This is a genomic window from Novosphingobium hassiacum, from assembly GCF_014196055.1.
GTDB lineage: Bacteria > Pseudomonadota > Alphaproteobacteria > Sphingomonadales > Sphingomonadaceae > Novosphingobium > Novosphingobium hassiacum.
In genome coordinates this window covers 737758-853100 of the sequence record NZ_JACICY010000001.1, presented here as the reverse complement: position 1 = coordinate 853100, position 115343 = coordinate 737758, and the positions used below count along the sequence as shown (strand labels likewise).

Below are 115343 nucleotides of genomic sequence, written 5' to 3'. Positions count from 1 at the left end.
GTGGTTCCGCCTTGCAAGCTGGCGTAATCTGGACGCGTGATCGTGTGGCTGTACGACGCGCGCAGCTTCACGTTGCGTATCGGCGACATGTCGAAATCGATCGCTGGCAGCCAGTTTTCATAACGGCCATTCAGCGAGGCAGCGGCTTGCGTAGTGCCATAGATGATCGCGGTCTCGTTGCCGCCGGTCCAGACCGTACCGGTAGGGATGGGAACGAGCGCGGATGAATCGATCGTCGTGCGCTCATAGCGCAAGCCAAGACGCAGGTTCGCCACGTCTTCGCCTAGATCGAACTTGTGGGCGGACTGGATGTACGGTGCCCAGGTCTTTTCGTGGACGGTGCGGTCGGCGGTATACTTGGCAAGGCAAGTTCCGGCCGTTTGCGCCGATCCGCAGATGCCCAGACGGCTGTCGAGCAGGTTGATCAGGCCGACGGTATCCACCTGGAAGTAGTTCGGGATGATCGCCGGATCGTTCGAACCGTTCAACCCTTTCAGGTCTTCTGGCAGATTGCGAATGCCGAACAGACTGTCCGGCGTATCGGCGCTGGACAGCGTGCCGCCCCAGGTGTCGTTCTGGATAACGCCGAAAGCGGAGCTAACCTTGTTGTCGGTATAAGTGACGCCGAAATCGAGGCTGTCGATGATCGAGGAGTCGAAATCATATCCGCCCCTCAGCGACACTTCGTTGATTTCATCGCGCATGTAGGCGTTGCGGAATGCGTTGCCTGCCGGACGGATATTGGCGGCGTTGATTTCGGAGCCGGGGAACATGGTCACCGAGATCACCGGAATGTCGCTGGTAAAATCGATCTTCTGCGATTGCACGCCGAAGATGGCGGCGCCCACGGCAATGCCGCTACCGTAAGGCGATGTCGGCTTGCTTTCGGCAGTGGAGTGATGTCCGTCCAGTTCGAGACGCAACCCACCCGGGCCATCCCACTTCACATTCCCGCCGATGGAATTGTTTTCCGAACGGTTTGCGGCCACCGCGCCGGTGATCGCAAGATCCTTGCCGGGGCCGAAGCGTTCAGCATAGAAATTCGGGCCAGCCGCCGGTCCGTCGGTCCAACTGCTGCTGGTATCGCCGTGATTGAACCAGACGCCGATGCTGTTGGTGCGCGCGTCGATCTTGTTCGATGAATAAGTGTAGTCCACCGTCGCGACGAGCGTGTCGGTCGGCTTGAACTGCAATACGGCCTGGCCGTTGATGCGCTCACGCTTGAACGAGGTGAAATCGTACCCGGCGTTCTGGGTCACCTGATAGGTGTCGGTCGGGCCGGGACGGTTGGTGATGTTGGCAAAGCCCGGGCTTCCCTCCATCGCGAGCGAACCCCAGTTGTTTTCATTGCCCAGATAGCCTTCGCGCCAGCCGGCATTGAACTGCGCCTGACTGCCTTTGCGCAACTGGTACGAACCGCTGAGCAGGATGCCGATGCGTCCATCGGCAAAAGTGTCGCTGACGATGCCCGAAACTTCCGGCGTGATCGGTTTGCTGTCGAAGCGCGAGGTATCGTAAACGGCCTTGGCGCCGATGCTTCCCTGAAAACCGCTGCGATCGAGCGGACGTGCGGTCTTGATATTGATGACCGAGCCGATGCCGCCCGATGCCAGAGTTGCCCGTCCCGACTTGTAGACTTCGACGCCGGAAATGCCTTCCGATGCCAGGTTGCCGAAATCGAAGCTGCGCGAAGCAGGCGCACCGCTGCTGCCGCCAAGCGATGAAGTTGGCATCTGGCGTCCGTTGAGGACCACCAGATTGAAATCGGGACCGAACCCGCGAACGGTGACGGTCGAACCTTCGCCGCTATTACGATCGATCGAGACGCCGGTGATGCGCTGAAGCGATTCAGCAAGGTTTGTATCGGGGAATTTGCCGATATCTTCTGCCGAGATAGCGTCGACGACTCCTTGGCCGGCACGCTTGATATCAAGCGATTGCTTGAGGCTGGCGCGTATGCCGGTGACGACGATTGCGTCGCCATCGTCGGCGGGAGCTTCCTCGACCGTTTGCGCGAAAACTGGCTGAGCGCTGGCCAGCATTGCTAGTGCTGAAACGCTGGCGGCGCTGATAAAGCGCACGCGCGCTGTAAAAGCCTTCATCGATCACTCCCCTGCTGCGAGCCGACTCAAGCCGACGCATTGATAACGTTCATTTGAATGATAACGTTCACTTCGTCAAGTGGGTGAGTTCTTTTGATCGCAGTATCGATGCTCAGTCGGGACGTTCTGACAGGAAATTAGAACAGCTCGAGCACAGTGGGACGCCTTTGCGATACGGCATCGGCTCTGTTCATAGACGGCCTTTACCCCCGCGCAGGTTGCTGATCGCACCGTAAGGCGATTTGGTCCGGGTCATGACCGCACGCTGACATGCCCGCTTGACCGAAGTTAGTTATCACTGATAACACATGATTCGTTACCAGTGATAACGCGCCGCTAACGCGCGCTGGCGGGAGAAATTTTATGGCGTCCGTTGTCCCCTCCCCAGATCGTCAGGCCGCGCCTCTGCAGGCCGCCTTTGCTTCCCTTACCCCGCAGGCCCTGCTCGAACAGGCCCGCGCGCTGCGTCCTCGCCTGCGCGCAATGGAGGCCGAGGCCGAGCGCCAGGGCCGTCTTCCGCAGGACCTGCTGGAGGAACTGGATGACGCGGGCTTTTTTCGCATCGTGCAGCCGCGCAACTTCGGTGGTCTCGAATTCGATGTGCCCACCTTTTACAAGGTGATGATGGAGCTGGCGCGCGGCAGCACCGATGTTGGCTGGGTTATGGCGCTGGTTTCGGGGCAGCCAATGGTTCTCGCGCGCTTCCCGGAGATGGCGCAGGCAGAAGCCTATGGCACCACCGGCGAGTTTCGCGCCTCCGGCTCGTTCGCGCCTCCGGGCAGGGCCGTGCCGGTCGAAGGCGGTTATCGAATTACCGCTGCTTGGCAGAACGGGTCAGGTTGCGACATTTCGACCCACTTCATGCCACTGGTCATGATCGACACGGCAGAGGGACCACAACCGGCGCAGATCCTGATCGACCGCAGGGATTTCGAGATCGTCGACGACTGGAACGTGATCGGTATGCGCGGCACCGGATCGAAGCGGGTTGTCGTCAACGATCTCTTCGTGCCCGAACACCGCGTGATGCGTTGCCACGGAATGATGCGCGGGGCCGAACCGCTCGATCTCGGTTGCACCACCAATGACAACCCGATGTATTCGGCATCGATCTCGCCGTTCCTGATCAGTCAGACGGCTTGTGTGGCCGTAGGCACGGCAAGGGCTGCGCTTGATCACTACGAGGACATCCTGCGCACCAAAAAGTCCGCCTATCCGCCCTATCAGGAAAAGGGCAGCGACCCGATCCACCAGCGCAACTACGGCACGGCTTTCCGCCTTGTATCCACGGCAGAGGCTGCTCTGGTCCAGGCCGGGCACGAATTCATGGAATACGCGCGCGAATGGAAGACGCGCGGCGTGCCGTTCGATCAGATGCGTGCATTGCGTCTCCGCTCCATCGCGGTGCAGTCGGTCCAACTGGGCTGGGAAGCATTCCAGATCGTGTTCCATGCAGGCGGCACGTCCACCGCAGCGCGCGAAGGCCATCCGTTGACGCGGATCTTGCGCAACTTCAACGTCCTGCGCACCCACGCCGTGCTCCAGCTTGAAGATGCCGCCCACGCTGTCGGTCGCACGGCATTCGCGGTGGCATCCTGATATGGCCGACGTTCTGGACACAGGTCTGGGCCTCGCCAGCGCAACCGACCTCGTTGCCTTGCTGCATCGGCGCGAGATCGGGGCCGAGGAACTGCTCGATCTTCACCTCGCCCGGGTGGAACAGCACAACGCGTCCATAAACGCCGTCGTCGCGCTCGATCTGGATCGTGCCCGCGCCACAGCCCGCCGCATCGATGCGAAGGGCGCAGGCGAATATCGTGGCCTGCTCTGCGGCCTTCCCATGACCGTCAAAGAAACCTGGGGCGTCCAGGGCCTGCGTACCACGGTCGGCCTGCCATTCCTCGCAGATAACATCGCGAGCGAGGATTCCAAGCCAGTCGCCCGCTTGCGTGCCGAAGGTGCCGTGATCTTCGGCAAGTCCAATGTGCCGATTGGCGGGGCGGACCATCAGACTGCCAACCCGATTTACGGCCTCACCCGTAACCCGTGGGATCTCTCACGTACGGTCGGGGGATCGTCGGGAGGGGCAGCGGCGGCGCTGGCCATCGGGCTCACCCCGCTCGAACTCGGCAGCGATATTGGCGGCTCGATCCGAATCCCCGCGCACATGTGTGGATTGTTCGGCCACAAGGGCAGCTTCGGGCTGATCCCCACGCTCGGCCATGTCCCGCCGATGCCGGACGTGAAGGTGGAGCCCGAACTCTCGGTGGCCGGCCCGATGGCCCGCACCGCAGCAGACCTCGAACTCGGCCTAGATGCGCTGACCCGCGCCGGTCCACAGGTTCGGGCGAGCCGTCACGAACGGCTGTCCGATTTTCGCATCGCCCTGTGGACGGGCGACCTGCCCTATGCCGCCAGTGCCGAAACGAAAGCGGCGATCGATGATCTGGCGAAGGCGCTATCGGCCAGAGGCCTCACGGTTTCGACCACCGCGCGTCCCGATTTCGATCCGATGATGTCGCTGGAAAACTACATCAGGAGCCTGTTTTCCATCGTGTTGGGCGGCCAGCCCTTCCGTGTCGACGAGCCGGAACGGGCAACTCTGGGCCACGATGCGCTGTGGTACGCCGATGTGCTAGAGCAATGCGCAAACGGCAGCGGCCCGTCATGGCAGGCGCTCCGCGATGAGCGTTCGGCGCTCAAGGCGGCATGGGCGAGCTTCTTCTGCTCGTGGGACGCGATCGTCTGCCCGGTCTTCCCGACGACCGCTTTCGAACACGACCTGTCGGGCGAAGGTATCGGGGGGCAGTTGCACCGGCGCAGGCAGGTTGACGGGCAGAGCCATGTCTATCTGTCGCAATTGTCCTGGCCGAGCTTGGCGACCGTTGCAGATCTGCCAGCCACGGTCGTGCCTGTGCCCCGCAGGGCTGGAGAGCTTCCGCTGGGCTTGCAACTGATCGGCCCGTTCATGGAAGATCGCACCCTGGTGCGCCTTGCCGGGCTGCTCGAAGGTGAGCTTGGCTACCGCTTTCGCGCTCCACCGCCGCAGGTTTGAGCAGCGCCAGGCGCCTGAAATTCTATCACGAAGGACTTTACCCATGGCCAGTCTTGCAGCCGATGGCAGTTTGAGGATTCAGCCTCTCCCGCAGCCCGAACCGGATCTGACGCAAAAGCGTCTGCTGGAGCGCGCCCGTGCCCTGCGCCCGCTACTGCGCGCATCACAGGGTGAATGTGAAAGCAATGGCCGAGTGCCGCAGGCGGTGGTGGACGCCCTGATCAAAGGGGGCTTCTTCCGCATCGTGCAGCCCCGCGTATTTGGCGGCTATGAATTCGATATTGCGACGTTTTACCGCGTCATTATGGAGATCGCACGTGGTTGCAGCGAAACCGGCTGGGTGACCTCGCTGGTGGGCGGTCATCCGCTGCTTCTGTCACGTTACCCTGCAGAAACGCAGGCGGAAATCTATGGAGCGGATGGCGATGTTCGCTGCCCCGGCGCGCTTACACCGCTAGGGACGGCCAGCCGCGTGCAGGGCGGCTATCGCATCACGCACAGCTGGGTCTCGGCTTCAGGGTGCGACCTCGGCACGCATTTCATGGGGCTGGCTCGGATCGATGCGGACGATGGCGGTACGCTGGTCCAACTCCTTGTCGACATTGGCGATTGTTCGATCGAGGACGATTGGTTCGTGATGGGAATGCGCGGTACGGGATCGAAGCGGGTGACCGTAACGGACCTCTTCGTGCCCGATCACCGCGTGCTGGTGGTAAGCGGCATGGCGCGCGGTGCTGAACCACTTGATGCGGATGTCCCGCTGCATGAAAATTCCATGTATTCAGGGCTAATCGGCCCCTTCCTTATCGGCGAGACTGCTGCCGTTGCGGTAGGTGCGGCGCGCGGCGCGCTCGATATCTACGAAGAGCTGCTGCTTACCAAGAAGTCCATGGCCCCACCCTTCCGCGAAAGGTGCCACGATCCGGTGGCCCAGCAGTACTACGGCGAGGCGCTGTCGCTGGTTCTGACGGCCGAGGCGGCCATGGTGAAATCGGGCGAGGACTACATGGCCTTTGCTCAAGCTGCGAAGCATGAAGGCACGCCTTTCGATACTGCGAAAGGCCTGCAACTGACGATGATCGCGCAACGTTGCGTCGAGCTTTCGTGGCAGGCGATAGATCTGATCTATCGCACGGCCGGCACCACGGCTTCGGCCAAGCAGGGAATGCCGATCGGCCGTATCCTGCGCAACATTGCAGTCCTGCGCACCCACCCGGTGCTCCAGCGCGAGAATACCGCGATCCAGTTAGCCAAGTTGAAGCTGCTCGATCGGGTTGCCTGAAGTGCAGGTCTTTGGCCTTGAAGGTGCCGCCCGGATTCTGGCGCGGCACTACGGCCTTTCTGGCACGCTCACCGCCCTGACGGCAGAGCGTGACGAGAACTTCCGGGTCCAGACCAGACAAGGCCAGTTCGTACTCAAGGTCTTCGCACCCGACACGCCCGCCGACGAAGCAGACATGCTTTGCGCGGTTCTGAACCATCTGGAGGAACACGCCCCGGATCTCCCCGTGCCGCGCCTGGCCTTGCCTGTGGAAGCTGGAACATTTGTCAGGTTGTCAGGCGTCGGACATTCGGGAGAGGGCACTGGCGAGCGGCTTGCAGTGCTTTACAGCTTCCTGCCCGGCACGCCGCTGATGGACGTGGGGCGCAGCACGGTTCAGGCACAAGCCTGTGGGGTGCTGGCTGCACGGCTGGGCTTGGCCCTGCGTGATTTTACCCATCCTGCCATGCATCGACGGCTGATCTGGGATTTGCGCCGCGTCTCGGACCTTGCTCCAATCGTTGCCTCTCTGCGCGAGGTGCCCTTCGCGGATTTCGTGGTGCCTTTCATCGCGCGTTTCGCCGATGACATTGCGCCGACCCTTGACGCCTTGCCACGCCAATTCATTCACAATGATCTCAACGCCCGAAATGTTATCGTTGCTAGCAAAAATACCGATAGAATTGCCGGGATCATTGATTTTGGCGACTCAATTCATACCGCGCGGGTGTGTGATCTTGCCATTGGTATGGTCGGTCAGATGGCCGGGCCGTCAACCGCACAAGCGATGATGCAGGCTTTTCTGGGGGGAGGTGAGCGCATCGTCCAACTGTCTCTCGACGAGCGAGAAATCCTGCCTCACCTTGTCGCCGCTCGCATTGTACAGAATGTAGTGATGACCGCACATCACCGCGCTAGAATCTCAAAATCACGGCACTTTTTAGGTTTCAACGAAAACTATTTCGGCTGGCGAGTAGCCTTCGTGCAGGAGCTTGTCCGGTCTGCTGCCTGAGGCGCAACCGCGCGTTTGACCTTGGCAAAGATAGCTGTTGGCCGAATCCTACGAAGCGCTACGAATTTTGTCCTTTTCTCGAAACAATAGTGCTGATACCAATGCTAACATATTTCGGATCGTAACAATCAAAAATGATGGATCCAAAGGCGCAGGAACGAGAACGGCTTCTTTTAGAAGAGGGGGGAAACATATGAGATCACAGCACCCAGTTGCACGTCGTCAATCGGTAGCTCTGCGCTTTGGCGTATCGGCCATTGGTCTTGTCACGGCCATCACGTCTGCCAGCGCTCTGGCGCAGGACGCCAGCACCACCGCCGCAACCGCAAGCGGCAAGACGGCCGAAATCGTGGTCACGGCAACGCTGCGCAACGAACGTCTGCAGGACACTCCGATCGCCATAACGGCTGTAACCGGCGACATGCTGCAGGCGCGAAACCAGACAAGCGTCTATGAAATTGCGCGTCAGGCCCCCAGCGTGACGCTCGCTCCGCAAGGTCAGGCTTTCGGTTCGACCATGCTGGCGTTCATCCGTGGCGTAGGCCAGTCGGACTTCATTCCCGCACTGGAACCGGGCGTGGGCATCTATGTTGATGACGTATATTACTCGACGCTCACCGGATCGCTCGTCGAACTCCTTGATCTTGATCGCGTCGAAGTGCTGCGCGGGCCACAAGGTACGCTGGCCGGACGCAATTCGATCGGCGGCGCGGTGAAGATGTTCTCGAAGGCGCCCAACGGCGACAATTCGGGGATGGTTTCGGTTACCGGCGGTTCCTACAAACGCTTCGATGCACGGGCCATGGCCGATTTCACGATTGCGCCCGACAAGCTTTTCGCCCGCGTTTCCGCAGTGTCGCGCAGCCGTGAAGGTTTCGTCAAGCGGATGGATTATGCCTGCACTCATCCAGCTTCGGGCGTTTCGGCAGCACCGAACCTGGGCGATGGGTGCCAGCTTGGTACGCTGGGCGGCCAGTCGCTGGCCGCTGGCCGCATCTATCTGCGTTGGGTTCCGGCGAGCAATCTCGAAGTCAGCCTGATCGGCGATCTGACGCGCGATCGTTCGGAAGCGGGCGCCGATGTCCTGCGCTTTGCCAACAACCCGCGCCTAACGATCGACGACGGCAACCCCGCAACGCCGCCTGTGCCGTTCGATTGCCGCTTCGTGCCCTATGGGCCCAATTCGTGCGATACGGCGGGGCGCAACCGCTACTGGACCTATTCGACCTTTACCGACACGCGTCAGCCCACCGGGCAGGACCCCTATACCCCGTTCAGCATCCCGATCGTGTCGTATCTGGACAGCTATGGCATCTCGGGCAACGTGAAGTGGGATGTTTCGGACAACCTGCAGGTCCGCTCGATCACGGCATACCGCGATTACACGGCCACCTTTGCCGAAGACGCCGATGGCAGCCCGATCATGAACCAGCTGGCGCTGCAGAAGCTGAAGAACTGGCAGTTCAGCCAGGAGTTCCGCGCCAACGCAAAGCTGATGGACGACAAGCTGAACCTGACCGCGGGCGCCTTCCACTTCCGGGGCACCGCCACTTTCGCCGCCCGTTTGGCGCTCACTTACGTTGGCCTCAACTTCAATCAGGGGCCTGAGGACAGCACCAGCAAATCGACCGCGCTGTTCCTCAATGGCGATTACAAACTTACGGACGCCCTGCGCCTTTCGGGCGGCATCCGCCACACATGGGATCGCAAGACGCAGGAATACTTCCGCTCCAACCCCGATGGTACGGTCCCCAGCACACCCTGCCTTCCCGGCCGGGCGCCGTTCGATCCGGCCAATGCGCCCAACTGCGCGCTGCTGGGCCTCAACGGGCTGACCGATGGGTATGAAGGCAAGCGCGTCGATTGGCGCGTTGCGCTGGACTATCGCTTCTCGGATGAAGTGCTGGTCTACGGTCAGGTTTCGACCGGTTATCGCGCTGGCGGCGTCAACCCGCGCCCGTTTTTCGCGCCGGGCACGGTCCTGCCGGTTGCCAATGGGCAGATCGATCCATTCAATGGCGTGCCGTTCGATGTGGGCCAGCTCAAGTCGTTCAAGCCGGAAACGATCACGTCCTATGAAATCGGGTTCAAGACCGATCTGTTCGATCGGCGCGTGCGCCTCAACGTTGCGGGATTCATAAACGACTACAAGGACATAATCCTCAACGTACTGGCCTGCCCGATTGCCCCGTGCTTCCAGCCCAACAACGCCGGCACGGCCAAGGTCAAGGGCCTCGAAGCGGAACTGTCGGTCTATCCGACCGATCGGCTCTCGCTCGATCTTTCGGGTAGCTACCTCGATTTCCAATACAAACGCACTGATCCCGCAACATTCATCGCGCTGAACATGGTCACGCCGTTCACGCCGAAGTGGAAGGGCGCAGCCGGTATCCAGTACGACATTCTCGATGGCGACGCCGGGTTGCTGACGCTTCGCGCCGACGGATCATACCAGAGCCATGTCTTCACCGAAGCGCTCAATGGGCCGACCAACCGGATCGAGGGCTACTTCATCGCCACGACCCGGCTTGCGTGGAAATCGAAGGATCGCAACTGGGGGCTGGCGCTGGAAGTGACCAACCTTGGCAACCGCTACTATGAGAACACGCGCTTCGATCAGGCACAGCAATCGGGGCTGACGTCGGTATCACCGGGGGCGCCACGCCAGTGGGCGCTGACCCTCACGCGCAACTTCTGATTGGCTGCAAGGGCGGGGCAGGCAGATGAATCCGGAAACAACCGAACTGCTTGCCCGGCGCGAGCGCGTACTCTCGCCAAGTTACCGGCTGTTCTACGAGCAGCCGATCCATGCGGTGCGTGCGCAAGGCTGCTGGATCGAAGATGCCGACGGCCAGCGCTACCTGGACGCCTATAACAACGTGCCGGTGGCCGGGCACTGCCACCCGCGCATCTTGGCAGCGATGGCGCAACAGGGCGGTGTGCTGAACACGCACACCCGCTATCTGACTGAGCTGCCGGTCCTGCTGGCAGAGCGCCTGCTGGCCACGCTGCCCGAACCGCTTGGAAAGGTGGTCCTCACGAATTCGGGCAGTGAGGCCAATGATCTGGCAATCCGCATCAGCCGCTTGATGACGGGGCAACGCGGGGTGATCGTCACCGATTGTGCCTATCACGGAACATCCGATCTGCTGCAGGGTATGTCGCCGGTCACCGGGCTGCCACTGGGGCCGGACGTCTATGCAATTCAGATGCCGCTTGTGCCGGTTGGGCCTGAGCAGTTCGCGGCACTGGTGTCCGGGGCCATCGAGAGGATGGAAGCCGACGGCGTGATGCCCGCGGCCCTGATCGTCGATACGATCTTCGGCAGCGATGGTGTGATCGCCGATCCGGCGGGCTTTCTTGCTGGCGGGGTGCAAGCCATCCGCAAGGCAGGCGGCCTGTTCATTGCCGATGAAGTGCAGCCGGGCTTTGGCCGGACCGGTGCCGGCATGTGGGGTTTCACGCGGCATGGCGTGGTCCCCGATATGGTGACCACGGGCAAGCCGATGGGCAATGGCCAGCCTGTCGCCGCGCTGATCATGCGCGATACGCTGGCTACCGAATTTTCAAAGATACAGCGTTATTTCAACACGTTCGGCGGAAGCTCCGTGTCCTGCGCGGCGGCTCTCGCCACGCTTGACGTGATCGACGACGAAGGCTTGATCGACAATGCTGCGCGTATGGGGAAGCGCCTGATGGCCGGGCTCTCGCCGCTGATTGCCGCATCGCCCTTGCTTACGGACTTGCGTGGCGCGGGCCTGTTTATCGGGGTGCAGACCGTTTCCGGCGAGATTGCGGCCGCGATCGTCAATGCGTTGCGCCGCGGTGGCGTGTTGATTGGCGCTGCGGGCCGCGGCAATGCAGCGCTCAAGATCCGGCCACCGCTTGCGATCAGCGAAAGTGAAACCGGCCAACTGCTCGAAGCGTTTGCGCGGGCAGTCAATGAAGTTCAGCGTTCCAACAAGTGAGGAAATTCATGAAGATCTTGCATATCGACAGTTCAACGACTGGTCAGGATTCAGTAACCCGCGAGCTTACTGCGGCTATCGTTTCGCATCTGGTGGCAAAGACATCGGGCGCGGAAGTTGAGCGCCTTGATCTGGGGGCAAATCCCGTTGCTCACCTCGACGAGGTGACGACGGGGGCTCTGCGCCTGCCACCGGAAGCGCAGAGCGATGCGATGAAGGCCGCTGCGCCTGCCGAGCTCGCCGTTTTACAGCAGTTCATGGGCGCGGACGTGGCGGTAATTGGCGCTCCGATGTACAATTTCACTGTCCCGTCGCAGTTGAAGGCCTGGCTCGACCGTCTTGGCGTGCCTGGCGTGTCGTTCACTTATTCCGAAGCAGGACCGAAGGGCCTTGCCGGGAACACCCGCGTGATCATCGCTTCCTCGCAAGGCGGCATGTATGAAGCAGGCGATCCGGCTGAGCATCAGGAAAGCCTGCTGCGAGTATTTTTCGGCTTCCTCGGCGTGACTGACCTGACGATCGTCCGGGCTGACAAAATCGGCTTCGGACCTGAGATGCGCGCAGCCTCGGTTGCGGCTGCAAAGGATGCGATTGCCGCGCTGTGATCATTGCGGGGAAGGGTGCGTTTGCATCCTTCCCCGTCTGGTTTTCGGATAAGGGCGCAATACCACATTACTTGCGATGTTTCTGGTGCTAACGCGCCCGCCTCGTGGCCATTCTTTCGATGCGGCCATGACAGTAAGAGGCGTTGATGGACCGCAAGAGCAAGGATCAGGACAAGAAGGCGACGCTGACGCGCGAGACGATCGTCGAAGCAGGGTTGGTGCTGCTCAACCAGATCGGCCTCGACAAGTTGACCACGCGGAGGCTTGGCGATCATCTTGGGGTCGAAGGGCCTGCGCTTTATCGCCATTTTCCCAGCAAGGCCGTGCTGCTCGATCACATGGCAGCGTCAATTCTCCTGCCGGTACTGCGCGCGCCGCACCCGGGAGAGCCGTGGGACGAATGGTTGCGTGCGGTTGCGACGCGCAGCTATGAAGTCGTGTTGGACTGTCGCGACGGGGCAAGGCTCGTGGCGGCATCGCTGCCCACCGAACCGCGCGACCTGCTGTCAAAGCCACTGCGGGAAGCCGGTTTTTCCGAAGAGCACGCGATCTACGGTTCAAAGTTGATCACGCGCTTTATGGTTGGCTGGCAGTTGCACGAAGATAGCGAACGTCAGCGCGCCGATCGTCCCATCGAAAATTATGACCACGATCAGGCCTTCCGCTTTGCGCTCGACACGCTGATCAATGGTCTGAGGCTGGCACTGGCCCGTACGATGACCCAGAAGATCGAGACCAGAGGGGGGGTGTGATCTGTGAACCTTTCGGCTTGACCCGTCTACGAATCCCTGTCTGACCGCTCTGAAATAGAGTGGGTGCCAGTGCCTATCTTGGGAACCGGAAAAGGTAGCTGCCGCTTCCGCCCCAGCACCGCTGCACACAGAGCCAGAAAGAAGAAGCCCGCAGCTTGAAACTGCCAGGAAGTGGCGACAGTCCGGTTGAAATGGCCAACTTACTTCAACTGTTGGGCAATGCCTGCAGTTACAAACCACACCTCATTCGCGGTGCGGGCCAAGGCTTGATTGAGCCAGCCAGCCTCATCGCGAAATTGACGGGCGAGGGGGTTGTCCGGGACGATCCCTTGCCCGACCTCGTTTGAAACCAGAAGCAGTGTCCCGCGTATATCGGCGAGCAAACCCGCGAGGCGGCACCGTGCCGCTGCTACATCGTGATCCTCGTGCATCAGGTTGCTCAACCACAAGGTCAGGCAATCGACGAGCATTACGCTGCCTTGCGCATCATGCGCTCCAATCGTTTCGGGCAGGGCGAGCGGGCATTCGATCGTTTGCCAGTGATGCGCCCGTTCGGCGCGGTGGCGGGCGATACGTTTGGTCATTTCATCGTCGAACGCCTGCGCTGTAGCGACGTAAATATGTGGGCCGGGCAGGGCATCGCCCAGCTGCTCGGCCATGGCACTTTTGCCCGATCGCGCTCCACCCAATATCAAAACTGCTTTGCCCATCACTGCTTCTGCTTGCCTTTCATGCTGCGCCGCGACATAGGCGCGTCCGTTACAGGTTCCCAGCGATGGGATGAATAGGGAATCCGGGAATGGTCATCGGCCATGATCCGGAGCTGCCCCCGCAACTGTGATCGGCGAGTCGCCGCTTCGTTATGCCACTGGTCCCTCGGGGCCGGGAAGGTGAAGTGGATGACATTGACCCGAGAGCCAGGAGACCTGCCCGTAACGGTCGTTCTTTTATCCGGACGGGGTGTGCCGGATGATGATCGAGGATTCCCTCGCGTGACGACTAAGCCAGAGTCGCATGCGGTGGGCATCGTGTCCTACGCGTGATCGCTGTCGTGCGACTCTTTTGAAGTTGTTCAAAAGGGGGAAACCCATGCGTATTTTCAAGTCGGCGCTACTCGTGGCCGCGGCCATCATTCCGGCCACTGCTCATGCCGAAGACAGCGATACCATCATCGTTTCGGCCAACCGCACCCAGCAGACCACATCCGAAGTCGCCCAATCGGTAACGGTCATCACCCTTGACGATATCACCACGCGGCAATCGGTCGCGGTTATCGATCTGCTGCGCTCGGTCCCGGGCATCACCGTCACCAGCAATGGCGGTCTTGGCACCAGCACCTCGGTCAGTATCCGGGGTGCCGACAGCGACCAGACTGTCGCGCTCATTGACGGCGTGAAACTGAATGACCCCTCGACACCCGGCGGCGGCTTCAACTTCGGCAATCTGCTGACCGGCAATATCGAACGGATCGAGGTTGTTCGCGGTTCGCAGTCGGTGTTGTGGGGCAGCCAGGCCATCGGCGGCGTGGTCAACATCGTTACGCGCACGCCCACTGAAGCGATAGCGGTGAATGCCGCCGCGGAATATGGCTGGCGCGATACCGCGCGCGTGGTTGGCAACGTGTCGGGCAAGTTCGGCCCAGTTTCGGCAAGTGTTGGCGCAGGCTATCTGCGGACAGACGGCTTTTCGACGTTCAACGAAGCGCGCGGCGGCAAGGAACGCGATGGCTATCGCAACTTCGGCGCGAATGCGAAGTTCAGCGTTGCACTCTCGGACGCGATCTCGGTCGATCTGCGCAGCTGGTATTCCGATGGCAAAGTCGGGATTGATGGCTTTCCGGCACCGACCTTCAGCTTTGGCGATACGCCAGAATTCGCCCGGACCAAGGAACTTGTGGGGTATGCGGGCCTGAACGCCGCGCTGCTGGACGGTCGTTTCCGCAATCGCTTTGCCTATACGCTCACCGATACGCGCCGCCGCAACATCGATCTGACGGGCGGAGCCGAGCTGGAAACCTTCAACGCCAAGGGCCGCAACGAGCGGTTTGAGTATCAGGGTAATATAGATCTTATCGAAACCGTTGGCGCGACCTTCGGCGCTGAAACCGAAAAATCCAGCTTCCGCACGTCCAGCTATGGCAGCTCGTTTTCGCATGCAGAAGCGCGGATCAATAGCGTCTATGGCCAGCTCAGTGCCAAGCCGATAAGCGGCCTCACCCTTAGCGCTGGCCTGCGCAACGACGACCACACCATCTTTGGCGGGAAGACCACCTTTTCGGCAGGTGGCGTGTTCACCCCGAACGAAGGCGGCACTACCCTGCGCGCCAGCTATGGTGAAGGGTTCAAGACACCGTCGCTGTTCCAGTTGTTCAGTGAATACGGCAATACTGCGCTGGTCCCTGAATCCTCGCAAGGGTGGGATGCTGGCGTTACCCAACGCTTGCTCGACGGCAAGATCGAAGTCGGCGCGACATGGTTCCACCGCGACAGCCGCAACCTGATCGCCTTCATCAGCTGCACAGTTCCTTTGACCGGCATCTGCATAGGTCATGCCAACGGCACTTATGACAATGTCGCCAAGGCGCGGGCGCAGGGGCTTGAGTTTGCCCTAACGCTGAAGCCTGTCGAGGCACTACGGGTCCAGGCCAATTATGGCTACGTCGATGCAACGAACGTCGCCACGGGACGCGATTTGGCGCGGCGTCCGCGTCACAGCGTCAACACCTCGCTCGATTATGACTGGGCGTTCGGGCTGAAGACCGGGGCGACGATCACCCATGTCGGCGCCAGCTTCGATAATGCCTCGAACACCCGCAAGCTGAGCGGCTATGTCCTGGTCGATTTGCGCGCTGCTTTCCCGGTGACCCGCCACATCGAACTCTATGGTCGGATCGAGAACCTGCTCAACGAACAGTATGAGACCAGCTTTCGCTACGGGACGCCACGCCGCGCCGCTTATGCAGGTGTAAGACTGGCTATCTGAGCGGGAAATAGCATCGTGGACCCGCATAGCGCACTGATGTGGCATGGTGGACAGACAGCGGCGGCGGCACGGCTATATCCGGCCGCGCCCCGCCCCTGGCTGGACCTCTCAACTGGCATAAGTCCCTGGGCTTGGCCTGTGCCGGATCTTGAGCCGAAGGTATGGCAGACGCTGCCGTCGCCGGCTGCGTTGGAGCAGTTGGAATTTGCCGCTGCTCGCGCATTCGGCATGGACAGCAATGAACAGATCGCGGCCGTGCCGGGCAGCGATATTGCCATCCGACTTCTGGGCCGGCTGCTGCCAGCGGCGCGTGTTGCTATCGTCGGGCAAGGCTATGCAGGTTACCGGGCAACATGGCCGGAAGCTCGGGTGTTGCCATTCGAAAAGGCTTGCCTTGCCGACCTGATGATCTGCGCCAATCCGAACAATCCAGACGGCGCGATCACCGACGTACGCAAGCTTCGGAAACTGCGAAACAGCCGCATTGTCGATGAGGCTTTTGCCGACGCCATGCCTGAATCCAGCATGCTGCCGCACCGCAATGGCGCGATAGTGCTGCGCTCCTTCGGCAAATTCTTCGGCCTTGCCGGTGTCCGGCTGGGTTTTGTCATTGGCAACAGACCGGTAATCCGTGACCTTCGCGGCCTTCTGGGTGACTGGCCGATTTCCGGCCCGGCGATTGCGATTGGAACCGCCGCCTATTGCGACAGGGCATGGCAGGGTTTGCAGCGGCACCGGCTGGCGCAAGGCAGCGCGCGATTGGCCTCGCTTCTTGTCCACCACGGGCTGGATTGTGTCGGTGGCACCGCAAATTTCAGGCTCTGCCAAACCGCATACGCCGCCAGCCTGTTCTCGCATCTATGCCAGGCGGGAATACTCGTCCGGCCCTTTGCCGACAGGCCGGAACAGCTGCGGTTCGGGATTCCCGGCACAGACGCCGATTGGGCGAGGCTTGAGATTGCCCTGCAAGCATGGAGGCCAACGAAATGACCGAAGATCCCGCAGCCGAGCGCAACGACCACACACGCCACAACATGCGCATGCAGAAGCTGAAAGTGGCGCGCGACAAGATTCAGGCGCGCAAGACGATCGAGCGCGGATTGCTGATCGTCCACACCGGAAACGGCAAGGGCAAGTCGTCCTCGGCATTCGGTATGGCCATCCGTAGCGTCGGCTGGGGAATGAAGGTCGGTATCCTGCAATATGTGAAGGGCAGCTGGGACACCGGCGAAAAAGCGTTCTTCGCGGCCAATCCCGACCTTTTGACCTTCGATGTGATGGGCAATGGCTTCACGTGGGACACGCAGGACCGCGCGCGCGATATTGCAGCAGCGCGGGCCGCTTGGGAACGCTCGAAGGCGCTGATCCTCGATCCCGCTTATGACTTCATCATCCTTGATGAACTCAACATCGTGCTGCGCGACGATACCCTGCCGATTGCCGAGATCGTCGCGTTCCTCAAGGATCGCCCGCTGGAAAAGCACATCTGCATCACCGGTCGTAATGCCAAGCCCGAATTGATCGAGATCGCCGATCTGGTGACGGAGTTTCAGGAAGTGAAGCATCCGTTCAAGGCAGGGTTCAAGGCGCAAAAGGGCGTCGAATATTGATCCGCCAAGCGGTCATTCTGATGCTTGCGCTGCTGTCGGCCGGATGCGGCACGGCAGGCGGGCGCGATGTGCCCAAGGCAGACGGACCGCCCCGCCGGATCGTCTCGATGAACCCCTGCGTCGATGCGGTTTTGATGGAGATCGCCGATCCTTCGCAGATCGCCGGGGTCAGCCATTATTCGCATGATCCGCGCGCCACATCGATCCCGCTTGAGCGCGCCTTGCGCTATCCGGCCATTTCTGGTTCGGCAGAGGACGTCATCGGTGCCGCGCCGGACCTGGTGATCGCGGGGCCGCACGTGTCGATCCAGACGATCGCCGCGCTGAAACGGCTCAGTATTCCGCTCATGCAAGTGACGGTGCCCGAAAGCGTCGCGGAAAATCAGGCGCAGATTTCCGAGATTGCTGCGCGGATCGGTCGCAGATCTGCAGGTGATGCGCTCAATGCCCGGATCGACAAGGCGATGGCCGACAGCCGGTGGAACGCTACGCCGATCGATGCGCTGATCTGGCAGGGCAGCGGCCTGGTGCCGGGCAAGGGCACCTTGGCCGACGAGCTGATGACCCATACGGGCTTTCGCAACATGAGCGGCCCGATGCGGCTCAAGAGATGGGACATCCTGCCGCTCGAAGGGTTGCTCGACCACCCCCCCGCCGTGCTGCTGGCAGGCCGGGCAGACATGGGTGCGGGCAGCGGTGACGGGAACCGGATGCTGACCCATCCGGCACTCGCCAAGGCCCGAAAGCACATCCGGATAGAGCAATATCCCTCGAACCTGCTGCATTGCGGCGGACCAGTGATCATCCGGTCGGTGGAACGGCTGGCGGCGGTGCGCCGCGCATGGAGAGCATCGCGATGAAGCTGAATCTGGGACTTTTGGCCGCAGTGCTGGTGGCCATGCTCGGATCGCTGATGGCCGGACGGACATGGGTTCCGTTCGATCACTGGCTTGCAGGCGACCTGCAATCGCTAATCGTGATGGAATTGCGGCTGCCGCGCGCCTGTGTCGGCGCAATCGTGGGGGCAAGCCTTGGTATGGCGGGCGCTGCGATGCAGGGCTACTTGCGCAATCCCTTGGCCGATCCGGGCCTGTTCGGCGTTTCGTCCAGCGCGGCGCTGGGCGCGGTCGTCTCGCTCTATTTCGGTTTTGCCGTATCGGCCTGGCTGCTGCCTATCTTTGCATTGGCAGGGGCCGGGCTTGGCATAACCGCGCTGGCGATCTTGGCGGGACGGTCGGGTAGCCTGATCCTCTTCACCCTGTCGGGCGTGATCCTGTCGAGCCTGACCGGCGCGCTGACCAGCCTGCTGATCAGCCTCGCCCCCACTCCCTTTGCCTCGTCTGAAATCGTCACATGGCTGATGGGCGCGCTGATGGATCGTAGCTGGGATGACGTTCGGATTGCCCTGCCGGTCTCGGTCTTGGGCATGGCGGCGCTGCTATGGGCGGCGCGCTATCTCGATGCGCTGACACTGGGCGATGCCGCCGCCCGATCTATGGGCGTGAACATGACACGCCTGCAGTGGCTGATCGTGATCGGTGTAGGGCTGACCGTGGGCAGTTCGGTGGCGGTGGCGGGGATCATCGGGTTTGTCGGGCTGGTCGTGCCGCATCTTGTGCGCCCGCTGGTCGGCCATCGACCGTCGGCGTTGTTGATCCCTTCGGCACTGGCCGGGGCCCTGCTGGTGGTGCTGGCTGACTGTCTGGTGCGGATACTGCCCTCCGCATCCGAAGTCCGGTTGGGCATCGCGATGGCGAGTATCGGCACGCCGTTCTTTGTGATGCTGCTTTTCAGGATGAGGCGAGAGGTAGCGTGATGGCACTACGGTTCGATGACCTCACGCTCGCCCTGCGTGGACGGCCGGTGCTCAGCAATGTCAGTGGCGGATTTTCCCGAGCCAGTGTTACGGTCATTCTCGGTGCGAATGGCGCAGGGAAAAGCACGCTGCTGTCCTGCCTTGCCGCCTTGCGCGCACCAGATAGCGGCGTGGTAACGCTGGGCGGCAGACCGCTCGTTGCCATCCCCGCTATGGAGCGCGCCCGTCAGATCGGCTTGCTGCCGCAGCAGGCGGATATCCACTGGGACATCAACGTTCGCGCACTGGTCGCCCTGGGCCGCCTGCCCCATCATGGCCGGTGGAGCCACAACGCAGAGGATGACGCTGCGATCGACGAAGCAATGGAACGGACCGATTGCGCTCGCTTTGCAAACCGCAAGGCCCAGCGCCTGTCCGGCGGAGAACAGGCACGGGTATTGCTGGCGCGGGTTCTGGCCGGAAAACCAGATTGGATTCTGGCCGACGAACCGCTCGCCAATCTCGACCCGGCGCACCAGCTTGATGCCATGGCCTGCTTCCGCACGACGGCGACAGCTGGCACGGGCGTAGTGCTGGTGCTGCATGACCTGACCCAGGCGGCGCGCATCGCCGATCATCTGATCGTTATGAAAGACGGCGGAATTATCGCCGCAGGTCCTGTCGCCCAAGTATTGACGCCGGCTGTGCTTGAAGTCGCTTACGGGGTTCGTGTTCATATCGGGCAGGATGAAACCGGTGCACCGGTGATCGCCCCGATTGCCCGCATAGCATGATCATGGGCCGTCCCGAGCTACTGCTGGCTGTGCTGATCGTCGAGGCGGCTTTGGGCTATCCGGAGTGGTTGCTTGCGCGTGTCGGCCATCCGGTGATGTGGGTCGGGCGAATGATCGCGGCCATGGAACGGCGTTGGAACCGCGCGCCCCATGCCCGCACCGCCGGAACGGTAGTTGCCTTTGCGCTGGTGATCACAGGTGTCACGGCAGGACTGTTGATCGAATGGCTGGCCAGTGGCTGGGGCGGCACCATTGCGATAATCCTGATCGCCACGACCGGGCTTGCGCAGCGCAGCCTGCACGATCACGTCGTCGCTGTCATACGGCCACTGAAGGCGGGCGACGCGGTAGCGGCGCGTATTGCGCTGTCCGGCATTGTCGGGCGTGACACCGCCGCGCTGGAGGACCCGGGCATGGTGGCCGCAGCCACCGAGACGCTCGCGGAGAGCTTCTGCGACGGCATCGTGGCGCCAGCGTTCTGGTTGCTGGTCCTAGGCTTGCCCGGCCTGTTCGCTTTCAAGTGCATCTCCACGGCAGACAGTATGATCGGCCACCTTGATGTCCGCTACCGCCAGTTCGGCTGGGCATCGGCGCGTCTGGACGATGCGCTCAACTGGTTGCCCGCACGCCTCGCCGGAGGCTTGATCTGCCTTTGCGCAGGGAAAGGTTGGCGCATCATGTGGCGCGATTCCGGCAAGCACCTCTCGCCCAACGCAGGCTGGCCGGAAAGTGCGATGGCTGGGGCGCTGGGCGTCAAACTGGGCGGTGGCGCGGCTTATGATGGCGAATGGATCGCCCGACAGACACTCGGTCATGGGCCTCCACCAAATGGCACAGATCTCAATCGCGCGATGGCGATCTACCGCCGCGCCTGCGTCCTGTTATGGCTGGTCGTCGGAGGCATCGCATGGCTGCTGTAATGCTGCAGGGGACTGGCTCGGACGTCGGCAAATCGGTACTGGTGGCGGGCCTCTGCCGCTTGCTGACCAATCGGGGTATGAAGGTACTGCCGTTCAAGCCCCAGAACATGTCAAACAATGCCGCCGTCACAGCCGATGGCGGCGAAATTGGCCGAGCGCAGGCCTTGCAGGCGGTTGCTTGCCGCGCGCCGTTGTCCGTGGATATGAATCCGGTACTGCTCAAGCCGCAGTCTGATTGCAGCGCGCAAGTGGTGGTGCATGGCAAAGTGCAGGGCACGCTGGGCGCCGAATATTACCGCAGCCGCAAGGGTGAATTGCTGGAGGCAGTCATGGCATCCTATCACCGCTTGCGCGCTGCATCGGATATCGTGGTGGTGGAGGGCGCAGGCAGCCCGGCAGAGATCAATTTGAGGGCAGGCGATATCGCCAACATGGGCTTTGCCCGCGCCGCCAATGTTCCGGTGGTGCTGGTCGGCGATATTGATCGCGGCGGCGTAATTGCATCAATCGTTGGCACAAAAGCGGTGCTCGACCCGAAAGATTCCGCGATGATCAGGGGTTTTCTGATCAACAAGTTTCGCGGTGACGTGGCGCTGTTCGATGACGGCTATACCGCGATAAGGCAGCGAACCGGCTGGGAAGGCCTTGGCGTTATCCCCTGGATTGCAGCCGCTCGCGCGCTTCCGGCCGAGGACGCGGTTACGCTGCAAACGCCGGATGCTGGGGGCGGTGGCCTGTTCGAAATTGCGTTCCCCATGCTGTCGCGGATCGCAAATTTCGATGATTTCGATCCGCTGGCGAATGAACCCGGCGTGCGGCTGACGATGGTGCCGCCGGGCACACCGATCCCCGCCACCGCCTCGCTCATCATCATTCCCGGCACCAAAGCGACGATTGCTGACCTCAAGTTCCTCCGTGCGCAAGGCTGGGACATCGACATTGCCGCCCATGTCCGGCGCGGCGGGCGAGTACTGGGCATTTGCGGCGGCTATCAGATGTTGGGCCGCACGATCGCCGATCCGGCAGGACTGGAAGGCGCGCCTGAAGCGGTAGCGGGCCTTGGCCTGCTCCCGGTCGATACCGTGATGCAGGCCGACAAGACCCTGCGCGACGTCAGCGGCATCAGCGTAATGGATGGCTTGCCGTTCCGGGGCTATGAAATCCATTCCGGCACCACGTCTGGCAGCGCCCGCCCGTTGCTGCGCATGTCTGATGGCCGTGACGAAGGCGCGCTCAGCCCCGATGGCCGCGTGGCAGGCTGCTACATCCACGGGCTGTTCAATCTGGCAGCCCAGCGGCGCGGCTGGATTGATGGCGTGTCCAACGACGTCGATCAGGATGTGGCGGTCGACGCCGCGCTTGATGAACTGTCCGCAAAGCTGGAGAAGCACGTTGCGGTGGACCGGCTGCTGGCGATCGCGGGGGAGGCACTATGATCCCCACGAGCTTTCCGCCTGCCTTCGTCGATGACCTCGATAGGCTGCTGACATGGCGGCGCGATGTGCGGCATTTCCAGACGATGCCCCTGCCGGACGGAACGCTGGACCATTTGCTCGACCTGGCCTGCCTTGCGCCGTCAGTCGGTAACAGTCAGCCTTGGCGCTTCGTGCAAGTGCGTTCGGAGGAGCGCCGCCGCGCGAGCATCGCGCATGTCGATGCTGAAAACCGGCGCGCCGCCGCAATCTATCAGGATGAAGCCCAAGCCGCGTATGATGCGCTGAAGCTCCACGGCCTGCGCGAGGCACCCGAACACGTCGCCGTGTTTTGCCAGTTGGATCCGGAGGCAGGGCACGGCCTTGGCCGCCAGACCATGCCGGAGACGACCGTCTATTCCGTTGTGATGGCGATCCACACGCTGTGGCTCACCGCCCGCGCCATTGGCGTACGTATGGGTTGGGTGTCGATTGTCGACCCGGCGTCGATGAACGCTCTGCTCGATGTGCCCGAGGATTGGCGCTTCGTCGCCCTGATCTGCCTTGGCTATCCGGAACAGGAGAGCGACACTCCCGAACTCGTCCGCCGCCACTGGCAAGACCGCCTGCCTGCCGATCAGACGAGATTTATCCGATGACGATTACTCCGGCACATGTTCAGGCTCGCCTAGATAGCCTCGCCAAACCCTCCGGCAGTCTGGGGCGGCTTGAGGCGCTGGCAGTCGAACTGGCGATGGCGCAGGGCACATGCACGCCGCTCACTCGCCCGCGCCGACTGGTGCTTTTTGCGGCTGATCACGGCGTGGTTGCGCAAGGCGTCACGCCATGGCCGCAAACCGTAACGACGGCGATGGTCGCCACGATCCTGTCGGGCCGCGCCAGCAGCACGGCGCTGGCCGCTGCGCATCGGGTGGACGTGCGCGTGGTCGATGCAGGCGTAGCTCAGCCCCCGCCCGGACCTTATCCGTGCCATTATCGCGCCAGCCCGATTGCGCCCGGCACGGCGGACCTTGCGACTTGTCGGGCCATGGATGAAGCGCAGTTCGATGCTGCATGGGCGCTTGGCTCCGATGAAGCCGAAGCAGCGGTGTCGGCGGGCTTCCGCCTGCTGATCGCGGGCGAAATGGGTATCGGCAACACCACTGCCTCTGCTTGTCTCACCCATGCCCTGACCGGCGTGGACGCCGAGACAGCCACAGGCACGGGCGCGGGCGCAGCCCCTGCGATGCGCGCACACAAACGTGACATTGTCGATCAGGCCGTGGCTCGGCTCGGTGGCGCCCGCGACAAGGCGGCGCTGGCCGCCATCGCCGGGTTCGAGATCGTCGCGATGGCGGGGTTTTATGCGTCCGGCGCGGCGGCGGGTATGGTGCTGCTGCTCGACGGCTACGTCTCTACTGCCGCTGCCCTGATCGCGGAAGCGCTCGCGCCCGGCACGGCTCGTTCGATGATTGCGGGCCATCGTTCGGCAGAGCCGGGGCACGGTGCGGCCCTTGCGCAACTTGGCCTCACCCCGATACTCGATTGGCAGATGCGGCTTGGCGAAGGCACCGGCGCGCTGACGGCCCTGCCGCTGCTGGATAGTGCTGCTGCGCTGCTGTGCGATGTTGCAACGCTGGCAGAAGTGGTGGGGCAATGATCCGGGCCGCGCTGTTCCCCTTACTGCTGGCCATACAGTTCTTGACCCGCCTGCCCGTCAGTCCCGCCATTCCGCCGCTCGATGCCGAGCAGTTGAAAGCGGGACTAGGCCGTTCCGTCTTGTGGTTTCCGGTGGTGGGCGGGATCATCGGCTGTATCGGCGGGCTGGTGTTGTGGGGTGCAGGCCTGTTCTGGCCCCGCATTGTCGCGGTGCTGATGATGCTCATTGTCGAGGCCCGCCTGACCGGTGCTTTCCATGAAGATGCCGTGGCTGATTTCTGCGATGGCTTTGGTGGAGGCCTGACGGCGGAGCGTATTCGCGAGATTATGAAGGATAGCCGCATTGGCAGCTATGGCGCGCTGGGGTTGATGCTGGCGATAGGTCTGCGCGCGGCGCTGCTGATCGTGCTTCCGGCGGCCCTGCTCATTCCGGCGATGGTCGCCTCCGCAGCATTTGGCCGCTGGGTAGCCGTCTTGGCGATGACCATGCTGCCTCCGCTCGATCAACATGGCGGCCTTGCCAAGGACATCGGCCAGCGCCCCGGACCAGCGACCCTTGCTGGCGCGACCCTGCTGACGCTGCCGTTCCTCGCGCCCCTTGCCGCGATTGCACCTGCTGCCCTGATGGTCGGGATCGGCTGCATTCTGCTATTTCTGCTATGGTTTCGGCAATCGCTGATGCGGCATCTCGGCGGCGTGACCGGCGATTGCCTGGGCTTTGCAGTCTACGCGGGCCAACTGATCCTGCTGCTTTGTGCCAGTGCGCAATGGCCGACGCCCTGATCCTCGTCCGCCATCCGCCGGTCACGCTGGCATGGCAGACGCGCTGCTATGGCCAAAGCGATCCCGGTCTGTCGCGCGCAGGGCAAGCCATGATCGCGCCTCTGGTCGACCGATTGGCGGCAATGGCGCCTGACGTGATTATCCACAGCGACATGAAGCGCACCCGCGCTATCGCGGAGCCGCTGGGCGAAAGGCTCGGGATCGTGCCGCTGGCCGAACCGCTTTGGCGTGAACGCGATTTCGGCGCGTGGGAAGGGCAGCGCTGGAACGCTATCTATCGGGCGACGGGCGATGCCATGGATGGCATGGTCGATGCCCCTGAAACGTTCAGGCCTGGCGGTAGCGGCGAGACGACGCAGCGGTTAATCAATCGGATTACGGCTGCCCTTGCTGCCACGCCGTGCAAGGCTACAGTCGTCGTAATCACCCATGGCGGACCCATCGCATGCGCCCGCGCTACACAGATGCCGGAAGAAATTGTCTTGCTGCCAGATCTAATTCCTTCTCCGGCTTCTGTCACGGTTATTTCACCTGCACCTCAATGAGCAATATCCACAGAGCGGAATGCGGTGACAAAAATGGCATACTGGCCTTAGCAGGAGCAACCGGCGCGTTCGGTGCCCCGATCGTAAACGGCTTTTTACTGGCGTTTTCTGCATTGGTCAGGCGTAGCCTTAATCGCATTGCGGCATGTAGCGCTATCGAAGCGATGCAGGCTATCAACGCCATGGCGTCGGCAGTGCATCGGAGGCGCAGCCGTCTATATTTTCGGCACAATCGTATTTACTATGATCTGCAACGTTCCCGCTAATAACAGTCTTGCAACCTAACCGCCAATACGCCAGATTCTACTACTGTCTGGGCGGCCTACTCGTCAGGCTGGACGTAGTGGAATCACGTCCGCACTATCGCCTCTGCGGTCGCGCCTCGCCTGCCGCTATTTGCTTGCGCAGGATGCGCGGAAGTCGCTTGGGCTCATTTTTGCGTTGGCTTTGAATTTTCGGCTGAAATGGGCAGCGTTGCCAAATCCCCAGCCTAGCCCGATCTCGAAAATACTCGAATCGTTGAAAGCGGGGTTGGACAGATCGCGCTTGCAACCGGCCAGCCGTTCGGTGGAGATGAATTGCCACGCCGTCTGCCCGCTGCCCTCGAACAACCAGTGCAGATAGCGCAATGATATACGATTGGCCGCAGCGATCGATTCAAGCGTCAGGTCGGGATCCTGAAGGCGCTGCCGGATCTTGGCCTTCACCGTTTCGAGTTGGCCAGCCCTGTGGCTGATCTGTTCGGAGGGTTCGGACTGCGAAGCCACGATCATTGCCACGGCAGCGTCCACCAGGGCATCGTAACGCAGCGAGTTGTGGTTGTCGTCCATCCTCACCAGGCTGCGGACGTAGCCTGCCAGCAGGTCCGAGCCGGGTTCGCCCGACTTGATCCACCGCGGAAGATTGCGCCAGGTCTGGGGTAGCCAGTCCTTCAGGCGGTTAAGCGGAAGCGCCACGGAGACCTTGCTCAGCCGTTCGACCACGGTGAACTGCATGTTCTGGGTGTTGTCCCAGATGAAGATGTCGCCCGGGCGCAACAGAGCTTCCTGATCGCCCAGCCGCATGTGCTCGCGGCCTGCCTCGACCAGCTGGATTATCAGGCGTTCCTGTGGTTCGCTTTCGCGCACGATGTCTGCGCCCCGGCGCTCACCGCCACACGGGTCGCACTCGCAGGATATCACCTTGAGGTTGCCCAGGCTCTTCGCGCTGACCGAGGCTTGGAAATCCCCACCGCATGGCGGGGTCGGCTGCCAGTAGCCGAAGGTCGTGTTGAGTTGATCGACCCAGGAATCGTAGCGTCCGCGCGGGTCGTGATCGCGCGTCGTCCATGCATGATCGACTTGGTCCATCTGCCCTCTCCCCCGCTGGCACGTTATCGTGCGCCTGTTTTGTCAGGCAGGATAAGCGCATCTCGGGGATTATGACCATCATTATTATACGGGTGCGCAAGCAAGCATGCAGGCTTGCACAATTTGCATAGTCACACCCAGTTCCTGGCGCGCGAGGTCTGGCCGACCCCAGGGTTGAGCGCATTCGTCGGATCAAGCGATCGATAGAATGCCACGACGTTGTCGGGCGCAGAATAATGATGACCGAAATTGTGTTCGGCCGGGCACATCACGCCCTCATCGTGCAAGCGGCGGATCAACGAGGTCTCGAACGCCTGCGCGTCGGAGCCCGGCTTGAGAATGAAATCGAGATGGAAGACGTTGCATAGGAAGTGCCCGTAATCGGCGCGTAGCATGACCTGCTCTGCCAGGTCTGGCGGAAGAACGATCGGCCAGTCGGTCCGGTTGCGCGGCAGCGCGCAGTCGATGGCGACAAGAGGCCCGGCTCCCTTTGTGATGGCCGCCAGCCGGACCAATGCGCCCGCCGTTGCAAACCGCAGCCGCTGCAGCGCGGCACCTTCGGCGGTGGTGCATTCGTACGCGGCAAGCGATGCGCGTGGATTGCTGGCGAGATGGTCTCGCATTTCGGCCACGCCATCGTCGGCCATTGTCACGATCAGCATGTGCTTGTGTCTCGTTCGCGCACGCAAGGAATCAGGTAAGGGATGCGGAGCGATTTGTCCTACAACCTGCAGCAGGCGCTCTGACGCGGCATGGCCGAAGCGATGCAGCAGACGGTCGATCCGGCGCTTTACTGCAAAGAGGGCCGGCATTCGCCGTGCACCCAGATATCGCACGGCGAGGCACACGTCGTTGCCATGGCTTGCGGCCAGCGTGGCGGCATCGCGGTGCAGGTATTCGGCGCTGACCGGCAAGTGATGGAACGTGCTCAGTGTCGCGACCCTGAAATCGGCAAGGTCACGCGGATCGTCTGATGCCAGAAGGAAAATCGCGGTATGCTTGGGCGCGACGTAGCTCTTCACCCGCACCGCAAAGACGATGACTTTGCCCGCGCTGCCCGAAGCTTCGAAGTGGCACCGGCTGTCGGCATTGTGCCGCGCTGGCGTCTTAGCGGTCAGATCGCGAATATGGTTTTCGTAGGAGGGTTGGCAGGGCACTCGGTTGCAAGGCTCGATCGACTGTAGCGCAATCTTGCCACCGTCGAGGGTGGCGAGAACGGCCTCGGGATCATCGCCCAGGGCAAGGCCCAGATTGTTGATCAGGACAAGCCGACCGTTTTCGTCGACACGCGCAAACAGGGCGTGGCGCGTGAAGGCCGGACCGCGACTGACCAGTGCGCCGCCGGAATTGTTGCAGATGCCGCCGACGACCGATGCTCCGAGGCAGGATGACCCTATAACCGAATGCGGAACCCTGCCGTGCGGCAGTAACGCCTCCTCAAGCCCGGTTAGCGTTGCACCGGCAAGGCACAAGGCTTCGGTGCCATCTGCAATCGGAATGACGGCAGCTATCCGCAGGGTGCTGATCAGCACGACCGGCCGATCATAGTCGCCGCATGGGGTAGAACCGCCGGTCAACCCGGTATTGGCGGCCTGAATGATGAGGGCCGTGTCGGCAGCGATGCACAATTGCGCGGCCCGCCACAACTCGACGAGCGTGGCGGGCCGGACGACGGCAAGGACCGCGCCACTCCCGATCCGATACCCTGTCGTATAGGCGCGCGCGGCGTCCGGATGAGTGATCACGTGCCGCCGACCCACCTCGGCACGCAATGCTCTGACCAGACCAACGCAAGCCTGGCCGACTTGCGGGGAATGGTTCAGCCCTGGCCCGCGAGCCATGCTGCCTCTGCCGCATCCCAAGTGACCAGCGCCTTCGTCGGTCCGCCCGGCTCGTCCACGAATTGCAGCGGCCCAAGGAACGTCATGTAAAACTCGCTATCGATGGGGAAATATGTCTTGCCATGAAACGCGCTGGTTGCCTCATAGCCATAAGCTGGCGCGGTGACGGTTTCGCCACCGGCGTCGATGCCGCCGCGAATTTCCATGCGTCCGCGCGTCAGGTAATATTCGCCGGGGCCAATGTGATGGTGGCTGGCAAAGGACGATCCCGCCGGGCAATCGAAGATCGCAGCCCACGATCCCAGTTCGGGCGCCACGTTCAGCAGTTTCCACCTGATCCCGCCGACGCTGAGCGCGGCAGGAAAATCGATCCACGCCAGATCGTTCAGCTCTACTGTGCGGCAAAGGGTAGGCTCGGTCGCTTTCATCATGTCATCCTCCATTTTATTTGATGTTCAGGCACTGCTCCGGGTCACACCGACCTGGCGAGGACCTGCGGATTGAGAATTTCGATCCAGTAGCCATCGGGATCGCGAATGAAGGCCAGCCCCTTCATCCGGCCTTCGTTGGGACGTTTCACGAACGGCACGCCCAATGCCTCGAAGCGTTGGCAGACAGCCTCGACATCGGGGACGGCCAAACCGATGTGGCCAAACCCGCGCGGCTCTGAGTTTCCGTGGTGATAGGCAAAGTCCGGGTCGTTCTCGGTGCCGTGATTGTGTGTCAGTTCGAGAATGCCCTGCCTGGCGAAGGCATAGGCCGTGCGCGCGGTCCGGTCGGCCGGGACCGGCGCGTCATCGGGCCGGACATATCCGAGGAAATAGAGCGAGAACGCGGCCTCGGGAAAATCGAGGTGCTGGATCACGGTCATGCCGAGCACGCGGGTATAGAAATCGAGCGATGCCTGCGGATCGCGAATGCGCAGCATTGTCTGGTTGAAGACGAAGTCTGCGGTTTCTGCACAAGGCTCTGGTGGCACGCACTGGCTCCTGATGAAGCGCCGCACAGGCAGCGCGACCCGATCTGAAGCCAAGCCCTAACAGGCTGCGCGGATGCCGCTTTCCCAGCAGTGCCAGCAGCCATGACAGATCATGCAGAATGCGGTTTCGGGGCTGTCCTGCACGGAATGCCAAGGCTGTTGGCGCTCTCGAAAAAGCCTGCCGCCGCGCGCTCGTCTAACCAGCAATGCGAAGATGACGCCGATAACAATAAGGGGAGAGGGAATGGAAATGAAGCTCGAGAGACTTCGCAGCGCGCTGCTGGTCTGCACCGGCGCGATGGCGCTTGCCGCGCCTTCGCTGGCCGCCGCGCAGGAAGCAACGGCCACCGATGACAGGAATGACGGAGCCTATCATGGCGGCGAAATTCTGGTCACCGCACGCAAGCGCGCAGAAAGCACGCGTGAAATCCCTGAATCAATCGCGGTGATGTCGGCCGATCTGCTGGAGCGGCAGGCGATTACCAACATCGACAAGGTTGGCCTTCGCGTCACCAATCTCAATCTCAGCACCCGCGCCGACGGCAATCCCAACGTGACGATCCGCGGCGTAGGCTCATTCGGCAATACGCAGGGCGTGGGCTTTTTCATCGACGGCGTGCACATCCTGACCGACGCCTCGGCTGAATTCGGCGAGATCGAGCGGGTCGAAGTGCTGAAGGGGCCGCAGGGTACGCTCTACGGTGGGTCGAACATCGGTGGCGCGATCCGCTTCATCACCAAACGACCGCAGCTCGACGAGCTTTCCGGCATGGCAAAGGTGAAGATCGGCGAGCAGAGCATGCGCAATGCCTCGGCCAGCCTGAACCTGCCGATCGGCAGCAAGGCAGCCCTTCGCGTCTTCGGCTACCGCAATGAAGACGATGGCTTCGTCTACGATCGCGACCCGATCCGCCTCAATGGCCGCTCGAACCTCACTGACAGCAATATCTGGCCGCTTCCCCTGGTCGGAGCAGGCGTGAACTTCGTGCCGGATTCGGGCAACTCGGCCGAACGGTGGCGCGAACATCCCAATGAAAAGACCGAATGGGGCGTGCGCGGTGCGCTCTACGTCGAGCCCTCGGATCGCATGAACGTTCTGATTTCGGCCCGTTACAACGAGATCGATACAGGCAACAACAACTGGCGCGCGGACGACCCCGGGCTGCTGACGTATTCGCCCGAACGCCACCTGACTTTTGCCGGGCGCCTGCGCCGCCACACTTTCGGCATCAGCGGCGAGTTGAACTTCGATCTGGGCGGGGTGAAGCTCAATGCCTTGACCTCGTTCACCGACGCCTATCGCAAGGACACGACCGATCTCGACGTCTCGTCCGAAGTGGGCTTCGATCTGGTCCGGCCCGAGCCGACGAAATACTACACCAACGAATTGCGGCTGACGTCGGACAATGACGGACCGCTCGAATGGATCATCGGTGGTTACTACTCGGTCTGGAAGAATGACTGGTCGAGCTATGCCAACTTCTATGGCCCGACCGATGTGCTGTCCGCCGTCATCCCGCCGTCGAACACGCTCAACATCCTCGACGGTGTCGTCGGCGATCCAGTTTTCGCACCGACCTTCGGCGAAGAGACGACCGTCCGCGTCCCGTTCCCGTTCGAAAACCGCAAGCGCGAAAAGGCCCATCTCGCTGCCTTCGGGACGACCAGCTACAAGTTCGGCCAGTTCGAACTGGGTTTGGGCCTGCGGATCGACAAGTGGACCTATGACACGCTCGATCGCAATGCCGGGCTTTACGCTACCGGCATTCCCTACCTCAAGCAGGGCGGGACAGAGGTCATGCCCAAGGCATCGCTGTCCTACTTCACCACTGCAGGCACGCACATCTATGCCAACTATGCCAAAGGCTACGAGCCTGGCGGGTTCAACCTCTACGACGCGCAGGGCACGCCCAAGCTGAATGCGTTCCGCAAGGAAACCGCCGACAATTATGAAATGGGCTTCAAGACCCAGATGCTGGACCGACGCCTCAACTTCAACGCGGCGGTATATTACATCAAATACAAGGATCGCCAGTTCGAGCTGCAGCAGCAGATTGCGATCGGCGGGGTGGTCGAGAACATCCTGAACGCTGGCAGTTCGACCCAGTATGGCTTTGAATTCGATGCCAACTTCCGCGCCAACGACATCCTGACGCTCACCGCCGGCTTTGGCCGCGTCTGGGCCGAGTTCGGTAAGGGCAGTCTGGTCAACGACGTCAACAGCCAGCCCAGCGATGTCAGTGGCAAAACCCCGCCATGGGTGTCGGACTACAGCTTCAGCGTGGCTGCAGACATGCGCGTGCCGCTCGGCAACGATTATGAACTGGCCGGTACGATCGAATATATCGGCAAGGGGCCATACTGGTTCAACCAGGAGAATACCGCGCGGCACCCAGGCTACGAACTAACGAACCTATCCGTGGGGATCGAAGACAAGACCTGGGGGTTGCGTTTGAACGTCGAAAATATCTTCGACAAGGGATACTATTCGGACGGTTCGATCTGGCCCGGCGATGCCGTGCCGGGTGCGCGCCGGGATGTCGTGATTGGAACTTTGGGCCAACCTCGCCTGATCACCCTGACAGGAACCGTGCGGTTCTGAGACTTGCGTGATTCTCAGTGAGAATTGTGATTGATTTCCGGACCTTGGCTGGCTGCGCGACACTAAACGGCCGGCCAAGGTCCAACCTTGACAGCAACCATGGCATCTGCGCGGGTATTCAGTATCTGTCGGCTAAGCCACGCTTCCCAGGCCGCTTCCCGTCAAATCATTGCGATGGCAAGATCTGGTCTTGCAGTGCGAGTTCGGCACAGAAACGGCCATGCCGGAATGCGAAACGCAAAGATCCTGCATGTGCCACGGCAACGCGTTCGGCAATTGCGAGGCCCAGCCCGGCTCCGTCCCCGCCACGTGCGTTGTCACCTCGAGCAAACGGGCGTCGCAGTTGTTCTGCACTTGCAGCGCTGAACCCTTGTCCCGCATCGCTGACTTCGATGACGACAACGCTGCCCTGTTTGTGCGCATGGAGCCTGGTCGGTCGTTGGCCATAGCGTATCGCGTTGCCAAGAAGGTTGCCGACGGCTCTCGTCACTGCTTGATAGCGCAGATTGGCGCGCAGGGTCTTGTCGACAACGACTTGCGTTTGCCCTTGCGGATCAACGTCCCGGGCAACGCCTGCTAACAATTCCGCCATGCTGACGTCCGATGCCGCTTCTTCAGCAAAGCCGCGGGCAAAATCCAGGAACTGCTGAAGCATTGCCTCGATCCGATCAACTTGCCTTGCGGCCGTTGCTTCAATCTGGTCGTCATGCCCGCTCATCATTTCAAGGCACAAGCGCAGCCGGGTCAGCGGGGTGCGCAAGTCGTGGCTGACCCCGGCAAGCATCAGTGTCCTTTCGGCTTCGTCATTGGCCAACCTTTCGGTCAGCCGGTTGAAAGCACTGGCCACCGCTGCGACTTCGTCAGGGCCGGTTGTTTCCAGCATGGGCAGAATTTGTTCATGCCTTGCCATGTCAGGGGCAAACGCATCAACCTGCGCCGCAAGCCGCTGGAGCGGGGCATCCAGTCTTCGTTGCAAAAGCAGACCCGCCGCGGCTGCAACGATGAACGCGACGAGAAACGCGTAGAGCATTGTCTGCAGTGCGCTGCGCCCGGATGGCGGCGTAACGCTAATCCACACTGCTTGCGTCCCGATCTGCATTTCGAACCACAATCGATCGTCGGCACCGCGCTGCCACTTCAGCTCTTTTCCAGAGCCCAATCGATGGGACAATGCGCGGACAAATTGCCGTTCGATGAAATTTGGTACACGGTTGCGCAATGTCTGCGACGCCGCATTGTCGGCAGGTTCTTGCAGCCGAATCAAGACATTGCCGCTGCTTTCGAACCGCGACAGCATGATCTTACGCTCTGCCTCGGGAAGATCTTCCATCACGTGGGTAAGAACGGAAATCATATCGGCAGTCAGCTGGGCAATCCGGTTGACCTGAGGCTGTATGACCAACGCCATGACCAGCAGCCCCGCCACCACCTGTCCAGCCAGCACAACCCCGACCATCAGCGCGACGTTCCGGCGCAGCATGCTACGCGGCAAGGCCAGCGCAGGAAGCCGCCAACTCATGCCTGGCCGGTTCCGCCGCTTTCGGGCGCGAGTACATAGCCCACACCCCAGACCGTGCGGATGAAGCGTGGCTCACCTGCATCATCGCCGATGGCGCGGCGCAGGCGGGCGACCTGAACATCAATCGCACGGTCGGTCACTTCGGCATCGCGGCCCAGCGCACGGTCGATCAGTTGCGCACGGCTGAGCGGCCTGCCGGCGCTGCGCGCCAGCGCGGCCATCAGCGCAAACTCGCGCGAGGAAAGTGGCAGGACCGTGCCATCGCGGCTGACGGCCATCGCCGAAAAGTTGATCAGGAAGGGGCCGACCACAACAGTCTCGTCGCTATTCGTGCTCCGTGCCGGAGCCATGCGACGCAGCAGCGCGGCAATCCGGGCCACCAGTTCCCGCGGAAGGAAAGGTTTGCCAAGGTAGTCGTCCGCACCCATTTCCAGCCCAAGTACCCGATCCACCGGATCGCCACGCGCCGTCAGCATGATCACCGGCACCTGTTCGCCATTGGCGCGCAAGCGACGCAGGATGGCAAGGCCGTCCTCACCCGGCATCATCAGATCCAGTACGATGACATCGGCAGGTTCGCGCTGCAATGCCACGTCCATTGCTTTGCCGCTGTCCACTGCGCGCACGGAAAAGCCGTGTTCTGACAGGAAGCGCTGCAACAGACTGCGCAGTTCAGGGTCATCATCGACGACAAGCAGGCGGTGCGGACGTGCAGTCATTGGCTTGTTCCTGCCACCGCCGGGGACGATCTGCCAGCCAACACCGTGGGGTAGGTGTGACAAACTGTTACGTCAGAGCGTCACTGCCACGCCCTGCAACGACTTTGGCATTTTCCGACATTCCGGTGATGCATCTTGCGGGCAGAAAACCTCCTGTCGCCCGGAAACACAAGTCGAACCTCTTCACGGGCCAGCAAGAAGGAGATCAGTCATGAAAAATCTTCGCACTACGCTCACCGCACTGACGGCAGTTGCCGCACTTGCATTCGCTTCCACCGCCGACGCCAGCGGCGGCATTCGCGCTCGTGGCCAGAACGGCTCGGTCGGCGCTGTCGCAGGCCAGAGGGGCGTGGCTGGTCGTGCAGCAGGCACCACAACCGCGGCCGATGGCACTGTGACCCGCACCAGCGCATCTGGCTTCCGGGGCACCAATGGTTCGCGCGGCGCTCGTGCATCCACCACCTCGGTCTCGCCCGATGGCGCCGTGACGCGCTCTGCCGGTGCCGCGACCAGTGGCGCGCGGGGCAGCGCATCATCGCAGGGCAGCTTTACCCGGAGCGCCGATGGAACCGCCAGCGGATCGCGCTCCACCAATGCAACCAACGCCGTCACCGGCAACAGCTACTCGGGGTCCACCACGCTCAGCGACGGGGCGGTAAGCCACACTGGCACCTGCACCACTGCTGCGGGCGACACAATCGCCTGCCGCTGATCGCTTCCACAACAGCCGGGGACATTCTGATCTGGAAGTCCCTCAACCTGGCATGGCGCGACGCTCCCAACTGTTGAAGCCTCCCAAGCGTCGCGTCATGCCCTCTTTGCTGACGGATCCCGCACAATGCGTTTCGCTCGTTTAATGAAGCCCGCTCTGGCCTTGGCACTGATCCTCGTCCCAACGTTTGCAATCGCCGGGCCGACACGTCCTTCCCGCGATTTCGGTGGCGAAGAAGCGATGGAACGCTTGCGTGCAGCCGATACGAACAAGGACGGAGCAATTACTCGCCAAGAGCTTCTCGCACATCGTGTGAAGGAATGGCCTCGGCTTGATCGCAACGGTGACGGCTTTTTCAGCAAGGACGATTTGCCCGGCTTTGCCAAAGACCGGTGGGACAATGGGCGCCTTGTTACCATGCGCCAGACCTACGACACAAACCGCGATGGCCGCATCAGCCGCACCGAATTTACCTCCGGCCCGACGCCCGCATACGACCTTGCCGATAGCAACCGCGACAACCGCGTGACCGAAGCCGAAATCAAGGCAGCGATCGCGGGCCTCAAGCGAAACTAGGGGATCACACCATGCGTCTGGCATTCCAACACCCCTGGATCCTTGGCATCATGCTTGCCCTCGTGCTGGCAGAAATTGGCTGGCGTTTGCGCAAGGGTCGCGGATATGACGGCAGTGCGGCGGCAGCCAGCCTCGGCGTGGCGGTGGGGCAGGCCGTGTTCCGGCCGATCACCGGCATCGCGACAGGTGCGATCTTTCTGCTGCTGGCAGACATCTCGCCACTACAACTGTCCGCCAGCGATTGGCGGACGTGGGTTGCCGGTTTCGTCGCCGTTGAATTCGCCTACTACTGGTTTCACCGCTCCAGCCACACCGTCCGCTGGATGTGGGCAACGCACGCGGTGCACCATTCCTCGCGCGAATATGTGCTGCCCAGCGCAATCCGCCTTGGCTGGACGGAGTTCTTTTCGCTGGGTTGGGTCTTCTTTGCCGCATTGGTGCTGTTCGGATTTCCGCCCACGGTGGTGGCTGTGCTGCTGGGCGCGAACCTTATCTATCAGTTTCCGCTGCACACCGAAGCCGTGCGCCGCCTGCCAAACTGGATCGAAGCGGTGTTCAACACACCATCGCATCACCGCGCTCACCATGCCAGCGAGACCGAGTATCTTGACTGCAACTTTGGTGGCGTCCTGATCGTGTGGGATCGCCTGTTCGGCACCTTCCGTGCAGAACCGCAGGATCGAACACTGCGATATGGATTGGTGCACGATCTCGACTCACGAAATCCAGCCCGCATCGCGCTGAACGAATGGCACCGCTTGTTGGGTGACATTGTGCGAGCGCGGGGGGTACGGGAAAGGATAAAGATTGCCTTGGGCCGACCCTAACCAATTCATACACCTACCAGATGCTGCCAAATCGAGAAAGGCGGTCTCAGACTCACCGACCGAGACGCCAAGCTTCCTGCCACCTGCTCGCAAGATCAGAGGTTCAATTCAGCAGCCATTTCATCGATCAACGTGTGGTGAAACTGCAGCATGCGGTTTGCTGGCTGTTGGGCCATGAAGAACTCCAGCTCAGGGTCGATCACGGCGCTGCGTGTGCCCTTCAGGCCTTCCAGCACGGCTAGCCCGCAGAACGGCACATAGGCTTCGGCGTAACCCCCTTCGTGAACGATGGCGAGGCGCCCTTCACACAGTTCATCGGCAAGAGAGACCATGCGCTCGGTCATGTCCCGGAAAGTGTCGGAGTGCAGCAGTTGGCGTGCCAGCGGATCGACCGCGTTCGCATCCAAGCCGCTGGCAACCACGATCAAGTTAGGATCGAACTGGCGCAGTGCCGGAATCACGATCCGGTCCAGCGCGGCAAGGTACGTCTCATGGCCGCTTCCTGCCGGGAGCGGAATGTTGAGGTTGGCGCCGAGGCCTGCGCCTTCGCCGCGCTCTTCAAAGCCTGAATAGCCCGGCGGGAAACAACGGTCCTGGTGAACAGATACGGTCAGCACGTCAGCCCGGTCATAGAAGATCGACTGCGTGCCATTGCCGTGGTGCACGTCCCAATCGACCACGGCCACTTTGCCTACGCCATGGCGCGCCTTGGCAACCTCAATCGCAATCGGGATGTTGGCCAGCAGGCAAAACCCCATCGGCTCGTGCGCCAGGCAGTGATGCCCCGCCGGGCGGCATAGCGCATAGGCATTGCGCGCGCGGCCAGTCAGCACCGCGTCCACCGCTTCAATCGCCAAACCCGCCGAAAGGCTAGCAATCTCGAACCCGCCCTTGCTGAATGGCGCAAACACGCCAAGCTCGCCGCCGTTCGCATCGCTCAAGCGTTTGAATTCGTCGATGTAGCTTGCCGGATGCACGCGCAGCAGATCCTCGCGCGATGCAGGAGCGGCGCTGCGCACCTCAAGCTCGCTGTCGAATCCGGCTGCGCGGACCAGATTGAGCAGGCGGCGCTTCGAGCCGGGCGTGTCCGCGCCATAGCTTCCGGCGGGCGGCTCGACCCAGTCCCCGACCGGCATGAACAGCGCCTGCACGCCGGTGCTGTGCCAGAACGTGCGCTCATCGGTCAGGAACAGCGTTGCATCGCTCACTTGGTTTCTCCTTCGGCGACAAAGACTTTCTCGCCCGCAATGTAGGTGGCAAGCACGCGGGTCTTGTGGATTTCCCCTGCCGCCACGGTCAACGGATTGCGGTCCACCACGATCATGTCAGCCAGCTTGCCGGGTTCGATCGTGCCGCCCTGATCCAGACGGCCCATTTCCGCCGCGCCATTGCGGGTCATCACGGCCAGTGCCTGTTCACGGGTGATCCGCTGGCCCGCGTTGATCGGCTCGCCGGTGGCGCCGGGAACCTGCCGCGTCACCAGCGTTTCAAAGGCAATCCATGGGTTGACCGAAGGCACCACCGGCCAGTCCGACCCGATCACCACGTTCGCCCCGCTTTCAACAACATCGCGCATCGGCCACAGCCGCTTCATGCGTTCTGGTCCCACGGCCGTTGCGATATCAATCGAGGTAATCGGCGTTGGCCACCAAATGTAGGGCGAAAATTCCCAAGTGAAATGAAGCTCGCGACCACGGGGCACCTCGGCCATATCGACGAAGGTGTTGTGGCCGATTTCGTGATGCTGCCCCGTGAAGCCGTTGGCCTTGCGCGCAGCGGCAATGGCATCGGCAGCTTCGCGCACGGCCCCGTCGCCCGCAGCATGGAACTTCACCAGAATGCCCTGCCGGTCAAATTCCGCAAGTGCAGGGAACAGCACGTCTTCGGGGATCAGTTTGAGGCCGGTGTTGCCCGAGCCACCATGTGCACCGGTCCCATGCGCATAAGGTTCGATCATGGCAGCGGTGCGGCCTTCAAGCGGCACGCCATCAAGAAACATCTTGACGCAGTCGAGCTTCAGCCGCTCGCTGCTCAATGCCTGCCGCTGCGCGATCAGGCCTTCGCTGTCGCCCGAATTCGGCCCCCATACGATGCAGCCGCGCGCATACTGCTTAAGCCCGCCACTGCGGGCATAGGCCGAAAGCCCGCCCACCATCTCGCGCCGCACCGCCGCATCGGTAAAGCCGACGATGCCGTAGGACAGCATCTCGTCGGTTGCCACTTTCACCGCGCGGACCTGGTCGTCCTGCGAAATCTTGGGCATGAACTTTTCGATATTGCGGGAAGCCACTTCGCGCAGCACGCCGGTGGGTTCACCTTTGGCATCGCGATCGATCACGCCGCCTGCCGGATTGGGCGTATCGCGCCCGATACCGGCGATCTGCAGCACGCGCGAGTTGACCCAGACGCTGTGCAGGCTTTCGTCGTTGAGCAAGACCGGATTGTTAGGCGCTGCAGCATCCAGCAGGCGGCGGTGCTGTTCTCCCGGCTTGAAAGCGGCACCCACCCAGCTGCCGCCCGTGATCCATTCCCCCGGCTTGGCCTTGGCCGCACAGGCCTTGACCGCTGCCACGATCTCCTTTGCCTTCGCCCCTTGTGCAAACCGGCAGGACAGTTTGTCCTGACCGGCAAAGTACGTGTGCACGTGCATGTCATAGAGGCCTGGCATCAGCGTCCGCCCGGCAAGGTCGATCCGCTTTGCGCCCTCCAGCGGCAGCTTCTCGATCTCGGCCACCGACCCTACCGCTACGATTACGCCTTTGGCTACGGCCACGGCCTGCGCCGTGCCTGACGGGGTCACCACCGTGCCATTGACGAAGACCATGTCGGGCCGCGGAGCATCGGAGGCGGCTGCCATCGCGCCATCGCTCGCCCCCCCGTCGTGCGCCTGGGCTGAAGCCGTCGCCAGCGCCACAGCGCAGACCGCCGCGTGTGAAAGCAGGGAAAAAGCGGCTGGTCGGATCATGGCGATGGCTCCCTTGGCCAGCAGCAGGTGCTGGATGGCTGCGCGATCAATTCGCCGCCCGTCAGAGGTTAGGCCAAATGCGTTGGTCAACCGGCTTGGCCAAAGCGGCCAATCTCCTGTTTTGGCGTTGAATCCCTAAAGCAAAAGGCCAATCGTGCCAGGCTATGGCCTGTAAGCGGTGTTCCCCTGCGCAAACTGGCGAATTTGCGGCATGACCGGGCCGACGATCTCGGTCGTAGTCTTGCGCCATATCGTCCATTGCCTGGATCTTGCAGGCTTTCCGCCCGAGCCGCTGCTGGCCGAATGCGACATCCGGCGCGAGAGCCTCGACGATACCCGGGCGATCATGCCACTGGCCGATTATCTGGCGTTTTTCGAAGCTGCGGCAGAGCGAGCGGGCAATCCCTGTCTTGGCCTTCAGGCTGGAAGGCTAGGCGGGGCAGACAGTCTTGGCGCGCTCAGCTTCCTGTTTTTCAGTGCGCCTACGCTGCGCGCTGCGTTGACCGGCTTCGATACTTATCTGGGTGCCATTCAGGAGGCAGTGCGCCACCGCTTCACGGTTTCCGCGGGGATCGCGACGTTCGAATATGCGCTGACCGATCAGGCGCTGCAGAACCGGCGGCAGGATGCAGAATTCTCGCTAGCGCTGATGTATAACCTGTGCCGCAGCTTTGTCGGGCCGGAGTTCGAACTGGTCGAAGTGCGGTTCGAGCATTCCCGGCAAGGCAATGCCCGTCTGCACCGTGACCTGTTCCGCTGCGAGGTCTATTTTGATCAGGAGACCAATTCGTTCTCGTTCGAAGAGTCGTTCCTCTCTCGCACTGGTGGTGCAATCGATCCGGGGCTGTTTCCGATTATCGAGGAGCATCTCGAGCGTAGCGCCGGCGATCCGCTGCGCAGGCATGGTCTTGTGCGCGAGGTACGCCGGTTGCTGGAAGGTAGTGCGCTGGATGAGCCTGTCACGCTTGCAAGCGTGGCAATGACGCTGGGGGTTTCGGTCGCCACGCTCAACCGGGCGCTGCGGGTAGATGGCCTGCGCTGGCGCGATCTGGTGCACGAGCGGCGAATGACGGCGGCCGCACGCCTACTGCGCCACAGCCAACGCGATATTGCCGAAATCGCGCTGGCTGTGGGTTTTTCCGAAAGTGCCAGCTTCGTGCGCAGCTTTGCCCGGCATTATGGGCACACGCCCAAGCGCTATCGGGATGCAGGTTCGGATGGATCCTGACGGGTCGTTATCGCGCGCGCAGGGCATAGGCCACCATGGCATCGCCCAGCTGCGTACCAAAACCACCATGCCCACCGGCTGAAATGATCACATATTGCTGCCCGTCGGTATGGCGGAAGGTCATCGGCGTGGCGGTTGCTGGCGCTGGAACGGCCACGCTCCACAACACGCGCCCAGTTTGCGTATCATAGGCGCGGAACCGGCTGTCGAGGCTTGCCCCGATGAACACGAGCCCGCCTCGGGTGACGATGGGGCCGCCCTGGTTGGGTGCGCCCCATTCGGGCGGGCTGATCACGCCACTCGGCAATTTCACCTGCCCGAACGGCACCTGCCAACGCGTCTGGCCGGTGCGCATGTCTATCGCCGTGAGACGGCCCCAAGGCGGTGGATTGCAAGGTGCGCCCAGCGGCGACATCAGCACCTCGCGCAGCATCACATAGGGCGAACCTTGCATCTCATAGACTGACACGCCGGGGCGCTTGTCGCGGCTTTCGACATATTCCGACCGCGGCTTGAGCGTGACTGAGGCGACTAGGTTCGACGAATTGACCACGGCAAGGCCGCTGCCCGGATCATAGGCAATGCCGCCCAAGTTGGTACCCCCCAGAAAGCTTGGATGCAGCACGCTGCCCTTGGTCGAAGGCGGCGTGAACAAGCCTTCGTTGCGCAAGGCGGCCATGCGTTTGCGACAATGGCGCTGGTCAAACCACGCCATCCCCCAGGCATCCTCGGCGGAGATGGACTGCGATGTAACCGGGCGAGGCAGGACCGGCATGGGTTGCGTGAGGGCCGCCGTCTCGCCAGGCATGTCGCTTTGCGGCACGGTGCGTTCGACTATCGGAAACAGCGGCTTCCCGGTCTGGCGATCAAGCACGAAGATGTTGCCGGTCTTGGTGCCCTGAATTACCGCTTCGGTCGCACGGCCAGCGTGGTCTATCGTGGCAAGCGTCGGTGCCGATGGCAGATCGTAGTCCCACAGATCATGGTGGACCGTCTGGTACGACCACACTTTGTGACCGGTGCGCATATCCAGCGCAACCACGGCGTTGGCATCGGGAATTCGCCCGATGCGATTGACGCCCAGCGTATCCCAGCTCGCGCTGCCGGTGGGCACGAATACCCAGCCGCGCTTCGCATCGACCGACAGCGGCGCCCAGGCATTGGCTGCGCCGGTGACCGGTGAAAGATCGGCCGGGATGGGGTTCCAGCTCCACAACTCTCGCCCGCTGACAACGTCGAAACCGCGCACAATCCCGTCGAGCGAATTGCGGTACATGTTGTCCTGCACCGCCACGCCCACTACGATGATATTGTCCCAGATTGCTGGGGGTGAGGTGTTTGCGGGCTTTCCTTCGCCCTTGTAGTCAAGCGCCGCCAGATCAACCTTGCCACCCATGCCAAAGCTCGAGCAGGCGGTACCGCGATTGGCATCTATCTCCATCAGCTGAGCATTCTGCCCGGCATAGACGATGCGCCTGCCGCAATCGCGCCTCTGCGCTGCGGGATCGGCAGCCTGCCAATAGGCCACGCCGCGGCAGTAGTTCTGGCGATACATGTTGCCGCTGCGCGGCTTCTTCGGATCGAACGACCACACCTCGCGCCCGCTAGCCGGATCGATCGCCACGACCCTGCCAAACGGTGTGCAGCCATAGAGGCGTCCATTGGCATAGATCGGGGTCATTTCGCTGACGGTGGATTCCACCGCCGGGTCGCTGCCGTCAGCCACTTCACCACTGTGCCAGGTCCAGGCCAGCTTCAGCCTTGCCACATTGCTGCGATTGATCTGATCGAGTGCGGAGTACTTGGTCGAGGACGATTGCCCGCCGTAACTCGGCCAGCCTGTGGCGTCCGCCTCAACAGCCATGACATCTTTCGACGCCAGCACAGGCTGCTGATGCGGGGTCTTGCTGCAGCCGGAAATCAACAGCACGATCCCAAGGCTGACAACACGGTTCAGGGCATCAATCCTGGTCGCTGTGATGGGCACGTTCGCCGCCGATCCACGTTTCCAGCACGCGGGTGGCATGAACATGCGTGATCGGCACTGAAAACGGATTGCGATCGAGCACCAGGAAATCAGCCATTTTTCCGACCTCCAGCGATCCCGCCTTGTCCGCGATACCCATTCGCCGGGCCGCGTTGATGCTGAACATGGCAATCGCTTGTTGTAGCGTGATCGCCTGCGCCGCGCCGAAAGTGCGCGCGCCGCCGCCGGGATTGCGCCGGGTGACCGCCGTTTCGATTCCGATCCACGGGTTGGGCGAAGGCACCACTGCCCAGTCCGATCCAGCAATCACCAGCGCACCTGCGTCAAACCCGTCGCGGATCGGCCATACCCGGTCGATCCTCGGGGTTCCCACCGCGCTGGTGATATCGTCGTTGATCGGCTGCGGATCCCACAGATACGGGGAATATTCCACCGCCGTGTTCAGCGCCTTGAAACGGGGCAGATCGGCCGGGTCGACGAAGGTCGAATGGCCAACCTGATGCATCGGCCCGCCCATGCCATTCGCCTTGCGCGCGGCCTGCACCGCATCGAGCGAGGCGCGTACTGCACGGTCTCCGGCGGCATGAAACAGCACGGTAATGCCCTGCCGGTCCCAGTCGGCCACGTTGCGCGCCATCGCCCCCGGTTCGAACAGCAGCAAGCCTTTGGCGGGCGCATTGGGCTGCCCGCCGCGATAATCATCGATCATCGCCCCCGTATGGCTCTCCGTGGGGACGCCATCGGCGAAGACCTTGATGCAATCGGCCTTGAAGGTGGCGCGCGCAAATGTCTTGCGATCGGCTACTGTGGCATCGAATTCCGGATTGGCCCGACCCGCTTCGGAAAAAGCGATGCAGGCCTGCACCCGCTGTTTCAAAACGCCCCGATCAGCCAACGACGCATAGACTTCCAGGTCAGGCCGAAACGCCATCGCCTCGACAAAGCCGACCACGCCGAAACCAGCCAGCATGCGCAGATGATTTTCCAGCTGCCGCTCGGTCTCGGCGGTGCTTTGCGGCGGCACTTTGCTGGTGACAAGCCGGGAAGCCGTTTCGCGCAGGATGCCGGTCGGCTTGCCTGCTTCATCGCGTTCGATGATCCCGCCTTCCGGGTTTGGTGTGCCCGCCCCGATGCCTGCTGCAGCCAGCGCGCGCGAATTGGCCCAGACGCTGTGACCGCTGACATCGAACAGCATCACCGGATTGTCGGGCGAAATAGCATCGAGCGTCGCAGCCGTGATCGGCGTGCTCTGCAACAGCGATGCTTGCCATTGTCCGCCGCTCACCCATTCGCCGGGCTTTGCCGCCTTCACGCAGGCACTCACCAGTTCCATCAGGCGTGCCGCGCCTGCATCCTGCGGAATGCGGCAGCGGCCTTCATCACCTTTGGCCTGCAGCACCGGGTGGACGTGCATGTCGTAAAGCCCCGGCATCACCGTGCGGCCCTTGAGATCGACCACGCGCTGCGCCCTCACCTTGCGCCCGATCGCCATGATCCGCCCATCGCGCACGGCCAGCGATGTGCGCCAGCCTTGCGGCGTATAGATCTTGGCGTTCGTAAACAGCACGTCCGCCGGGGGGGCAGATGCCACCGCGGCAGCGGGCAGGGCTGCGGCGAATACTGACGCCAGCAAGACCGCAGCCCGGCACATCAGAACGTGTACCCCGCTGTCAGGCCGAAAGTACGCGGCCGGATCACGTGCGAGCGGTAGATCGTGGCCGCGCCATTGTCGCGCGAACGCCGCCCCTGCCACACCGAACTGTCCAGGATGTTGTTGACGAAGACCGAGACGTCCACCCCATTGAAGCGATAACCGGCACGCGCCGACCACTGGTTCAGTGCAGGCGGGTTGGTCAAGGTTCGGTCAGCGCCGCCGTTGCGCGGATCGATGCCCGGCGTCAGGTCGGTCTGTTCCGAACGGTAATCGTAGTCGCTGCGGATATAGCCGGTGTGCTCGCCCAGCGGGATATCGTACTGGCCATGCAGGGAGATCGTCCACGGCGGCGACAGGACATGGTTGCCGGCGGTGACCAGCGGCACCACGGCGCTCGGGCCGCCGGCGAAGGTCTGCAGGAACTTTGCGTTGGTATAGCCGATTTCCGCCTGTACGCTGAACTGGTCGGTGACCTTCGCATCGAACTGCAGATCGAAGCCGCGGCTGCGCGCCTTGCCCAGATTGCCGGTGAACTGGAACCCGCAGGAATTGAGCGCCACCGCCTGCTGGATGTCGGTCCAGTCGATCTGGTAGACGCTGCCCTGCACGCCAACGCGCCCGCCCGCCATGCGTGTCTTCACGCCGAGCTCATAGCTCCATACTGAGTCGGAATTGTACAGCGTCGGCCGTCCGTTGGGATAGCCGATGCTCCCAAGCTCGCCGCCGCAGGGCAGGCCCACTTGCGGGTTGTAGCCGCCGGGGCGGAAGCCCTTTGCCACAGAGGCATAGACCAGCGTGCGCGGATCGATCTGGAAATCGATGCCGAACTTGGGCGTGAACGGGCTTTCCTTCTGCCCACCGATATCGGTGACCGGCGGTCCAACGACCGGCCCTTGCGCAAAGGAGTTGATCGAGAACTCGGTACGGCCGTAGCGCAGGCCGAGCGTCAGCGTGAGTCGGTCCACCGGTTTGAAGCCCACTTGGCCAAACACCGCATACTGCCGGTCCTTGGAACTGGTGGCCTGATCATAGATCAACCTGCCATCGACAAGTGGCGGGAGAACTCCAACAAGGAACGGCGCATACTGGTAGAAGAAGCGGTCATCGACCGTCTGGATCGAAACCTGTTTTGCATCCTGGAAGAAGCCGCCAACCACCCATGTGATCGGGCTGTCAGTCGCCGTCGATTGCAGGCGCAATTCGCCGGTCCAGTTCTTCTGCGTGTTCACGAAGTCCGAAAACGCGGCCTGGTTGGGGATGAGGGGTAGGGTGATGCCGGTAAACAGGCTCTGATCGAAGAGTGTATAGTCGGCCCGGAAAGTCTGCCGCCGGTCAAAATACGATCCGATAGCGATCAGGTCTGCCCCGCCCAGCGCATACTTTATGTTCAGCGATGGCAGCACGAACCGGTCATTGCCGTTTTCGCGTACGCGGTTGCCATTCAGGAACACGCCATTTTCGTAATCCGAAAATGCGGCGTTTGGCGATGCCGGGTCACGCTGGATATTGTCCCAGCTTTCCGGGCTGTCGTTGTTCTTGATCCGTTGGTAGACGACCGAGGGCGTAATCGTCAGGTCGGGCGTCGGGGTCCACCCCACAGCCACGCGACCAACGAAGGAGTCGATGCGGTTGGCGTCTTTGTCGATCACCTGCTTGTCCTCGAACCGGACCCGGTCCACCCAGCCGCCATCGCGCCGGTAATAGGCGCTGGCCCGCACGGCCAGGGTATCGGGCACCAATGGCACGCCGATGGCGCCGCCCAGTTCATAGCTCATGCCGCCGTTTTCGGTCGTCGCCACTTCCGAGCGCACGCGGCCCGATGTCTTCGTTGCATCAGGCTGCGGCGTCAGGAAGCGGATCGTGCCCCCCTGCGATCCCGCGCCAAACAGCGTGCCCTGCGGACCGCGCAGCACTTCGATGCGTTCCAGATCGAAGATCACCGGATAGACGTTGCCACCCGAATAGCCGAGCGCGCGCACCTGGATCGGCGTATCGTCAATATAGATGCCGGTGGTCGATGCGCCGACGGATGAGTTGATGCCACGGATGGCGATATTGGTCGTCGTGTTGGTCTGTTCGAACACGATACCCGGCGTCTGGCGGATCACGTCGGCGAAATCGCGCACGCCGCGCTTGTCGAGCGTTTCGGTGCTGAAAGCGCTCACGCTGATCGGCACCTTGCTCAGCACTTCGTTCTTGCGGGTGGCCGTAACCACGATCTCGCCGCTCTGGTCTGCTTCTGCGGCGGATTGCGACTTTGCGGTGTCCTGCGCAAAGGCGGGCATCGCGGTGACGAACGCGATCAACGCGCTCCCTGCGACCAAGTTTTCGCGAATGTGCTTGCTCATGCGTTGTCCCCCATCAGCTGCACCTCTGCCCTTACAAAGCTGCAAACCACCGAGCAGAGGCTATATCGGACGGCGAATTTCCAATTGATCATAAGTGGCAAATCCGGCCTTATGTGACACTTCCGGCAAACCGGTGAGCCTGTGACACAATCTTGGCCAGATCTGCCAAGCACCCCTGCAAAGGCAGGCACCCAGCAAATCGCGGCACAGCAAAAAGCCTCTTCTTCGCAAGGGCGTGCAGAGGAGAGGCTGGTAGCCCAGCGCTGCGGTGGTCACCGAGCCGCGCGCAATATCGGCCAGAGCCTTTTCCGCCGATTCAGAAAAAACGGCTTTCGGCGTAGCCGGTCATTCTTAATTGCGATGGCTTTGTAAAACCGAGCCCATATTGGAATGGCCATGATTGTGGAGCGGCGCGAAGGTTGGGCGTCGACCTTTAGGTCGAGATTGCTGCGATCATTGTCCGGAGGCGGTGGATGGCAACCAGCCTTTTGAAGTTGTCCGCCAGAACATGGAAGCTGGCCTCAATTCTGACCTGCTTGAGCGTTTTCACTTTGAAATATCCGTAAGCCGCAACGCCGCCGCTTCGGGCCAGGCGAAGGCACTGGCCTGCAAGCGCTCCGGCAAGATTCCATCCGTGCCGTGGTGCGTAACTGCCATCAACGCCATGGTGCCAGAAAGGTCCTCCGCTGCACCCGTTTGTGACTTATGCCGGGAGGGCAATTGCCCGCTATTCCGCACTATCCCTCGCATGAGGGGCCCAGTCCTCGAAGCGGGCGGCCAAGTCATCCGGAGGGACGATGCGGCCCTTGTCATCGACAAAGGCGACGTGGATTTCCGAACCGTCGGACGGGCGCACCAGTCTCATGGGCGGTGTGCGGCCCTGGCCAACCCAGTGATCGGACCACTCGCGCATGGCCAGGAACGGCAGGCGAAGCGCCTCGCCCATCTCGGTGAGGCAGTATTCCTTCCGGGGCCGGCTGCCGTCCGCCTTGTAGTCCTGCTGGGTCATCAGCCCCGAAGCGATGAGGCGCTTGAGCCGGTCGGCCAGCACGGTCCGCGGAATTCCGATCTCGGTGTGGAAATCGTCATATCGACGCACGCCGAACAGGGCGCTGCGCAGGATCAGCAGGGACCAGCGATCCCCCAGGAAATCGAAGCTCGCCGCCAGCGTGCAATGGCTGATGTGGATCGGGGACTGTCGACGAAACGGAGGTGTGGCCATGCGGCCCAGAATATCTGGGTTGCAAAAACAAATCCAGCCTCTATGCCTAGGTATCAAATGTGGACTCAGTGTCGATGTGAGGAGGCGTCATCGTGGGCGCAATGAACCTGGCTATTCTTTGGCCGACAGTGGCCCTGGCAGGCCTGATATTCGTCGTCTGGTCCGTTCTGCTGCGAAAGCGCTTCGCCCATATCGCGGCCAACCGGCCCACCGCCGCCGACTTCGCCAATGCGGAAGCCGTCGGCCGTTACTTTCGTCCCGTCGAGCGGCCTGCGCAGAACCTTGCCAACCTGTTCGAAATGCCGGTGCTCTACTTCGCGCTGGTGCCGCTGCTTGTCCTGACGGGCAGTGCCTCGCCTGCGCAGGTCGCGCTGGCGTGGATCTTCGTCACGCTCCGGGTCGTGCATTCCGCCATCCACATTGGCCCCAATACAGTTCGGACCCGGGCCCGCGTCTATATCGCCTCGAGCATCGTGCTGTTCGCGATGTGGCTGGGCTTCGTTATCGATCTCCTGGCAATCACTGGAACTGGCGCATGAACTTTTCCAAGGGCGACGCCCAGCAGCCCCATGTCCTCATCATCCATGAAGTGGAGGACTACGAGAAGTGGAAGGCTGTATTCGACGATGCGGCCGCGATCCGGCGCGAAGCAGGCGAGATCGCCTATCAACTGCTGGCCTACGACACGGATGCCCGTCAGGTCGTCCACTTCTCGCAATGGACTTCGCTCGATGCGGCTCGCGCCTTCTTCGAATCTCCGCAGCTTGTTGAAATCCGGCGTATCGCTGGCGTTCGGGCGCCGGAGTTCCGCTACCTCAACCAGATCGAAGCAAAGACGCTGTGATGGTTGCATGTCCTTGTCCTGCAGGAGTGTAGCCCCGTGTCGGTCCCCGTTAGGCTGAATCGTATCACCGCTCCTGACGTCCTCGGCAGGAAGACTGCTGAGAAACTTGTCGTCCTCACCGCATACCATGCCCAGTCGGCCCGGATGGCTGATCCGCATTGCGACGTCCTGCTGGTCGGCGATTCCCTTGGTAATGTTCTCTATGGCTTCGACACGACCCTGCCGGTGACGCTCGACATGATGATCATGCACGGGCGGGCCGTGGTGATTGCATCGCGCCGGGCGCTGGTCGTGGTGGACATGCCCTTCGCATCGTATGAAGCCTCGAAAGAGCAGGCGTTCGCGTCGGCGGCACGCGTCATGCAGGAGACTGGCTGCGGTGCTGTCAAGCTCGAGGGCGGGGTCCATTTTGCCGAGACCATCGCCTTCCTCGTTGCCCGGGGCATACCGGTCATGGGGCATGTCGGCCTGACTCCGCAGTCGATCCACACGATCGGATCGTTCAGATCCCAAGGAAAGGCCGAGGCCGCCGCCTTGGGCAGCTCCAACCAGCCGGGGCCGATCGAGACTGATGCCATCGCTGTCGCCGAGGCCGGTGCATTTTCGATGGTGATAGAAGCGGTGGTCGAGCCGTTGGCACGGCACATCAGCGAGAGGGTCGCCGTACCCACCATCGGCATCGGCGCGAGCTGGGCTTGCGACGGGCAGGTCCTGGTCCTTGAAGACATGCTGGGGATGACGGAGCGCACGGCGCGCTTCGTGCGCCGGTTCGCGGATCTCGGATCAGAGGCAGATGCGGCAATCGGAGCCTTTGCCGATGCGGTCAGGAAGGGAGCTTTCCCTGCCCGAGAACATCTGTATGGGCTGCAGGAACCGTCGCTTTCGCCAAAGACCGTCGTTTAAAGGATAGTAGGCGACGAGGGCTTTGTCCCAGACCTGGCCTTCCGAGGTCGACCCCTTCCGACCTATCCCAAAAGCGGCATTCATTCGGCCGGCACACAGTGTTGGCTATCCTTGTCTCCCTAGCCTGAAGGCTGCCGCATCTGCTTCACGAAGCGAAACATGTCGCTGTCGTCCGGTAGTCCGGTCGGGCTGGGTGTATGGGGATCGGGATTTCGTTCGTGATAATATTCGACGATATGGAACCCGCAGACGTTGACGTAGAAATGGATGTTCCGCTTCTCGAAATACGGCGTGACCGTCTCCCAGATGCGGGTGTCGGGAAACACTGCCTCGATCGCCGACCAGGCTGCCTTGCCGAGACCCTGTCCGTGGTTCCCGATCGCGATGAACAGAAGGTCGAGGGAATTGGCCTGCGTATCGCGGTTGATCGTCACGACCGCGCCACCGACCCTGCGGCCATCGTGCACGATGTGCAGGACGATCGCATTGGGCGCGGCCATCGCGTCATCTAGATCCGCATCGGACGGGATCGGCCCGTCCGGAAGGCCGCCCATCTCCTCGACAACTGCGAGTGCAAAGGCGGCCTGCAGGTCGCGTTTGAAGGCGGGGAAATCGGCTGGCTCTGCGGGGAGGAGCGTCACACGGGGCCGAGCCATCGTTGTCTTATGTCCTTTCATCACGAGGCGCCCCCGAGCGCGCGATAGAGGGCGGTTGCGCTGGTGAGTTCGGCATGACGCACGCTGAGCATCGTCTGCCGCGCGGCGTAGACGGTGCGCTGTGCGTCGAGCAGTTCGAGCCGGCTTGTCACCCCCGCGCGATAGGCCAGGCGGGCGAGTGCGAGCCGCCGTTCGGCCTGCTGCACGGCCTCGCTCTGGGCGGTGCGCTGCGTCGAGAAGGTGGCACGGGCGGCAAGGCCGTCGGAGACTTCGCGAAAGGCGGTCTGGATCGTTTTCTCGTAGTTGGCAACGGCGATCGAGGTCCGGATACGCGAGAGGTCGAGTGTGGCCTTGAGCTCTCCGCCGCGAAAGATCGGCACGGACACCGCAGGCGCATAGGACCAGCTCTGGTTGCCCGACTGGAACAGCGTCTGAAGCGCGGCGCTGGCGAAGCCGAACGCACCGGTGAGCGACAGCCGTGGGAAGAAAGCCGCGCGTGCCGCACCGATGTCGGCATTGGCAGCGCTCAGCTCATGTTCGGCCTGCATGATGTCGGGACGGCGGGTGAGCAGGTCGGATGGGGTGTAGGCGGCCAGCGCAGTGCGGATCGGTTGCGCTCCCAGGCTGATCGGCGGGGGAAGATCGGCCGGAATCGGCGCGCCGACTGCGGCGACCAGCCCATTGGTTGCCTGCTGCCGTTCGCGCTGGCGTTGCGCCACGTCGGCCTGAGCCTGGCGGACCTGCCCCTCGGCCTGCGCGAGATCCAGACCGCTTGACTGGCCCGCATCGTGGAGCTGGCGGGCAAGCGTCAGGGAAGCCTGCCATTCGGCCAGCGTCGCTTCGGTCAGCTGTAGCTGCTCTTCGGCCAGCCGCTCGGCCAGATAGGTGTCAGCGACCGCTCCGATCACTGTCAGCCGCACCGCGCGCTGCCCCTCGCGCGAAGCCAGGTAGCGCTCTGTCGCGGCGGCATTCTGGGCACGGAGCCGACCGAACAGGTCAATCTCGAAATTGGTCAGTGCTGCCTGCACGGTGACCTGACCGAAGGAGGCACCGGCTGCGTCGCCCGTGTTCAATCCGCCGCCTGCCCTCGCCACGCCGACGGGCTGGCGCTGGCGCGTATAAGCCGTGTCGAGATTGACGCTGGGCAAGCCTTGGGCACGCTGGACGCGGATCTGCGCGCGTGCCGCTTCGGCATTGAGCGCCGCCATGCGCAGATCGCGATTTTCGCTCAGCGCCAGCGTAATCAGCGTCTGCAGCCGGGCATCGGCGAACATGGCCTGCCATTCGGGCACAGCCTCTCCGTCTATCTCGACCGGATAGGTGGCGGCGACCGGCGGCGTTGGCAGGGTCAGCTTCGGGGTCATCGAGCAGGCGGTTGTCGTCAGCAACAGCCCGAGGGTGAGGACGCGCATCGTCATGCCCTTCCTCCTCGCCAACGTTCCGCCAAGCTGAGCACGACCACGAAGAAGACGGGTACGAAAATGACGGCCAGCACCGTGCCGGTAATCATACCGCCGAAGACACCGGTGCCGATCGCCGTCTGCGTCTCCGCACTGGCCCCGCGTGCCAGCATCAGCGGCATCACGCCCAGCGTGAAGGCCAGGCTGGTCATCACGATCGGCCGCAGCCGAACCCTGGCCGCCGCAATGGCCGCATCGACCAGGCTCATGCCCTGTTCTCGATAGCCTTTGGCGAACTCGACGATCAGAATCGCATTCTTGGCGCTGAGGCCGATGATGGTGATGAGGCCCACGCGGAAGAAGATATCGTTCGGCATGCCGCGCAGCAGCACCGCGGCGACGGCCCCGATCAGCCCCAGCGGCACTACCAGCATGACCGAGACCGGGATCGCCCAGCTTTCATAGAGAGCGGCCAGCACCAGGAAAACGACCAGCATCGATAGCGCCAGCAGCATCGGCGCTTGTGCGCCCGCCTCGCGCTCCTGCAGCGACGCGCCGGTCCAGTCGATCGCGAAGCCGCGCGGCAGCTTGACGGCAATGGCCTCCATCGCCTTCATCGCATCGCCGCTCGATACGCCGGAGGCGGGCGAGCCAGTGATGCTGATCGAAGGATAGCTGTTATAGTTGGCCAGCTGCAGCGGGCCGCGCTGCCACGTCGGCGTCACGAGTTCGGACAGCGGCACCGTCCCTCCGGTCTCGTTGCGGACGCGCAGCGCAAGTACGTCATCGAGGTTCATGCGGGACGGTGCATCGGCCTGCACGATGACCTGCTGCAAGCGGCCCTGATTTGGAAAATCGTTGACGTAGGAACTGCCTAGCGACGTGCCGATCATGTCGTTGATCGCGGTGAACGAAACGCCCAATGCGCGCGCCTTCGCCCGATCGATGTCCAGACGAACGTTGGTGCCGGCCGGCAGGCCATCGGCATTTACGGCTGCCAGTTTGCCGTCTTTGGCGGCAAGTCGGAGCAGCTGATCACTTGCTGCGGCGAGCGCCTGTCGTCCGTGTCCCGCGCGATCCTCCAGCCGGAGCGTGAAACCCGACGACGTCCCCAATTCCTCGATCGCAGGGGGCATCATGTTCATGACCGAACCTTCGTGGACTGCCTTGGCCATCGCCGCATCGGCGGCGGCGACTTCCGCCCGAGCATTGATGCCTGGTTTGAGAATGGTGTAGATCATCGCGGCATTGGCGCCGGAGCCGGAAAAGCCGAAGCCAAGGATTGCCTGGGTCGTCAGCACCCCCGGGCGGCCCGCAGCAAAGCGTTCGAAAGCCTTTACCGCCTCCATCGTGCGGCTAGCGGTCGCGTCCGCGGGCAGTTGGATGGTCGTCATGTAATAGCCCTGATCCTCTTGGGGCAGGAATGACGACGGCAGGTTGACGAACCCAATACCGAGCAACCCGACCAGCAGCGCGAAGATCGCCATCATCCGGCCGGCGCGTTTCAGAAGCTTGCCGACCCAGGCCTCGTACCGCACCGTCGTTCGCTCGAACCAGCGGTCGAACGCCTGGAAGACGCGGTTCTTCGGCCGCTCCCGCTCGACGGGCTTCAACAGCGTCACGCAGAGCGCAGGCGTCAGGGTGAGCGCGAGGAAGGCGGAAAACAGGATGGAAACCGCCATCGCCATCGTGAACTGGCGGTAGATGGTGCCGACCGATCCCGATGCGAGCGCCATGGGAATGAAGACGGCCGACAGAACCAGGGTGATGCCGATGATCGCTGGCGTGATCTCCGCCATGGCGCGGATCGTTGCCTCGCGCGGGGGCAAATGTTCCTCGTGCATCAGCCGCTCGACATTCTCGACCACGACGATGGCGTCGTCGACGATGATGCCGATCGCCAGCACCATGCCGAACATCGTCAGCACATTGATCGAATAGCCCGTCATCAACATCACTGCGATCGTGCCGAGCAGGGCGATCGGCGCGACGATGGCCGGGATCAGGGTGTAGCGAATCTTCTGCAGGAACAGGTACATAACCAGGAAAACGAGGACCATCGCCTCCAGCAATGTGTACAGCACCTTCTCGATCGACACCTTTACGAAGGGCGCGGTGTCGAACGGCGCGGACCAACTGACGCCCGCGGGAAACGCGCGCGACAGCTCCGCCATGCGCGCGTTCACCAACTTCGACACGGCCACTGCATTCGCGCCCGGCGACAACTGGATCGCAGCGGAAGCGGCGCCCTTGCCGTTTTCGCGGGTCGCGGTGCCGAAGCTCTGGCGACCCAGCTCGATCCGCGCGACCTTGTCCAGCGTGACCGACGAGCCGTCGGTACTGGCTTTCAGAATGATCGCGGCGAAATCCTCGGGCGTCTTCAACTGACCGTCGACGGTCAGCGGGACCGTGACCCGCTGGCTCTGCGTGGTCGGCTCTGTGCCCAGCGCACCGGGGGCGACCTGGGCATTTTGCTCGGCGATGGCGGCAGTCACGTCGCTTGCGGTCAGGCCATATCCGGCCAGCTTCGCAGGATCGATCCATATCCGCATCGCGCGTTCGGCAGAGAAGTTCTGTACGCGGCCGACACCCGGGACACGCTTGAGTTCATCGACGATGTTGCGGGTCATATAGTCGGTCAGCGCAACTTCGTCGCGGCGGCCGTCGTCGGACATCAGGCTCACGATCATCAGGAAGCCTGATGATGCCGATTCGACCGTGACACCCATCTGGCGCACTGCCTGCGGCAGTCGCGCCTCGATCGTCTTCAGCCGGTTCTGCACGTCGACCTGAGCCATTTCGACATCGGTGCCGGGGCGAAACGTGGCCGTGACGGTCGCACTGCCCGAGGTGTCGGTGCTGCTGTCGAAATAGAGCAGGTTCTTTACACCCGACATTTCACGCTCGATCAGCGAGACGACGCTGTCGTTCAGCGTTTGCGGCGTGGCGCCGGGATAAGTGGCGTAGATGCTGACACTGGGTGGCGCGACACTGGGGAAGCGGGCGACCGGCATCTGCGGCAAGGCGATAGCGCCCGCCAGCATGATGACGATCGCGATGACCCAGGCGAAGACCGGGCGGTCAATGAAGAAACGGGGCATTGTCTAAACCTCTCAGCGCGCGCGCCAGGGTAGCGGCTTGACCGGCGTGTCGGGCTGGACGCGGTCCTGCCCCTCGACGATCACCCGGTCGCCGCGCCTGAGACCCGAAAGAATGACGTATTGCCCGTTCACGACCGCACCCACGATGACGGGGCGGACGCGCACCCGGTCCTGCTGGTCGACGATGCTGACTTGTGCGCGCCCTTGGCCATCGCGAGTGACCGCCTGTTGCGGGACGGTCAGCGCGTCGGATGGGGTCGCCTGGAACAGGCGCGCGCGGACGAACATGCCAGGCAGCAGCAGCTCGCCCGGATTGTCGACCGCGACGCGAACCAGCACGTCGCCCGTACCGGGATCGACGGCGATGCCGGAGAACAGGATACGCCCCTTGTTGGGATGAACCCGTCCGGCGGCAGTGACGATCTCGACCGGCCCCGCGGCCTGTCCCGAGGCCCGCAACGCGGCATAGCGCTCGGCAGGCTGGCGAATGTCGATATAGACGCGGTCGATCTGCTGGACCGTTGCCAGCGGGCTGGCGTCGCCCGTCGTCACCAACGCCCCTTCGGTCACATTGGCCGCACCGATCCGCCCCGCGATCGGCGCGGCTACGCGTGAGAAGCCGACGTCGAGCTGTCGCCGCCGCAGCGTCGCACGCGCTTCGCTCACCTCTGCGGCCGCCTGATCGCGAGCGGCAACGGCGTCGTCATAGCTCTGCCGGCTGATCGCGTCGGCCGCGACCAGCGGCTTCAACCGCTCGGCCTGGACTTTGGTCCTCGTATAGGTGGCCGACGCTTTCGCCAGCGTCGCCCGCGCGGTATCGGCATCCGCGCGATAAGGTGCCGCGCTGATCTGGAACAACGGCTGCCCGGCACGGACCAGCGCGCCTTGCTCGAACAGCCGGCGCTGGACGATCCCACCGACCTGCGGGCGAATCTCCGCGATGCGCCATGCGACGACGCGGCCGGGCAGTTCGTCCGCCACCGTCACGGGCGCGGCGGCGACGACGGTCGTCAGCACCTCCACCGCAGTCGGCGAGGCGGCAGGCGCATCGGCGACGCACCCGGCCAGAGGCGGCAGCAGCAGCAACAACGGCAGGAAGCGGCGCAAGGTGGGAACAGTGATCATGGTGCGGCCATTCGCCTGACCGCGTTGCGTGAACGTCGAGACTATGTGGAGATCGTGTGGGGGTCGCCTAGCGAACGGATGGCCGACGACGTGAGTGTATGGAATGCGCAGATCGCCCATGACTGGTGGAGGATCTGCGTAGCGTCAGGCTGGCCGACAGCGGCCGACTGGATCTCGTCCTGACCGAGATTGATTTCGCTGCGGAATTCGAAAGCATTGCGCCGACGCTGCGCTCGATCCTGGAGCCGGCTGGCTTCTCGCTGATGCTCGAACTGATGCAGGGCACGATCCGTGCGGACGCCGCCGCGACTTCGGCCGATCAGGGTTCGAGATCACCCTCGCGCCAGACGTGCAATAGCTGCGGGACCGCCTTGGACAGTGCGCTTGGGCACCTCTGGCCCTTACTGACATGGAGACCTGCTGCCCCACATGTCCGCTTCACGCTACAGCACGCCGGAACCTGCCAATTCGGGCTGAGGCGTCGCCAAAGTTGTGCACCCACGGGATTACGCTGGGAGAATGGGCGGATCATTCGTTCCGGGGGACTGACGCTGCGGGCGTGGCTTTTTGCGGCGTCGGCGCTATGGGGCGGGGATGGATGTGAATGATCGCCCTGATGGACCGGTGACAGTTGCCGCGCTCTACCGCTTCGCGCGGGTAGAGGATTGCGCAGGCGTTCGTGCGGAGCTTGAGCGGGTTTGTCGTGCCAATGGCGTGCGCGGGACGTTGCTGATTGCGCGCGAGGGGGTCAACGGGACGATCGCGGGGTCTGCCGAGGGGATCGCGGCGGTGCTTGGGGCGATCCGCGCGATGCCGGATTGCGCGGACGTGGACGTCAAGTTCTCGAGTGCGGAGGCGATGCCGTTCCACCGGACGAAAGTGCGGGTAAAGCGCGAGATCGTGACGATGGGGCAGCCCGACATCGACCCGCGTGCGAGCGTGGGGACGTATGTCGATCCGCTCGACTGGAATGCGCTGATCGCCGATCCGGACACGATCGTGATCGACACGCGCAACGACTACGAGGTGGCCGCAGGCACGTTTGCGCGCGCGATCGATCCGGGGACGGCAAGTTTTCGCGATTTTCCGGCGTGGTTCCGGGCAGAGCGCGAGCGCTTGCTGGGGCAGGGAAAGCCGCCGAAGGTGGCGATGTTCTGTACCGGCGGCATCCGCTGCGAGAAGTCGACCGCGTTCCTGAAGCAGGAGGGCGTTGACGATGTCTATCACCTCAAGGGCGGGATTCTGAAGTATCTGGAGACCGTGCCGCAGGACGAGAGCCTGTGGCGTGGCGAATGCTTCGTGTTCGACCAGCGCGTGACCGTGGGGCACGGGCTGGCGCCGGGGACGCATTCGCTGTGCTTCTGCTGCCGCCGCCCGGTGGACGCGGCGGGGCGCTCGTCACCGCTGTACGAGGAGGGCGTCAGTTGCGCGGCGTGTCATGGCGAGCGCAGCGACGAGCAGCGCGCCTCGGCACGCGAGCGGCACCGGCAAGAGCGGCTGGCCGAGAGCCGGGGCCGCGCGCATGTGGGCGCAGTGCTCTAAAAGTTCGGCCCTGTCGGAACCATCACAGCGCGATGCCTTCGTATGGCACATACCTGATGATCTATGCGCGCTTTATTTGCGTTACATCTACTGATTTGGTTGACTTTTCTAGGCGGGTTTGGTTGCGCTCGTTCGAGATTTGCTTGGGACTCAGAACGTCGCGGTAAGCGCGGTGCTGACGTAGCTGGTGTTGCCGGTGTGCGGAGCGTTGGGGGCGGTTTTGAGGAAGCGACCTTTTGCCAGCCACAGCGCGTTGACTTCGCCGCGCAGGAAGCCTGGCACGACCCAGTAGCGCATCCGACCTTCAAGCTGGTGCCCGGCAAACGATCCGGAGCGACCGGTAGCATCGCGCACGCCGGTGGTGGCGAAAGCATCGGTGCGCTCGGCCAGCCACATCGGACGGTAGGAAATGAACGCGTCGAGGCGTTTACCTGGGGCGACTTCGGCGCGGACACCGGGGCTGTTGATGTTGGTGCGGCCGATCGCGGCGAGTACGCCCGACGGGCTGAAGTCGGCGCGGCGCATGCCGAACAGCGTGTCGAACCGGCCATAGCTACCGCCCGGGCCATCGCCGCTGGCGCGGTCATATTCGACCGACAGGCGCAGGCGGGTGCGGCCGGGGAAGGTGTAACCGGCATCGGCGTGGAGGAACCAAGCGCCGACGTCGAGGGTGGCCTGGGTCGAGGCGCTGACCTGGCCGAATTGCCACGCGCCTTCGATCTCGAAGTCGGGTTGGCCCGATGCGGGTTCGCGGATCAGGCGCGCGGCCACCGTGTGGAGATCGCGGTCACGGGTGAGCCGACCGGGTGCGTCGCGTTCCTGCAGGCGAAAGTAGGATGCTTCGGCTGCCGCGCCGAACACGGTCCTGGGTCGCCATATCACGCCGCCCCAGAGCCGCAGGTCGAAGCTCTCCCTGTCGAGACCGTAACGGTTACGCAGGACCGAGCCCTGATCGTCGGGCAGGCGGACCTGCGGGAGCGTGTAGATCAGCGTCGCGCTGGTGCCTTCGCGTGTTTTCAGGTCGGCGCGCAGGCCGGTGTAGCCGCTGGTGGTGTTGCGGTAGTCGTCGGCGGCGACGAAGCGGCGCGAGCCGAGGTTGAGGGCGAAGCGGCCGGCCTGGAACGCGACCCTGGTGCCCTTGGACGGGGCAAAATCGCCTGCGACGTAGGCCTGCACGAATTCGAGCGTGTTGACGTCATTGGCATTGACCGAGGAGCCCGGCTCGCCCAGCCACGCGCGGCTGTCGTACATTTCCGCGCCGATGCGAAAGTGGGGCGTGGCCTTGTATTCGACGGCAAGCGTGGTGCGCAGCGCGAGTTGCTCGTCGGTCGGCGGGAGGTTGATGCGCGGCTGGCCGGTGAGGCTTTCGTAGCGCAGGCGGATGCTGCCGGTGACGGTGAGGTCGGTCGGGTTGCCTATCGCGCGTTGGAGGCGCGGGGGCTCGGCGGGTGCCACCGTCGGAACAGCGGCCATGGCCAGCAAGGTAAACTTCAGGCTCAGCTTCACGATGTGCTCCATTGTGGCCCTGCGACCGCCTGATGAAGCAACGCTTGAGCGCTCTCGCGCCTGATCGGGAGGTTGCGTGGTCCCGGTGGCGCTCCCTTGCAATATTGCCGGCGGGAAAACAATCGTGTCCCGCCGCGGGCCAACAAGGGTGTCGCCAAGGGCGGCCTTGCGACCCATGACAGGAGCGCAGCGGGCCGGTTCCGGCTGCGGACGGGGCAAGATGACGCGTACTATCGCATGGATCTGGGGCACGGCGTGTCTGGCGGGGCTGGCTCTGCCGTCTACTGCCTGGGCGCAGCGCGTGACCGACAATGTGATCGCCAATGCGAGTGATGCCTTCGGGGAATCGGTGGGGACCGAGCGCGTCGGGCTGTATGGCGTGGACGATGTGCGCGGGTTCTCGCCGGTCGACGCCGGGAATGCGCGGATCGAGGGGCTGTACTTCGCGCCGGTGGACCGGTTGCCGGTGAGGCTGGTGCGGGGCAACAAGGTCCGCGTCGGGATCACCGCGCAACGCTATCCCTTTCCCGCGCCAACCGGGATCGTTGACTACGATCTGTCGGCGACGGGAGGCGCGGATCAGCTGACCTTGGGGCTGGAGACCGGGCAATTCGGGTCGGTGTGGGCAAATCTCGATGCGCAAGTGACGCTTGCACGTGATCTGCGGGGCTATGCTGGCGCGACGTTGCGCAGAGTGCGGCGGCTGGATGGTGGCGACAACAAGACCGATATCGTATCGAGCGGGCTGGCGTGGACGCCCTATGCCGGGGCAAGCGTGGCGGTGTTCCAGTCGTTTTCGCGCAGTTATGACGATGACGCGGCGCCATCGATCTTTCCGGCGGGCGATTTCCTGCCGCCGTCGATCAGGCGGCGCGAGCGGATCGGGCAGACCTGGGCCGAGCGCGACAACACCCACGAGATTTTCGGTGCGCTGGCCAAGCTGCCGCTGGGGGCTTGGGCGATAGAGGCGGGGCTGTTCCGCGCCGAGCGGCGGGTCGACGCCGGGTTCACCGACCTGTTCGTCAATACACGCGCCGATGGCACGACGCCCGACCGGGTGATCGTCGCCGATGCCAACAACCGCGACTTGGCGCTGTCTGGCGAAGTGCGCGTGGTTCGCGCGTTCGGCGATGCGGCATTGGCGCACCGGGTTACGCTGAGCTTGCGCGGGCGAACGGGGGACCGGCGGTTTGGAGGGGTCCAGCGCATTGCGCTGGGTGAGAGCAGTCTGAACTTTTCGGACCAGCGTCCGCGTCCGGTGCTGACGTTCGGGGCTGATGATACGGACAAGTCGAGTCAGGCCACGGTGGGTCTGGGCTATTCTCTGGCGAGCGCGGGGCGGTTCTCGCTCGATTTGGGGTTATCGGGTTCGCGCTACCGCAAGACGGTGCGCTTTGCGTCCAGCGGTCTGGTGACAGCGGCGAGCGATCGTCCGGTGACCGCGAGCGTGACCGGGTCGCTGATCCTGAGCCCGGCGCTGACGTTGTACGGTGGTTATGTGCGCGGGTTCGAGGAAGTGTCGGTCGCGCCCGCCAATGCAGCAAATCGCGGCGCGGTGCCGCCCGCGATCCGGACGCGGCAAACCGATGTGGGACTGCGCTATGCGGTGACGCCCACGGTCAGTCTGGTGGCGGGCCTGTTCGAGATATCAAAGCCTTATTACAACCTCGACGATCAGGCGGTGTACCGGCAGCTGGGGCTGTCATCCAATCGCGGGCTGGAGATGTCGCTGGCGGGCACGCTGCGACCGGGTTTGAGCGTGGTGCTGGGCAATGTCCTGATCGACGCGCGGATCAGCGGTGCGCTGGTCGACAACGGCAGCATCGGCGCGCGCCCGGTCGGCAGCATCAAGCGCCGGACGATCGCGAGTTTCGACTGGCGGCCGGATGGTGGCGAGAGCCCGCTGTCGTTCGATGTGAGCGCCGAGGGGCTATCGAGCCGTGTCGGCAACGCCAGCAACCGGCTGCTCGCTCCGCCGCGCGAGAGCGTGGACATCGGGTTGCGCTATCGCTTTGCGCTGGCGAAAGCGCCGGCGCTGCTGCGTTTGCAGCTTGCCAATGCGCTCGACGATTACGGCTGGCAGGTCGCGCCGAACGGGGCGTTCACGTACTCACAGGGGCGCAGGCTTTACGTCGAATTGCGGGTGGACCTTTAGGGCTCACATCCAACTGCTCGTCATTGCGAGCGTAGCGAAGCAATCCAGAGCGTCATGCGCTGTAATCTGGATTGCTTCGTCGGCTTCGCCTCCTCGCAACGACGAGGGTGAGGGGATTCAGATCTCGACCTGACTGCCGAGTTCGATGACGCGGTTCGTGGGGAGTTTGAAGAACTCCATTGCGCTTTCGGCATTGCGGACCATCCATGCGAACAGCCTCTCGCGCCAGATCGCCATGCCGGGACGGCTGGTTGCTATGAGGGTCTGGCGGGCGAGGAAGTAGCTGGTGTCCATCGGCTTGAACGGCCCGCCTGCGCGGTTCTCCTGCGCCAGCTCTGCGGGGATATCGACCTCGTCCATGAAGCCATAGTCGAGCACGATACGATAAAAGCCGCTGCCAAGGTCTTCGACCTCGCTGCGCTGTTCGGGTGGCACGTGCGGCACGCTGGCGGTCGTTACGGTAAGGATCGCGACGCGTTCGTGGAGGATGTGATTGTGCTTGAGGTTGTGCAGCAGCGCGGGCGGGATGCCTTCGGTCGATGATGCCAGGAACACCGAACTGCCTGCGACGCGGCGGACCTTGTCGCCGATCGAGGTGAGGAACAGGTCGAACGGCATCGCGTCTTCCTGCAACCGCGTGTGGACGAGTCCGCGGCCGGTCGCCCAAGTGGTGAGCAGGGTGAAGGTGACGCCCGCGATCAGCAGTGGAAACCAGCCGCCGTCGGGGATTTTGGTTATGTTCGAGGCGAAGTAGAGGCCATCGACGAGCAGGAATGTGCCGGTTACCAGGCCTGCCAGCAGCGGATGCCACTTCCATACCGCGAAGGTCAGCACGCCGAGCATGCAGGCGGTGATGAACATCGTGCCGGTAACCGCGATGCCATAGGCGGCCGCAAGGTTGCTCGACGTGCCGAAGCCGATCACCAGCATCACGACGAGCACCAGCAGGCCCCAATTGACCAAGGGCACGTAGATCTGGCCTGCGGCCTTGGCGCTGGTGTGGAGGATCTTGATCCGGGGGAGAAAACCGAGCTGCACCGCCTGCTGTGACAGCGAGAACGCGCCCGATATGACCGCCTGACTGGCGATGATCGTCGCCAGCGTCGCGAGCAGGACCAGCGGCAGGCGCGCCCACTCAGGCGCCATCAGGAAGAACGGATTCTCGACCGAGGCCGGGTCGACGAGGAGCAGCGCCGATTGCCCGAGGTAATTGAGCATCAGGCAGGGAAACGCCGCGTAGAGCCATGATACGGTGATCGCCTTGCGGCCGAAGTGCCCCATGTCGGCGTAGAGCGCCTCTGCCCCGGTGACTGCGAGCACGACCGAGCCGAGTGCAAGGAAGGCAAGGCCCGGGTCGATCGTGAAGAAGCGGATCATATGATGCGGACTGAGCGCCCACAGAATTTCGGGCGCGGCCATGATGCCGCGGATGCCGAGGAGCGCGAGCACGAGGAAATAGACGAGGATGATCGGGCCGAACAGGCGGCCGACCGCCGCCGTGCCGCGCTTCTGGATCGAGAACAAGCCGATCAGGATCGCGATCGAGATCGGCAGGACGTAGCGTCCGAAAGCGGGATTGACCACGGTCAGGCCCTCGACCGCAGACAGCACCGAGATTGCCGGCGTGATAATCGCATCGCCGTAGAACAGCGAGGTTGCGACCAGCCCGAGCATGACCACGGCCACGCCGCGCTTGCCGGCGCCACCCAGCTTGCGGTCGATCAGCGCGAGCAGCGCCAGACTGCCGCCTTCGCCCTTGTTGTCGGCGCGCAGGACGATGAACACGTACTTGATCGTGACGACCAGCATCATCGTCCAGAATACCAGCGAGAGCACGCCGAACACGTGTTCACGGTCCACCGCGAGGGGGTGATGGCCGATGAAGCTTTCGCGTAGCGCATAGAGCGGTGAAGTGCCGATATCGCCGAACACCACGCCGATCGCGCCCAACGCCATCGTCGGCAGGCTCTCAGTGTGATGATGGGGCGTCGGCTGGTCGGCGGTGAGTGGTTGGGAGGCAGACGGGGTCATCGTTCACGAATAGAACCGGCCCTTGCAGGGTGCCATGAACTTTATGGAATCTTTACGGTTTCCACCGGGTTTCGGGTAGAACCTTTACGGCGATCGGATGCAGTTGCGGCTCACTCAAAGCAGTGGGGATGTGACCATGTCCGGAAATCTGAACCGCCTTCGCAAAGGCGAACGCTGGCCCGCCGCCGAGCTTGGCCTGCGCGGGTTGGGGCTCGCCGTGCTTTACGCGTGCTGGCGCGTGGCCGGTTGTGCGCGGCGTCTGGCGGTAGTGCCGCAGGGCCATCAGCCGCCGGTCAGCGAATACGCAGTATGCTTGGTGGCGGTCGTGCTGCTGGCCGCCGGGATCGCTCTGACGATCGAGGGCCCGGGGCTGTTCCGCCACGTGCCCATCCCCGGCCGCAGCGGCAACTTGTGAGGGATCCTCGAACCATGACCGACTTTACCGCCCTGGCAATCCTTGCCGGATTGTTCGCGCTTACCCTCGCCTTCGTGCGGCTTTGCGAAAAAGCCTGAGGAGCCAACCCATGACCTTATCGCTAACGTTGGCGGGACTGACCGCCGGGGCGCTGCTCGTTTACCTGTTGGCCGTGCTGATCCGGCCCGAGCGGTTCTGAAGGGTGTGCAGGACATGACGATTCAGGGCTGGACGCTTATCCTCGTCTTTACCGTGCTGGTCTTTGCGATGGCCAAGCCATTCGGCATGTGGCTGTTTGCGTTGTACGAAGGCAGGCGCACGCCATTGCACCGGCTGCTCGGCCCGGTCGAGCGCGGGTTCTACACGCTCGCGGGCATCGATCCGGACGCGGAGCAATCGTGGCGCCGCTACGCGCTGCATATGCTGGTGTTCCAGCTGGTGCTGGTGGTGTTCACATACACGGTCCTGCGGCTGCAGGGCGTGCTGCCGATGAACCCGCGGGCGTTGCCGGGCATTGGGGCGGACGGCGCGATCAACACCGCGATCAGCTTTGTCACCAACACCAACTGGCAGTGGTATTCGGGCGAGGTCGCGCTTTCCAACTTTTCCCAGATGTTCGGGCTGGTGATCCACAACTTCCTGTCGGCGGCGACCGGCATCGCGGTGGCATTCGCGCTGTTTCGGGGCTTCGCCCGGCGCGAGGTGGCGAGTGTCGGCAATTTCTGGGCCGATTGCACACGCGTGACGCTGTACCTGCTGCTGCCGGTAAGCGTGGTCTACGCGCTGTTCCTGATAGCAAGCGGCGTGCCACAGACGCTGGCGGCGTCGGTCGAGGTGACGACGCTGGAAGGCATCAAGCAGACGATCGCGCTGGGGCCGGTGGCGAGCCAGGAAGCGATCAAGATGTTCGGCACCAACGGTGGCGGCTTCTTCAACGCCAATTCGGCGCATCCGTTCGAAAATCCGACTGCCTTGACCAACTTCGTCGAGATGCTGTCGATCTTTGCGCTGGGTGCGGGCCTGACGTGGTGCTTCGGCAAGGCGGTCGGCAATACCCGGCAGGGCTGGGCAATCCTGGCGGCGATGATGGTGCTGTTCGTTGCCGGGGCGAGCGTTGCCTACTGGCAGGAAGCGGCGGGCAATCCGATCCTGCACCAGCTTGGCGCTGCCGGCGGCAATATGGAAGGCAAGGAGGTCCGCTTCGGGATTGCCGCCAGCGCGCTGTTCTCGGTCGTCACCACGGCGGCATCGTGCGGCGCGGTCAACGCGATGCATGACAGCTTTACCGCGCTGGGCGGGATGATCCCGCTGTTCAACATGCAGATCGGCGAAGTCGTCGTCGGCGGGGTTGGCGCAGGTATCTACGGGTTCCTGCTGTTCGCACTGCTGGCGGTGTTCGTGGCGGGGCTGATGGTGGGCCGGACGCCGGAATACGTCGGCAAGAAGATCGAGGCGCGCGAGGTCAAGCTGGCGGTGCTGGCGATTGCGATGCTGCCGCTGTGCATACTTGGCCTGACGGCGGTGAGCGCGGTGATGCCGGAGGGTCTTGCAGGGCCGTTGAACAAGGGTCCGCACGGGTTTTCCGAGATTCTCTATGCGTTCAGTTCGGGCACGGGCAACAACGGATCGGCCTTCGCCGGGCTGAGCGCCGGCACGCCGTTCTACAACGCTCTCCTGGCGGTCGCGATGTGGCTGGGGCGGTTCTTCGTGATCGTGCCGGTGCTGGCGATCGCCGGGAGCCTTGCTGCCAAGAAGCACACACCCGAGACCGCCGGATCGTTCCCGACGACCGGGCCGCTGTGGATCGGGTTGCTGATCGCGATCATCCTGGTCGTGGGGGGCCTCACCTTCCTGCCCGGGCTCGCACTTGGCCCGATTGCCGATCATCTTGCGATGGTCTCGGGCCAGCAGTTCTGAAGAGGCATAAGCCCATGACAACAGCTCAATCGATGTTTTCGGCAAAGCTGGTCGTTCCGGCGATCGGCGACGCCTTCCGCAAGCTTTCTCCGCGTCAACTGGTCAAGAACCCGGTGCTGTTCACGACGGCCGTCGTTGCGGCGCTGCTGACGGTGCTGGTGGTGGTGGGCGAGGACCCGCTGCCGCTGGGCTTTCAGTTGCAACTGATCGTATGGCTGTGGCTGACGGTGCTGTTCGGCACCTTTGCCGAGGCGCTGGCCGAGGGCCGGGGGCGCGCGCAGGCGGCATCGTTGCGCGCCGCCAAGAGCGAACTTGTGGCGACCTTGCCCGACGGGCGCACCGTGGCGGCATCGGCGTTGGCGCGTGGCGATAGCGTCGTCGTTGCGGCCGGGGAGCTGATCCCGGCGGATGGCGAGGTTATCGCGGGCGTCGCTTCGGTCAACGAAGCAGCGATCACCGGCGAAAGCGCGCCGGTGATCCGTGAGGCGGGCGGCGACCGGTCGGCGGTGACGGCGGGCACGCGGGTGATTTCCGACAGCATCACGGTGCGGGTCACACAGGAGCCGGGCAAGGGCTTTCTCGACCGGATGATCGCGCTGGTCGAAGGGGCCGAGCGGCAGAAGACGCCCAACGAGATCGCGCTGACGATCCTGCTGGTGGGCCTGACGATCATCTTCCTGATCGCGGTGAGCACGATCCCCTCGTTTGCCAGCTATGCAGGTGGCAAGATCCCCGTGGCGATCCTGGCGGCGCTGCTGGTGACGCTGATCCCGACAACGATCGCGGCGCTGCTGTCGGCGATCGGCATTGCCGGGATGGACCGGCTCGTGCGCTTCAACGTGTTGGCGAAATCCGGGCGTGCGGTCGAGGCGGCGGGCGACGTTGATGTGCTGCTGCTCGACAAGACCGGGACGATCACGATCGGCGACCGGCAGGCGGGCGATTTCATTGCGGTGAGCGGCGTGACAGTGAACGCGCTTGCGGCCGCGGCGATGCTGGCGAGTCTTGGCGACGAGACGCCCGAGGGACGCTCGATCGTGGTGCTGGCGCGCGAGAAGTTCGGCGTTGCCGCGCAGGAACTTCCGGACGGAGCTCAAGTCATTCCGTTCACCGCGCAGACCCGCCTGTCGGGCGTGCAGGGCGATTTCGGGCTGGTCCAGAAGGGCGCGGTCGATGCGCTGCTGCGTGCCAATCCGGAGGCGGCGAACGGCAAGGACGCGTTTGAACTGCGGCGCATTTCGGAGGAGATCGCGCGGTCGGGACAGACGCCGCTGGGCGTGTCGCGCGACGGTCGGCTGCTGGGGGTGATCGCGCTGCGCGACGTGATCAAGACCGGCGTTCGCGAGCGCTTTGCCGAACTGCGCCGCACGGGCATCCGCACGGTCATGATCACCGGCGACAACCCACTGACCGCTGCGTCGATCGCTGCCGAAGCCGGCGTCGACGATTTCCTGGCGGAGGCCACGCCCGAGGACAAGCTCGCGCTGATCCGGCGCGAACAGCAGGGCGGCAAGCTGGTTGCGATGTGCGGCGATGGCACCAACGACGCGCCGGCGCTCGCTCAGGCCGACGTCGGCGTGGCGATGAACACCGGCACGCAGGCCGCGCGCGAGGCGGGCAACATGGTCGACCTCGACAGCGACCCGACCAAGCTGATCGAGATCATCGGCCTGGGCAAACAGTTGCTGATGACGCGCGGCGCGCTGACCACGTTTTCGGTATCGAACGATGTCGCCAAGTACTTCGCGATCATCCCGGCGATGTTCGTGGTGCTTTATCCGGGTCTCGGCGTGCTCAACGTGATGCGGCTGGCCTCGCCGCAGAGCGCGATCCTTTCGGCGATCATCTTCAACGCCTTGATCATTCCCGCGCTGGTGCCGCTGGCGCTGAAGGGCGTGACCTACAAACCGATGGGGGCAGGTGCGCTGCTCGCCCGCAACCTTGCGGTCTACGGCCTGGGCGGCCTGATCGCACCGTTTGTCGGGATCAAGCTGATCGACCTTGCGGTCACCGGCCTTCACCTCGCCTGAGGAACAAACCCATGTCTAAAGACCTCTTTTCCTCGTTGCGTCCGGCATTGGTCCTGACCGTGCTGTTCGCGTTGCTGCTGGGCCTTGCTTACCCACTGGCCCTGACGGGTGCGGGGCAGGCGCTATTTTCCCGGCAGGCCAACGGTAGCCTCATCCGGCAAGGAGACCGCGTGGTCGGCTCCGAACTGATCGGGCAGGCGTTTGCCAGTCCGCGCTATTTCCACGGACGCCCCTCGGCAGCGGGTGCCGGATACGACGCGATGGCGTCGGGCGGGTCGAACCTCGGTCCGACCAGCAAGGTCCTTGCCGAGCGTGTGAAAGGCGACGTTGCCGCGCTGCAGACCTCACCGGGTAACCCCGCTCCGCCTGACATGGTGACAACTTCCGCTTCGGGGCTGGACCCCCACATCAGCCCCGAAGCGGCCTTTTTCCAGGTGGCACGCGTGGCTGCTGCGCGCGGGATCGATGCAGGCGCGGTACGCAAGCTGGTTGCCGATCACCGCGAGGGCGCGTTGCTGGGGTTCATCGGCGAGGCGCGTGTGAATGTGCTGGCGCTCAATCAGGCACTCGACACGATGGCGGGACGCGGCGCACAACCGGTACCGTGAACGAGCAACCGCGACCCGATCCCGACGCCCTGCTCCGCGCTGCCGGACGCGAGGGACGAGGCCGCCTCAAGGTTTTCCTTGGGGCGGCTCCCGGCGTTGGGAAGACCTACGAAATGCTGACCGATGCGGCGGCACGGCGCGATGCCGGCGTGGATGTGGTCATCGGCGTGGTCGAGACCCATGGCCGCGCCGAGACCGCGGCGAAGGTCCACGGATTTGAGATCGTACCGCGTCGGCGGGTGGACAGCCTCGATGAGGTGTTCGACGAGATGGATATCGACGCGATCTTGCAGCGTCGGCCCGCGCTGGTGCTGGTCGACGAGCTGGCACACACGAACGCGCGCGGGAGCCGGCACGACAAGCGCTATCAGGATGTCGAGGAACTGCTTGGTGCGGGGATCAACGTCTATTCGACGCTGAACATCCAGCATCTCGAAAGCCTCAACGACGTGGTCGCGTCGTTCACCAAGGTCCGGGTGCGCGAGACCCTGCCCGATCGGGTGATCGAGGAGGCCGACGTCGAGATCGTCGATATTCCACCTGACGAGCTGATCGAGCGGCTGCGCGAGGGCAAGGTCTATGTGCCCGAAGAAGCGACGCGCGCGCTGGGGAATTTCTTCTCGAAGTCGAACCTGACCGCCTTGCGCGAATTGGCGCTGCGCCGGGCGGCGCAGGCGGTCGATGCCCAGATGCTCGACTATGTCCGCGAACACGCGATGGCGGGCACATGGGCGGCAAGCGACCGAATCGTGGTGGCGATCAGTGAGCAGGCAGGATCGCTCGAACTGGTGCGCGCTGCCAAGCGGCTGGCCGATGCCTTGAAGGCACCGTGGACCGCCGCGCATATCGAGACGCCGCGTTCGTTGCGCTTCAGCGATGCCGAGAATGCGTGTCTGGCGCAGGTCATGCACCTGACAGCGCAACTCGGCGGGCAGGTGGTTACGGTGCCCGCCGAGCATATTGTCGAAGGGCTGAAGCGCATCGTCATAGAGGCGCGCGCGACACAGCTGATTGTCGGCAAGTCGGCAAGGTCGCGGTGGTTCGAACTGCGTCATGGCTCGGTGGTCGACCGCGTCGTGCGCGAAACGCCGGGCGTTGGGGTGCACGTTCTGCCGATGGAGACCATCGCGCCTGCCAGTCGCACGAAGGATGCGCAGCCGACTGGACGGTGGGGCAACGTGGGGGGCTATGGCATTTCACTGGCGCTGATCCTGCTGGTGACGGTGATCGGCGACCTGATCTTCTCGCGCGCCAACATCGCCAACCTCGGGCTGCTGTTCCTGATTCCCGTGATGGTTGCCGCGACGCGCTTTGGCTTGCGCACCGGCATCGTCACCAGCCTTGCGTCTTCGCTCGCGTACAACTTCTTCTTCATCCCGCCGACGCACACCTTCACGATCGAGGACCCGCAGAACATCATCACCGTGCTGGTGCTGCTGGGCGTGGCGGTGGTGAGCAGCCAGCTGGCATCGCGGGTGCGCGAACAGGCGCTGCTGGCGCAGGCCAGCGCGGCGCAGAACAGTTCGCTGGCAGGTCTTGCGCGGTTGCTTACCGGGATCAGCGACCGCGACGAGCTGGCCCATGTGCTGTGCGCCGAGGTCGGGCGGCTGTTTCAGGGCAATGCGCTGCTGATGCTACCGGACGAGGGCGGGCTGGCGTTGCGATCATCGTGGCCGGACGCGGCGCATCTGGAGACGCTGGACAATGCAGCAGCGCGGTGGGCGTTCGAGAACGGGCGCGCTGCGGGCATGGGTTCGGATACGCTGACCGCATGCGAATGGCTGTTCCAGCCGGTCAGTGCCGGTGGCAAGGCCCTGGGGGTGTTCGGACTGTCTCGTTCCGATGCCGGCGCGCCGGTGCGATCGGATCAGTTGCCGCTGCTGCTCAGCCTGATCGATCAGGCGGGACTGGCGCTGGAGCGGATCGGGCTTGAGCAGGAAATGTTCAAGCTCTCGCACATCCGCGAGGGCGACCGGCTGCGCCAGACGCTGCTGTCTTCGGTAAGCCACGATCTGCGTACGCCGCTGACCACCATCCTGGGGACGTTGCAGGCGATGCGTCCGCTGTCGGCGGAGCAGGACATGCAGTTGATGGCGACGCGGACCGAGGCGGAGCGGCTGCATCGGTTTGTCGGCAACCTTCTGGATATGGTGCGGATCGAGGCCGGCGCGCTGCATCAGTCGATCGAACCGGTGGATCTTTCCGAAGCGTTGGCGAGCGCGGTGCAGGACTTGCGCGGCGCGCTGGAGGGGCATGTGTTGCAGATTGCAATTCCGGCGGACCTGCCGTTCGTGCTGGTCGATCCGCAACTGTTCCACCACTGTCTGATCAACCTGATCGAGAATGCGTCGAAGTATGGCGAGGACGGATCGCAAGTGACCATCGGTGCAGAGCGCGACGGGCAGGGGCTGGTATTGCGTATCGAGGACGAGGGGCCGGGGATACCTGTGGGCGACGAAGAGCGGATATTCGAGACGTTCGCGCGGATCGAGGGATCGGACCGGAAGGGCGGGACCGGCCTCGGGCTGGCGATCGTGAAGGGATTCGCCGAGGCGATGGGCCTTGAGGTCAGCGCGGCGAACCGGCGCGAGCGGGCGGGCGCTTGTTTCACGATTCGCTTTGGCAACGCGCAATTGCGCGAGTGTCCTGCGGCATGAGCGGTCCGAAGACTGGGGGCGTGACCATTCTTGTGGTGGACGACGAGCCTGCCATCCGTCGGCTGTTGCGCGCGAGCCTGACGCGGGTGGGATACACCGTGGTCGAGGCGGGCACTGCGCGTGAAGCCTTGGCGGCGCTGCATATCGACAAGCCCGAAGTGGTGCTGCTCGATCTGGGGTTGCCCGATCGCGACGGGCTGGAGATGATCCCGCTGATCCGTACGGCGGGGGTGGCGGTGATCGTGGTTTCGGCGCGCGATGCGACCGAGCAGAAGGTTGCCGCGCTCGATCTGGGGGCGGACGATTACGTGTCCAAGCCGTTCGACAGCGACGAGGTGCTGGCGCGCATAAGGGCGGCGCTGCGCCACCGGCTGGCGAGCGAGACGGCGGTGCCTGTCGTGTATAGTGGCGAGGTCGAGATCGATCTTGGCGCGCGGATAGTGCGCCGGGCGGGCGAGGAGGTTCACCTGACGCCCAAGGAATATGCGATGCTCGCCGAGCTTGCGAAAAGCCCGGGACGGGTGGTGACGCACAGCCAGTTGCTGAAAGCGGTGTGGGGGCCAGGGCACGAGAGCGACGTCGAGTACCTGCGCGTGGCGGCGCGGGGCATCCGGCGCAAGCTGGAGAGCGACCCTGCGCAGCCGCAGCTCATCCGCAACGAGCCGGGGGTGGGATATCGGCTGCTGGGGGTCGGCTGATCCTAGCGGCAGACAGTCCAGCCGCCTGAGCGACTTGCCTGATCGAGGTGGAGGTGGTCGGCGTGGGCGGCGTTGTAATCAGGCGAGAGCACGGTGGCGTAGCTGCGGCAGGCCGAATCGCGCACGGTGCGCAGGAACGCGGCGTCGTCTGCAGGGCCGGTCCAGCCGGTGCGGACGACCACGCGGCGCCCGTCGGCGAGCACGAAAGCGCTGATGTCGATCGCGTTGCCGGTGGCGTGCTCGCTCCAGCTCTGGCCCCCGGCGATCCGGCGGCAGCTTGCAGTGCCGAAATGCTCGATGCGCACGACGCGGGCGCGGAAGATGGTCTGCGCGGCGGGCTGCACGCCATGTTCGAGCCACCACGCTAGGCCTGCATCGACGGCGCAGGTCGCTTGCGGGCTGCGAGGGGCGAGCAGGCGGCTGGACAGGATCTGGCGATCCTCGCGGCGGCATTGGCCAGATCCCGTCGCGGGCAGCGGGGTTGTCGCAATGTCGCTGCGTTCGAGGAACGAGGCACAGACCTGATGGTCGCCGCGCAGCTTTGCGAACTTGGCGGCGGTCGCCCATCCCGGCGGGTCCGTCAGAGATAGCGGCGCCCAAGGATCATGCTCGGGATGATCGGCGAGCCACGCCTTGCCGAACAGCGCGAGGCAGGCAATCGTCAGCACGGTTATGGCGATGGTGTCGAGCGGGAAGCGCATGGGTTACAAATCCGGGACGACGCGTAACGTTTCATCATTGCTGCGGCAATGTGCTAGACCAAGGCGGGCGAGCGTGATGCGCCGCAAAGGTTCAGGCAGGGAAGTATGGCTCGCAAGCATTCGAAGCGTGACGCGTATCGGGATGAGCCCGACGAGGAGGACGTGGTGGTGCCGCCGGTGCCGTGCTGGCTTTGCGGGCGGCCCGTGGGCAAGACCATCGTGTGGCATCATCCCGTGCCCAAGAGCCGGGGCGGGCGCGACACCGTGCCGATGCATTCGATCTGCCAGCAGACGCTGGTGGCGACCTTCACCAATTCGGAATTGCAGCGCTTCGGGATGGACGTCGAAGGCGTGCTGGCAAACCCGGCAGTGCGCAAGTTCGTCGATTGGGTGGCGAACAAGGACCCCGATTTCACCGCCACGATCGCAAAGAAGCAACGCTGACAGGCGCGATCCGATGATCCTTACGCAATCAGGATGACCTCGATCCCGGCTGCGACGATCGCCGTTTCGATCAGGCGGCCATGTTTAGCGGCATGCGAGTTAGCCAACGGCGGCTGATATCAGGACCGTTTCGGTCGACGACCGGACGTCATCGGATCTGGCTTGCTTGGCGTTTTCCAACCTGGCGGCACAACCGGCTTTGCCTTGTTGGTCCCGATGCCCATCGCTCCGGGCTTTTGCCGCGACAAGCCAGAGGTGTCCGCCCGGGCCGCCTCCTCCGGGGTCGCGCCACCACGAACCAGATTGATCCGGTCACGTAGCAGGCGCGCCTCCTCGAAGTCTTCGCGCTCTGCGGCTGCGATCATTCGGCGTTCCAGGTCTGCAATTTCGCTGTCCATGACCATCTGAACTTACTCGCCCAGCGGGCGTTCCGATACCGTCCGGGCGCGCGGCTTGCATTCCAGTTCGGCTTGCAGAAGTCGAAGGGTGCTGGGGCAGTCGACTCAGCGCCTGAGTTTCTCGTCAAATTCGCCGTCGATCAGCACGAAAACGATCCGGCAATTGCGGTCCGAGCGATTGGACCAGCCATGATTGGTCCCGCGCTGGATCACGATGTCGCCGGCGCGAACGGTGGTCTCGCCTTCGTCCATGATCAGCACCAGTTCGCCTTCGATCACGATCCCGTAGTCGATGGTTTCGGTGCGATGCATCAGCGCATGGCGCGATTCTTCGCCATGATGCGCGGAGGCATCGTGCGCTCCGACTTCGGCGAAATGCGCGCGGGCTTCCTCGGGCGTCATCGTGCGGATGCCGTCGCCCTCGGGCGGGATATCGAGCACGCGGATGCGCGTGCCGTTCTTGGGCGGCGCAAGGATGATGCCCTGTTCAACTGGCTCACCCGACGCGGCGTCCAGCGGGGCGGGGGTGGCCTGCGTGTTCCAGACCTCGTGGAACATCGGACCGATCTCCCCGCCGACGCGCTGGACACGCTGAACGGGACCATCTTCCTGGATGATCGCGCGGCCCGAGGCATCATGGCCGGTTACGACACGGCGAACGGTTGCAAATTCCATATGCGTATTCCTTGACTGGTTTCGTTGCCGACCTGGATTTGCGGCGATCAAGCGGTATGGCCACCGAGCGTTTCGGCGAACCAATCGGCGATGTAATCGCGGCCATAGGACATGTTGTCCGCGCCGACGTGTTCCACGCCGCCCTCGCGCTCGGTAAACAGCTTGAGCGCGCGCTTCGGGCTGTTGACCAGCTGGTCGTAGCAATCGTGCGCGTAATCGACGCTGATCTGGCGGTCCTTCGCGCCATGCGTGACCAGAAACGGCACCTTGATCCCGTCCATATGGCCGTTCAGGTTCATGCCTTCGGCCTTGGCGAGGAAATCGTCCATGTCGCTCGCGCCGAAAGCCCACATCACGTGCGCCCAATAGTGCGGGACGGGGTTTTCACCTTCGCGCTTCAACCGCTTTTGCTGAACTTCGGCCCAGTTATGGTTCGCACCCCAGACCGCGCCGCTGGCGAAGCGGGGCTCATAGGCAACGGCGCGCGGGGCGAAGTGGCCGCCGAGCGAAATGCCGGTCATGCCGATGCGCGAAGGATCGACGTCGTCCTGTTGCTCGAGCCAGTCGACGGCTTTGCTCGCCCAGTTTTCGCTGTGCGGATCGACGGGCAGGTTCTGCAATCGCAACGCTTCACCCGACCCGGGCTGATCCACACAAAGCGTGGAAATCCCACGCCGCGCCAGCGCTTCGGGCAGGCGCGACCAGTACAGCAGCTCCTTGCAGCTATCGAGTCCGTTGCAATAGACCACGACGGGGTGGGGACCGTCGCCGGGCGCGCGGGTGTAGAGTGCGGGCATCGTCCCGGTCGAGAGTGGCACTTCGACACGCTCCCGGTTGATCTTGCCCAGCCCGGTAGACCGATCGAACGTCTCGCGCGCCTTGGCGTAAGTGGCCTCGCGACCGGGATGACCGTGACCCTGCATCCGTTCGGCATTGAACAGGTAGAGCGATGCGCGCTCCAGCTTGTCGGATGCGGAGAACGCGCGGCCCTCGGCCTCGTCCTCTGCAGCCAGATCGATCAGCTTGTCGGCCATCTTGACCCACTGCGCCATGAACAGCGGCGTGCCGGCGTCCGCCCCAGACGCTGCGGCGTCCTTGATCGGCTGACACATGTCGACGATTTCGCCGATGCGCCCGCCGCTTTCCATCGCTATGGCGACCGACAGGTTCCAGATATAATTCGGAAAATATTCGAACAGAGCCATCGCTTAGACCTCCACAGCCTGGAACAGGCCTTTGTCGGCCTCGGCATGCGGCATGGTCTGGGGACCGCCGACGCCGATGCCCCACTGGTCCATGATGCCCGGTGCCGGTGCATGGACTTTCGCTTCGTGCGTCAGGAAATCGACGTCTTCGAGTTCCGAGCTGTACTCGACCGCGAAACCTGCAGGCGTGGTGAAATAGCTGAAGGTGTTGTTGCCGGCCGTGTGGCGGCCCGGACCCCAGCGGATGTCGGTGCCTTTCAAGCGCAGACGGTTGATACCGACCATCATGTCGTCGACGGTGAGCATGTCGTAGGCAACGTGGTTGAGACAGGGCGGCCCCGGCAACACGGCAATGCGGTGATGCGCGCTGTTGCAGCGCAGGAAGCACATGAAATCGCCCAGCCAGTCCGAGACCTTGAAGCCAAGCACGTCGCAGAACCATTCGACCAGCGCCTTGTGATCGGGCGAATGCAGCACGATGTGGCTGATCTTCTGCGGCACGCCCTCCCAGCGCACCAGTTCGCGCGCGGTGCGGCGGGCGACGTCGCTCGACACTTCGAACGTCAGGCCGTCGGGCGAAAAGAAGCGGAAGCCGTAGCCGCCGCCAAGCGCGTCCAGATCCTTGGGCGCGAAGATGATCCGCGCCCCTGACGCAACGACCTTTTCATGCAGCGCATCGACATCGGTGCGACTGTCTGCGGCAAGCGCGATGACGTCGATGCGCTGCTCTTCGGCTTGCCTCAGGCGGACGACGTGGTGTTCATCGCCGCCATCGGCTGTGAAATAGACCATGCCGTCCTGCTCGCCCACTTCGACCAGCTTCCATTGGTCGGCATAGAAGGCGCGCTCGGCCTCCAGGTCGGGCAGCGCATAGCCGACATAGCGAATTTCCGTGACGCGGCTCATGATCGGTTCCTTCACAGGGGTTTTGATACCATCGCGAACATTTCCGCAGTGGCTTTATGATTGTCGATGGGCGGCCCCTTGCCGAGCTGGCCCATGCAGATTTCGAGCGATTTCTCAACGATGTAGCGGCAGCGATCGTGGCGCCGGTCATGATAGGCGTTGAACGCGGTATCAAGATCGTCGTGCCGTGCCAGTTCCTCGGCCAGCACGATGCTGTCCTCGATCGCCATTCCCGCACCCTGGCCCAGATGGGGCGTGGTCGCATGGACGGCATCGCCCAGAAGGACGATGCGACCCTTGTGCCACGGCCCGTCGAGCATCATGCCTTCGAGCGGTCGGTATACCACTTCGCCATCATCCACGATGTGTTCGGCAAGCGCCTGAATTGCAGGCGAGCAACCGGCCAGCTTGGCGCGCATGGCGGCGGCGAGGCCCTCGCGCGGGTAACGGGGATTGTCCGGTTCAGCGGTCGTCACGAACATGTACATCAGGCTCGGCGATATCGGCACGAGACCGACGCCGGTTGGGCCGTTGTAGGCCTGCAAAGCGTCCAGGCCTTCGGGGCGGGGCAGGTTGTAGCGCCAGACTGCTTGCCCAGTGTAGTGCGGTCCCGGGGCATCGGGAAACAGCAGCGCGCGGGTCTGGGAATAGACGCCATCGGCGCCGATCACCACGTCGACGGTTTCCTGTGTGCCGTCGGAAAAGCTGACGTCCACCCGGTCGCCGCGATCGTCGATTTCGGTCGCGGTCACACCGAGACGGACCGACGCCCCCGATGCTATCGTTCGATCGCCCAGCACCTTGTGCAGGGCGGGGCGAGCGACGCCCAGGTTGGCTGGATAGCCATCGACGAGACGGGGCGAGGGAACGCGTGCGACTTTCGTGCCGTCGGGCGCGAAGACCTCGACCGCGTCGAACCCTGCGCCTGCGGCAACGTACTCCTCGAGCAGGCCGAGGTGATCCATCGCGCGCAGGACATTGGATTGCTGGATGATGCCCACGCCATAGACGCTCCACTTGGGATCGCGTTCGATGACCGTCACGTCGAAGCCTGTTCGGCGCAGGGCAATGGCGGAAGTCAGGCCGCCTATGCCTCCGCCGATGATGAGGATACGGGAATTTTCCATGATCAGGATTGCTGCCTAGCGAGTAAGTGGGGCGACGCTTGGCTTCAAACCCGGTCGAGATCGTTGGCTATGTGACACCGACGGGAAAATCAGTAAAATGGATGATATGTGTGGATTATAACAAGCGAGATTGATGATAATGCGGCTCGATCGTTTCGATCTGAACCTGTTGGTGGCGTTCGACGTCCTGGTTGAGGAGCGCAATGTCACGCGCGCGGCCAAGCGGCTCAATCTGACCCAATCGGCGATGAGCGCTGCATTGCGCCGGTTGCGTGACGCGTTCTCCGACGAGATTCTTGTCCAGTACGGCAAGAAGATGATCCCTACCGCGGCAGCCTTGTCGCTTGCGCCGGAGATATCCGCCGTCGTCGCAGATCTGCGGGGCCTCATATCCCGCGGGTTGAGCTTCGACCCGGCGCAAAGTCAGCGAACTTTCCGCATCGTGGCATCCGACTACATGACGACCGTTTTGCTGGGTCCGATAATCGGGCGGCTGCAGAAGGTCGCTCCCGGGGTAAGGATCGAAATCACGCTCCCGCGCAACGATATTCATGCGCGCCTGGAAGATGGCGACCTTGATTTCATCGTTGCGCCCGAACCCTTTCTCCAAGGATCACATCCCCGCGAACTGCTGTTCGAAGAGCGTCACGTTGTTGTTGGATGGTCGGGAAATCCGATTTTTCAGAAGCCTCTCACCGAAGAAGTCTATTACGGCGCCGGCCATGTGGCGGTCAGCGTATCGCGCGATGGGACTTTCATCGACAACCACTTGCGTGAATTCGGCGATCACCGCCGGATCGAGATCATTTGCGCGGCATTCAGCCAAGTTGCCTGGATGTTGCCGGACACGACAAGATTGGCCCTCATGCACGAGCGCCTCGCTCGCGTTATGGCGGCGAGGTTGCCACTGTGCATCGTCGATGCCCCCGTCGAGCTACCGATCATGCGAGAAATGCTGCAATACCACAACGCACGCGCTGCTGACGGCGGTATCATCTGGTTTCGCGAACAGTTGCGAACCGCCATCGCCAACCAGGTTTGCTGAGACCCGGCGGTCCGGCGAAGCGGTTGTCTTCCAATCCGCAGCCGCCCGGTGGTTTGTGGTCGTAGACATGCTAGGGATCGCTGCATGAACATCCACAAGCTTGCCGGTATCGTCGACGTCGACGGGTTTCAATATGAGTGGGAGCTGCGGAGCGAGCCGCAGTGGAGCGAGTCGGAAGGCTGGAAAGGCATGACCGTCGCTTTGCTGCGCAAGCAGACCCAGCGCGGCGCTTTGCTGGAATTCCCCCCGCCGAAACGCTTGCTGAAAGGTATGCCACGCGGCCGCCTACAGATCAGCGACGCGCTTGTAACCCGTGGCATTCAGGCAGCTTTGCACGCAGGCTGGGAGCCTGCGTCCAGGGGAAAGCCGGTGGTGTTTATGGTCGATGCGGATGGCAACTAGCCACGGGCCGTCTATCCTAATCGCCCAGCCAATCGCTTGTGACCTCGCCCTCATGGCCCTCGGGCACCAAGGCAGCGCGCAGGGCTTCCAGCAGGGGCGGCAGCGCCCGTGTGAAGGCGTAGGGTGGGTTGACGATAAAAAGGCCAGCGCCGTTATAGATGCCGGCCTGATCGCTATCGTATAACCAATGCTCCACCCACAGCAATTTCGGGATGCCGAGCTTGCGTAACTGTTCCTTCCACCGCCAATGCGTGGTGCGGTCTTTCAGCGGATACCAGATCACTGTCACGCCATGCGCCCATTTGCGGTGAGCCGCCGCTAGCGTAGCTGTGATCCGTGCGCGCTCGTCCAGCTGCTCATACGGCGGGTCGACAACCACCACGCCGCGAGGCGTTCGGGGCGGCAGCATGGCCAGCCAAAGCTCGTAGGCGTCGCGCTGGTGCACGGCAGCAGATGTGCCGCGCATGACGCCGCGCAGGGTATAGACATCCTCGGGATGTTTTTCGTTCAGGATCAGGAAATCCTGCGGACGCAGAAGTTGCGCCAGAATCTGGGGTGAGCCGGGGTAGAGATGCGGCTCGGCCCCGACATTCACCGCCCGTACGGCGGCGCAGTAGTCGTTGAGCAAGGGGTCCGGGTGGGCAAAGGCCCGCAGCACGCCCTGCGTGGACTCGCCGGTGCGCTGGGCATCGTCACTATCGAGGTCGTAAAGCCCGCAGCCGGCATGGGTGTCGATCAGGGTCAGCGCGCTCTGTTTGAGCTGCAAGGCCCGCACGAGGGCGATCAGCAGGCTGTGCTTTACGACATCCGCGCTATTGCCCGCATGAAAGGAATGGCGATAATTCATTGTGCTTAGAAATCCTGACGATCTGCCTTGATGTGAGCTGCTGAGGCGGGCGAGCCGAGCTCGAGGTGATTGAAGCAATCAATCCGGCTCGTCTAGAGCCGGAAACCTGGTTGGCCCGATAGGTCGCCGGGGCATCGATATGGAGCATGACGCCCGGACGATAGGCAGCGACGCCAAGCAGTGCGCCGCTTGTTCCTGCATTTTCCGATTGCCATCGCGCATTTCACGCGGGGATATCGCCGATGACCCCGGCCATATTGGGTTCGTTCAGCGTCATGGCGTGGTCGATCAGCTTGCGGCGATCGATCGTGTTGTTGTCGCTATTCGGCAGTTAGCCGATCAAGAGTCTCAGAGCGCACCCTGTTTCAACAGCTCGACGGCATGCGCTGCAGCGCGGGCCGTCAGCGCCATGTAGGTGAGTGACGGGTTCTGGCAGGCGGACGAACTCATCTGCGCGCCGTCGGTGACGAACAGATTTGGCACGTCATGCGCCTGGCTCCATTTGTTGAGCACAGACGTTGCCGGATTGTGCCCCATGCGCGCGCCACCCATCTCGTGAATGGAGGTGCCGCCGTTGTTGGGCTGGTCCATCCCCATGATGACCTGCGCCCCGGCAGCCGACATCATCGCACCTGCCTCGCGCTTGGCATCGGCAAGCGCTGCAAGCTCTTCCTTGCCATGGGCGAAGGTCACCTCAAGCTGCGGAATGCCGTGCTTGTCCGTCTTGTTGCTCAGCTTCAGGCGGTTGGTGGCGCGCGGCACCGATTCCGCGAACGTCACCAGCACCATCGTCCACATGCCCGGATGCCGCAAATCGTCCTTGAACGCAGCCCCGATCCCCGGCTGGCGCTTGCCGCGCGACCAGGTGCCCTGCAGTGCGCCGCCTTGGAACGAATAGCCGCGCGTGAACCCTTCGCCATCGAGACTGTCGAGGTTGCGGAAGCGCGGCATCACGATGCCTGTCGGACGATTGCCGTATGTCGTGCGGCCCTCGAAACCTGGCACCATAGCGAGAGCGGCGATGGCGTTGGCATGATCCATGATGTGCGTGCCGAGCACCCCGCTCGAGTTGGCCAGACCGTTCGGCGCCGCCTCCGATCGTGAGTTGAGCAGCAATTGCACCGAGTTGAAGGCGCCGGCGTTCAGGAACACCATGCGCGCGGTCGCCCGGGCTCGCGCGCCCGTATTGCGATTAACCCAGCGCACACCGGTCACACGCTTGGTCACCGGATCAAGATCGACCTGCTCGACGATTGCGTCGGTTTCAACCGTCAGCCGCCCGGTCTTCATTGCCGCCGGAAGCGTCGAGGACTGCGTCGAGAAATAGGCGCCATACGAACAGCCCCGCGCACAGATGTTGCGGTTCTGGCAGGGCCCCCTGCCTTCATCGCCTTTTGCCTGCGTCAGGTTGGCGGTACGGCCAATCGTGATCAGGCGATCGGGATATTTGGCGAGCACGCGCTCGCGCAGCGCCTGTTCAACGACATTGAGCGCCATCGGCGGCTGGAAGCGACCATCGGGAAGCTGCGCCAGCCCTTCCGCCGCACCGGAGACACCGATGAATTCCTCTACCTTATCGTACCATGGTGCCAGATCGGCGTAGCGGATCGGCCAGTCCGTTCCTTGCCCATCGCGCCGGTTGGCGTCGAAGTCATAGTCCGACCAACGGTAGCATTGCCGCCCCCACGTCAGCGATCGGCCACCGAGCTGATAGCTGCGAAACCAGTCGAACTTTGTGTCCTCGCCTGTCTGGTACGGGTTTTCCGCATCGTTGACGAAATGGCCTTGCGTGAACTCGTTGAAGTGCCGGTTGAGCATCTGCACCGGATATTCACGCGCGTAGAGCTCGGCGTCGCCCACGCCTCGAAACGGCAGCTCCCAAGGGGCCTTCATCTCGGTTGTGTAGTCTTTTTGATGTTCGATGTTGCGACCGCGCTCGATCATCAGAACCTTTAGGCCGGCTTCGGTCAGCTCTTTCGCGGCCAGACCCCCGGTGATGCCCGAACCCACGACGATGACGTCGAACTGTGCATTTTCCTGCGCCATCAGCCGAACTCCACCGCTGTCCAGTCGCTCGACCAGGCGCGATCGGTTGGCGACAACGGCAGATCGGGATCGAAGCGGCCGGGCACCAGTTCGTAGCGCAATTCGCGCGAGCCCCCGGTTTGCGACGTGTAATAACCTGTCAGGATCAGCCCCTTTACAGCGACCCAGGGCGACCAAGCTGCGCCCCGCGCCATCGCGGCAGCGTCGATCGCGCCGAGGATGGCGACGCGCTCCGTCGGGCTTCGGCGCAGAAAATCGCCATTGCTGGCCTGGTCCAGTGTCCGCTCTAGCCACAGCGCGTGGCGCAGAGAGCCGTCGCGCCGCGTCAGGGGCGCAAGTGCGGGCGTTACCGCGCCACTCGCCATCGGCGCGCGCGTGCCAGACAGGCCGTGGGCCAATGCCAGCAGCACGAAATCGCCCGTTCCGACATCGCGCGCGCCCGGCGTATCGGTTCTGGGGATGACGAGATCGGCGACTTCGGCCATCAGCGCGCGCTGTCGATCGCTTGGCAAGTCTTCGGGATCGAGTTTGATCCAGTGGACCGTTGCCGCAGGTACACCGACGCATAGCGCAAGCAACGCACCGGCGCCGAGAAACTCGCGCCGCCCCCAGGGTGCGGACGCGCTCATTTCGGGATGCCCATGATGCGCTTGTTAAGCTCGCGATCCGCGCCAGCGGCGGCGAAGTCGTCGAATGCGTGTTCGGTGACGCGGATGATGTGGCGGTCGATGAACGGTGCGCCTTCGGCTGCGCCCTGTTCGGGGTGCTTCAAGGCGCATTCCCATTCGAGCACGGCCCAGCCGGCAAAGTCATATGCCGCCATCTTCGAGAAGATGCCGCCGAAATCGACCTGCCCGTCACCCAACGAGCGAAACCGCCCCGGCCGATCGACCCAGTTCTGGTAGCTGCCATAGACGCCCGATCGACCGTTGGGCCGGAACTCGGCATCCTTCACATGAAAGCACTTGATGCGTTCGTAGTAGATATCGATGAACTGCAAATAGTCGAGCTGCTGCAGCACGAAGTGGCTGGGGTCATAGAGTATGTTGGCGCGCGGGTGATTGCCGACCCGATCGAGGAACATCTCGAACGTCACGCCATCGTGCAGGTCCTCGCCTGGATGAATCTCGAACCCGATGTCGACGCCCTCGGCATCGAAGTGGTCAAGGATCGGCTTCCACCGCCGCGCCAGTTCGTCGAACGCATCCTCGACCAGCCCCGCCGGCCGCTGCGGCCAGGGGTAGAAATAGGGCCAGGCGAGCGCGCCGGAGAAGCTGGCATGCGCGGTGAGGCCAAGTCGGCGGCTCGCGGTGGCCGCCTTCTTCACCTGATCGACCGCCCAAGCCTGTCGAACAGCGGGGTTGCCACGCACATGCTCGGCGGCGAAACCATCGAACTGCGCATCATAGGCCGGGTGCACCGCGACCAATTGGCCCTGAAGGTGAGTCGACAATTCGGTGATTTGCAGCCCGTGCGAAGCGGTTATCCCAATCACCTCGTCGCAATAATCCTGGCTTTCCGCCGCGCGATCAAGGTCGAACAGCCGCTTGTCCCAGCTAGGGATCTGGATGCCCTTATAGCCCAGCGACGCGACCCAGCGCGCGATGCTGTCGAGCGAGTTGAACGGCGCTGTGTCACCGACGAACTGCGCCAGGAAAATGCCGGGACCTTGGATCGTCTTCATTGCGTCGCTCCTTCGCCAATCAGATCGACCCAGCCAGCATCGTCCCGGCTGGCAGTCACCGCCGTCTCCACGAAAGCCATGCTCCGCAGACCATCCGCAATCCCGGGCAATAGCGGAGCGGCCGCACCGCGCAGCACCGCCGCAAAATCGCGATACAGGTTGGCGAACGCCTCGAGATAGCCCTCCGGATGCCCGCCCGGTGTGCGCGTGCGCGCCTGTGCGTCGGGCCCGATCTGAGCCGTGCCCGCGCGCACGATCTCGGTCCCTCCATCGATCCGGTGCAAGATCAATTCGTTCGGCGTCTCCTGCCGCCAGACAAGGCCGCCCTGGTCGCCATAGATGCGAATGCGCAAGCCATTGAGTTCGCCAACCTCGATCTGCGAGGCCAGGAGCACGCCGCGCGCGCCATTTTCGAAGCGCAGCAGGATCGAGCAATCGTCGTCCAACGCCCGACCTGGCACCACCGCCGCAAGGTCTGCGAGCAGCCGCGTGACCTTGAGACCGGTCACGAACTCGGCCAGTTGAAACGCGTGGACGCCGATATCGCCGATGCAGCCGCCCGCTCCGGCCCGCGCCGGATCGACGCGCCACTCGGCCTGCTTGCCATCGGCCGCCCCGGCCAGCCAGCCCTGCCGGTACTCGACCACGACCTTGCGCACCGTGCCGATTGCGCCTGCCGCCACCCGCGCCCGCGCTTCACGCACCAGCGGATAGCCTGAATAGGTGTACGTCAGCGCATAAGGCCGACCGGCCTGCGCGATCAGCTCCGCCAGTTCCCGCGCCTCGGCAAGCGAGGCCGTCATCGGCTTGTCGCTCATCACGGCCACGCCCGCGGCCAATGCAGCGCGCGCCGCCGGCAGATGGTGGTGGTTCGGACTGGCGATCGTCACGAAATCGATGCCGTCTTCGCGCTTCGCCTCGCTGGCGAACATCGTCGCAAGGTCAGGATAGGCTCTGGCGGGATCGATCTTATAGTCGGCTGCGGACGCTAGAGAACGTCCCGCATCGCTGCTGAACACGCCGGCGACCAACTCGATCTCACGGTCCAACTCGGCCGCAAAGCGGTGCACAGGTCCAATGAACGCACCCGCACCACCGCCAATCATTCCCATGCGAAGCCGTCTGTTCATATCTCTCGCAATGCAACCGATCGACTCGACGTCAATAGTATTGGTGGGGCAGGTTTGCACCCGCCCCACGTAGCTAAGTCAGAAGTTGAACCCGAAACGCAGGCCAAGGGTCCGCACCGAGTCGTAGCTCCAGCGCTGAACGTAAGTCAGTGCACCAGCATTGATGCCGTCGCCTGCCTCAACTTCGATCGAAACCGGTCGGATCTGGTTCGAGCAGTTCTTGCAGAACAGTGCGATATTCCAAGTGTCGCCCTTGAACCCGACATTGGCATCGATCGTGTTCCAGGTCGGGATAACCGTCGCAGGCGCATAGTCGGTCAGCAGAGGCGAACGATGATAGAAGCTACCACCGACCTGCAGGCTGGTGTCATCGGACAGCGGGATTTCGTAGTCGGCCGAAACTACTGAAGTAAACTTCGCCGATTGCGGCACGCGACGGCCTGACACGTCGAACGTGCCGTTGGCCGAACAACCGCTTTGACCGGGATAGCATTTACGACCCGGATAGCTGTCATACTTCGCGTCGAGCAGCGTGGCCGATGCCGACAAGGTCAGGCCGCTGAACGGCCGTGCCTGGATGTTCGCATCGATACCCTTGGTCGTCGCCTTTGCCGCATTCTGCAGGATCGCCGTCTGCAGCGCGGAATCGAACGACTGAACCTGCAGGTTGTCGAACTTGGTATAGAATGCCGACACGCTGATGTTCACCTTGCGGTCGAACAATGCCTGCTTGATGCCAACCTCGCCCCCACGCGAGATTTCCGGATCGACCGACAGGTCAGCGCCTCTTGCCGGCGATGCGTTGGAGAATCCGGGCCCCTTATAGCCATGGCCATAGAAGCCATAGATCAGCGTGGTGGGCGTTGCTTCCCAATCAGCACCAACCTTCCAGCTGAAATTGGTGTTCTTCACCCGACCGACCGACAGATTGTTCGGCACGCCGAGCGTGACAAAATACGGGTTTGTGTTCTCGAGCAGCGTCAGCGCCACATTGTCATGTGTCACACGCCCGCCAGCGGTGAGCTTCAGCGCCTCGGTTACGCGATAGCTGAACTGGCCGAATGCCGCGATGCTCTCGTTGGTGTTGCGCCCAGCATAATCCTGACCCAGGAAGAAGCGGTTGCTGACGCCACAGGCTGGTGGCGGTCCTGCAGTGACGGGCGCACCGACGCAGAACGGGAAACCGCCGCTGACGAAGGAGGGAAAGCCGTTGTTGCCGCCGCGCTGACCACCGAAATCGTTCGTCGAGCGGAAGTAATATCCACCGAACTGGCCACTGAGCACGTTGTTGGCCGGCAGCGCGATACGCAGTTCGTTCGAGAACTGCTCGTAATTGCTGAAGGCTGCGTTGCGGTTCAGGTAGTTCGACGTCGTGAAATCAGAATCGAACGTTTGATCTAGGTCGTATTTCTTAAACGCTGCGATGTTCGTGATTTCGATATCATTGGCCAGCGTGTAGGAAATCTTGGCCTGCAACCCTTTCGTCTCGAGATCGCGAAAATACTCGCCGTCAACGACCGACCGCAGGTTGCGCGGTCCGGGCGTCACGCCCGCGTCGGCCAGAAGTGCAGGATACTGGCTCCCCGCGCCGAGCGCGCGATAGGTATAATCGAACGTGCCCGAAATGCCCGAGAATTTGGCGTAGTCCGCGATGACATAGAGCGAGAGGTTGTCGGTAGGCTCGGTCAGAAGCTTGGCGCGGAACGCATATTCGCGGACATCGCTTTCCCCGCGGACCGGCGTTGTGCGCCGAATGTTGACGATGCTGTCTTGCTTGGCATAGCTGGCGTTGAGGCGAAGCGCCGTCTTTTCGCCGATCGGCAGGTTCAGGGTCGTACGCGAACGCACGCCCAGACCGTCATCGTCGTCACGATAGCGGCTCGTACCCTCGACATCGAAAGATGCACCCATCTCACCCAGGCGAGGAGCCGTGGTGGTGATGTTGACGACGCCGGCTGATGCGTTCTTGCCGAACAAAAGGCCTTGAGGGCCGTTCAGCACTTCCACCCGCTCGACATCGTAAAAACCAATGCTGGCGAAATAGCGGCTGCCGAGTACGACATCGTCAATTACCTGCGTGACGCTGGCTTCCACCGTATCGGCGAAGGTTGCCGTGCCGATGCCGCGGATCGAAAACTGGTTATCCTGTCCGACCTGCAGACTTGGCGCGAGCTTGGAGAGTGAGCGAAGGTCGTTGATGCCGGAGTCGGCCAGCGCTTCGGCGCCAATTACGGTCACGCTGACCGGCACCTTCATCACGTTTTCGCTGCGGCGCTGCGCAGTTACGATAATCTCGCCCGCATCGGCACCAGCCGCCTGATCACCCTGCGGCGTAGCCTCCTGCGCATAGGCAGGCACAGCGATGGAAAGCGCGGCAATCGACGCGCACGACAACAGCAACTTCGAAGATAGCATTGAACGGGTCATGATAACCTCCCCTTACGTTTGTTATTTGATCAACTTGGTCATGAATCGGGTTGAGAGACCGCCGACGATCGAAACGATGCCAAGGATCAGGAATGCATCACGCATCGAACCGGCGAGCAGCTGCGTCCCCGACACGAGCAGCGGGCTGACGAACTGCCCCAGGAAGAAGCAACCGCTCCAGATTCCCATGCCACGCCCGCGATGCTCGGCCGGCAAATGCGACACGGTCCACAGTACGAGCGCCGGGATCAGAATGCCGGCACCCAGCTGTTGTACGAAGGCGAAGGCGGTCATTGTCATGGCATCGCGGCTGAGGCCAATGCCGACCAGACCGATGCCGAGCAGGCTGAGGAAGATCAGCAGCTGCAGGTCCGACGAAAAGCGCCGCGAAACCCACTGAAACAGCAGCGCGCCCAGCACCACGCCGATGCTGGCGATCGAGATCAGCATGCCGACCTGCGCCGCCGAATTGACGCCGACTTCACCGAACGCCCGGCCCACCTGGACGATATAGACATAATAGAGCGCTGCCGCGAACAGCGTGAACGAGCAGCAGACCGCTACCTGCTTCCACGGGAACGGCGTGCTCGTCGCGTTCTGCGCAAGCGCCTCCGAGCGAACGTCCGGCTCGAACAGGAAGATCAGCATGAGCAGCGAGATCGGGAACGCTACGGCATAAACCGCGAACGGCAGTTGCCACGATTGAGCTGCAAGGAACCCGGCAAGGAAAACGGTGCCGGTGCCGAAGATCGGACCGATCACCCCCTGAAAGGTAAGCCAGCCACGCCGCTCATCATGCGAAAAATAGTCGCCGATCAGTGTATTCGTGACAGTTAAGATCGCTGCCTCGCAGATCCCGAGCACAAGGCGCGACGCGATCAGCGCTTCGATCGTATCGATGAACAGCGGCACCAGCCCGATGCAGCCATAGACCAGCGTGGCACAGATCAGCAGTTTTCGCCGACCGTGACGATCGACGATCCAGCCCATCAACGGAGAGAACAGCGCGATCATCAGCCCGGGCGCTGTGACCGCGAGCGGCACCAGCGTCGTTGCCCCGGGCACGTCCGCAAACGCAGCAATGATACTCGGCACGGCCGGCGCAAGCCCGACGATCGCGAGGATCGGCAGGAACGCCGCGAACATGACGGTAACGCCCTGTCCGATGCCCGCCCTGCGCACCGGACGGCCAGCCGAGATTGTAGCGGCCATTAAAGCACAATCGTCGCGTGACGGCTGTCCGGCACTGGGACGGGCCGGAACTGCGGAGGAAAATACGGATGCCGATAGAGAACGACGGTCTCGACCAGATGGACACCGGGCTCAAGGCCGCCGGGCTTGTCGATCAGCACGTCGACCGTCGTGCCAACCGGCCAGCGAACATCTATCAAGGTGTCCAGATCGGCGTGACCATATTCGCGCCCATCGATCAGGAAGCGGTTTTCCTGCGAAGGATAGCGTTCGCCATCCACCGTCACGTCGATGCCTTCGAGTAATGAGACACGCGTGCCGCGGTAATTGGGCTGACGCAAACGGACGCGAAAACCGGTCCGATTGCCTTCCGGGCCGATGTTGGAAAAGCCGCTGGTCTGAATGTGATTGCGCTCAAGCATAATCATGCCTCCACAGCGGCAGGTGCCGCATGCTGCTGGTCATATTCGCGTTCCAGTTTCCGGATCAGCGCGTGTTGTCGGCGCACCTGCTCGATAGCCACCCAAGGATCGCGCACGCCCTCATATTCGCTCGAAAGATAGCCGGTATAGCCGAGCGATTTCAGCATCGGGACGACCTTCTCCCATGGGATATTGTGATCGTGCAGATCTTCGTCGATGTGGTGGAACTTCGCCTGGATGAAGGGCGTGTAGTCGATCACTTCCGCCAGTTGCTCGACCGGCACCTTGATTCCGTCGAGAAAGCTCATCGCGCCACTGCGCAATTCGCGCATCTCGGGCGTTTCATGTTGCCAGGACGGCAGCGGCCGATCCTGGAAAATGCCGGTATCGATCAACAGACCGAAATGACGTGTGCCAGTACGCTGGATGAAGTCGATATAGGCTTCCACCACCGGATGCCGGATAGGCGTGGGGGCATGAATTTCCGGGATGATGGAGATGTCGAGCTTGGCCGCCAGATCCAGCACGCGCTCCGTAGCGCCTTCCCAAACCGGATGCGGCGTCAATTCATCGTCGATCACACCGAATTTCGGCCGAATGAACTTGAAGCCGAGCCGCTTGGCCAGGTTGAGGTCCAATGTCAGTTGAGCAGCGGCTTCCTCGACCCCGATGTCACGGCGCTTCTGGATGTCCGTGTCGATCCAGCACGCATAGTTGGTCGGCTCCAGCCGATATTTCTCGACTAGCGAAAACCAGCGATCGAGCCAGGCTGAACTCGGTTCGGGATAGCCCTCGACATGCGCCTCGCCCAAAATCTCGATACCTGTCGCCGACGCTTCGGCGACATGATAAAACGCGTCCTCTAGCCCCATTACGGTGCCGAAATCGTCGGTATAACTGTACAGCGAAACGCCGTATTTGAACGATCCGCTCATGCAGCGCTCGCCTTCTCTTTCATATGGGGTGGGACGTAAGGATCGGCATCCTCGATCTCGGCAAGCTGCGAGAGGATGTGCTTGGGCATCTCGTCGCCGACCATTTTCTGCAGGAACGGCGTGTGATCGAATACGAAATCGCGCACCGGACGCAGGGGTGCGGGCAGATGGTGGAACATCCGGCCGGTCCGATACGCCTCCTGCGAAACGCGCGAGGTATGCGGCTTGCGGCGGTCTTCATAACGCTGCAGCGCGCCAGACACGGCCGCATCGTCTGAAATATCGACTGCAGCAAGTTCGCGAGCCAGGAAATAGCCGTCCTCGATCGACATGCCCGCGCCATAGGCAGCGTAGGGCGAGGTCGGATGGGCGGCGTCGCCGACCAGCGTGATCCGCCCCTTCGACCATTGCGGTATTGGCGGGCGATCGCGGATCTCCCAGCGCTGCATATGCTCGACCGGCGTCGCCGCGATCAGGTCACGCACTTTCTGCGGGAAGCCTGCTGCACGTTCACGGCTAAAGCCGATGAGGTCGGCTGGCGGCGGGTCGGCCGGGTCACATGCTTCCAAGACCCACCATTCATAGCCCCATTTCCCGTCGTGACGGATCGGCGTGTAGCTGACCTGCGTCGTGCGGTTGTGGGACAGGACGCCGATGCCGTCGGGCGCATCATCCAGGAACAGGTAGCCGCCGACCAGGTGGAGATGCTGGTGCCGGATTGGCGCATCGCCCCACAGCGATTTGCGTACCGCCGAATTGATCCCGTCAGCCCCGATGACGACGTCCGCATCGAACGTCTCGCCATTGGCGAAGTCGAGCCGGACCGACCCGCCGAGATCTTCGATCGCCGTCAGGTTGTGGTCGAGACGGATCGTGCCCGGCGGCAATGCCGCCAACATGCGTTGGTACAGCCCCCAGCGCAGCAAGCCGATAAAGCCGCCGCCGAATTCACGCTCGACCTCGGGTGTAAGCTTGACCTCGGCGCGCTGGCGACCGTCCGCATTGTGAAAGAACACCTTGCACGGTGCGCCCAGATCGCGGGTATCGACACCGATCAGCTTCAGCACCTTCTGCGGCGGCGGCCACAGGTTCAAAATGTTGCCAGCCGCGCGGATCTCCGACGCGCGTTCAAAAATGGTGACGTCGAAGCCGACGCGAATCGCCGCGAGCGCTGCGGCCATTCCACCCGGGCCTGCGCCAATAACTGCGATTCGACGCCTAGACATCCGAACTCCTCACCCATTTCGCAACGCAATCTAATCTGCGCTTAGATTCCTTCTAAGCAGTGATTAGATCCTTGGCAATCGTCTTTTTTAGCTTTATCGAACCGGGCGACGAAACAGCGGGACGGCGCGTGGCCATACAAGCGAAAACCTACCATCGAGAGGACTTGCGCGGCGACTTGCTGCGTGCCGGACGCGCCTACATTGCCGAGCATGGGCATCATTCGCTTTCTGTGCGGACGCTCGCGCAGCTGGTCGGCGTATCGTCCGGGGCGCCCTATCATCACTTCAAGGATCGCCGGGCGTTGCTGCTCGCGCTCGCGTTGGATGGCTATGCCGAAATCACCCAAGCGGCGGCCGATGCCACGGCGACGGGTAACCCGAGGGAAAAGCTGATTTGCCTGGGCATGCAGTTCGTGGATTTCGCCACGCGAAGCCCGCAACTGCTTGAACTGATGTATGAGAGCGAACTGACAAGTCCAGCGCCGGACCCCGCGCTGGTCGTATTTCAGGATCTTGGCCATGAAACCCTGGTCGCGCCCGTCCGCGAAGCGCTTGCCGGCTTCGCGGAGGAGATCATCGAGGTCAGGGTCCTGGCGCTATGGTCAACCGTCTACGGGTTTGCGTCGCTACGCCGCAAACACATGATCCAGAAAGTCGAACCGCGCGACTTGCGCCGTGACGAAGTGACTCGACAGGTCGTCACCGTGGCGGTGGATGCCGCCCTGCAACGTTAGCCGCGCTACAAGCCTGTTAACGTCTGCGGCTTGTTTGCTCTCGACGTGCGCGCCTACGTGGCTAACCGCATTGGTACGCTGGCGGCTTTCCTACCAGACCAACTCCGCCCTCTGGGCATCGTCCATTTCTCAGGCGCAGCCCTCGACCCATGTCAGTTCGGGGAGGGTACCGACGTGGATCATGCTGACCTTTTCGTCGGTGTCGATCTCGAAATGGAGCCTTGGGTCGGCGCCTGGTTGGGTGAGATATTTGCCCGGCGCGGCGAGATATTTGTGCGGGCTCTCTTGGAAGCCGGGAAAGGTCGCGCGCACTTCAGCCTCGGTGGCTCCGGCGCTGATACCCTCGACAAGCGCGACGTTGGAGCCCTTTGAGACCGTGATCCGGCGGAGCTCGCCGTCGACGGTCATTGCAACGACCCCAGGGTAGTCGGGCGAAGAAAGCGTGCGGCAAGTCGAGCCGGGGATCTGCGCGCCGCGAGATGCAAAGCTGCTGCCCGAAGGGATTCGCTGGCCGATACGAAGCGCGCCCAGACCATCTAGGGTGAGGGTGTTGGCATCGGCGGCGGTTGCGGATGCCGAGGTCGCGGACTCAGCGGTCGAGGTTGGTGTGATGATCTTGTCCGCTGCCGGCTCCTCGGCTTCGGGCGAACAGGCGGCGAGAAGAGCCAATGGGATGAAGATCAGATAATTTTTCATATCACCCTAGCGTTTGGCCTTTGATCCGGTTCCCTTAGCCCCTTAGCCCCTTAGCCCCTTAGCCGCCTCTATGACCGCTATGCCAGCGATTGGCCTAACGCCGCCGCTGATCTGCGTGCCATGCGGAGGGCCGAGTCGTGAGCCGAGGAAATATTCTCCCACCCTGTACGCCTCCTCAACGGCTCGCCGACCTGACACAAGGTGCCGAAGGCGGACTTAGCTTTCTCATGGAATGTCTGCCCGTTTCCGCGAAACCAGCATCTCTGGTCGGTCATGTCGTCAGCGCGAAAAGACGCTCAGGAAGTCGTCACCAACATCCTGAGCGTCTTGGAAAGCACCCCTGGCAATACTGCCAAAAAGATCAGAGTGTTAGAGGCTGCTTGGGCATCCAGTCATGAGGGCTGCTTGGCGGCGTAGACCTTTTCGCCCTCGATATACGTCTCCAGAACGCGGGTCTTGTGGATTTCTGTCGTGGGCACCTTGAAGGGGTTGCGTTCGACAACGATGAAATCGGCCTTCATGCCCGATTCGAGGCTGCCAAAAAGCTGGCGCTGGCCAAGATAGCGTGCGCCATTTTCAGTGAAGATGCGCATGGCCTGTTCCAGCGTAATCTTCTGCCCCTCTCCCAAAGTCTCGGCGCTTCCGCCTGGCACCTGGCGCGTAACCATGGTTTCGATGGCGATCCACGGGTTCACCGATGGAACGACGGACCAGTCAGACCCTGCAACGACGAGAGCATCGGTTTCAACCGCATCGCGGATCGGGATCCACCGCTTCATGCGCTCATCGCCAATCACGCCGCGAATGTCCTTTGCCGCAATCGGGGTCGGGTACCAGATGTACGGGGAGAATTCCCAGATCATGTGAAGGTCACGGACCCGCTTGACATCCTCGATGGCAACGAAGCTGTTGTGGCCCACATCATGCGAGGGGCCGCCCCATCCATTGGTCTTGCGCGCATAGGCCACGGAATCGATGGCCTCGCGTACGGCGGCATCGCCAACTGCATGGAATTTCACGGTAAGACCCATGCGGTCAAAGTTTGCGATGGCCGGGTTGAGCAGCTCCGGCTTGATCATCGGCAGGCCGCGGGTCGGCGCGTCGCCGTGTCCGTGAACCAGATAAGGATCAAGCATGAAGGCCGTGCGGCTCTCGGTGGGAACGCCGTCGAGCACGACTTTCACGCAGTCGAGGTGGAACCGATCGGTCGAATAGGCGGCGCGGCTGTCGATCAATGCCATACCATTAGCGGCCGGAGCATCGCCGGCCAGCGGGGTCCAACGCATGCATCCACGAACCCGCTGCTTGAGCATGCCCGAGGCGGAAAGCTCGGACATTGCGCCTACATCGGCAGCGGTGATGCCAGCATCGGCAAATGCCGTGATGCCATAGGATAGCATCTGGCCGCTAGACAGCGTCAACGCGGCTTTGAGCTGATCGCGAGACGGCGCCGGAATGACCGCGTTGATCAATCTCGCAGCAGTCTCACGCAGCAGGCCGGTTGGTTCGCCCTTGGCATCACGATCAATCACGCCGCCCGCCGGATCGGCAGTCTTTGCGGTAATTCCCGCAAGCTTCAATGCTGCGCTGTTCACCCACAAGCTGTGATGGGACTCATCGATCAGCGCGACGGGATTGTTGGGTGCGATACGGTCGAGAAAGGCCTTGTTCTGCTCGCCGCTTTTGAACCCGGCCGCTACCCAGTTGCCACCGGTGATCCATTCGCCCGGCTTTGCACGCACGGTGCAGCCGCGCACGGCCTCGGCAATCGCTTTTGCCGGCGATCCCGGAGTGATGCGACAGGCGAACTGTTCAAGCCCCGCAAATGTCACGTGGACATGACTGTCGACGAGCCCGGGAAGAACGGCGCTCCCCTTGAGATCCACGCGCCGGGTAGCAGGCCCTGCCAGCTTCTCGATGTCCGCGGTGCTACCGACCGCGATGATCACGCCTTTGCGCAGCGCCATCGATTTTGCCCAACCCGTCGGGGTGTAGATGTCTCCGTCAGTCAACACGACGTCGGCCTGGTTCGCATCTTGCGCGCCCGCCACACCTGGCGCGCCCAGAGCAAGCAGAAGCGCTGCCAACGAAGATGTATTTCGCCACATGTTAGCTGCCATTGTCTTACTCCTTAGTAGCGGACCGTTGCGGTCAGCCCGATGGTGCGGGGGCGCAAAGTTGCATTGCGATAAAGCGTCGAGAAACCGACATCGCGCTGGCGCAGCAGCAGCGGCGTTTCGTTCGTGACGTTGTTGGCGAAAACGGCCAGTTCGACGAGGTTGAAGCGGACACCAGCGCGCAGATTCAGATTGTTCACTTCCACAGGTGCCGGAATGGTCAGATCGGCAACGCCATTGGCCGGATTGAGACCGGGCGTAACCGCCCGCTGACGCGAGAGATGCTGAAGATCGGCACGCACGTAGGCATCGTTCTCACCCACCGCGAAGTCGTATTGGGCATTCAGCACGATCTGCCACGGATTGAGGGGAATATCGTCGCCTTCGGTGACGAGGTTCCGCGCCGCATTCGGCCCTCCCTTGACGGTCTGCGTGAACTCGGCGTTGGTGTAGCCGATCGATCCACCCAAGGTCAGTCCCTTGGCTGCCTTGAGCTGGAACTGCACGTCAAAGCCCTTGCTGCGGGCCTTTCCAAGGTTCTGCGTGAAGTTGAATTCGCAGGCGTTGAGGTTCACTTGTTGCTGGATGTTGCTCCAGTCGATCAGGAAGGCGCTGCTTTCGATCGTCAGGGCACGGCCGAAAAGCTTGTTCTTGGAACCGACTTCGTAGCTCCAGACCGAGTCCGAACCGAATTGCTGCGGACGATCCGAAAGGCCAAGCGCCCCCAGCGCCGTTCCCGGAACCGGCGCGCTCGAAACGCCGCAGGGTAGGCCGATTGCAGGGTTGTAGCCGCCGATGCGGAACCCCTTGGAAGCACTGGCGTAGAGCAGGTTATCATCATCGGCCTGCCAGGAGATCCCGAACTTCGGCGTGACCGGGGTTTCACTTTGACCACCGCTATCGTTTACGTCCGGGCCAACCACGGGGCCGGAGAACTGCGCGTTGGTGTCGAACTTGGTATAGGCCACACGGACACCGGCAGTGAGTTTGAGCTGCTCGGTCAGGTTGTAATCCACCTGTCCAAAGCCAGCGAGCTGCTCATCGGTGGACACGGCCTTGTCCAGCACGAAAGTATACTTCCCGTCGACCAGACCCCGGCCGAACGCCACCACGAACGGCACACGGTTCACAGCTTCGAACAAGTCCGGCAGGAACGTGTCCTGGACGAACTGCTGGGCCGTCTGGCGATTATTGGCATAGAAGCCACCGATCACCCAGCGCAGCGGGCTGTCGCTGTAGTTCGACTGCAGCCGGATTTCCTGCGTGAAGTTTGACTGCTTGTTGAACTGGAACGCTGGCGCAAACATACCGGCGGGGAAGAAGGCATTACGCGTCCACAGAGCGGATTCGAAGACGGTGTAGTCGTTCTGGGCCTTCTGGTTGCGGTGGAAATAGGAGGTGTTCGAAACCAACGATACATCGCCGAATTCGGCTTCGATTTTCAGCGCTGGCAGCACGAACCGGTCACGGTTCCAGTTTGCCACGGCATTGCCGTTGTTGAACCTGCCCTTCTTCGCGTCGGAAAGCACTTCCCAATAAGTGCCGGCATCGTTGTTCCAGGTTTCCTGGAAATAGACCGACGGCGTGATCGTGAGCGAATCGGACGCCTTCCATGCGAGGGCTGCCGAAGCGACCTTCGTATCCTGCCAGTTCGAATTCTTGTCGGCGACAACACCGGTGCGGTAGTCGACACGATCGATATAGCCGCCATCACGCCGGTAGTAACCGCTCAGCCGCGCGGCCAGCTTGTCTTTGACAAGCGGCACGCTGACCGCGGCACCTGCTTCGAAGCTCGTGTCGCCACTCTTCGTGGCTGCCAGTTCGCTCCGGGAATAGACCTTGAGCTCGTCGAAATCGGCCGTCGGCGTGATGAAACGGACGGTGCCGCCCTCGGACCCTGCGCCAAACAAGGTGCCTTGCGGGCCGCGCAGGATTTCCACGCGCTGAAGGTCGAAAACCGCAGGGAACGGTGTGTAGGCGCTGAAGCCGACGCTGCGTATCTGGATCGGCGTTTCGTCGATGTAGATGCCGGTCGTCGCAGACCCAGCGGTGGACGAAATGCCACGGATCGAAATGTTCGCCGCACCGGCATTGCGCTGATCGCCTCGGGAAAAGGTCACGCCCGGCGTCAATCGCGCCACATCGTCAACCTGACGCACGCCTTGCTGGTCCAGCTTTTCCTGGCTGTATGCCGCGACACTCAATGCGACCTTGGAAATCGTTTCAGACTGGCGCGTTGCGGTAACGACGATCTCATCGCTGAGCGGCTCGGCTTCCTGCGCAAAGCCAACCTCGGACAGGGAGCAGGATGCGGTACTTGCAAGAAGAACGGCAAGGAGCCGCGCTTGGCGCGGGCTTACGTTGAGATTACTTGTATAAAGCATGATGTCCCCCAGCTGGTGCGGTGCCCTGACTCCGGCCAGGCCTTCGCCACCGGTTGAAGGGGGGATATCGCAGCTCATCGAACCGTGGCATCATCCACCTGGATGATATTGCCCACCCCTTTGGGGCAGGTCATGGAAGTTGGCCGCAAATGACAATACGATGACGCCAATCAGATGTGAGCCTCTTCGCATGGCTGAAACGTCGACTGAAATTATACAGAATATTTACCGCTGCGCCTCAGCGCCCGAGCAGTGGCCACGCGCGCTCGATGCAATTTCGGCCAACCTGAACGCGGCCGGTGTGATCATGCAAGTGGCCGAACGCAGCGGGCAGCGCTTGCGGACGCACTGGATGGCCTGCAACAGCAGCGCCCAGGCCGGAGGCTTCGCTGCCAAGGTAGACGATTCCAGCAATCCCCGCATGTTCACCCGCTTCAGCCCACCGGTTCAAGGAGTAGCTTTTTTCAGGGATTCACAACACCTTGACCTATCATCCCCCGATGTGCGGCGGATGCATCGGGTTGAGGCTGATCTGGGCTATCATCGCTTCATCGGCGCTCGAATCGAGCTGGATGCGCGCCGGACGCTGCTCGTGGCGCTCTATGGTTCCAGCCTGTCCGAATTCGACCCGCAAACTGATACGCTTCTGGCAGACACTCTTCCCCACCTGGCGCAATCGCTGACGCTGGGTGAAGATTTCAGCGAAATGGCGCAGTTGCAGCAGTTGTGCGGCGGCGCTCTGGATGCGGTGGCTTTTGGACTGGTGATCTGCACGCCCGAAGGAATGGTCCGGTTTGCCAACCGCGCCGCCACCAAGGCGATGGACGGATCACACCTCCTCATCGCAGGCGACTTGCTCCACGTTGAAAATCGCCAGGACAGAGTGCGCCTCGACCAGCTGCTCGCAGGCTCCAGCGGACCGAAAACCATGACGATGCGCTTCGGCTTGGGTGATCGCGCGCTCGATGTCGTCGCATTCTCTGACCAGAAACTGGCCGGCGCACGCATCCTGCTCGTCTCGCGGCCCAGCGCACTCCACTCGATGTCTTACGATGCGCTTTGCCAGATCTATGGCATGACGCCCGCCGAGGCCGCGTTGGCCACCGCTTTGGCAACGGGCCAGAGCATCGCCGAATTTGCCGAGAACCGTGGTGTTTCGATCTCCACTGTCCGCACACAGATGCGGCAGGTGCTGGCCAAGACCGGAACCAAGGGCCAGCCCGATCTGGTCCGGCAGATTTGGACGTCAGCGATTGCGGCGTGCTATCGGCTGACGTCCTGAATCCTCGCGGTCAAAGGTTGTCGCGCCACAAGGTCGTGCCCGCTTTCCACGACACGCCAACTTCGTGCCAGTATCCCGCGATCTTTTCCTGCGGGGCAATGTCGAGCAATTCTTCGACGGGACTGTCGAAGTAGGCCAGATCGAAGTCGCCCTTGAAGCAGCGCCCGAAATCGACATCGAAGCTCGACATCGTCACGACCTCGTTCAGGCTTTGCGTGCCGTCGGTCTCGATCGCGGGCATCCAGCGATTGTGCGCCATCGGATGTCCGTTGACGAAGCCGGGCTTTTCGCACGCCTCGGCAATGGTAAAGCGCCCTTCGGCAAGGCGCCGGTCGAACGCGGCGAGAGTCACGCCAAAAGTGCCGCCGGGCGCAAGGCGCGGCCCCGCCTTGCCCACATTGACCGGACGGCTCATCTGGATCGAACCAAGCTTCTTGGGGTAGCCCTGATGTTGCCCACGCAGCATCGCGAATTCCTTGTCCACCCAGATGTAGACGCAGCGCGAATAAGTCTTGCCCTGGAACTTGCAGCGCACGACGATGAACATTTCCTTGTACTGCACGCGCACGGGATCGAGCAGCTGTGCCGGATCATCACCGGTCGATTGCCAGTCAGCCCAGATCGCGGCAACGGCACCGGGGTCTTCATCGGCCAGATCGAACCCTTCGGGCAGAAGCGCGGCGACCTTGGCGGGGTCGGTCCGGTATTCCAGCGTGATCAGCTCGCCCGAATAGTGCCACGGCACAGGCGGCACGATGCTGGCCTTCCCGGTCGGCGTGCGGGGGTAGAACAGGCCCTTCAGTTCGGTCATGGAAACCTCGGAAAATTGCAATCCACCGCGTTCTAGCGACCTGCCCGGGCCTAGCTTGGCCGCAACGGCCAAAGCCGTAGCAGGCGCAGCGCGCTACAACTGGACCAGAGATTCCAAGAAGGGCCAGTCCATGACCACCGAATACCGCCGCATCCTGCTCGATGGCTATCCAATTCTCACCACCCGCCATGGCGACGAGCTGGTCACCAAGGATGGCCGTAGCATCGGCGTGGACGATGCGGTGCATCTTGCCCCGTGCAATCCTTCGAAGATCATCTGCGTCCACCTGAACTACCACAGCCGCGTGCAGGAGTTCATCACCAAGCTGCCGCCCGCGCCCACCTATTTCCACAAGCCTGTCACTGCGCTCAACACACACAAGGGCGCCGTCGTGCGGCCCGAGCGTTGCAACTGGCTGAACTATGAAGGCGAAATCGCCATCGTGATCGGCAAGACCTGCCGCAACATCTCGCCGGGCGAAGCAGGTGACTACATCCTCGGCTATGCCGTCTCGAACGACTACGGCCTGCACGATTTTCGCGATACCGATGCGGGATCGATGTTGCGCGTCAAAGGCTCGGACACGCTGTGCCCGATCGGTCCCGGCCTCGTCACCGGCTGGGATTTCCGCGACAAGATGATCCGCACGTATGTGAACGGCGTCCTCAAGCAGGAAGATACGACCGCGAACATGGAATGGGACATGCACTATCTGGTGGCCGATATCGCGCGGACCATCACGCTGGAGCCGGGCGACGTGCTCCTTTCAGGCACGCCTGCCAACAGCCGCCCGGTGCAGATCGGCGATGTGGTGGAGGTTGAGGTCGAAGGCCTTGGTCGCCTGTCCAACACCATCGTCTACGGCCCCACCCCGATCCGCGACGATTGTGGCGCGCAGCCGACCGCAAGCGAGGAAGTGATCTCCACCGCGATGGGCGGCGATTGGGAGTTCCGCGGCAAGCGTGCTGCTGGCGGCCAGGGTGCTGCGTTCTACGAATCCGCGCTCGACGACAAGAAGTAGGGAAGGGACCGGACAATGGCTGACGCAACGCGGTTCTATATCGATGGCGCTTGGGTAGCGCCGACGGGCAGCGCACGGGCAGACATCGTCAACCCGGCGAACCGCGCGGTGGTGGGGCAGGTGGCCCTGGGCGGTCCAGCCGATGCCGAAGCAGGCATTGCCGCCGCCAAGACCGCCTTTCCGGCCTGGTCCGCCACAAGCCGAGAGGAGCGGCTGGCCTACCTCGAAGCGATCAATGCCGCGCTGATTGCTCGTGCAGACGAAATCGGCGATGCGATCATGGCCGAAATGGGCGCACCCATTGGCCTTGCGCGCGGCGCGCAGGCAGGCTCCGGCCCGCAGCATTTTGCCGAAGTGATCCAATTGCTGCGCGACTACGCGTTTGAAACGCCGCTTGGCTCCACGCTGCTGCAGCGCGAGGCGATTGGCGTGTGCGTGCTGATCACGCCGTGGAACTGGCCGATGAACCAGATCGCCACCAAGGTCGCCCCCGCGCTTGCCGCCGGGTGCACGATGGTTCTCAAGCCCAGCGAGGTCGCCCCGCTCGATGCTGCCATCCTGGCCGAAATCATCGACTCCGTTGGCCTGCCAAAGGGCGTGTTCAACCTCGTTCACGGCGCAGGTCCTCAAATCGGCAATGCCCTGACCGGCCATCCCGATGTCGACATGGTCAGCTTCACCGGATCGACCCGCGCAGGGATCGCCATTTCCACCAATGCTGCCCCCACGATCAAGCGCGTCGCGCTCGAACTCGGCGGCAAGAGCGCGAACATCATCCTGCCGGATGCAGATTTCGCCAAGGCCATCCCCGCCAGCGTGCGCGGCTGCATGCTCAACACCGGGCAAAGCTGCAACGCCCCCACCCGACTGCTCGTCCCGCGCGACAGACTGGCCGAAGTCGAAGCGCTGGCCAGCGCTGCAGCGGCCGCCATCCGCGTGGGTTTGCCTGCCGACAACCCCGATATCGGCCCCGTCGCCAATGCTGCGCAGCATGGACGTGTCGTCACGTTGATCGATCAGGCCTGCGCCCAAGGCACGCAGCTCCTGTGCGGCGGGTCCACCCCGCCCGCCGGGCTGGAACATGGCCTGTTCGTGGCGCCCACGATTTTCACCGATGTCGCCCCCGATGCCATAATCGCGCGCGAGGAAGTGTTCGGCCCGGTCCTGGCTATCATCCCCTATGACAGCGTGGATCAGGCAATAGAGATCGCCAACGACAGCCCCTACGGCCTGTCGGGCTATGTCTGGGGTGCCGACAAGGGCAGCGCCCGCGCCGTCGCACGCCGCCTGCGCACGGGCATGGTCCACCTCAACGGCGCCGGGCTGGACAGTGCCGCACCGTTCGGTGGCTACAAGATGTCCGGCAACGGCCGCGAATGGGGCCGCTTCGGGTTGGAGGAATTCCTCGAAATCAAATCGATCTATGGTGGGGCCTGACGCCACGCTTCGCATGCGCTAGTCTGGAGCGGCGATGCACAGCCCGACCATCTCTGCACAATTCCTGCGCCATGTGGCCAATTGTGTCGAGCTGACCGGTCGCAACCCTGCCCCACTGCTGGCAGAGCTGGGAATTGCCAAAGCAGACCTCGATGATCCCGATGGCCTGATCCCGCTCGCCGCGTTTCTTTCATTCTTCGAAAGCGCCGCGCTGCTGGTCCGCAATCCGCATTTCGGCCTCCACGCCGGGCGGCTTGCCGGGTCGGACAGCCTTGGCCCCTTAAGCTTCCTGTTCCTCAGCGCTCCCACTCTTGGCACGGCCTTCGGCAGCTTTACCCGCTATCTTGCGCTGATGCAGCAGGCCTCGCACCCGTCATTCAGTGTCGGCGAGCGCTGGGCGACGTTCGAATACATGGTGCAGGACCAGCGCCTGATCGCGCGGCGGCAGGACGCGGAATATTCCATCGGCGCCATGTTCAGCCTCGCCCGCCAGTTCAGCGGCGGCACGCTCGAACTGCGCGAGGTGCGCTTCGAACACGAGCGCGTTGGCGATTACGCGCGCTACCGCGAATACTTCGGTTGCGATGTCTTCTTCGAACAGGCCACCAACGCGATCTCGTTTGACAGCACACTGCTCGAGACGCGGGGCAAAGTCCTCAGCCCGGCGCTCCATCCGATCATCGAAGATCACTTGCGCCGGCTTGAACCAATCGGCGAAATGCAAGGCTTGGGTTTTGCAGACAAGGTGCGGACGATCATCAGCACCGCCATGCTCGACCAGCCGCCACTGGCAACCGCCGTGGCCAGACAACTCGATTGCTCGCTCGCCACGCTCAACCGCCGCCTGACCGACGACGGCACAAGCTGGCGCGTGCTCCTGGCCGAACACCGGATGGACGCAGCAACCCGCCTGCTACGTGACAGCAACCGCGATATCAGCGCCATTGCGCTGGCGCTGGGCTTTTCCGAAAGTGCGGCCTTCGTCCGCAGCTTTACCCGCCATTTCGGCACACCGCCGGGGCGATACCGGCGCCGGATAAAAAATGGCGCTGCGATCGGTGAGGAAAGCAGCGCCAGTTCAGGGTAGAATATTCAGCGGCCTACCATTTGACCGTGGCGCTCACGCCGTAGGTCGCAGGGCGCGGTGAAGCATGGTGCGAAGAAATACGCCTACTACGATTACGGCTCGGGCGGGACGTTCCACGTAAACACAGTGGAAGGCTTCTGGAAGCTGTTCAAGGCAACTCATGTAAGCATATGCAGCGCTATCTGGACGAGTTCACTTTCCGCGCGACGAACCGGAACCGCGTAAATGGGATGTTTGATCTTCTCGTTGGGGCGCTGTGACGCGCCCTGCCGTTGCATCAAATTGAGAGCGATCAGCGGGACCAATACCATCGGCTTCGGAAGCCAACCATGCGCGTGTGAGAAACTTTCCCTTCACTGCTTTTTGCTCTTGAGCTTGGTAACTTCCAAATGAAGTCACAAGGCTTCCGATGTAGATTAGAAGCAAGCAAGCCAGCCAACGCTGTGCCTGCGGTTATTACCTCACCAGACGCACCAACACCGTTCATCAGCCCCTCCACCAAACTCTTTTTGTATGGTGAGGGATCAACTTAGAATTTTCAACCTATGCACTTCGTCGGCTGGCTACACGCGTCAATGGGATAAACGGCTTTTTGTGTTCCTGATGCTTGCAAGGATGCTTGTCCGATCTCCGATACGCTTGCCCAATCCGGCCAATCACCCGATCAGATCACGCCGGAAGTACGCGCCTCAGCACTACTTCCAGCTTGTCCAGTGCCTCATCCAGCAGCGCATTGGGCATTGTCAGCGCAGGCAGGAACCGCACCACGTTGCCACGCAACCCGCACGACAGCAGCAGCAGCCCCTCGTTCGCACCTTCCTGCACGATCGCCCGCGTGGCTTCGGGATTGGGACGATTGGCATCGCCATCGTGCACCAGTTCCAGCGCGATCATCGCCCCGGGGCCGCGCACATCGCCAATCGCCGACATCCCGCCGTCCTTGAGCGCACGCAGCCGCGCCTTGATCCGGTCACCGATTTCCACGGCCCGCGCGCACAAGTCTTCCTCGGCAATCACTTCAAGCACGGCAAGGCCTGCCGCGCAGCCGAGCGGCGATCCGCCATAAGTGCCGCCCAGCCCGCCGACATCAGGCGCATCCATGATGTCGGCCCGGCCCATCACGCCCGAGATCGGAAAGCCGCCTGCCATCGCCTTGGCAATCGTCATCAGATCGGGCTTCACCCCGGTTGCCTCATTCACCCAGTCCATCGCGAACATGCGGCCCGTGCGGGCAAAGCCTGCCTGCACTTCATCGGCGATCAGCAGGATGCCATGGCGGTCGCAGATCTCGCGCAGCGCTGTGAAGAAGGCATAGGACGCATTGTAGAACCCGCCTTCGCCCAGCACCGGCTCCAGTACGATGGCCGCCACCGCCGATGGCTCTATCGACGATGCGAACAGCGCCTCGATCCCGGCAATCGCCTGGTCTTCGGAAAATCCGTGATAGGGGATCGGAAAGCGGGTGTGGAAGACATCGCCCGGCATCGGCCCGAACTTTGCCTTGTAGGGCAGGACCTTGCCCGTCATCGCCAGCGTCAGCAGCGTGCGGCCATGATACCCACCCTGAAACGTGATGATCCCGCGCCGCCCGGTGTGGGCGCGTGCGATCTTCACCGCGTTCTCCAGCGCCTCGGCCCCGGTCGTGAAGAAGATCGATTTCACCGGCCCTTCGATTGGCGCAATCGCATTCAGCTTTTCGGCCAATTCGATGTAATTCTCGTAAGGCGTGACCTGGAACGAGCAGTGCGAGAACGCGTCAAGCTGCCGTTGCACTGCTGCAATCACCCGTGGATGGCCGTGCCCGGTGTTGCACACGGCAATCCCGGTCGCAAAGTCGATATACCGCTTGCCCTCGGCGTCATAAGCTTCGGCATTGTCCCCGCGCGCAAAGAAGCGCTGGTGCATGGAGCCTACTCCGCGCGGGACGGCAGCTTCACGACGCGTCCAGAGTTCAGCATTCGTGGTCATCGGTCGATGCCTCCCATCAGGCAGTATTTGAGTTCCAGATATTCATCGAGGCCATGGCGCGATCCTTCGCGACCAAGGCCGGAGTGCTTGATCCCGCCGAACGGGGCGACTTCGGTGGAAATGATCCCGTCGTTGACGCCGACCATCCCGTATTCCAGCGCTTCCATCACCCGCCAGATCCGCCCCATGTCGCGGGCGTAGAAATAGGCCGCGAGGCCGTAAGGCGTGTCATTGGCAATGCGGATGGCCTCGGCCTCGTCGGCAAAGCGGATCACGGCCACCACGGGGCCGAAAATCTCGGACGATGTCACTGCCATCTCCGGCGTCACACCGGTCAGGATCGTCGGCTCGAAAAAGCCCGCACCGGCTTCGGCACGCGCACCACCGGCCAGCACCGTGGCCCCGGCCGCACAGGCATCGGCCACCAGCGCTTCGACCTTTTCGACCGCAGCCTGATTGATCAAAGGCCCAATCGTGGTGCCCGGCTCCGCGCCATTGCCGATCACCAGCGCTGCAACGCGCTCCTCCACCTTGCGAACAAAGGCATCGTGGATGGAATCCTGCACCAATATGCGGTTGGCGCAGACACAGGTCTGTCCCGAATTGCGAAATTTCGATGCCATCAGCCCACCGACCGCGGCATCCAGATCGGCATCGTCGAACACGATGAACGGCGCATTCCCACCCAGTTCCAGGCTCAACCGGGTGATATTGGTCGCGGCCTGCTGCATCAGCTTGCGGCCCACGCCGGTCGATCCGGTAAAGCTCAGCTTGCGCACCAGCGGGTGGTTGCAGAACAGCGCCCCGGTCGCCACCGGGTCCAGCGTCGGCACCACGCGGAACAGATCTTCGGGCACGCCCGCCCGGTGCGCCAGCGTTTCGAGCGCCAGCGCCGCAAGCGGCGTTGCCTCTGCCGGTTTTACCACCATGGCGCAGCCTGCTGCCAGTGCCGGGGCTACCTTGCGGGTGATCATTGCCACCGGAAAGTTCCACGGCGTGATGCCCGCACACGTGCCCACCCCCTGCTTGATGGTCAGGACGCGCTTGCCGGGGGCGAATGTCGGGATCGTCTCGCCATAGGCGCGCTTGCCCTCTTCGGCGAACCATTCGATGAACGCCGCGCCATAGGCCACTTCGCCCCGCGCCTCGGCCAGCGGCTTGCCGCTTTCGGCGGTGACCAGTGCGGCCAATTCGTCCTGATGGGCGATCATCAAATCATGCCAGCGGCGCAGGACTTGCGCACGATCCTTTGCCGTCCGTGCCGCCCAGGCCGGGCGCACGCTGTCGGCGCGCTCAATGATCCGGGCAATTTCTTCCGTGCCATAGGCTTTGATCGTGGCAAGCGTATCGTCTGTGGCGGGATTGGCCACAGACAGGCCACCTCCCGCGTCAAGCGTTGCAAAAAGCATGTTTGATCCGTGTAGTCAGATGGAATTCTATGTGGCCGCCAACAGCGTCCGGTGCTGGCGGATCGGAATCTGCAGCAGCGCAAAGCTGGCAATGAACAGCGCGATGCACAGGCCCAGCACCGCGCCATAGCCAGTGCCATCGATCAGCCGCCCGGCGATCAGCGGACCTCCGCCCAGCCCGGTCATCTGCATGGCTATCGCCAGCGACATCATCCGCCCGCTGGTATCGAAATCGCAGATGCGCCCGAGGATGAAGGGCAGCACGAAGTTCCACAGAAAGTTGAAGCCGCAAACGCCCAGTGTGAACAGCATCAGCGAAGGCTTGCCCAGCAGCAGCGCAATACTGGCCGCGCCCACCAGAATGCCAAAGGCAATCGCCGCATTGCGATTAAGCTTGCTGGCCAGAAACACCGAAGCCAGCGCGCCTGCAATGGCAACGACTTGCGACAGGAACAGGCTGTCTGCCACTTGCTGTTCGCCAAGCCCTGCGCCCACGCCAACCAGAAACAGCACAGCCCACGCAATGCCTTGCGCCAGATTATAGGCAAGCACGCCGGCCAGCGCCACGCCCAGCAATGAGCGCGAAAGCTGCCGCACTTCGGGATTTTCCATGATGTCTTCCACAAAGCTGCGCGGCACCTGCGGAATCGTGATCACGGCAAGCGCAGAGGCGACCGCAAAAGCCGCGAACAGCCCGGGGAAGCCGACTGCGTCGAGGATCGCGGGCAATTGCCACAGCGTAAACGCCCCATATGTCAGCAGCAGCACCAGATAGAGCGCCACGTTGCGTTCGGTCCGCCGTGTCACGCCAACGAACGTAAAGCTGATCGAAATGATCGCCCCTTCGCCAAGCCCTGCCACGAAGCGCGAGACGGCGAAAGCTCCGCCGTCTGTCAAAGCAGAACCAGCATTGCCGATGACGGCGGCCAGCAGACCCGCTGCAACGACATGACGCCAGTCCACACGTCCCCCAAACAGGGCGAGCGCAATGGTGGCCAGGGCCACACCCAGCATCTCCACCCCGGCCAGATCGACAGCCGACGCTTCGCTCATCCCAAGTTCGGTAACGAATCCCTGCACGATTCCCGGCTGGATGATGAACGACAGCACGCCGATCGTACCCAGCACGATGGCGCTTGTTACGGCTTTCCAGCCATTCACATCTGTGGCGCCAGGAGCAGCAGCCTCATGTCCGGCAACGTTGGCATGCACCATCAAAGCAAAGCACCCCACACGCCGGTATCCACCTTCGCTCAAGGTTCGGCTCGGCCACAGAATTCCACGCATCGTGACGGGCTGCTTGGCAGGAGCGGTCAATGCGCAGGCCCGACCAACCTTTTCCGCCCATGATGAATGAGGATAATTTCTGACGAATTCTATCAATATTCGCAACATGCGAATCGATAGGCTCAACGTTCAACGAGAATGTCTGTTTCTGACCCGAACCTTCGAGTTCGGGCAGGCAGCACCGGGGAGAAAAACTATGTCGCATGCAAGAGTGCGCACCGCTGCGCTGGATGGTTGGGCAGGTCTTCTGGCCGACAAGTCCTCTACCGCAATGTCGCTTCCGTCCCCTGCCTATCGGCGGGATCCGGTCCCGTCTGGCAACCCCATGCCGACCGCTGCCAATTCGATGCCGCTTGTCGATTTCGTGCGCTTTTCCGAAGACGTGGTGCGGCAGACCCGCGATGTGGCGATCCCTTGGCTTGCAGGGGTTCACTACGATCTCGCCTCGCTCGGCCCGATCGGCACGGCCATCAATTCCGCTGGAAAAGTCGGCACGGCGCTGCGGCGCATGGTCGATTACTTCGCGCTGCTGCAGGATTGCACCGACATCCGGCTTGAGCGCGAGGATGACATGGCCTCGGTCAGCTATCGCATTCTCGATCCCGATATCTGGCCGCGCCATCACGACGCCATGTTCTCGCTCGGCATCATCGGGCAGATCATTCGGCGCGGCACGCGCGGGGCTTGGGAGAAGGTCGAATTCGCATTCGAGGCGGAAAGCCACGAGATGCGCGGCGACATCGGCAAAGTCCTGCGCGCATCGTGCACCTTTGGCGCCGACAGCAACCAAATCCGCTTCCCCGCGCAGATGCTCGATCTGGCATTGCCGCCAACGCAGGGGCCGCAGGCCGATCTTCGGCAGCTTTCGAACGAAATGGTCGCGCAGCGGCGCAATACCTCGCTGGTCGAACGGCTGGCCCAGGTGGTGTACCGCGATCTCAACACCCAAGGGATCGAACAGGAACGCATCGCACGCGAGATCGGCATGTCGAGCCGCACCATGCGTCGGAAGCTGGCCGAAGAAGGCAGCTCGTTTCAGCAAGTGCTGGACGAATGCCGAATGCGGCAGGCGGTGTTCGAATTCCGCACCCGACCGGACCTGTCGATCGCGCAGATCGCACTTCGGCTGGGCTATGCCGAACACAGCAACTTCACGCGCGCGTTCCACCGCTGGAGCGGCGCTTCCCCGCAGGCCTGGCGTGCCAACCTGGCCAGCACCGCACATTGATTTTTGACTCATTGAAGCAGAGACCGATCCCATGACCCGATTGCTGCTGCTCGAAGGCAATACCGCCGACAAGCGCGCCCGCGCGCGCGATCTTGGCGTGCGCAATTCGAGTGAGATCTACGCGCTGGCCATCGCCGCGCACTTTCCCGCATTCGAACTCGACGTGCTGAACGGCGCGGACCCGGGCGAGGCCATCCCACAGGGCCGCACCTGGGCCGATTACGATGGCTTCGTCATCACCGGTTCCTCGCTCCATGCCTATGACACGGACTTTGCCGTCACTAACCAGATTGCGCTTGTCGCGCAGGCAGCGGAACATGGCCTGCCGATCTTCGGATCGTGCTGGGGTTTGCAGATCGCGGCGGTGGCGGCAGGCGGCGAGGTCGGCCTCAGCCCGCGCGGACGCGAAGTGGGCTTTGCGCGCAAGATTGCGCTGAATGCGCAAGGCCGCGCGCATCCGATGTTTGCGGGCAAGCAGGCGGTGTTCGATGCGCCATGCATTCACTATGACGAAGTCGTGCGCCTGCCCGAAAATGCCACGCTGCTCGCCTCGAACAACCACAGCGGGGTGCAGGCCGCCGTCATCCCGCTGGGCCGCAGCGAGGTCTGGGCGGTGCAGTATCATCCTGAATTCGACCTCGGCCAGATCGTCCAGCTCTACACACTTTATGAAAGCGATATGGTGGCGCAGGGGTTCTTTGCCGATGCTGCCGACCTTGTCGCCTATCGCACGAAGCTGGCCGCGCTTGCCGCCGATGGCAGTCGCACCGACCTTGCCTGGCAGCTTGGCGTGGACGAGGATCTGACCGACGAAAAGGTGCGCCGCGCCGAGATCATTTCATGGATCGAAGCCTGCGTTCTGAAGCGCACCTAGCTGAACCGAGGCTCACGTTAGGCGTTGGGAAGGGGGCAGAAGCGCCCCCTTCTTTATCGGTTAATTCCACCCTTCGGCAGGCTTGTCGAACCACACGTGGACCTGGCTGGTGCCCGTGGCATTTTCGTAATCCGAAAACTGCCGTCCCTTCGCCTTCCAGTCGCGCCCGCCGCATGCCGCCGCCATCATCAGGTAGTGTCCGAAGCGCGCCTCGGGCGCATGGCGCAAGTATTCGGGCATGGAATCGATCACGGCGGCGTGGTTGCCCTCGGCGAACCAGCGCAGACGCTCAAGATCAGCCTCGCGTGCTTCGGGGCTGGAAATGTGAATGGGATCGGAAGATTCGTGCAGCGGGATCTGCTTGAGCGGCCAGAAGCGGTGGCTCATCGATCCGCTGGCGATAATCACCACGCGCTTGTCGGATTCACGGATCGCGCGGCCGATGCCCTCGCCCACCGTCAGAAAATCCTCAGGCTCGCCCGAATAGGCGTGGCTGACCGAGAGCCATTCCTCTTCGCCCTGCAAGAAGGTGCTAAGGTTTACAGTGGGATAGTGGATAGGCAGCCACGGGTCATCGATCGCCGTGGTGCGCACCCCGGCCTGCGTTGCGCGTTCGGCAATGGCGTGGGCGAGCGCGGGCGATCCTTTGATGTCATAGGGAATCTGCTTCATCCCGCGCGGCAGTTCGTCAGATGTGAACAGCCCCGCCCGCCGGCTGTGCGCGGTCACGCAGAATTCGACGATGGTGAACCAGTGCGTGTCCAGCAGCACGATGGTATCGGGCTTCAGCACATCGAGCACTTCGCTTTTCAGCCGGTGGAGCCCCGGAACAAGGCTGATTTCCTTGCCTTTGTTCAGTTCGTAGCGATCTTCCTTCGACATCATGATCGTTGGCGCGTGTGCGACGATGCCGGCTGCGATGATCTCGCCCATCTGGGCCTCCCTGTACTGCGGTTGCAGCCGTTCTGTTAGGCGCAGATTCGGCCGACCTGAAGTGGCCTGCGCAAGTCTGTCCGCTTAAGCCAAGTCCCCCACGCCCCGGCAGGACTAGCACCGCTGCAGGACCGGAGGACCAGATGCAGTTTCCCTTTTCGCGCTCTAACGACGCTCATGTCGATCTGTCATCGCTTGATGCGTTCAACGATGGCGCACCATTTGCCACGTTCGACCGGATGCGCCGCGAAGATCCGATGGCATGGGCCGAGATGCTCAACGGCGATAAGGGCTTCTGGTCGGTGACCCGCCATGCCGATCTGCTGGAGCTGAACCGGCAGGCCGATCTGCTGTCTTCGGCCAAGGGCATCCGCATGGAGGACCAGTCCGAGGAAGAGTACGAGGCGCGCAAGACCTTTCAGGAAACCGACGCCCCGCACCATCGCGGTTTTCGCGCGCTGGTGTCGAAAGCCTTTTCCAAAAGCACCGTGGCCGGTTTCGAAGAGCAGATCCGCACGATCGTGACCGACCTGCTGGACGTGGCATTGGACGAGGGCGAGTTTGACGCGGTGGACCGTATCGCCCGCCGCCTGCCGATGCAGATGCTGGCGCAGATCATGGGCGTGCCGCAGGAGGATGGGCCATGGCTGGTGGAAAAAGGCGATGCGCTGATTTCCAATTCGGACCCCGACTACACCGATTTCGTGGTCGATCAGGTCGATACCGAGGCTTACCGGATGCTGCCGTTCCGGTCTCCGGCGGCGGTCGAACTGTTCGATTATGCCAATGGCCTGCTCGACCGGATGGACGCGGGCGAGCAGATCGGCGTGCTCAATCTGGTGCTCGAACCAACCAGCACCGGCACGCGAATGAGCCGTGATGAGTTCCGCAATTTCTTCTGCCTGCTTGTCGCCGCCGGCAACGACACGACCCGCTATTCGATCTCGGCCACGATCCACGCGCTGGCCAACAACCCGCACTTGTTACAGGCGCTGAAGGACGGCGATTTCCGGAGCTGGGAAGCAGCCGCGGACGAGATGGTCCGCTATGCCTCGCCGACCACGCATTTCCGCCGCACTGCCACGCGCGGCTTTGAATTTCACGGCAAGCAGGTGAAGGCGGGGGACAAGGTGCTGCTGTGGTTCCTGTCGGGCAACCGCGACGAAACCGCGATCCCGCGCCCCTACGAGATCGACCTCCACCGCGAACGCAACCCGTTCCTGTCATTTGGGCAGGGCGGCCCGCACATTTGCCTGGGGATGTGGCTCGCCAAGCTGGAAGTGGCCATCGTCATGCAGGAACTGGCCAAGCGCCTTTCATCGATCGAGCAGGTGTCCGACCACAGCTATCTGCGATCCAACTTCATCCATGGCATCAAACATCTGCCGGTACGCATCGTTGCCCGCTGAAATCGTGTCCGCCAAGGACCGGGAAAAACAAACAGGGCAACCAGGGGAGAACCATGACCACCATGCCGAAAATTGACGCCCCGCGTGTGAAAGCTCCCGTGCAGGACCGCTGCCGGGTGCTGTTTGCCGACCAGCTGAACCTGGCACGCGGCAAGTATGTGCCGATGTCGGACGCGGCCAAAGGGCATACCCGGATGTGCGTGGGCACTTTTGCCGTGACGTATGACAAGGCGCTGGTGGCCGCGCCCGGTGGCGGGATGCTCGACGGGCTGCCCGACATGGAGGTGACTTTCGACCCCAAGGCCATGCGCCCTTCGTGGGATGCGGGCACGCAGATTGCGTTGGGGGCCTTGCGGTTCAAGGGCGAACCGTTCGTGCTGTGTGGACGCAGCGCGCTGCAACGCGCGATCGAGGCCTGGCGCGCGCGCGGGCTGGAACCGATGGTCGGTATCGAGATGGAAGCCTATGTCTTCCAACGCGGCCCAGACGGCGAATGGGTGCCTTATGATACGCCGGGCGCTTTCGTTTACGGCACAGGTCCGTTCTCCGACCCCGCAGGACTGATCGACGAGATCTGGTCGACGGCAGAGGCCTGCGGCATCCCGGTGGAATCGATGAATGCCGAATTCGATGCGCCGCAGTTCGAACTGACGCTGCGCTATGGCGATGCGATGAAGGCCGCCGACGATGCCTTCCTGTTCCGCCAGATGGCGCGCGAAGTGCTGTACAAGCGCGGCTATCTGCTGTCTTTCCTGCCCAAGCCCTTCGCCGAGAAGAGCGGCAGCGGGCTGCATTTCAACCTCAGCTTTACCCGCGCCGATGGCAGCAACGTCTTTGCCAACGATGTGGCGAGCGGCACGCTCTCGCCGGAAATGCGTGGCTGCATCGCCGGGCTGATCCGCCATCACGAAGCCTTGTCTGCGATCATGGCGCCCACGACCAACAGCTATGCCCGGCTGCAACCCGCCAGCCTTTCGGGATACTGGGCGAACTGGGGGATCGATCACCGCTCTGTCACCGTGCGCGTTTCGGCAGAAACCGGTCCGGCCGCCCGGATCGAGCACCGCATGGCCGATTGCGCGGCCAGCCCCTATTTCGCGCTCGCCGCAATGCTGCAAGCGGCGCTGCTCGGGCTTGAGCAGGACTACGACCTGCCCGAGCCTGAAACCAACGACGGGCTGGAGACGATCAACACCGATCGCCACACCCCGCACAACCTGAACGACGCGCTCGACGCTCTGGAGGCTGACACCACGCTGACCGCCGCCGTGGGTGCCGACATGATCGCCAATTTCATCGCGATCAAGCGCGAGGAAGTGCGTATCCTAGCCGATATGAGCGAGGCCGAGAGCCTTGCCTACTACCTCCCCTATATCTGAGGCTACCATGCGCGAACGCATCGACATTGCCGGCATTTCCATCTCGCCTGATCATTTCATCGGTGGCAAGCGGGTGTCATCACCCTATACTTTCGAAACGCGTTGCCCGTTCGACTGGTCATGGAAGCTGGCCGATATGGCGCGCGGCACGGTAACCACCGCAGCGCTGGCTGCGCAGGCGGCAACCGATGCCTTCCCCGCGTGGGCAGCACTGACTACGGCTGAACGTGGGGCCTATCTGCACCGTCTGGCCGACCTGATCGAAGCCAATGTCGAGAAGCTGGCGCTGATCGAATGCCTCGACATGGGCATGGTGCTGGAAAGCCTGCGCCTGCGCGTGATCTTGCGTGGTGCGGCCAATTTCCGCAACTACGCCGATCTTGCCAGCGAGCATCAGGAGCGCGTGTGGTCTTCGCGCGGCACGGCAAACCGGGTGATCCGCATGCCTGCCGGGCCAGCGCTGATCATAACGCCGTGGAATGCGCCGTTCATGCTGTCCACCTGGAAGTGCGCGCCCGCGCTGGCGGCAGGCAATACCGTGATCCTGAAACCGGCTGACTGGTCGCCACTTTCAGCCTCGCTGCTGGCCGACCTGATTGACGAAGCCGGATTCCCCGCAGGTGTTTTCAACATCGTGCAGGGCTTGGGCGCGGAGCTGGGCAATGCGCTGACATCCGACCCGCGCATCAAGCGCATCAGCTTTACCGGCAGCGTGCCGACCGCGCGCGTGATCGGCAAGGCGGCGGCGGAAAACATCGTGCCGTTCACGGCGGAACTGGGCGGAAAATCGCCGCTGCTGGTGTTCGCCGATGCCGATATCGATGCGGCTGCGAAGAAGGCAGCGGGGCAATATGACGATAGCGGGCAGGTCTGCATGGCAGGCACCCGCATCATCGTCGAGGAGTCTGTCCGCGAGGAATTCCTGGCAAAGTTCCACGCCTATACCGACGCGCATGTGATGGGCGACAGCCGCGACGGCGCGACGACGATGTCCGCGCTGATCCATCCGGTCCATGTCAGCCGTGTGCTGGGCTTCATCGATCGCGCACGGGCGGCGGGCGATACCATCGTGCGCGGCGGCAAGTTGTGGAAGGAAGGCGCGAACTGGATCGAGCCGACGCTGATCGTGCCAAAAAGCAACGACAGCGAAGTGGTGCAGAACGAGGTCTTCGGCCCAGTGCTGACCTTTCAGACCTTTGCCTCCGAAGCAGAAGGCATTGCGCTCGCCAATTCCACCGCTTTCGGACTTTCGGGCATGGTCTATACCGGCAGTGCCGAGCGGGCCGAGCGCGTGGGCCGGGCGGTGCGCGGCGGGACAGTGTGGGTGAACACCTTCCTGGTGCGCGATCTCACCGCGCCGTTCGGGGGGATCGGCATTTCCGGCATCGGCCGTGAGGGCGGTGACTACGCGCTCGATTTCCATTCAGATCTGAAGACGCTGCAAATTCTCGAGGGCAGCGTCAGCTGACACGCAGGCTTCACTTTCTGGGACAAACCCGACGTTCCCGGATGGCGCGTCTTGCGGCAGGTTCTCCGCTAAGATCCGACACTCAGCATTCGCCTGACCTGCGTTGTACACCGACCGCAACTTGGCGGTTCTTAAATTGCTGGTTCTGAATTTAAAGCCTCGGAAAGCTGGCTCTCGCTACTTGGGGTCGAGCAAGCATGTTTGCCAGGCCTTTGCCGCCAATCGCGTGGTCGCAGGACGACATGGGATTGCCGACGCTGATATCACTATCGGCGATGGGAATGTCGCTTCCCAGTGAACCTGCGCGTGCAAACATCCTCCGACTGATCCTGCGGGCGTCAGCCGGTCAGTGGTTCAATTTATCAATGGGTTGGCGCGCAGTCGATCCGCCGTGAAATCCACGAAGGCCCGGACTTTTGCCGATGCGCGTCGGCCTTCGGGATGAATGATGTGCACTGGCAGCGGATTGGGTTCATGGTCGGCCAGAACTGTTTGCAGATCACCGGCCAGCAGGGCGGGACCGATCTGATAGGACAACGGTCGCGCCAGACCCCACCCCTGCTTGGCCGCCGCGACGACCCCCTCATAGGTGCTGCAGTATAGTCGCGGATTCACAGTCACCACGGTCTTTTCGTCTTTATCGAACCGCCAATCGAGTGCCGAAAAGGCGCTCGTTGCAGCAATGATCCGATGGTTTGCCAGATCCGCCGGGCACGCTGGCATACCGTGTTCTTCGAAATAGGCAGGAGATCCGCAAACCACGCGCCGTACTGTGCCGACCCGCACAGCCGCATAGCTGGAATCCGGCAGATGGCCGATGCGAATGGCGATGTCGATGCCTTCGTCCACTATGTTGGTGACCCGATCGAGAAACAATGCGCGTGCGGTGACGGCGGGGTACAGATCGAGAAATTCCATAAGGATCGGCAGGATATAAATCTGGCCGAAGAGGACAGATGCCGTAATGCTTAGCGTGCCGGTCGGGGTCGCGTAGCTACCTGCCGCAGCAGCCTCGGCCTCGCTGATTTCGGCGAGAATCCTCCGGCAATCCTCAAGATACCGAGTGCCCGGTTCCGTCAGTTTGACCGAACGGGTCGTCCGGGTCAGCAGGCGTGTACCAATCAGCCCTTCCAGTGTCGCGATTGCGCGCGTGACCGCTGGTGGACTCATATGAAGCTGACGCGCCGCTTCGGCAAAACCACCAGTCTCGGCGACTTTCACAAACACCTGCATCGCGTGCAATCGCGCCATACTTCATTCCCTTTTCCGGAATAATCTATTTCCTTTTATGGCGATTGCCCCACATTTCAAAGCAGTTCAGCAGTTAAGCTTGGGAGATCGGCTGGCGTTCGACCAGGGCGGCTTCAAAATGCCAAACTGACTGGAAGGATAACCTCGTGAATGATCCCACCCGACCGATTGATGTCGCGTTCACCCCGGCGGTGAGGCGCGTTCAAGCGCAAAAAGGGTCGCGCGAATTCTGTGAGCGGCTTGAGATGGGCAATAGCGTCGATGAGAGGCTTGCGGCGTTTATCGCCGAGCGAAACAGCTTTTATCTGGCCAGCGCGAGTGCAGACGGACAGCCCTATATCCAGCATCGTGGCGGCCCCCGCGGGTTTCTGAAGGTTCTGGACGAA

General features: G+C 62.7%; 99 protein-coding genes, 1 pseudogene and 1 riboswitch (2 of these 101 only partly in view). Of the genes and pseudogenes, 54 read left to right on the top strand and 46 right to left on the bottom strand.

Annotated features, from left to right (window positions below; genetic code table 11):
- On the bottom strand, nucleotides 1-2102 hold the 5' portion of the coding sequence (locus GGQ88_RS04235) for a TonB-dependent receptor (protein ID WP_246385429.1). The gene continues 844 nt to the left of window position 1, outside the view; only the first 2102 of its 2946 coding nucleotides appear in the window; the start codon lies at nucleotides 2100-2102; the stop codon falls past the left edge of the window.
- Nucleotides 2103-2465: 363 nt separating this feature from the next.
- Here GGQ88_RS04235 and GGQ88_RS04230 point away from each other — a divergent pair, with 363 nt between their 5' ends.
- From GGQ88_RS04230 to GGQ88_RS04195, 8 genes are all read left to right on the top strand, one after another.
- The gene (locus tag GGQ88_RS04230) at nucleotides 2466-3701 is read left to right on the top strand and encodes an acyl-CoA dehydrogenase family protein (protein ID WP_183611817.1); all 1236 of its coding nucleotides are present in this window, start codon (nucleotides 2466-2468) and stop codon (nucleotides 3699-3701) included.
- 1 nt (nucleotide 3702) lies between these two features.
- Complete coding sequence (locus tag GGQ88_RS04225; protein WP_183611816.1) at nucleotides 3703-5157, top strand: amidase family protein; 1455 nt, start codon at nucleotides 3703-3705, stop codon at nucleotides 5155-5157.
- Nucleotides 5158-5200: 43 nt separating this feature from the next.
- Nucleotides 5201-6439 (top strand): acyl-CoA dehydrogenase family protein, encoded by a 1239-nt coding sequence (locus GGQ88_RS04220; protein WP_183611815.1) that lies wholly within the window; start codon nucleotides 5201-5203, stop codon nucleotides 6437-6439.
- Nucleotide 6440: 1 nt separating this feature from the next.
- The gene (locus GGQ88_RS04215; RefSeq protein WP_343057091.1) at nucleotides 6441-7430 is read left to right on the top strand and encodes a phosphotransferase; all 990 of its coding nucleotides are present in this window, start codon (nucleotides 6441-6443) and stop codon (nucleotides 7428-7430) included.
- Nucleotides 7431-7623: 193 nt separating this feature from the next.
- A complete protein-coding gene (locus tag GGQ88_RS04210) occupies nucleotides 7624-10128 on the top strand; it encodes a TonB-dependent receptor (RefSeq protein ID WP_183611813.1) in 2505 nt (834 codons plus the stop codon).
- A gap of 25 nt (nucleotides 10129-10153) precedes the next feature.
- A complete protein-coding gene (locus GGQ88_RS04205; RefSeq protein ID WP_183611812.1) occupies nucleotides 10154-11398 on the top strand; it encodes an aspartate aminotransferase family protein in 1245 nt (414 codons plus the stop codon).
- 8 nt (nucleotides 11399-11406) lie between these two features.
- Complete coding sequence (locus tag GGQ88_RS04200) at nucleotides 11407-12003, top strand: FMN-dependent NADH-azoreductase (protein ID WP_183611811.1); 597 nt, start codon at nucleotides 11407-11409, stop codon at nucleotides 12001-12003.
- A gap of 146 nt (nucleotides 12004-12149) precedes the next feature.
- Nucleotides 12150-12755, top strand: a complete 606-nt coding sequence (locus GGQ88_RS04195) for a TetR family transcriptional regulator (RefSeq protein WP_183611810.1) — start codon at nucleotides 12150-12152, stop codon at nucleotides 12753-12755.
- 200 nt (nucleotides 12756-12955) lie between these two features.
- On the opposite strand, the gene cobU is transcribed toward GGQ88_RS04195, so the two are convergent.
- Nucleotides 12956-13465, bottom strand: coding sequence for a bifunctional adenosylcobinamide kinase/adenosylcobinamide-phosphate guanylyltransferase (cobU, locus tag GGQ88_RS04190; protein WP_183611809.1), 510 nt, complete (start codon nucleotides 13463-13465; stop codon nucleotides 12956-12958).
- A gap of 36 nt (nucleotides 13466-13501) precedes the next feature.
- A riboswitch (cobalamin riboswitch) is annotated at nucleotides 13502-13703 on the top strand.
- Between the two features lie 141 nt (nucleotides 13704-13844).
- On the opposite strand from cobU, the gene GGQ88_RS04185 reads away from it, so the two are divergent.
- The 13 genes from GGQ88_RS04185 (at nucleotide 13845) to GGQ88_RS21755 (ending at nucleotide 25540) form a co-directional block, all read left to right on the top strand.
- Complete coding sequence (locus GGQ88_RS04185; protein ID WP_183611808.1) at nucleotides 13845-15737, top strand: TonB-dependent receptor plug domain-containing protein; 1893 nt, start codon at nucleotides 13845-13847, stop codon at nucleotides 15735-15737.
- Between the two features lie 228 nt (nucleotides 15738-15965).
- Nucleotides 15966-16727, top strand: coding sequence for an aminotransferase class I/II-fold pyridoxal phosphate-dependent enzyme (locus tag GGQ88_RS04180; RefSeq protein WP_183611807.1), 762 nt, complete (start codon nucleotides 15966-15968; stop codon nucleotides 16725-16727).
- Nucleotides 16724-17347: a cob(I)yrinic acid a,c-diamide adenosyltransferase gene (cobO, locus tag GGQ88_RS04175; protein ID WP_221214480.1), complete on the top strand. Its 624-nt coding sequence runs from the start codon at nucleotides 16724-16726 to the stop codon at nucleotides 17345-17347. Before GGQ88_RS04180 ends, cobO begins: the two co-directional genes overlap by 4 nt.
- Nucleotides 17344-18207, top strand: coding sequence for an ABC transporter substrate-binding protein (locus GGQ88_RS04170; protein ID WP_183611805.1), 864 nt, complete (start codon nucleotides 17344-17346; stop codon nucleotides 18205-18207). The genes cobO and GGQ88_RS04170 overlap by 4 nt, the downstream gene beginning before the upstream one ends.
- Nucleotides 18204-19163 (top strand): FecCD family ABC transporter permease, encoded by a 960-nt coding sequence (locus GGQ88_RS04165; RefSeq protein WP_246385427.1) that lies wholly within the window; start codon nucleotides 18204-18206, stop codon nucleotides 19161-19163. The genes GGQ88_RS04170 and GGQ88_RS04165 overlap by 4 nt, the downstream gene beginning before the upstream one ends.
- Nucleotides 19163-19936, top strand: a complete 774-nt coding sequence (locus tag GGQ88_RS04160; protein WP_183611977.1) for an ABC transporter ATP-binding protein — start codon at nucleotides 19163-19165, stop codon at nucleotides 19934-19936. The genes GGQ88_RS04165 and GGQ88_RS04160 overlap by 1 nt, the downstream gene beginning before the upstream one ends.
- Nucleotides 19933-20856 (top strand): adenosylcobinamide-phosphate synthase CbiB, encoded by a 924-nt coding sequence (gene cbiB, locus GGQ88_RS04155; protein WP_343057079.1) that lies wholly within the window; start codon nucleotides 19933-19935, stop codon nucleotides 20854-20856. The genes GGQ88_RS04160 and cbiB overlap by 4 nt, the downstream gene beginning before the upstream one ends.
- Entirely contained in the window at nucleotides 20844-22292 is a 1449-nt protein-coding gene (locus GGQ88_RS04150) for a cobyric acid synthase (protein WP_183611804.1), read from the top strand. Before cbiB ends, GGQ88_RS04150 begins: the two co-directional genes overlap by 13 nt.
- Nucleotides 22289-22927 carry a 5,6-dimethylbenzimidazole synthase gene (bluB, locus tag GGQ88_RS04145; protein WP_183611803.1) on the top strand — a complete coding sequence of 213 codons (639 nt, stop codon included), beginning with the start codon at nucleotides 22289-22291 and terminating at the stop codon, nucleotides 22925-22927. The genes GGQ88_RS04150 and bluB overlap by 4 nt, the downstream gene beginning before the upstream one ends.
- On the top strand, nucleotides 22924-23928 hold the full coding sequence (gene cobT, locus GGQ88_RS04140) for a nicotinate-nucleotide--dimethylbenzimidazole phosphoribosyltransferase (protein ID WP_183611802.1): 1005 nt from the start codon (nucleotides 22924-22926) through the stop codon (nucleotides 23926-23928). Before bluB ends, cobT begins: the two co-directional genes overlap by 4 nt.
- The gene (locus GGQ88_RS04135) at nucleotides 23925-24710 is read left to right on the top strand and encodes an adenosylcobinamide-GDP ribazoletransferase (protein ID WP_183611801.1); all 786 of its coding nucleotides are present in this window, start codon (nucleotides 23925-23927) and stop codon (nucleotides 24708-24710) included. The genes cobT and GGQ88_RS04135 overlap by 4 nt, the downstream gene beginning before the upstream one ends.
- Nucleotides 24695-25255: a histidine phosphatase family protein gene (locus tag GGQ88_RS04130; protein WP_183611800.1), complete on the top strand. Its 561-nt coding sequence runs from the start codon at nucleotides 24695-24697 to the stop codon at nucleotides 25253-25255. Before GGQ88_RS04135 ends, GGQ88_RS04130 begins: the two co-directional genes overlap by 16 nt.
- Before the next feature lie 138 nt (nucleotides 25256-25393).
- Nucleotides 25394-25540: an anthrone oxygenase family protein gene (locus tag GGQ88_RS21755; RefSeq protein ID WP_484549390.1), complete on the top strand. Its 147-nt coding sequence runs from the start codon at nucleotides 25394-25396 to the stop codon at nucleotides 25538-25540.
- A 107-nt stretch (nucleotides 25541-25647) separates the two neighbouring features.
- Here the strand turns inward: GGQ88_RS21755 and GGQ88_RS04125 are convergent, their stop codons facing one another.
- The 4 genes from GGQ88_RS04125 to gloA form a co-directional block, all read right to left on the bottom strand.
- Complete coding sequence (locus tag GGQ88_RS04125; protein ID WP_183611799.1) at nucleotides 25648-26604, bottom strand: AraC-like ligand-binding domain-containing protein; 957 nt, start codon at nucleotides 26602-26604, stop codon at nucleotides 25648-25650.
- Nucleotides 26605-26735: 131 nt separating this feature from the next.
- Nucleotides 26736-28445 carry a D-lactate dehydrogenase gene (gene dld / locus GGQ88_RS04120; protein WP_183611798.1) on the bottom strand — a complete coding sequence of 570 codons (1710 nt, stop codon included), beginning with the start codon at nucleotides 28443-28445 and terminating at the stop codon, nucleotides 26736-26738.
- Nucleotides 28424-28876 carry a cupin domain-containing protein gene (locus GGQ88_RS04115; RefSeq protein WP_221214479.1) on the bottom strand — a complete coding sequence of 151 codons (453 nt, stop codon included), beginning with the start codon at nucleotides 28874-28876 and terminating at the stop codon, nucleotides 28424-28426. The genes dld and GGQ88_RS04115 overlap by 22 nt, the downstream gene beginning before the upstream one ends.
- Nucleotides 28877-28917: 41 nt before the next feature.
- Nucleotides 28918-29424, bottom strand: a complete 507-nt coding sequence (gloA, locus tag GGQ88_RS04110) for a lactoylglutathione lyase (protein ID WP_343057078.1) — start codon at nucleotides 29422-29424, stop codon at nucleotides 28918-28920.
- A gap of 244 nt (nucleotides 29425-29668) precedes the next feature.
- Here gloA and GGQ88_RS04105 point away from each other — a divergent pair, with 244 nt between their 5' ends.
- Entirely contained in the window at nucleotides 29669-32026 is a 2358-nt protein-coding gene (locus tag GGQ88_RS04105; protein WP_183611797.1) for a TonB-dependent receptor, read from the top strand.
- Nucleotides 32027-32192: 166 nt separating this feature from the next.
- On the opposite strand, the gene GGQ88_RS04100 is transcribed toward GGQ88_RS04105, so the two are convergent.
- Nucleotides 32193-33545 (bottom strand): ATP-binding protein, encoded by a 1353-nt coding sequence (locus tag GGQ88_RS04100; RefSeq protein ID WP_183611796.1) that lies wholly within the window; start codon nucleotides 33543-33545, stop codon nucleotides 32193-32195.
- A complete protein-coding gene (locus tag GGQ88_RS04095; RefSeq protein ID WP_183611795.1) occupies nucleotides 33542-34264 on the bottom strand; it encodes a response regulator in 723 nt (240 codons plus the stop codon). The genes GGQ88_RS04100 and GGQ88_RS04095 overlap by 4 nt, the downstream gene beginning before the upstream one ends.
- A gap of 211 nt (nucleotides 34265-34475) precedes the next feature.
- Here GGQ88_RS04095 and GGQ88_RS04090 point away from each other — a divergent pair, with 211 nt between their 5' ends.
- From GGQ88_RS04090 to GGQ88_RS04080, 3 genes are all read left to right on the top strand, one after another.
- Nucleotides 34476-34976, top strand: coding sequence for a hypothetical protein (locus GGQ88_RS04090; RefSeq protein ID WP_183611794.1), 501 nt, complete (start codon nucleotides 34476-34478; stop codon nucleotides 34974-34976).
- Between the two features lie 144 nt (nucleotides 34977-35120).
- The gene (locus GGQ88_RS04085) at nucleotides 35121-35552 is read left to right on the top strand and encodes an EF-hand domain-containing protein (protein WP_183611793.1); all 432 of its coding nucleotides are present in this window, start codon (nucleotides 35121-35123) and stop codon (nucleotides 35550-35552) included.
- An 11-nt stretch (nucleotides 35553-35563) separates the two neighbouring features.
- Complete coding sequence (locus tag GGQ88_RS04080) at nucleotides 35564-36379, top strand: sterol desaturase family protein (protein WP_183611792.1); 816 nt, start codon at nucleotides 35564-35566, stop codon at nucleotides 36377-36379.
- A 95-nt stretch (nucleotides 36380-36474) separates the two neighbouring features.
- Here the strand turns inward: GGQ88_RS04080 and GGQ88_RS04075 are convergent, their stop codons facing one another.
- Complete coding sequence (locus GGQ88_RS04075; RefSeq protein ID WP_343057077.1) at nucleotides 36475-37587, bottom strand: class II histone deacetylase; 1113 nt, start codon at nucleotides 37585-37587, stop codon at nucleotides 36475-36477.
- Nucleotides 37584-39344: an amidohydrolase gene (locus tag GGQ88_RS04070; protein WP_246385425.1), complete on the bottom strand. Its 1761-nt coding sequence runs from the start codon at nucleotides 39342-39344 to the stop codon at nucleotides 37584-37586. Before GGQ88_RS04070 ends, GGQ88_RS04075 begins: the two co-directional genes overlap by 4 nt.
- A 211-nt stretch (nucleotides 39345-39555) precedes the next feature.
- Between GGQ88_RS04070 and GGQ88_RS04065 the strand changes: the two genes are divergently transcribed.
- Nucleotides 39556-40572, top strand: coding sequence for an AraC family transcriptional regulator (locus GGQ88_RS04065; RefSeq protein ID WP_183611791.1), 1017 nt, complete (start codon nucleotides 39556-39558; stop codon nucleotides 40570-40572).
- A 7-nt stretch (nucleotides 40573-40579) separates the two neighbouring features.
- On the opposite strand, the gene GGQ88_RS04060 is transcribed toward GGQ88_RS04065, so the two are convergent.
- From GGQ88_RS04060 to GGQ88_RS04045, 4 genes are all read right to left on the bottom strand, one after another.
- Nucleotides 40580-42502, bottom strand: coding sequence for an outer membrane protein assembly factor BamB family protein (locus tag GGQ88_RS04060; RefSeq protein WP_183611790.1), 1923 nt, complete (start codon nucleotides 42500-42502; stop codon nucleotides 40580-40582).
- 31 nt (nucleotides 42503-42533) lie between these two features.
- The gene (locus GGQ88_RS04055; protein WP_343057076.1) at nucleotides 42534-44150 is read right to left on the bottom strand and encodes an amidohydrolase; all 1617 of its coding nucleotides are present in this window, start codon (nucleotides 44148-44150) and stop codon (nucleotides 42534-42536) included.
- Between the two features lie 59 nt (nucleotides 44151-44209).
- Nucleotides 44210-46561: a TonB-dependent receptor gene (locus GGQ88_RS04050; RefSeq protein ID WP_246385423.1), complete on the bottom strand. Its 2352-nt coding sequence runs from the start codon at nucleotides 46559-46561 to the stop codon at nucleotides 44210-44212.
- A 727-nt stretch (nucleotides 46562-47288) separates the two neighbouring features.
- Nucleotides 47289-47783 carry a winged helix-turn-helix transcriptional regulator gene (locus GGQ88_RS04045; protein WP_183611788.1) on the bottom strand — a complete coding sequence of 165 codons (495 nt, stop codon included), beginning with the start codon at nucleotides 47781-47783 and terminating at the stop codon, nucleotides 47289-47291.
- Between the two features lie 101 nt (nucleotides 47784-47884).
- On the opposite strand from GGQ88_RS04045, the gene GGQ88_RS04040 reads away from it, so the two are divergent.
- Genes GGQ88_RS04040 through panB form a run of 3 tightly spaced genes read left to right on the top strand, consistent with a single transcriptional unit; the run spans nucleotide 47885 to nucleotide 49530 of the window.
- The gene (locus GGQ88_RS04040; protein WP_246385513.1) at nucleotides 47885-48322 is read left to right on the top strand and encodes an MAPEG family protein; all 438 of its coding nucleotides are present in this window, start codon (nucleotides 47885-47887) and stop codon (nucleotides 48320-48322) included.
- Entirely contained in the window at nucleotides 48319-48627 is a 309-nt protein-coding gene (locus GGQ88_RS04035; protein WP_183611786.1) for an antibiotic biosynthesis monooxygenase, read from the top strand. Before GGQ88_RS04040 ends, GGQ88_RS04035 begins: the two co-directional genes overlap by 4 nt.
- Before the next feature lie 3 nt (nucleotides 48628-48630).
- The gene (panB, locus tag GGQ88_RS04030) at nucleotides 48631-49530 is read left to right on the top strand and encodes a 3-methyl-2-oxobutanoate hydroxymethyltransferase (RefSeq protein WP_221214478.1); all 900 of its coding nucleotides are present in this window, start codon (nucleotides 48631-48633) and stop codon (nucleotides 49528-49530) included.
- Nucleotides 49531-49649: 119 nt separating this feature from the next.
- Here the strand turns inward: panB and GGQ88_RS04025 are convergent, their stop codons facing one another.
- The 4 genes from GGQ88_RS04025 to GGQ88_RS04010 are packed head-to-tail and all read right to left on the bottom strand — an operon-like array spanning nucleotide 49650 to nucleotide 55812.
- Nucleotides 49650-50186 carry a GNAT family N-acetyltransferase gene (locus GGQ88_RS04025; RefSeq protein WP_183611784.1) on the bottom strand — a complete coding sequence of 179 codons (537 nt, stop codon included), beginning with the start codon at nucleotides 50184-50186 and terminating at the stop codon, nucleotides 49650-49652.
- Between the two features lie 20 nt (nucleotides 50187-50206).
- Nucleotides 50207-51604: an efflux transporter outer membrane subunit gene (locus GGQ88_RS04020; protein WP_246385422.1), complete on the bottom strand. Its 1398-nt coding sequence runs from the start codon at nucleotides 51602-51604 to the stop codon at nucleotides 50207-50209.
- On the bottom strand, nucleotides 51601-54687 hold the full coding sequence (locus GGQ88_RS04015) for a multidrug efflux RND transporter permease subunit (protein WP_183611783.1): 3087 nt from the start codon (nucleotides 54685-54687) through the stop codon (nucleotides 51601-51603). The genes GGQ88_RS04020 and GGQ88_RS04015 overlap by 4 nt, the downstream gene beginning before the upstream one ends.
- A 12-nt stretch (nucleotides 54688-54699) precedes the next feature.
- The gene (locus tag GGQ88_RS04010; protein ID WP_183611782.1) at nucleotides 54700-55812 is read right to left on the bottom strand and encodes an efflux RND transporter periplasmic adaptor subunit; all 1113 of its coding nucleotides are present in this window, start codon (nucleotides 55810-55812) and stop codon (nucleotides 54700-54702) included.
- 125 nt (nucleotides 55813-55937) lie between these two features.
- Between GGQ88_RS04010 and GGQ88_RS04005 the strand changes: the two genes are divergently transcribed.
- Nucleotides 55938-56420: a hypothetical protein gene (locus tag GGQ88_RS04005; protein WP_183611781.1), complete on the top strand. Its 483-nt coding sequence runs from the start codon at nucleotides 55938-55940 to the stop codon at nucleotides 56418-56420.
- Nucleotides 56407-57354 (top strand): oxygen-dependent tRNA uridine(34) hydroxylase TrhO, encoded by a 948-nt coding sequence (gene trhO, locus GGQ88_RS04000; protein WP_183611780.1) that lies wholly within the window; start codon nucleotides 56407-56409, stop codon nucleotides 57352-57354. Before GGQ88_RS04005 ends, trhO begins: the two co-directional genes overlap by 14 nt.
- Nucleotides 57355-57504: 150 nt before the next feature.
- Here trhO and GGQ88_RS03995 read toward each other — a convergent pair whose 3' ends face one another.
- On the bottom strand, nucleotides 57505-58860 hold the full coding sequence (locus GGQ88_RS03995; protein ID WP_343057075.1) for an alginate export family protein: 1356 nt from the start codon (nucleotides 58858-58860) through the stop codon (nucleotides 57505-57507).
- A gap of 220 nt (nucleotides 58861-59080) precedes the next feature.
- Between GGQ88_RS03995 and GGQ88_RS03990 the strand changes: the two genes are divergently transcribed.
- Nucleotides 59081-61015, top strand: a complete 1935-nt coding sequence (locus tag GGQ88_RS03990; RefSeq protein ID WP_183611779.1) for a TonB-dependent receptor — start codon at nucleotides 59081-59083, stop codon at nucleotides 61013-61015.
- Between the two features lie 117 nt (nucleotides 61016-61132).
- Here GGQ88_RS03990 and GGQ88_RS03985 read toward each other — a convergent pair whose 3' ends face one another.
- A complete protein-coding gene (locus tag GGQ88_RS03985) occupies nucleotides 61133-63046 on the bottom strand; it encodes a potassium transporter Kup (protein WP_183611778.1) in 1914 nt (637 codons plus the stop codon).
- A 136-nt stretch (nucleotides 63047-63182) separates the two neighbouring features.
- On the opposite strand from GGQ88_RS03985, the gene GGQ88_RS03980 reads away from it, so the two are divergent.
- The 7 genes from GGQ88_RS03980 to GGQ88_RS03950 all read left to right on the top strand — a co-directional run bounded on the left by GGQ88_RS03980 (nucleotide 63183) and on the right by GGQ88_RS03950 (nucleotide 71371).
- On the top strand, nucleotides 63183-63461 hold the full coding sequence (locus GGQ88_RS03980) for a hypothetical protein (RefSeq protein WP_183611777.1): 279 nt from the start codon (nucleotides 63183-63185) through the stop codon (nucleotides 63459-63461).
- Between the two features lie 109 nt (nucleotides 63462-63570).
- Entirely contained in the window at nucleotides 63571-63660 is a 90-nt protein-coding gene (locus GGQ88_RS03975; protein ID WP_183611776.1) for a potassium-transporting ATPase subunit F, read from the top strand.
- A 14-nt stretch (nucleotides 63661-63674) separates the two neighbouring features.
- Entirely contained in the window at nucleotides 63675-65378 is a 1704-nt protein-coding gene (kdpA, locus tag GGQ88_RS03970; RefSeq protein WP_183611775.1) for a potassium-transporting ATPase subunit KdpA, read from the top strand.
- 14 nt (nucleotides 65379-65392) lie between these two features.
- The gene (gene kdpB / locus GGQ88_RS03965) at nucleotides 65393-67408 is read left to right on the top strand and encodes a potassium-transporting ATPase subunit KdpB (protein ID WP_246385421.1); all 2016 of its coding nucleotides are present in this window, start codon (nucleotides 65393-65395) and stop codon (nucleotides 67406-67408) included.
- An 11-nt stretch (nucleotides 67409-67419) separates the two neighbouring features.
- Nucleotides 67420-68016 (top strand): potassium-transporting ATPase subunit KdpC, encoded by a 597-nt coding sequence (gene kdpC, locus GGQ88_RS03960; RefSeq protein ID WP_183611774.1) that lies wholly within the window; start codon nucleotides 67420-67422, stop codon nucleotides 68014-68016.
- Nucleotides 68013-70673 (top strand): DUF4118 domain-containing protein, encoded by a 2661-nt coding sequence (locus GGQ88_RS03955; protein ID WP_183611773.1) that lies wholly within the window; start codon nucleotides 68013-68015, stop codon nucleotides 70671-70673. The genes kdpC and GGQ88_RS03955 overlap by 4 nt, the downstream gene beginning before the upstream one ends.
- A complete protein-coding gene (locus GGQ88_RS03950) occupies nucleotides 70670-71371 on the top strand; it encodes a response regulator (protein ID WP_183611772.1) in 702 nt (233 codons plus the stop codon). Before GGQ88_RS03955 ends, GGQ88_RS03950 begins: the two co-directional genes overlap by 4 nt.
- Before the next feature lie 2 nt (nucleotides 71372-71373).
- On the opposite strand, the gene GGQ88_RS03945 is transcribed toward GGQ88_RS03950, so the two are convergent.
- On the bottom strand, nucleotides 71374-72072 hold the full coding sequence (locus tag GGQ88_RS03945; RefSeq protein ID WP_183611771.1) for an extensin-like domain-containing protein: 699 nt from the start codon (nucleotides 72070-72072) through the stop codon (nucleotides 71374-71376).
- Nucleotides 72073-72177: 105 nt separating this feature from the next.
- Between GGQ88_RS03945 and GGQ88_RS03940 the strand changes: the two genes are divergently transcribed.
- On the top strand, nucleotides 72178-72516 hold the full coding sequence (locus GGQ88_RS03940) for a hypothetical protein (protein WP_183611770.1): 339 nt from the start codon (nucleotides 72178-72180) through the stop codon (nucleotides 72514-72516).
- A 119-nt stretch (nucleotides 72517-72635) separates the two neighbouring features.
- On the opposite strand, the gene GGQ88_RS03935 is transcribed toward GGQ88_RS03940, so the two are convergent.
- From GGQ88_RS03935 to GGQ88_RS03915, 5 genes are all read right to left on the bottom strand, one after another.
- The gene (locus GGQ88_RS03935; protein ID WP_183611769.1) at nucleotides 72636-72914 is read right to left on the bottom strand and encodes a UvrB/UvrC motif-containing protein; all 279 of its coding nucleotides are present in this window, start codon (nucleotides 72912-72914) and stop codon (nucleotides 72636-72638) included.
- A gap of 105 nt (nucleotides 72915-73019) precedes the next feature.
- Entirely contained in the window at nucleotides 73020-73589 is a 570-nt protein-coding gene (locus tag GGQ88_RS03930) for a cupin domain-containing protein (protein WP_183611768.1), read from the bottom strand.
- A gap of 47 nt (nucleotides 73590-73636) precedes the next feature.
- Entirely contained in the window at nucleotides 73637-74794 is a 1158-nt protein-coding gene (locus GGQ88_RS03925; RefSeq protein WP_183611767.1) for an alpha/beta hydrolase family protein, read from the bottom strand.
- Between the two features lie 3 nt (nucleotides 74795-74797).
- Nucleotides 74798-75700 carry a VOC family protein gene (locus GGQ88_RS03920; protein ID WP_183611766.1) on the bottom strand — a complete coding sequence of 301 codons (903 nt, stop codon included), beginning with the start codon at nucleotides 75698-75700 and terminating at the stop codon, nucleotides 74798-74800.
- Nucleotides 75701-75711: 11 nt separating this feature from the next.
- The gene (locus GGQ88_RS03915; RefSeq protein WP_183611765.1) at nucleotides 75712-76827 is read right to left on the bottom strand and encodes an FAD-dependent oxidoreductase; all 1116 of its coding nucleotides are present in this window, start codon (nucleotides 76825-76827) and stop codon (nucleotides 75712-75714) included.
- A 133-nt stretch (nucleotides 76828-76960) separates the two neighbouring features.
- Here GGQ88_RS03915 and GGQ88_RS03910 point away from each other — a divergent pair, with 133 nt between their 5' ends.
- Together GGQ88_RS03910 and GGQ88_RS03905 are read left to right on the top strand one after the other, a co-directional pair.
- A complete protein-coding gene (locus tag GGQ88_RS03910) occupies nucleotides 76961-77872 on the top strand; it encodes a LysR family transcriptional regulator (RefSeq protein WP_246385420.1) in 912 nt (303 codons plus the stop codon).
- Between the two features lie 84 nt (nucleotides 77873-77956).
- Nucleotides 77957-78274, top strand: a complete 318-nt coding sequence (locus GGQ88_RS03905; RefSeq protein WP_183611764.1) for a hypothetical protein — start codon at nucleotides 77957-77959, stop codon at nucleotides 78272-78274.
- A 16-nt stretch (nucleotides 78275-78290) separates the two neighbouring features.
- On the opposite strand, the gene GGQ88_RS03900 is transcribed toward GGQ88_RS03905, so the two are convergent.
- From GGQ88_RS03900 to GGQ88_RS03855, 10 genes are all read right to left on the bottom strand, one after another.
- Nucleotides 78291-79121: a 23S rRNA (adenine(2030)-N(6))-methyltransferase RlmJ gene (locus GGQ88_RS03900; RefSeq protein WP_183611763.1), complete on the bottom strand. Its 831-nt coding sequence runs from the start codon at nucleotides 79119-79121 to the stop codon at nucleotides 78291-78293.
- Nucleotides 79122-79469: 348 nt separating this feature from the next.
- A complete protein-coding gene (locus tag GGQ88_RS03895; RefSeq protein WP_183611762.1) occupies nucleotides 79470-81167 on the bottom strand; it encodes a GMC oxidoreductase in 1698 nt (565 codons plus the stop codon).
- On the bottom strand, nucleotides 81167-81796 hold the full coding sequence (locus GGQ88_RS03890) for a gluconate 2-dehydrogenase subunit 3 family protein (RefSeq protein WP_183611761.1): 630 nt from the start codon (nucleotides 81794-81796) through the stop codon (nucleotides 81167-81169). Before GGQ88_RS03890 ends, GGQ88_RS03895 begins: the two co-directional genes overlap by 1 nt.
- Nucleotides 81793-82851 carry a sugar phosphate isomerase/epimerase family protein gene (locus GGQ88_RS03885; RefSeq protein WP_183611760.1) on the bottom strand — a complete coding sequence of 353 codons (1059 nt, stop codon included), beginning with the start codon at nucleotides 82849-82851 and terminating at the stop codon, nucleotides 81793-81795. Before GGQ88_RS03885 ends, GGQ88_RS03890 begins: the two co-directional genes overlap by 4 nt.
- On the bottom strand, nucleotides 82848-83981 hold the full coding sequence (locus tag GGQ88_RS03880; protein ID WP_246385419.1) for a Gfo/Idh/MocA family protein: 1134 nt from the start codon (nucleotides 83979-83981) through the stop codon (nucleotides 82848-82850). The genes GGQ88_RS03885 and GGQ88_RS03880 overlap by 4 nt, the downstream gene beginning before the upstream one ends.
- A gap of 78 nt (nucleotides 83982-84059) precedes the next feature.
- Entirely contained in the window at nucleotides 84060-86408 is a 2349-nt protein-coding gene (locus GGQ88_RS03875) for a TonB-dependent receptor (RefSeq protein WP_246385418.1), read from the bottom strand.
- Nucleotides 86409-86429: 21 nt separating this feature from the next.
- A complete protein-coding gene (locus tag GGQ88_RS03870) occupies nucleotides 86430-87620 on the bottom strand; it encodes an MFS transporter (protein WP_183611759.1) in 1191 nt (396 codons plus the stop codon).
- Entirely contained in the window at nucleotides 87620-88021 is a 402-nt protein-coding gene (locus GGQ88_RS03865; RefSeq protein WP_183611964.1) for a C-glycoside deglycosidase beta subunit domain-containing protein, read from the bottom strand. The genes GGQ88_RS03870 and GGQ88_RS03865 overlap by 1 nt, the downstream gene beginning before the upstream one ends.
- A 2-nt stretch (nucleotides 88022-88023) precedes the next feature.
- Entirely contained in the window at nucleotides 88024-88956 is a 933-nt protein-coding gene (locus tag GGQ88_RS03860) for a sugar phosphate isomerase/epimerase family protein (RefSeq protein WP_183611758.1), read from the bottom strand.
- Entirely contained in the window at nucleotides 88953-90182 is a 1230-nt protein-coding gene (locus GGQ88_RS03855) for an FAD-dependent oxidoreductase (RefSeq protein WP_183611757.1), read from the bottom strand. The genes GGQ88_RS03860 and GGQ88_RS03855 overlap by 4 nt, the downstream gene beginning before the upstream one ends.
- A gap of 128 nt (nucleotides 90183-90310) precedes the next feature.
- Between GGQ88_RS03855 and GGQ88_RS03850 the strand changes: the two genes are divergently transcribed.
- A complete protein-coding gene (locus GGQ88_RS03850) occupies nucleotides 90311-90916 on the top strand; it encodes a TetR family transcriptional regulator (RefSeq protein WP_183611756.1) in 606 nt (201 codons plus the stop codon).
- A gap of 129 nt (nucleotides 90917-91045) precedes the next feature.
- Here GGQ88_RS03850 and GGQ88_RS03845 read toward each other — a convergent pair whose 3' ends face one another.
- From GGQ88_RS03845 to GGQ88_RS03830, 4 genes are all read right to left on the bottom strand, one after another.
- The gene (locus GGQ88_RS03845) at nucleotides 91046-91612 is read right to left on the bottom strand and encodes a hypothetical protein (RefSeq protein ID WP_183611755.1); all 567 of its coding nucleotides are present in this window, start codon (nucleotides 91610-91612) and stop codon (nucleotides 91046-91048) included.
- A gap of 392 nt (nucleotides 91613-92004) precedes the next feature.
- Nucleotides 92005-93732 carry an amidohydrolase gene (locus GGQ88_RS03840; protein WP_183611754.1) on the bottom strand — a complete coding sequence of 576 codons (1728 nt, stop codon included), beginning with the start codon at nucleotides 93730-93732 and terminating at the stop codon, nucleotides 92005-92007.
- 11 nt (nucleotides 93733-93743) lie between these two features.
- Nucleotides 93744-96113, bottom strand: a complete 2370-nt coding sequence (locus GGQ88_RS03835) for a TonB-dependent receptor (RefSeq protein WP_183611753.1) — start codon at nucleotides 96111-96113, stop codon at nucleotides 93744-93746.
- 238 nt (nucleotides 96114-96351) lie between these two features.
- Complete coding sequence (locus tag GGQ88_RS03830; RefSeq protein WP_183611752.1) at nucleotides 96352-96564, bottom strand: hypothetical protein; 213 nt, start codon at nucleotides 96562-96564, stop codon at nucleotides 96352-96354.
- A gap of 60 nt (nucleotides 96565-96624) precedes the next feature.
- Between GGQ88_RS03830 and GGQ88_RS03825 the strand changes: the two genes are divergently transcribed.
- Nucleotides 96625-97395 carry a helix-turn-helix transcriptional regulator gene (locus GGQ88_RS03825; protein WP_183611751.1) on the top strand — a complete coding sequence of 257 codons (771 nt, stop codon included), beginning with the start codon at nucleotides 96625-96627 and terminating at the stop codon, nucleotides 97393-97395.
- Nucleotides 97396-97405: 10 nt separating this feature from the next.
- Here the strand turns inward: GGQ88_RS03825 and GGQ88_RS03820 are convergent, their stop codons facing one another.
- On the bottom strand, nucleotides 97406-98206 hold the full coding sequence (locus tag GGQ88_RS03820) for an acetoacetate decarboxylase family protein (protein WP_183611750.1): 801 nt from the start codon (nucleotides 98204-98206) through the stop codon (nucleotides 97406-97408).
- A gap of 130 nt (nucleotides 98207-98336) precedes the next feature.
- Here GGQ88_RS03820 and GGQ88_RS03815 point away from each other — a divergent pair, with 130 nt between their 5' ends.
- The 4 genes and pseudogenes from GGQ88_RS03815 to GGQ88_RS21205 all read left to right on the top strand — a co-directional run.
- A complete protein-coding gene (locus GGQ88_RS03815) occupies nucleotides 98337-99227 on the top strand; it encodes a fumarylacetoacetate hydrolase family protein (RefSeq protein WP_183611749.1) in 891 nt (296 codons plus the stop codon).
- A 15-nt stretch (nucleotides 99228-99242) separates the two neighbouring features.
- A complete protein-coding gene (locus GGQ88_RS03810; RefSeq protein ID WP_183611748.1) occupies nucleotides 99243-100664 on the top strand; it encodes an aldehyde dehydrogenase family protein in 1422 nt (473 codons plus the stop codon).
- A gap of 34 nt (nucleotides 100665-100698) precedes the next feature.
- The gene (locus tag GGQ88_RS03805; protein ID WP_183611747.1) at nucleotides 100699-101751 is read left to right on the top strand and encodes an AraC family transcriptional regulator; all 1053 of its coding nucleotides are present in this window, start codon (nucleotides 100699-100701) and stop codon (nucleotides 101749-101751) included.
- Nucleotides 101752-101802: 51 nt separating this feature from the next.
- Nucleotides 101803-102011 (top strand): annotated as a pseudogene (locus GGQ88_RS21205) (IS1595 family transposase); the annotation flags it as partial.
- Between the two features lie 409 nt (nucleotides 102012-102420).
- Here GGQ88_RS21205 and gabT read toward each other — a convergent pair.
- Genes gabT through GGQ88_RS03790 form a run of 3 tightly spaced genes read right to left on the bottom strand, consistent with a single transcriptional unit; the run spans nucleotide 102421 to nucleotide 106343 of the window.
- Nucleotides 102421-103719, bottom strand: coding sequence for a 4-aminobutyrate--2-oxoglutarate transaminase (gene gabT, locus GGQ88_RS03800; protein WP_183611746.1), 1299 nt, complete (start codon nucleotides 103717-103719; stop codon nucleotides 102421-102423).
- The gene (locus GGQ88_RS03795; RefSeq protein WP_183611745.1) at nucleotides 103716-105128 is read right to left on the bottom strand and encodes an NAD-dependent succinate-semialdehyde dehydrogenase; all 1413 of its coding nucleotides are present in this window, start codon (nucleotides 105126-105128) and stop codon (nucleotides 103716-103718) included. Before GGQ88_RS03795 ends, gabT begins: the two co-directional genes overlap by 4 nt.
- Before the next feature lie 27 nt (nucleotides 105129-105155).
- Complete coding sequence (locus tag GGQ88_RS03790) at nucleotides 105156-106343, bottom strand: MFS transporter (protein ID WP_183611744.1); 1188 nt, start codon at nucleotides 106341-106343, stop codon at nucleotides 105156-105158.
- A gap of 268 nt (nucleotides 106344-106611) precedes the next feature.
- Here GGQ88_RS03790 and qhpR point away from each other — a divergent pair, with 268 nt between their 5' ends.
- Both qhpR and GGQ88_RS03780 read left to right on the top strand, forming a co-directional pair.
- On the top strand, nucleotides 106612-107643 hold the full coding sequence (qhpR, locus tag GGQ88_RS03785; RefSeq protein ID WP_183611743.1) for an AraC-like transcriptional regulator QhpR: 1032 nt from the start codon (nucleotides 106612-106614) through the stop codon (nucleotides 107641-107643).
- Nucleotides 107644-107674: 31 nt separating this feature from the next.
- Nucleotides 107675-108517, top strand: coding sequence for a type 1 glutamine amidotransferase (locus GGQ88_RS03780; RefSeq protein ID WP_183611742.1), 843 nt, complete (start codon nucleotides 107675-107677; stop codon nucleotides 108515-108517).
- Nucleotides 108518-108577: 60 nt separating this feature from the next.
- Here the strand turns inward: GGQ88_RS03780 and GGQ88_RS03775 are convergent, their stop codons facing one another.
- Nucleotides 108578-109450: a 3,4-dihydroxyphenylacetate 2,3-dioxygenase gene (locus GGQ88_RS03775; RefSeq protein ID WP_183611741.1), complete on the bottom strand. Its 873-nt coding sequence runs from the start codon at nucleotides 109448-109450 to the stop codon at nucleotides 108578-108580.
- Between the two features lie 143 nt (nucleotides 109451-109593).
- Here GGQ88_RS03775 and GGQ88_RS03770 point away from each other — a divergent pair, with 143 nt between their 5' ends.
- Genes GGQ88_RS03770 through GGQ88_RS03760 form a run of 3 tightly spaced genes read left to right on the top strand, consistent with a single transcriptional unit; the run spans nucleotide 109594 to nucleotide 113706 of the window.
- Entirely contained in the window at nucleotides 109594-110859 is a 1266-nt protein-coding gene (locus tag GGQ88_RS03770) for a cytochrome P450 (RefSeq protein ID WP_183611740.1), read from the top strand.
- Nucleotides 110860-110912: 53 nt separating this feature from the next.
- The gene (locus GGQ88_RS03765; protein ID WP_221214476.1) at nucleotides 110913-112238 is read left to right on the top strand and encodes a type I glutamate--ammonia ligase; all 1326 of its coding nucleotides are present in this window, start codon (nucleotides 110913-110915) and stop codon (nucleotides 112236-112238) included.
- A gap of 7 nt (nucleotides 112239-112245) precedes the next feature.
- The gene (locus tag GGQ88_RS03760; RefSeq protein ID WP_183611739.1) at nucleotides 112246-113706 is read left to right on the top strand and encodes an aldehyde dehydrogenase family protein; all 1461 of its coding nucleotides are present in this window, start codon (nucleotides 112246-112248) and stop codon (nucleotides 113704-113706) included.
- Between the two features lie 354 nt (nucleotides 113707-114060).
- Here GGQ88_RS03760 and GGQ88_RS03755 read toward each other — a convergent pair whose 3' ends face one another.
- Entirely contained in the window at nucleotides 114061-114957 is an 897-nt protein-coding gene (locus GGQ88_RS03755; RefSeq protein WP_183611738.1) for a LysR family transcriptional regulator, read from the bottom strand.
- Between the two features lie 146 nt (nucleotides 114958-115103).
- Between GGQ88_RS03755 and GGQ88_RS03750 the strand changes: the two genes are divergently transcribed.
- Nucleotides 115104-115343 carry the start of a pyridoxamine 5'-phosphate oxidase family protein gene (locus GGQ88_RS03750; protein ID WP_343057074.1) on the top strand. It continues 357 nt past the right edge of the window, so the window shows 240 of its 597 coding nt (coding positions 1-240); the start codon lies at nucleotides 115104-115106; its stop codon lies beyond the right edge, outside the window.

Coding starts and splice junctions, on each gene's coding strand:
- GGQ88_RS03935 (WP_183611769.1), bottom strand. CDS start 72,914: ATGGACAGCGAAATTGCAGACCTGGAACGCCGAATGATCGCAGCCGCA.
- GGQ88_RS03760 (WP_183611739.1), top strand. CDS start 112,246: ATGCGCGAACGCATCGACATTGCCGGCATTTCCATCTCGCCTGATCAT.
- cobO (WP_221214480.1), top strand. CDS start 16,724: ATGACCGAAGATCCCGCAGCCGAGCGCAACGACCACACACGCCACAAC.
- GGQ88_RS04070 (WP_246385425.1), bottom strand. CDS start 39,344: ATGATCCGACCAGCCGCTTTTTCCCTGCTTTCACACGCGGCGGTCTGC.
- GGQ88_RS03870 (WP_183611759.1), bottom strand. CDS start 87,620: ATGGCCGCTACAATCTCGGCTGGCCGTCCGGTGCGCAGGGCGGGCATC.
- GGQ88_RS03855 (WP_183611757.1), bottom strand. CDS start 90,182: ATGTCTAGGCGTCGAATCGCAGTTATTGGCGCAGGCCCGGGTGGAATG.
- trhO (WP_183611780.1), top strand. CDS start 56,407: ATGGATGTGAATGATCGCCCTGATGGACCGGTGACAGTTGCCGCGCTC.
- GGQ88_RS03845 (WP_183611755.1), bottom strand. CDS start 91,612: ATGAAAAATTATCTGATCTTCATCCCATTGGCTCTTCTCGCCGCCTGT.
- GGQ88_RS04220 (WP_183611815.1), top strand. CDS start 5,201: ATGGCCAGTCTTGCAGCCGATGGCAGTTTGAGGATTCAGCCTCTCCCG.
- GGQ88_RS04035 (WP_183611786.1), top strand. CDS start 48,319: ATGAACTTTTCCAAGGGCGACGCCCAGCAGCCCCATGTCCTCATCATC.
- GGQ88_RS04095 (WP_183611795.1), bottom strand. CDS start 34,264: ATGACTGCACGTCCGCACCGCCTGCTTGTCGTCGATGATGACCCTGAA.
- GGQ88_RS04080 (WP_183611792.1), top strand. CDS start 35,564: ATGCGTCTGGCATTCCAACACCCCTGGATCCTTGGCATCATGCTTGCC.
- GGQ88_RS03920 (WP_183611766.1), bottom strand. CDS start 75,700: ATGAGCCGCGTCACGGAAATTCGCTATGTCGGCTATGCGCTGCCCGAC.
- GGQ88_RS04185 (WP_183611808.1), top strand. CDS start 13,845: ATGCGTATTTTCAAGTCGGCGCTACTCGTGGCCGCGGCCATCATTCCG.
- GGQ88_RS04230 (WP_183611817.1), top strand. CDS start 2,466: ATGGCGTCCGTTGTCCCCTCCCCAGATCGTCAGGCCGCGCCTCTGCAG.
- GGQ88_RS03840 (WP_183611754.1), bottom strand. CDS start 93,732: ATGGCAGCTAACATGTGGCGAAATACATCTTCGTTGGCAGCGCTTCTG.
- dld (WP_183611798.1), bottom strand. CDS start 28,445: ATGGCTCGCGGGCCAGGGCTGAACCATTCCCCGCAAGTCGGCCAGGCT.
- gabT (WP_183611746.1), bottom strand. CDS start 103,719: ATGACCACGAATGCTGAACTCTGGACGCGTCGTGAAGCTGCCGTCCCG.
- GGQ88_RS03860 (WP_183611758.1), bottom strand. CDS start 88,956: ATGAGCGGATCGTTCAAATACGGCGTTTCGCTGTACAGTTATACCGAC.
- GGQ88_RS03890 (WP_183611761.1), bottom strand. CDS start 81,796: ATGAGCGCGTCCGCACCCTGGGGGCGGCGCGAGTTTCTCGGCGCCGGT.
- GGQ88_RS03755 (WP_183611738.1), bottom strand. CDS start 114,957: ATGGCGCGATTGCACGCGATGCAGGTGTTTGTGAAAGTCGCCGAGACT.
- GGQ88_RS03775 (WP_183611741.1), bottom strand. CDS start 109,450: ATGGGCGAGATCATCGCAGCCGGCATCGTCGCACACGCGCCAACGATC.
- GGQ88_RS03985 (WP_183611778.1), bottom strand. CDS start 63,046: ATGACCCCGTCTGCCTCCCAACCACTCACCGCCGACCAGCCGACGCCC.
- GGQ88_RS03980 (WP_183611777.1), top strand. CDS start 63,183: ATGTCCGGAAATCTGAACCGCCTTCGCAAAGGCGAACGCTGGCCCGCC.
- GGQ88_RS03765 (WP_221214476.1), top strand. CDS start 110,913: ATGACCACCATGCCGAAAATTGACGCCCCGCGTGTGAAAGCTCCCGTG.
- GGQ88_RS04165 (WP_246385427.1), top strand. CDS start 18,204: ATGAAGCTGAATCTGGGACTTTTGGCCGCAGTGCTGGTGGCCATGCTC.
- GGQ88_RS04065 (WP_183611791.1), top strand. CDS start 39,556: ATGACCGGGCCGACGATCTCGGTCGTAGTCTTGCGCCATATCGTCCAT.
- GGQ88_RS03940 (WP_183611770.1), top strand. CDS start 72,178: ATGGCTCGCAAGCATTCGAAGCGTGACGCGTATCGGGATGAGCCCGAC.
- GGQ88_RS04090 (WP_183611794.1), top strand. CDS start 34,476: ATGAAAAATCTTCGCACTACGCTCACCGCACTGACGGCAGTTGCCGCA.
- GGQ88_RS04115 (WP_221214479.1), bottom strand. CDS start 28,876: ATGATGAAAGCGACCGAGCCTACCCTTTGCCGCACAGTAGAGCTGAAC.
- qhpR (WP_183611743.1), top strand. CDS start 106,612: ATGTCGCATGCAAGAGTGCGCACCGCTGCGCTGGATGGTTGGGCAGGT.
- GGQ88_RS03915 (WP_183611765.1), bottom strand. CDS start 76,827: ATGGAAAATTCCCGTATCCTCATCATCGGCGGAGGCATAGGCGGCCTG.
- GGQ88_RS04010 (WP_183611782.1), bottom strand. CDS start 55,812: ATGATCACTGTTCCCACCTTGCGCCGCTTCCTGCCGTTGTTGCTGCTG.
- GGQ88_RS04125 (WP_183611799.1), bottom strand. CDS start 26,604: ATGGACCAAGTCGATCATGCATGGACGACGCGCGATCACGACCCGCGC.
- GGQ88_RS04225 (WP_183611816.1), top strand. CDS start 3,703: ATGGCCGACGTTCTGGACACAGGTCTGGGCCTCGCCAGCGCAACCGAC.
- GGQ88_RS03875 (WP_246385418.1), bottom strand. CDS start 86,408: ATGACCCGTTCAATGCTATCTTCGAAGTTGCTGTTGTCGTGCGCGTCG.
- cobU (WP_183611809.1), bottom strand. CDS start 13,465: ATGGGCAAAGCAGTTTTGATATTGGGTGGAGCGCGATCGGGCAAAAGT.
- GGQ88_RS04180 (WP_183611807.1), top strand. CDS start 15,966: ATGGACAGCAATGAACAGATCGCGGCCGTGCCGGGCAGCGATATTGCC.
- GGQ88_RS03895 (WP_183611762.1), bottom strand. CDS start 81,167: ATGGCGCAGGAAAATGCACAGTTCGACGTCATCGTCGTGGGTTCGGGC.
- GGQ88_RS04160 (WP_183611977.1), top strand. CDS start 19,163: ATGGCACTACGGTTCGATGACCTCACGCTCGCCCTGCGTGGACGGCCG.
- GGQ88_RS03810 (WP_183611748.1), top strand. CDS start 99,243: ATGGCTGACGCAACGCGGTTCTATATCGATGGCGCTTGGGTAGCGCCG.
- GGQ88_RS03770 (WP_183611740.1), top strand. CDS start 109,594: ATGCAGTTTCCCTTTTCGCGCTCTAACGACGCTCATGTCGATCTGTCA.
- GGQ88_RS04040 (WP_246385513.1), top strand. CDS start 47,885: ATGAACCTGGCTATTCTTTGGCCGACAGTGGCCCTGGCAGGCCTGATA.
- GGQ88_RS03975 (WP_183611776.1), top strand. CDS start 63,571: ATGACCTTATCGCTAACGTTGGCGGGACTGACCGCCGGGGCGCTGCTC.
- GGQ88_RS04085 (WP_183611793.1), top strand. CDS start 35,121: ATGAAGCCCGCTCTGGCCTTGGCACTGATCCTCGTCCCAACGTTTGCA.
- GGQ88_RS03820 (WP_183611750.1), bottom strand. CDS start 98,206: ATGACCGAACTGAAGGGCCTGTTCTACCCCCGCACGCCGACCGGGAAG.
- GGQ88_RS04105 (WP_183611797.1), top strand. CDS start 29,669: ATGGAAATGAAGCTCGAGAGACTTCGCAGCGCGCTGCTGGTCTGCACC.
- GGQ88_RS04015 (WP_183611783.1), bottom strand. CDS start 54,687: ATGCCCCGTTTCTTCATTGACCGCCCGGTCTTCGCCTGGGTCATCGCG.
- kdpB (WP_246385421.1), top strand. CDS start 65,393: ATGACAACAGCTCAATCGATGTTTTCGGCAAAGCTGGTCGTTCCGGCG.
- kdpC (WP_183611774.1), top strand. CDS start 67,420: ATGTCTAAAGACCTCTTTTCCTCGTTGCGTCCGGCATTGGTCCTGACC.
- GGQ88_RS03815 (WP_183611749.1), top strand. CDS start 98,337: ATGACCACCGAATACCGCCGCATCCTGCTCGATGGCTATCCAATTCTC.
- GGQ88_RS03930 (WP_183611768.1), bottom strand. CDS start 73,589: ATGGAATTTGCAACCGTTCGCCGTGTCGTAACCGGCCATGATGCCTCG.
- GGQ88_RS03780 (WP_183611742.1), top strand. CDS start 107,675: ATGACCCGATTGCTGCTGCTCGAAGGCAATACCGCCGACAAGCGCGCC.
- GGQ88_RS03910 (WP_246385420.1), top strand. CDS start 76,961: ATGATAATGCGGCTCGATCGTTTCGATCTGAACCTGTTGGTGGCGTTC.
- GGQ88_RS03925 (WP_183611767.1), bottom strand. CDS start 74,794: ATGGCTCTGTTCGAATATTTTCCGAATTATATCTGGAACCTGTCGGTC.
- GGQ88_RS04130 (WP_183611800.1), top strand. CDS start 24,695: ATGGCCGACGCCCTGATCCTCGTCCGCCATCCGCCGGTCACGCTGGCA.
- cbiB (WP_343057079.1), top strand. CDS start 19,933: ATGATCATGGGCCGTCCCGAGCTACTGCTGGCTGTGCTGATCGTCGAG.
- GGQ88_RS03885 (WP_183611760.1), bottom strand. CDS start 82,851: ATGAAGACGATCCAAGGTCCCGGCATTTTCCTGGCGCAGTTCGTCGGT.
- GGQ88_RS04020 (WP_246385422.1), bottom strand. CDS start 51,604: ATGACGATGCGCGTCCTCACCCTCGGGCTGTTGCTGACGACAACCGCC.
- bluB (WP_183611803.1), top strand. CDS start 22,289: ATGATCCCCACGAGCTTTCCGCCTGCCTTCGTCGATGACCTCGATAGG.
- GGQ88_RS04025 (WP_183611784.1), bottom strand. CDS start 50,186: ATGGCTCGGCCCCGTGTGACGCTCCTCCCCGCAGAGCCAGCCGATTTC.
- cobT (WP_183611802.1), top strand. CDS start 22,924: ATGACGATTACTCCGGCACATGTTCAGGCTCGCCTAGATAGCCTCGCC.
- GGQ88_RS04135 (WP_183611801.1), top strand. CDS start 23,925: ATGATCCGGGCCGCGCTGTTCCCCTTACTGCTGGCCATACAGTTCTTG.
- GGQ88_RS03865 (WP_183611964.1), bottom strand. CDS start 88,021: ATGCTTGAGCGCAATCACATTCAGACCAGCGGCTTTTCCAACATCGGC.
- GGQ88_RS03945 (WP_183611771.1), bottom strand. CDS start 72,072: ATGCGCTTCCCGCTCGACACCATCGCCATAACCGTGCTGACGATTGCC.
- GGQ88_RS03795 (WP_183611745.1), bottom strand. CDS start 105,128: ATGCTTTTTGCAACGCTTGACGCGGGAGGTGGCCTGTCTGTGGCCAAT.
- GGQ88_RS03900 (WP_183611763.1), bottom strand. CDS start 79,121: ATGAATTATCGCCATTCCTTTCATGCGGGCAATAGCGCGGATGTCGTA.
- GGQ88_RS04050 (WP_246385423.1), bottom strand. CDS start 46,561: ATGAGCAAGCACATTCGCGAAAACTTGGTCGCAGGGAGCGCGTTGATC.
- GGQ88_RS03805 (WP_183611747.1), top strand. CDS start 100,699: ATGCACAGCCCGACCATCTCTGCACAATTCCTGCGCCATGTGGCCAAT.
- GGQ88_RS03825 (WP_183611751.1), top strand. CDS start 96,625: ATGCATCGGGTTGAGGCTGATCTGGGCTATCATCGCTTCATCGGCGCT.
- GGQ88_RS03950 (WP_183611772.1), top strand. CDS start 70,670: ATGAGCGGTCCGAAGACTGGGGGCGTGACCATTCTTGTGGTGGACGAC.
- GGQ88_RS04150 (WP_183611804.1), top strand. CDS start 20,844: ATGGCTGCTGTAATGCTGCAGGGGACTGGCTCGGACGTCGGCAAATCG.
- GGQ88_RS04200 (WP_183611811.1), top strand. CDS start 11,407: ATGAAGATCTTGCATATCGACAGTTCAACGACTGGTCAGGATTCAGTA.
- GGQ88_RS04210 (WP_183611813.1), top strand. CDS start 7,624: ATGAGATCACAGCACCCAGTTGCACGTCGTCAATCGGTAGCTCTGCGC.
- GGQ88_RS03835 (WP_183611753.1), bottom strand. CDS start 96,113: ATGCTTTATACAAGTAATCTCAACGTAAGCCCGCGCCAAGCGCGGCTC.
- GGQ88_RS03790 (WP_183611744.1), bottom strand. CDS start 106,343: ATGGTGCATGCCAACGTTGCCGGACATGAGGCTGCTGCTCCTGGCGCC.
- GGQ88_RS04205 (WP_183611812.1), top strand. CDS start 10,154: ATGAATCCGGAAACAACCGAACTGCTTGCCCGGCGCGAGCGCGTACTC.
- GGQ88_RS03990 (WP_183611779.1), top strand. CDS start 59,081: ATGACGCGTACTATCGCATGGATCTGGGGCACGGCGTGTCTGGCGGGG.
- GGQ88_RS03905 (WP_183611764.1), top strand. CDS start 77,957: ATGAACATCCACAAGCTTGCCGGTATCGTCGACGTCGACGGGTTTCAA.
- kdpA (WP_183611775.1), top strand. CDS start 63,675: ATGACGATTCAGGGCTGGACGCTTATCCTCGTCTTTACCGTGCTGGTC.
- GGQ88_RS04045 (WP_183611788.1), bottom strand. CDS start 47,783: ATGGCCACACCTCCGTTTCGTCGACAGTCCCCGATCCACATCAGCCAT.
- GGQ88_RS04100 (WP_183611796.1), bottom strand. CDS start 33,545: ATGAGTTGGCGGCTTCCTGCGCTGGCCTTGCCGCGTAGCATGCTGCGC.
- GGQ88_RS04195 (WP_183611810.1), top strand. CDS start 12,150: ATGGACCGCAAGAGCAAGGATCAGGACAAGAAGGCGACGCTGACGCGC.
- GGQ88_RS03880 (WP_246385419.1), bottom strand. CDS start 83,981: ATGAACAGACGGCTTCGCATGGGAATGATTGGCGGTGGTGCGGGTGCG.